Source organism: Henriciella pelagia (assembly GCF_002088945.1).
GTDB classification, from domain to species: domain Bacteria; phylum Pseudomonadota; class Alphaproteobacteria; order Caulobacterales; family Hyphomonadaceae; genus Henriciella; species Henriciella pelagia.
The window spans coordinates 442,610-554,799 of sequence record NZ_NCSU01000007.1 but is presented as its reverse complement, the minus strand read 5'-3'; the positions used below and the strand labels follow the sequence as shown (position 1 = coordinate 554,799).

General features: G+C 61.0%; 112 protein-coding genes (2 of these 112 running past the window's edge). 49 read left to right on the top strand and 63 right to left on the bottom strand.

Annotated elements, in window-relative coordinates:
• The 4 genes in view from dapF to B8746_RS05395 are tightly spaced (at most 56 nt apart) and all read left to right on the top strand, a layout consistent with a single transcriptional unit that may run on beyond the window.
• On the top strand, positions 1–613 hold the 3' portion of the coding sequence (dapF, locus tag B8746_RS05410) for a diaminopimelate epimerase (protein ID WP_084392228.1). The gene continues 197 nt to the left of window position 1, outside the view; the window shows 613 of its 810 coding nt (coding positions 198–810); its start codon lies off the left edge, out of view; the stop codon is at positions 611–613.
• 56 nt (positions 614–669) lie between these two features.
• On the top strand, positions 670–1,950 hold the full coding sequence (gene mtaB / locus B8746_RS05405) for a tRNA (N(6)-L-threonylcarbamoyladenosine(37)-C(2))-methylthiotransferase MtaB (protein ID WP_084392225.1): 1,281 nt from the start codon (positions 670–672) through the stop codon (positions 1,948–1,950).
• On the top strand, positions 1,947–3,476 hold the full coding sequence (gene ftsY / locus B8746_RS05400; protein WP_084392222.1) for a signal recognition particle-docking protein FtsY: 1,530 nt from the start codon (positions 1,947–1,949) through the stop codon (positions 3,474–3,476). Before mtaB ends, ftsY begins: the two co-directional genes overlap by 4 nt.
• On the top strand, positions 3,473–4,093 hold the full coding sequence (locus B8746_RS05395) for a 5-formyltetrahydrofolate cyclo-ligase (RefSeq protein ID WP_095380827.1): 621 nt from the start codon (positions 3,473–3,475) through the stop codon (positions 4,091–4,093). The genes ftsY and B8746_RS05395 overlap by 4 nt, the downstream gene beginning before the upstream one ends.
• A 48-nt stretch (positions 4,094–4,141) precedes the next feature.
• Here B8746_RS05395 and B8746_RS05390 read toward each other — a convergent pair whose 3' ends face one another.
• From B8746_RS05390 to argH, 4 genes are read right to left on the bottom strand one after another with little or no spacing between them, the layout of a single operon-like run.
• The gene (locus tag B8746_RS05390; protein WP_084392220.1) at positions 4,142–6,745 is read right to left on the bottom strand and encodes a DUF4175 domain-containing protein; all 2,604 of its coding nucleotides are present in this window, start codon (positions 6,743–6,745) and stop codon (positions 4,142–4,144) included.
• Positions 6,733–7,998 carry a diaminopimelate decarboxylase gene (gene lysA, locus B8746_RS05385; RefSeq protein ID WP_084392216.1) on the bottom strand — a complete coding sequence of 422 codons (1,266 nt, stop codon included), beginning with the start codon at positions 7,996–7,998 and terminating at the stop codon, positions 6,733–6,735. The genes B8746_RS05390 and lysA overlap by 13 nt, the downstream gene beginning before the upstream one ends.
• Positions 7,999–8,011: 13 nt before the next feature.
• Positions 8,012–8,287, bottom strand: coding sequence for an LPS translocon maturation chaperone LptM (gene lptM / locus B8746_RS05380; protein ID WP_084392213.1), 276 nt, complete (start codon positions 8,285–8,287; stop codon positions 8,012–8,014).
• Positions 8,288–8,293: 6 nt separating this feature from the next.
• Entirely contained in the window at positions 8,294–9,700 is a 1,407-nt protein-coding gene (gene argH / locus B8746_RS05375; protein WP_095380826.1) for an argininosuccinate lyase, read from the bottom strand.
• A gap of 29 nt (positions 9,701–9,729) precedes the next feature.
• On the opposite strand from argH, the gene B8746_RS05370 reads away from it, so the two are divergent.
• On the top strand, positions 9,730–10,320 hold the full coding sequence (locus B8746_RS05370; RefSeq protein WP_084392209.1) for a TlpA family protein disulfide reductase: 591 nt from the start codon (positions 9,730–9,732) through the stop codon (positions 10,318–10,320).
• On the opposite strand, the gene B8746_RS05365 is transcribed toward B8746_RS05370, so the two are convergent.
• Positions 10,317–11,147 carry a hypothetical protein gene (locus tag B8746_RS05365; RefSeq protein WP_084392207.1) on the bottom strand — a complete coding sequence of 277 codons (831 nt, stop codon included), beginning with the start codon at positions 11,145–11,147 and terminating at the stop codon, positions 10,317–10,319. The genes B8746_RS05370 and B8746_RS05365 overlap by 4 nt on opposite strands.
• A gap of 83 nt (positions 11,148–11,230) precedes the next feature.
• On the opposite strand from B8746_RS05365, the gene B8746_RS05360 reads away from it, so the two are divergent.
• Entirely contained in the window at positions 11,231–11,896 is a 666-nt protein-coding gene (locus tag B8746_RS05360) for a Fe2+-dependent dioxygenase (RefSeq protein ID WP_084392204.1), read from the top strand.
• Here B8746_RS05360 and B8746_RS05355 read toward each other — a convergent pair.
• Together B8746_RS05355 and cobT are read right to left on the bottom strand one after the other, a co-directional pair.
• Positions 11,893–12,966 carry an esterase-like activity of phytase family protein gene (locus B8746_RS05355; protein ID WP_084392202.1) on the bottom strand — a complete coding sequence of 358 codons (1,074 nt, stop codon included), beginning with the start codon at positions 12,964–12,966 and terminating at the stop codon, positions 11,893–11,895. The two genes, B8746_RS05360 and B8746_RS05355, sit on opposite strands and share 4 nt — an antisense overlap.
• An 18-nt stretch (positions 12,967–12,984) precedes the next feature.
• Positions 12,985–14,991: a cobaltochelatase subunit CobT gene (gene cobT / locus B8746_RS05350; RefSeq protein WP_084392199.1), complete on the bottom strand. Its 2,007-nt coding sequence runs from the start codon at positions 14,989–14,991 to the stop codon at positions 12,985–12,987.
• 179 nt (positions 14,992–15,170) lie between these two features.
• Between cobT and B8746_RS05345 the strand changes: the two genes are divergently transcribed.
• Positions 15,171–18,833 carry a hypothetical protein gene (locus B8746_RS05345; RefSeq protein WP_084392196.1) on the top strand — a complete coding sequence of 1,221 codons (3,663 nt, stop codon included), beginning with the start codon at positions 15,171–15,173 and terminating at the stop codon, positions 18,831–18,833.
• Here B8746_RS05345 and cobS read toward each other — a convergent pair.
• The 3 genes from cobS to rpmB form a co-directional block, all read right to left on the bottom strand.
• The gene (gene cobS / locus B8746_RS05340; protein WP_084392193.1) at positions 18,830–19,813 is read right to left on the bottom strand and encodes a cobaltochelatase subunit CobS; all 984 of its coding nucleotides are present in this window, start codon (positions 19,811–19,813) and stop codon (positions 18,830–18,832) included. The two genes, B8746_RS05345 and cobS, sit on opposite strands and share 4 nt — an antisense overlap.
• Before the next feature lie 89 nt (positions 19,814–19,902).
• Positions 19,903–21,579 (bottom strand): amidohydrolase, encoded by a 1,677-nt coding sequence (locus tag B8746_RS05335; protein WP_084392191.1) that lies wholly within the window; start codon positions 21,577–21,579, stop codon positions 19,903–19,905.
• A 112-nt stretch (positions 21,580–21,691) separates the two neighbouring features.
• On the bottom strand, positions 21,692–21,985 hold the full coding sequence (gene rpmB / locus B8746_RS05330) for a 50S ribosomal protein L28 (RefSeq protein ID WP_084392189.1): 294 nt from the start codon (positions 21,983–21,985) through the stop codon (positions 21,692–21,694).
• Positions 21,986–22,200: 215 nt separating this feature from the next.
• Between rpmB and B8746_RS05325 the strand changes: the two genes are divergently transcribed.
• Entirely contained in the window at positions 22,201–23,055 is an 855-nt protein-coding gene (locus B8746_RS05325; protein ID WP_084392186.1) for a DUF3108 domain-containing protein, read from the top strand.
• Between the two features lie 74 nt (positions 23,056–23,129).
• Entirely contained in the window at positions 23,130–23,945 is an 816-nt protein-coding gene (locus B8746_RS05320; RefSeq protein WP_084392183.1) for an exodeoxyribonuclease III, read from the top strand.
• On the opposite strand, the gene B8746_RS05315 is transcribed toward B8746_RS05320, so the two are convergent.
• Positions 23,942–24,631: a response regulator transcription factor gene (locus tag B8746_RS05315; protein ID WP_084392181.1), complete on the bottom strand. Its 690-nt coding sequence runs from the start codon at positions 24,629–24,631 to the stop codon at positions 23,942–23,944. The two genes, B8746_RS05320 and B8746_RS05315, sit on opposite strands and share 4 nt — an antisense overlap.
• A 101-nt stretch (positions 24,632–24,732) precedes the next feature.
• On the opposite strand from B8746_RS05315, the gene B8746_RS05310 reads away from it, so the two are divergent.
• Positions 24,733–25,242, top strand: a complete 510-nt coding sequence (locus B8746_RS05310; RefSeq protein ID WP_233123940.1) for a L,D-transpeptidase family protein — start codon at positions 24,733–24,735, stop codon at positions 25,240–25,242.
• On the opposite strand, the gene B8746_RS05305 is transcribed toward B8746_RS05310, so the two are convergent.
• A complete protein-coding gene (locus tag B8746_RS05305) occupies positions 25,239–25,904 on the bottom strand; it encodes a YggS family pyridoxal phosphate-dependent enzyme (protein ID WP_084393130.1) in 666 nt (221 codons plus the stop codon). The two genes, B8746_RS05310 and B8746_RS05305, sit on opposite strands and share 4 nt — an antisense overlap.
• On the opposite strand from B8746_RS05305, the gene B8746_RS05300 reads away from it, so the two are divergent.
• Entirely contained in the window at positions 25,824–26,537 is a 714-nt protein-coding gene (locus tag B8746_RS05300; protein WP_084393129.1) for a thiamine phosphate synthase, read from the top strand. The two genes, B8746_RS05305 and B8746_RS05300, sit on opposite strands and share 81 nt — an antisense overlap.
• Here the strand turns inward: B8746_RS05300 and B8746_RS05295 are convergent.
• Positions 26,534–26,974 carry an NtrZ family periplasmic regulatory protein gene (locus B8746_RS05295; protein ID WP_084392179.1) on the bottom strand — a complete coding sequence of 147 codons (441 nt, stop codon included), beginning with the start codon at positions 26,972–26,974 and terminating at the stop codon, positions 26,534–26,536. The two genes, B8746_RS05300 and B8746_RS05295, sit on opposite strands and share 4 nt — an antisense overlap.
• 48 nt (positions 26,975–27,022) lie before the next feature.
• Positions 27,023–28,186, bottom strand: a complete 1,164-nt coding sequence (locus B8746_RS05290) for a porin (protein ID WP_158084538.1) — start codon at positions 28,184–28,186, stop codon at positions 27,023–27,025.
• A gap of 116 nt (positions 28,187–28,302) precedes the next feature.
• Between B8746_RS05290 and B8746_RS05285 the strand changes: the two genes are divergently transcribed.
• From B8746_RS05285 to holA, 4 genes are read left to right on the top strand one after another with little or no spacing between them, the layout of a single operon-like run.
• Positions 28,303–28,731: a DUF3576 domain-containing protein gene (locus B8746_RS05285; RefSeq protein WP_233123937.1), complete on the top strand. Its 429-nt coding sequence runs from the start codon at positions 28,303–28,305 to the stop codon at positions 28,729–28,731.
• Between the two features lie 39 nt (positions 28,732–28,770).
• Entirely contained in the window at positions 28,771–31,332 is a 2,562-nt protein-coding gene (gene leuS, locus B8746_RS05280) for a leucine--tRNA ligase (protein ID WP_084392176.1), read from the top strand.
• Positions 31,329–31,811: a hypothetical protein gene (locus B8746_RS05275; protein ID WP_084392175.1), complete on the top strand. Its 483-nt coding sequence runs from the start codon at positions 31,329–31,331 to the stop codon at positions 31,809–31,811. The genes leuS and B8746_RS05275 overlap by 4 nt, the downstream gene beginning before the upstream one ends.
• Entirely contained in the window at positions 31,808–32,854 is a 1,047-nt protein-coding gene (gene holA, locus B8746_RS05270; protein WP_084392174.1) for a DNA polymerase III subunit delta, read from the top strand. The genes B8746_RS05275 and holA overlap by 4 nt, the downstream gene beginning before the upstream one ends.
• Here the strand turns inward: holA and B8746_RS05265 are convergent.
• The 8 genes from B8746_RS05265 to hemE all read right to left on the bottom strand — a co-directional run bounded on the left by B8746_RS05265 (position 32,832) and on the right by hemE (position 41,413).
• Positions 32,832–33,746, bottom strand: a complete 915-nt coding sequence (locus tag B8746_RS05265) for a ParB/RepB/Spo0J family partition protein (protein WP_084392173.1) — start codon at positions 33,744–33,746, stop codon at positions 32,832–32,834. The genes holA and B8746_RS05265 overlap by 23 nt on opposite strands.
• A complete protein-coding gene (locus tag B8746_RS05260; RefSeq protein ID WP_084392172.1) occupies positions 33,746–34,561 on the bottom strand; it encodes a ParA family protein in 816 nt (271 codons plus the stop codon). Before B8746_RS05260 ends, B8746_RS05265 begins: the two co-directional genes overlap by 1 nt.
• Positions 34,554–35,174, bottom strand: a complete 621-nt coding sequence (gene rsmG / locus B8746_RS05255) for a 16S rRNA (guanine(527)-N(7))-methyltransferase RsmG (protein WP_188657435.1) — start codon at positions 35,172–35,174, stop codon at positions 34,554–34,556. Before rsmG ends, B8746_RS05260 begins: the two co-directional genes overlap by 8 nt.
• 3 nt (positions 35,175–35,177) lie before the next feature.
• Complete coding sequence (gene mnmG, locus B8746_RS05250) at positions 35,178–37,052, bottom strand: tRNA uridine-5-carboxymethylaminomethyl(34) synthesis enzyme MnmG (protein WP_084392171.1); 1,875 nt, start codon at positions 37,050–37,052, stop codon at positions 35,178–35,180.
• Between the two features lie 76 nt (positions 37,053–37,128).
• Positions 37,129–38,451: a tRNA uridine-5-carboxymethylaminomethyl(34) synthesis GTPase MnmE gene (mnmE, locus tag B8746_RS05245; RefSeq protein WP_084392170.1), complete on the bottom strand. Its 1,323-nt coding sequence runs from the start codon at positions 38,449–38,451 to the stop codon at positions 37,129–37,131.
• Positions 38,452–38,454: 3 nt separating this feature from the next.
• Entirely contained in the window at positions 38,455–39,753 is a 1,299-nt protein-coding gene (rho, locus tag B8746_RS05240) for a transcription termination factor Rho (protein WP_084392169.1), read from the bottom strand.
• A 139-nt stretch (positions 39,754–39,892) separates the two neighbouring features.
• A complete protein-coding gene (locus B8746_RS05235; RefSeq protein WP_084392168.1) occupies positions 39,893–40,318 on the bottom strand; it encodes a CopD family protein in 426 nt (141 codons plus the stop codon).
• Positions 40,319–40,345: 27 nt separating this feature from the next.
• Positions 40,346–41,413: a uroporphyrinogen decarboxylase gene (hemE, locus tag B8746_RS05230; RefSeq protein WP_233123935.1), complete on the bottom strand. Its 1,068-nt coding sequence runs from the start codon at positions 41,411–41,413 to the stop codon at positions 40,346–40,348.
• Between the two features lie 330 nt (positions 41,414–41,743).
• On the opposite strand from hemE, the gene B8746_RS05225 reads away from it, so the two are divergent.
• From B8746_RS05225 to dnaQ, 5 genes are read left to right on the top strand one after another with little or no spacing between them, the layout of a single operon-like run.
• Positions 41,744–42,574 carry a pyruvate, water dikinase regulatory protein gene (locus B8746_RS05225; protein ID WP_084392166.1) on the top strand — a complete coding sequence of 277 codons (831 nt, stop codon included), beginning with the start codon at positions 41,744–41,746 and terminating at the stop codon, positions 42,572–42,574.
• Complete coding sequence (locus B8746_RS05220; protein ID WP_084392165.1) at positions 42,571–43,170, top strand: Maf family protein; 600 nt, start codon at positions 42,571–42,573, stop codon at positions 43,168–43,170. The genes B8746_RS05225 and B8746_RS05220 overlap by 4 nt, the downstream gene beginning before the upstream one ends.
• Entirely contained in the window at positions 43,167–43,991 is an 825-nt protein-coding gene (locus B8746_RS05215; protein ID WP_084392164.1) for a shikimate dehydrogenase family protein, read from the top strand. Before B8746_RS05220 ends, B8746_RS05215 begins: the two co-directional genes overlap by 4 nt.
• Positions 43,988–44,593: a dephospho-CoA kinase gene (gene coaE / locus B8746_RS05210; protein WP_084392163.1), complete on the top strand. Its 606-nt coding sequence runs from the start codon at positions 43,988–43,990 to the stop codon at positions 44,591–44,593. The genes B8746_RS05215 and coaE overlap by 4 nt, the downstream gene beginning before the upstream one ends.
• Complete coding sequence (gene dnaQ, locus B8746_RS05205; RefSeq protein ID WP_188657437.1) at positions 44,590–45,294, top strand: DNA polymerase III subunit epsilon; 705 nt, start codon at positions 44,590–44,592, stop codon at positions 45,292–45,294. Before coaE ends, dnaQ begins: the two co-directional genes overlap by 4 nt.
• Here dnaQ and secB read toward each other — a convergent pair.
• Positions 45,285–45,806, bottom strand: coding sequence for a protein-export chaperone SecB (gene secB / locus B8746_RS05200; protein WP_084392162.1), 522 nt, complete (start codon positions 45,804–45,806; stop codon positions 45,285–45,287). The genes dnaQ and secB overlap by 10 nt on opposite strands.
• 129 nt (positions 45,807–45,935) lie before the next feature.
• Between secB and B8746_RS05195 the strand changes: the two genes are divergently transcribed.
• The 4 genes from B8746_RS05195 to B8746_RS05180 all read left to right on the top strand — a co-directional run bounded on the left by B8746_RS05195 (position 45,936) and on the right by B8746_RS05180 (position 49,049).
• The gene (locus B8746_RS05195; protein ID WP_084392161.1) at positions 45,936–46,541 is read left to right on the top strand and encodes a Tim44/TimA family putative adaptor protein; all 606 of its coding nucleotides are present in this window, start codon (positions 45,936–45,938) and stop codon (positions 46,539–46,541) included.
• 78 nt (positions 46,542–46,619) lie between these two features.
• Entirely contained in the window at positions 46,620–47,231 is a 612-nt protein-coding gene (locus tag B8746_RS05190) for a glutathione S-transferase family protein (RefSeq protein WP_084392160.1), read from the top strand.
• A gap of 60 nt (positions 47,232–47,291) precedes the next feature.
• Complete coding sequence (gene mltA, locus B8746_RS05185; protein ID WP_084392159.1) at positions 47,292–48,509, top strand: murein transglycosylase A; 1,218 nt, start codon at positions 47,292–47,294, stop codon at positions 48,507–48,509.
• Positions 48,510–48,518: 9 nt separating this feature from the next.
• Positions 48,519–49,049, top strand: a complete 531-nt coding sequence (locus tag B8746_RS05180) for a Smr/MutS family protein (protein ID WP_084392158.1) — start codon at positions 48,519–48,521, stop codon at positions 49,047–49,049.
• Here B8746_RS05180 and hisE read toward each other — a convergent pair.
• From hisE to hisH, 4 genes are read right to left on the bottom strand one after another with little or no spacing between them, the layout of a single operon-like run.
• Positions 49,046–49,402 (bottom strand): phosphoribosyl-ATP diphosphatase, encoded by a 357-nt coding sequence (gene hisE / locus B8746_RS05175; protein ID WP_084392157.1) that lies wholly within the window; start codon positions 49,400–49,402, stop codon positions 49,046–49,048. The two genes, B8746_RS05180 and hisE, sit on opposite strands and share 4 nt — an antisense overlap.
• Before the next feature lie 17 nt (positions 49,403–49,419).
• Entirely contained in the window at positions 49,420–50,181 is a 762-nt protein-coding gene (gene hisF / locus B8746_RS05170) for an imidazole glycerol phosphate synthase subunit HisF (protein WP_084392156.1), read from the bottom strand.
• 1 nt (position 50,182) lies between these two features.
• Positions 50,183–50,926, bottom strand: a complete 744-nt coding sequence (hisA, locus tag B8746_RS05165) for a 1-(5-phosphoribosyl)-5-[(5-phosphoribosylamino)methylideneamino]imidazole-4-carboxamide isomerase (RefSeq protein WP_084393126.1) — start codon at positions 50,924–50,926, stop codon at positions 50,183–50,185.
• The gene (hisH, locus tag B8746_RS05160; protein WP_084392155.1) at positions 50,923–51,567 is read right to left on the bottom strand and encodes an imidazole glycerol phosphate synthase subunit HisH; all 645 of its coding nucleotides are present in this window, start codon (positions 51,565–51,567) and stop codon (positions 50,923–50,925) included. Before hisH ends, hisA begins: the two co-directional genes overlap by 4 nt.
• Positions 51,568–51,673: 106 nt before the next feature.
• Between hisH and B8746_RS05155 the strand changes: the two genes are divergently transcribed.
• Positions 51,674–53,110: an amidohydrolase gene (locus tag B8746_RS05155; RefSeq protein WP_084392154.1), complete on the top strand. Its 1,437-nt coding sequence runs from the start codon at positions 51,674–51,676 to the stop codon at positions 53,108–53,110.
• A gap of 134 nt (positions 53,111–53,244) precedes the next feature.
• On the opposite strand, the gene hisB is transcribed toward B8746_RS05155, so the two are convergent.
• Positions 53,245–53,841: an imidazoleglycerol-phosphate dehydratase HisB gene (gene hisB / locus B8746_RS05150; protein ID WP_084392153.1), complete on the bottom strand. Its 597-nt coding sequence runs from the start codon at positions 53,839–53,841 to the stop codon at positions 53,245–53,247.
• A gap of 163 nt (positions 53,842–54,004) precedes the next feature.
• On the opposite strand from hisB, the gene B8746_RS05145 reads away from it, so the two are divergent.
• Genes B8746_RS05145 through hslU form a run of 3 tightly spaced genes read left to right on the top strand, consistent with a single transcriptional unit; the run spans position 54,005 to position 57,873 of the window.
• Positions 54,005–55,951, top strand: coding sequence for a putative bifunctional diguanylate cyclase/phosphodiesterase (locus B8746_RS05145; RefSeq protein ID WP_158084537.1), 1,947 nt, complete (start codon positions 54,005–54,007; stop codon positions 55,949–55,951).
• A gap of 51 nt (positions 55,952–56,002) precedes the next feature.
• Positions 56,003–56,569 (top strand): ATP-dependent protease subunit HslV, encoded by a 567-nt coding sequence (gene hslV / locus B8746_RS05140; protein ID WP_084392151.1) that lies wholly within the window; start codon positions 56,003–56,005, stop codon positions 56,567–56,569.
• Positions 56,566–57,873 (top strand): ATP-dependent protease ATPase subunit HslU, encoded by a 1,308-nt coding sequence (hslU, locus tag B8746_RS05135; RefSeq protein WP_084392150.1) that lies wholly within the window; start codon positions 56,566–56,568, stop codon positions 57,871–57,873. The genes hslV and hslU overlap by 4 nt, the downstream gene beginning before the upstream one ends.
• On the opposite strand, the gene B8746_RS05130 is transcribed toward hslU, so the two are convergent.
• Entirely contained in the window at positions 57,863–58,210 is a 348-nt protein-coding gene (locus B8746_RS05130) for a winged helix-turn-helix transcriptional regulator (RefSeq protein WP_084392149.1), read from the bottom strand. The genes hslU and B8746_RS05130 overlap by 11 nt on opposite strands.
• Before the next feature lie 50 nt (positions 58,211–58,260).
• Here B8746_RS05130 and B8746_RS05125 point away from each other — a divergent pair, with 50 nt between their 5' ends.
• Positions 58,261–58,986 carry an SDR family oxidoreductase gene (locus B8746_RS05125; RefSeq protein ID WP_084392148.1) on the top strand — a complete coding sequence of 242 codons (726 nt, stop codon included), beginning with the start codon at positions 58,261–58,263 and terminating at the stop codon, positions 58,984–58,986.
• A gap of 23 nt (positions 58,987–59,009) precedes the next feature.
• Positions 59,010–59,612, top strand: coding sequence for a 2-hydroxychromene-2-carboxylate isomerase (locus B8746_RS05120; protein ID WP_084392147.1), 603 nt, complete (start codon positions 59,010–59,012; stop codon positions 59,610–59,612).
• Positions 59,613–59,728: 116 nt separating this feature from the next.
• Here the strand turns inward: B8746_RS05120 and B8746_RS05115 are convergent, their stop codons facing one another.
• Entirely contained in the window at positions 59,729–60,466 is a 738-nt protein-coding gene (locus B8746_RS05115; protein WP_084392146.1) for a PhyR family response regulator anti-anti-sigma factor, read from the bottom strand.
• A 103-nt stretch (positions 60,467–60,569) separates the two neighbouring features.
• On the bottom strand, positions 60,570–61,568 hold the full coding sequence (locus B8746_RS05110; RefSeq protein WP_084392145.1) for an adenosine kinase: 999 nt from the start codon (positions 61,566–61,568) through the stop codon (positions 60,570–60,572).
• A gap of 82 nt (positions 61,569–61,650) precedes the next feature.
• Here B8746_RS05110 and B8746_RS05105 point away from each other — a divergent pair, with 82 nt between their 5' ends.
• Positions 61,651–62,523 (top strand): ATP-grasp domain-containing protein, encoded by an 873-nt coding sequence (locus B8746_RS05105; RefSeq protein ID WP_084392144.1) that lies wholly within the window; start codon positions 61,651–61,653, stop codon positions 62,521–62,523.
• Here B8746_RS05105 and fsa read toward each other — a convergent pair.
• Genes fsa through B8746_RS05090 form a run of 3 tightly spaced genes read right to left on the bottom strand, consistent with a single transcriptional unit; the run spans position 62,520 to position 65,440 of the window.
• Positions 62,520–63,170 carry a fructose-6-phosphate aldolase gene (fsa, locus tag B8746_RS05100; protein ID WP_084392143.1) on the bottom strand — a complete coding sequence of 217 codons (651 nt, stop codon included), beginning with the start codon at positions 63,168–63,170 and terminating at the stop codon, positions 62,520–62,522. The two genes, B8746_RS05105 and fsa, sit on opposite strands and share 4 nt — an antisense overlap.
• A gap of 12 nt (positions 63,171–63,182) precedes the next feature.
• Positions 63,183–64,130 carry a UDP-glucuronic acid decarboxylase family protein gene (locus B8746_RS05095; RefSeq protein WP_084392142.1) on the bottom strand — a complete coding sequence of 316 codons (948 nt, stop codon included), beginning with the start codon at positions 64,128–64,130 and terminating at the stop codon, positions 63,183–63,185.
• 5 nt (positions 64,131–64,135) lie between these two features.
• Positions 64,136–65,440: a UDP-glucose dehydrogenase family protein gene (locus tag B8746_RS05090; RefSeq protein ID WP_084392141.1), complete on the bottom strand. Its 1,305-nt coding sequence runs from the start codon at positions 65,438–65,440 to the stop codon at positions 64,136–64,138.
• Positions 65,441–65,630: 190 nt separating this feature from the next.
• On the opposite strand from B8746_RS05090, the gene B8746_RS05085 reads away from it, so the two are divergent.
• A complete protein-coding gene (locus B8746_RS05085) occupies positions 65,631–66,143 on the top strand; it encodes a J domain-containing protein (protein ID WP_084392140.1) in 513 nt (170 codons plus the stop codon).
• A 2-nt stretch (positions 66,144–66,145) separates the two neighbouring features.
• Here B8746_RS05085 and B8746_RS05080 read toward each other — a convergent pair whose 3' ends face one another.
• From B8746_RS05080 to B8746_RS05070, 3 genes are all read right to left on the bottom strand, one after another.
• A complete protein-coding gene (locus B8746_RS05080) occupies positions 66,146–67,660 on the bottom strand; it encodes a phosphomannomutase/phosphoglucomutase (protein ID WP_084393125.1) in 1,515 nt (504 codons plus the stop codon).
• A gap of 78 nt (positions 67,661–67,738) precedes the next feature.
• Entirely contained in the window at positions 67,739–68,464 is a 726-nt protein-coding gene (locus B8746_RS05075) for a glutamine amidotransferase-related protein (protein WP_084392139.1), read from the bottom strand.
• Positions 68,461–70,260 (bottom strand): DUF885 domain-containing protein, encoded by a 1,800-nt coding sequence (locus tag B8746_RS05070; protein ID WP_233123932.1) that lies wholly within the window; start codon positions 70,258–70,260, stop codon positions 68,461–68,463. Before B8746_RS05070 ends, B8746_RS05075 begins: the two co-directional genes overlap by 4 nt.
• 89 nt (positions 70,261–70,349) lie before the next feature.
• Here B8746_RS05070 and sdhC point away from each other — a divergent pair, with 89 nt between their 5' ends.
• From sdhC to B8746_RS05050, 4 genes are read left to right on the top strand one after another with little or no spacing between them, the layout of a single operon-like run.
• Positions 70,350–70,751, top strand: a complete 402-nt coding sequence (sdhC, locus tag B8746_RS05065) for a succinate dehydrogenase, cytochrome b556 subunit (RefSeq protein WP_084392138.1) — start codon at positions 70,350–70,352, stop codon at positions 70,749–70,751.
• 9 nt (positions 70,752–70,760) lie between these two features.
• Positions 70,761–71,153, top strand: a complete 393-nt coding sequence (gene sdhD / locus B8746_RS05060; protein WP_084392137.1) for a succinate dehydrogenase, hydrophobic membrane anchor protein — start codon at positions 70,761–70,763, stop codon at positions 71,151–71,153.
• Positions 71,154–71,180: 27 nt separating this feature from the next.
• Positions 71,181–72,971 (top strand): succinate dehydrogenase flavoprotein subunit, encoded by a 1,791-nt coding sequence (gene sdhA / locus B8746_RS05055; protein ID WP_084392136.1) that lies wholly within the window; start codon positions 71,181–71,183, stop codon positions 72,969–72,971.
• 10 nt (positions 72,972–72,981) lie between these two features.
• Positions 72,982–73,764, top strand: a complete 783-nt coding sequence (locus B8746_RS05050) for a succinate dehydrogenase iron-sulfur subunit (RefSeq protein ID WP_084392135.1) — start codon at positions 72,982–72,984, stop codon at positions 73,762–73,764.
• Here the strand turns inward: B8746_RS05050 and B8746_RS05045 are convergent.
• On the bottom strand, positions 73,761–74,468 hold the full coding sequence (locus B8746_RS05045; RefSeq protein WP_084392134.1) for a VIT1/CCC1 transporter family protein: 708 nt from the start codon (positions 74,466–74,468) through the stop codon (positions 73,761–73,763). The genes B8746_RS05050 and B8746_RS05045 overlap by 4 nt on opposite strands.
• A 103-nt stretch (positions 74,469–74,571) precedes the next feature.
• Positions 74,572–75,285: a hypothetical protein gene (locus B8746_RS05040; RefSeq protein WP_084392133.1), complete on the bottom strand. Its 714-nt coding sequence runs from the start codon at positions 75,283–75,285 to the stop codon at positions 74,572–74,574.
• A 477-nt stretch (positions 75,286–75,762) separates the two neighbouring features.
• Here B8746_RS05040 and B8746_RS05035 point away from each other — a divergent pair, with 477 nt between their 5' ends.
• Positions 75,763–76,020: a hypothetical protein gene (locus B8746_RS05035; protein ID WP_143434525.1), complete on the top strand. Its 258-nt coding sequence runs from the start codon at positions 75,763–75,765 to the stop codon at positions 76,018–76,020.
• Positions 76,021–76,841: 821 nt separating this feature from the next.
• Here B8746_RS05035 and B8746_RS05025 read toward each other — a convergent pair.
• Both B8746_RS05025 and B8746_RS05020 read right to left on the bottom strand, forming a co-directional pair.
• The gene (locus tag B8746_RS05025) at positions 76,842–77,435 is read right to left on the bottom strand and encodes a hypothetical protein (protein ID WP_084392130.1); all 594 of its coding nucleotides are present in this window, start codon (positions 77,433–77,435) and stop codon (positions 76,842–76,844) included.
• 16 nt (positions 77,436–77,451) lie between these two features.
• The gene (locus B8746_RS05020; RefSeq protein ID WP_084392129.1) at positions 77,452–78,444 is read right to left on the bottom strand and encodes an NADPH:quinone oxidoreductase family protein; all 993 of its coding nucleotides are present in this window, start codon (positions 78,442–78,444) and stop codon (positions 77,452–77,454) included.
• 120 nt (positions 78,445–78,564) lie between these two features.
• Here B8746_RS05020 and B8746_RS05015 point away from each other — a divergent pair, with 120 nt between their 5' ends.
• Genes B8746_RS05015 through B8746_RS05005 form a run of 3 tightly spaced genes read left to right on the top strand, consistent with a single transcriptional unit; the run spans position 78,565 to position 80,263 of the window.
• The gene (locus B8746_RS05015; protein WP_084392128.1) at positions 78,565–79,437 is read left to right on the top strand and encodes an isoaspartyl peptidase/L-asparaginase family protein; all 873 of its coding nucleotides are present in this window, start codon (positions 78,565–78,567) and stop codon (positions 79,435–79,437) included.
• Entirely contained in the window at positions 79,434–79,781 is a 348-nt protein-coding gene (locus B8746_RS05010; RefSeq protein WP_084392127.1) for a hypothetical protein, read from the top strand. Before B8746_RS05015 ends, B8746_RS05010 begins: the two co-directional genes overlap by 4 nt.
• Positions 79,781–80,263 (top strand): RNA methyltransferase, encoded by a 483-nt coding sequence (locus B8746_RS05005; protein ID WP_084392126.1) that lies wholly within the window; start codon positions 79,781–79,783, stop codon positions 80,261–80,263. Before B8746_RS05010 ends, B8746_RS05005 begins: the two co-directional genes overlap by 1 nt.
• Before the next feature lie 180 nt (positions 80,264–80,443).
• Here B8746_RS05005 and B8746_RS17075 read toward each other — a convergent pair whose 3' ends face one another.
• Together B8746_RS17075 and B8746_RS05000 are read right to left on the bottom strand one after the other, a co-directional pair.
• Positions 80,444–80,599, bottom strand: coding sequence for a hypothetical protein (locus B8746_RS17075; protein WP_158084536.1), 156 nt, complete (start codon positions 80,597–80,599; stop codon positions 80,444–80,446).
• A gap of 124 nt (positions 80,600–80,723) precedes the next feature.
• Positions 80,724–81,491, bottom strand: coding sequence for a LytTR family DNA-binding domain-containing protein (locus B8746_RS05000; RefSeq protein ID WP_084392125.1), 768 nt, complete (start codon positions 81,489–81,491; stop codon positions 80,724–80,726).
• 162 nt (positions 81,492–81,653) lie between these two features.
• Between B8746_RS05000 and B8746_RS04995 the strand changes: the two genes are divergently transcribed.
• Positions 81,654–82,205, top strand: a complete 552-nt coding sequence (locus B8746_RS04995) for a DUF2306 domain-containing protein (protein ID WP_233123930.1) — start codon at positions 81,654–81,656, stop codon at positions 82,203–82,205.
• 79 nt (positions 82,206–82,284) lie between these two features.
• Positions 82,285–82,965 (top strand): class I SAM-dependent methyltransferase, encoded by a 681-nt coding sequence (locus B8746_RS04990; RefSeq protein WP_158084535.1) that lies wholly within the window; start codon positions 82,285–82,287, stop codon positions 82,963–82,965.
• A gap of 214 nt (positions 82,966–83,179) precedes the next feature.
• On the opposite strand, the gene odhB is transcribed toward B8746_RS04990, so the two are convergent.
• The 8 genes from odhB to pyk all read right to left on the bottom strand — a co-directional run bounded on the left by odhB (position 83,180) and on the right by pyk (position 94,650).
• Entirely contained in the window at positions 83,180–84,721 is a 1,542-nt protein-coding gene (gene odhB / locus B8746_RS04985; RefSeq protein WP_084392123.1) for a 2-oxoglutarate dehydrogenase complex dihydrolipoyllysine-residue succinyltransferase, read from the bottom strand.
• A gap of 34 nt (positions 84,722–84,755) precedes the next feature.
• The gene (locus B8746_RS04980) at positions 84,756–87,764 is read right to left on the bottom strand and encodes a 2-oxoglutarate dehydrogenase E1 component (protein WP_084392122.1); all 3,009 of its coding nucleotides are present in this window, start codon (positions 87,762–87,764) and stop codon (positions 84,756–84,758) included.
• A 94-nt stretch (positions 87,765–87,858) separates the two neighbouring features.
• A complete protein-coding gene (gene sucD / locus B8746_RS04975) occupies positions 87,859–88,761 on the bottom strand; it encodes a succinate--CoA ligase subunit alpha (protein WP_084392121.1) in 903 nt (300 codons plus the stop codon).
• A 25-nt stretch (positions 88,762–88,786) separates the two neighbouring features.
• The gene (locus B8746_RS04970; RefSeq protein ID WP_084392120.1) at positions 88,787–89,368 is read right to left on the bottom strand and encodes a hypothetical protein; all 582 of its coding nucleotides are present in this window, start codon (positions 89,366–89,368) and stop codon (positions 88,787–88,789) included.
• 12 nt (positions 89,369–89,380) lie between these two features.
• The gene (gene sucC / locus B8746_RS04965) at positions 89,381–90,571 is read right to left on the bottom strand and encodes an ADP-forming succinate--CoA ligase subunit beta (RefSeq protein WP_084392119.1); all 1,191 of its coding nucleotides are present in this window, start codon (positions 90,569–90,571) and stop codon (positions 89,381–89,383) included.
• 125 nt (positions 90,572–90,696) lie between these two features.
• Complete coding sequence (locus tag B8746_RS04960; RefSeq protein WP_084392118.1) at positions 90,697–91,935, bottom strand: MFS transporter; 1,239 nt, start codon at positions 91,933–91,935, stop codon at positions 90,697–90,699.
• Between the two features lie 48 nt (positions 91,936–91,983).
• A complete protein-coding gene (locus B8746_RS04955; RefSeq protein ID WP_084392117.1) occupies positions 91,984–93,174 on the bottom strand; it encodes an alkaline phosphatase D family protein in 1,191 nt (396 codons plus the stop codon).
• Positions 93,175–93,246: 72 nt separating this feature from the next.
• Positions 93,247–94,650: a pyruvate kinase gene (pyk, locus tag B8746_RS04950; protein ID WP_084392116.1), complete on the bottom strand. Its 1,404-nt coding sequence runs from the start codon at positions 94,648–94,650 to the stop codon at positions 93,247–93,249.
• 276 nt (positions 94,651–94,926) lie between these two features.
• Here pyk and B8746_RS04945 point away from each other — a divergent pair, with 276 nt between their 5' ends.
• Positions 94,927–95,724, top strand: coding sequence for a hypothetical protein (locus B8746_RS04945; RefSeq protein WP_084392115.1), 798 nt, complete (start codon positions 94,927–94,929; stop codon positions 95,722–95,724).
• A 63-nt stretch (positions 95,725–95,787) separates the two neighbouring features.
• Here B8746_RS04945 and B8746_RS04940 read toward each other — a convergent pair whose 3' ends face one another.
• Positions 95,788–96,351, bottom strand: coding sequence for an HNH endonuclease (locus B8746_RS04940; RefSeq protein ID WP_084392114.1), 564 nt, complete (start codon positions 96,349–96,351; stop codon positions 95,788–95,790).
• Between the two features lie 211 nt (positions 96,352–96,562).
• Positions 96,563–97,207, bottom strand: coding sequence for a DNA-3-methyladenine glycosylase family protein (locus B8746_RS04935; protein ID WP_084392113.1), 645 nt, complete (start codon positions 97,205–97,207; stop codon positions 96,563–96,565).
• A 146-nt stretch (positions 97,208–97,353) separates the two neighbouring features.
• Between B8746_RS04935 and B8746_RS04930 the strand changes: the two genes are divergently transcribed.
• Positions 97,354–97,956, top strand: coding sequence for an HD domain-containing protein (locus B8746_RS04930; protein WP_084392112.1), 603 nt, complete (start codon positions 97,354–97,356; stop codon positions 97,954–97,956).
• 151 nt (positions 97,957–98,107) lie between these two features.
• On the opposite strand, the gene B8746_RS04925 is transcribed toward B8746_RS04930, so the two are convergent.
• From B8746_RS04925 to ftsE, 3 genes are read right to left on the bottom strand one after another with little or no spacing between them, the layout of a single operon-like run.
• The gene (locus tag B8746_RS04925) at positions 98,108–98,854 is read right to left on the bottom strand and encodes a lysophospholipid acyltransferase family protein (RefSeq protein ID WP_084392111.1); all 747 of its coding nucleotides are present in this window, start codon (positions 98,852–98,854) and stop codon (positions 98,108–98,110) included.
• Complete coding sequence (locus B8746_RS04920) at positions 98,851–99,720, bottom strand: cell division protein FtsX (protein ID WP_084392110.1); 870 nt, start codon at positions 99,718–99,720, stop codon at positions 98,851–98,853. Before B8746_RS04920 ends, B8746_RS04925 begins: the two co-directional genes overlap by 4 nt.
• The gene (gene ftsE / locus B8746_RS04915) at positions 99,720–100,433 is read right to left on the bottom strand and encodes a cell division ATP-binding protein FtsE (protein WP_084392109.1); all 714 of its coding nucleotides are present in this window, start codon (positions 100,431–100,433) and stop codon (positions 99,720–99,722) included. The genes B8746_RS04920 and ftsE overlap by 1 nt, the downstream gene beginning before the upstream one ends.
• Positions 100,434–100,499: 66 nt before the next feature.
• On the opposite strand from ftsE, the gene B8746_RS04910 reads away from it, so the two are divergent.
• Together B8746_RS04910 and B8746_RS04905 are read left to right on the top strand one after the other, a co-directional pair.
• The gene (locus B8746_RS04910; protein ID WP_084392108.1) at positions 100,500–101,201 is read left to right on the top strand and encodes an MJ0042-type zinc finger domain-containing protein; all 702 of its coding nucleotides are present in this window, start codon (positions 100,500–100,502) and stop codon (positions 101,199–101,201) included.
• On the top strand, positions 101,198–101,731 hold the full coding sequence (locus B8746_RS04905) for a phosphoribosyltransferase (RefSeq protein ID WP_233123927.1): 534 nt from the start codon (positions 101,198–101,200) through the stop codon (positions 101,729–101,731). Before B8746_RS04910 ends, B8746_RS04905 begins: the two co-directional genes overlap by 4 nt.
• Here B8746_RS04905 and B8746_RS04900 read toward each other — a convergent pair.
• The 7 genes from B8746_RS04900 to B8746_RS04870 all read right to left on the bottom strand — a co-directional run bounded on the left by B8746_RS04900 (position 101,728) and on the right by B8746_RS04870 (position 108,484).
• Entirely contained in the window at positions 101,728–102,219 is a 492-nt protein-coding gene (locus B8746_RS04900) for an RNA pyrophosphohydrolase (protein ID WP_198943698.1), read from the bottom strand. The two genes, B8746_RS04905 and B8746_RS04900, sit on opposite strands and share 4 nt — an antisense overlap.
• Positions 102,216–103,532 carry a divergent polysaccharide deacetylase family protein gene (locus B8746_RS04895; RefSeq protein WP_143434524.1) on the bottom strand — a complete coding sequence of 439 codons (1,317 nt, stop codon included), beginning with the start codon at positions 103,530–103,532 and terminating at the stop codon, positions 102,216–102,218. Before B8746_RS04895 ends, B8746_RS04900 begins: the two co-directional genes overlap by 4 nt.
• A gap of 84 nt (positions 103,533–103,616) precedes the next feature.
• Positions 103,617–104,939, bottom strand: a complete 1,323-nt coding sequence (locus B8746_RS04890) for a S41 family peptidase (RefSeq protein ID WP_233123925.1) — start codon at positions 104,937–104,939, stop codon at positions 103,617–103,619.
• 25 nt (positions 104,940–104,964) lie between these two features.
• The gene (locus B8746_RS04885; RefSeq protein WP_084392106.1) at positions 104,965–106,194 is read right to left on the bottom strand and encodes a murein hydrolase activator EnvC family protein; all 1,230 of its coding nucleotides are present in this window, start codon (positions 106,192–106,194) and stop codon (positions 104,965–104,967) included.
• Positions 106,195–106,268: 74 nt separating this feature from the next.
• Complete coding sequence (locus B8746_RS04880) at positions 106,269–106,907, bottom strand: carboxypeptidase-like regulatory domain-containing protein (RefSeq protein WP_084392105.1); 639 nt, start codon at positions 106,905–106,907, stop codon at positions 106,269–106,271.
• Positions 106,904–107,863 carry a KpsF/GutQ family sugar-phosphate isomerase gene (locus B8746_RS04875; protein ID WP_084392104.1) on the bottom strand — a complete coding sequence of 320 codons (960 nt, stop codon included), beginning with the start codon at positions 107,861–107,863 and terminating at the stop codon, positions 106,904–106,906. The genes B8746_RS04880 and B8746_RS04875 overlap by 4 nt, the downstream gene beginning before the upstream one ends.
• Positions 107,864–107,881: 18 nt before the next feature.
• A complete protein-coding gene (locus B8746_RS04870) occupies positions 107,882–108,484 on the bottom strand; it encodes a hypothetical protein (protein ID WP_084392103.1) in 603 nt (200 codons plus the stop codon).
• A gap of 130 nt (positions 108,485–108,614) precedes the next feature.
• On the opposite strand from B8746_RS04870, the gene B8746_RS04865 reads away from it, so the two are divergent.
• From B8746_RS04865 to B8746_RS04855, 3 genes are all read left to right on the top strand, one after another.
• Complete coding sequence (locus tag B8746_RS04865) at positions 108,615–109,751, top strand: AGE family epimerase/isomerase (protein ID WP_084392102.1); 1,137 nt, start codon at positions 108,615–108,617, stop codon at positions 109,749–109,751.
• Positions 109,752–109,852: 101 nt separating this feature from the next.
• Positions 109,853–111,199 (top strand): hypothetical protein, encoded by a 1,347-nt coding sequence (locus tag B8746_RS04860; protein ID WP_084392101.1) that lies wholly within the window; start codon positions 109,853–109,855, stop codon positions 111,197–111,199.
• On the top strand, positions 111,177–112,190 hold the 5' portion of the coding sequence (locus B8746_RS04855; protein WP_084392100.1) for an aromatic amino acid lyase. 339 nt of this gene lie beyond the right edge of the window; the window shows 1,014 of its 1,353 coding nt (coding positions 1–1,014); its start codon is at positions 111,177–111,179; the stop codon falls past the right edge of the window. Before B8746_RS04860 ends, B8746_RS04855 begins: the two co-directional genes overlap by 23 nt.

Genomic DNA, 112,190 nt, shown 5'->3' with positions numbered 1-112,190 from the left:
CGCTTGCGGAAACGGTACGCGCGCCGTTGCGCACCTCCTGCTGGCGGAGGCCCAGAAGGATCAGGTCAAGATCCGCACCAATGCCGGCGTTCTGAAAGGTCAGAAGGCTGATAACGGCCTCGTCACCATCGACATGGGCTCGCCTCTGATGGGGTGGGAAGATATTCCACTCTCGGAGAAGATGGATGTCCGCGGCGTAGACGTCCGTATTGGGCCGATGGACAAGCCCTATCTTGCCAAACCGGCCGTGGTCTCCATGGGCAATCCACATGCTGTCTTCTTTGTTGACGACGTGGACGCCTATGACATTCCGAATATTGGCCCGCTGGTCGAGTGGCACCCGCTCTTCCCGGAAGGCGTGAATGTCGGTTTTGCGCAGGTCATTGACCGCGAAACGATCCGCCTGCGGGTCTGGGAACGCGGCGCCGGACTGACCAAGGCCTGCGGCACGGGCGCGTGTGCAGCGCTTGTCTGCGCCGCCCGCGCGGGAAAGACAGAACGCCGCGCAAAACTGATCCTCGATGGCGGCGAACTCATCATTCATTGGCAGGAATCCGATGATCACGTTCTGATGACCGGCCCCGTCGAGCTGGAGATGAGCTTCGAGGTCTGAGGCGCATCCCTTGATCTTTCGGTCATTCGGCGCGACATCCGCCCGGAAACACCGTCATGACAGATGAAACGCCCACCCGGACCCGCTCGCAGGTCATCACGCTAGGCTGCCGCCTCAACTCTTATGAGTCTGAGGTGATGCGCGGTCATGCAGATTCTGCAGGGCTAGATGATGCGATTATCGTCAACACATGCGCCGTAACCTCCGAAGCTGTGCGCACCGCGCGCCAGACGATCCGCCGGGCAAAGAAGGACAATCCCGACGCCCGAATTATCGTGACAGGCTGCGCAGCCCAGATCGACCCTGGCGAGTTTGCCGCCATGCCGGAAGTCGACCGCGTCATCGGCAACCATGAGAAGATGCAGGCCGAGACCTGGGCCGGGCGTGCGATCACCCATGGCGAGGAGAAGATCCTCGTCAACGACATCATGTCGGTAAAGGAAACCGCCGCCCACCTGATTGACGGCATGGAGGGCCGGGCGCGCGCCTATGTGCAGGTCCAGAATGGCTGCGACCATCGCTGCACCTTCTGCATCATCCCCTATGGCCGGGGCAATTCCCGTTCGGTTCCGGCGGGGGAAGTCGTGCAGATGATCCGACGTCTTGTCGAGACCGGACACTATGAAATCGTGCTGACGGGGGTCGACCTTACAAGCTGGGGCGCTGACCTGCCCGGACAGCCGCAGCTCGGCAATCTCGTCCAGCGCATCCTCAAGCTGGTGCCGGAGCTGAAGCAACTGCGAATCTCATCCATCGATGCAATCGAGATTGACGACGCCCTGTTCGAAACCATGGCTGAACCGCGCCTCGCGCCTTTCATGCACCTGTCCCTGCAACACGGCGACAATCTCATCCTCAAGCGAATGAAGCGACGGCACTCACGCGAGCAGGCAATAGAGCTCGCACACACGCTGCGCTCGATCAGGCCGGACATGGCGCTTGGCGCAGACATCATCGCTGGATTCCCGACAGAAACCGAAGAGCATTTCCAAAACTCAGTGCGCCTCGTCGAGGATTGCGGCTTGTCCTTCCTGCATGTCTTTCCCTATAGCCCGCGCCCCGGTACGCCAGCTGCGCGGATGCCACAGCTGCAAAAAACCCTCATAAAGGAGCGGGCTGCGCGCCTGCGGGCGGTCGGCGCGGATGCGCTTTCAAAGCATCTGGAGCTGCATGTCGGCAGAACGCTTGAAGTTCTGGTCGAACAGCAAACCAATGGCCGCCTCAGCGACTTTTCCCAGGTCGCACTGGAAGGCTTTGACACGCTTGAGGCTGGACGACCGGTTCTGGCGCGGATAGTCGCTCAGGACGGCAAGAAACTGATCGGGGCCCCTGTATGATCCTCTGGTTCGGCAAGAAGAAGAAAAAACAAGAGCTACAGGACGCCGGCGCTGCCATGCCGGAACCAGAGCTGAGCGCCGAGGAAATCGCCGCAAAGGAGGCCGCCGAAAAAGCCGAGGCTGAACGAAAGGCCGCTGAGCAGGCCGAAATCGAACGCAAGGTCGCTGAAGCAAACCGTGCCTGGGAAGAACGCCAGAAACGCGAACGCGAGGAAGCCGCCGCTGAAGCCGCACGCCTTGAAGAAGAAGCCCGCCGCGCTGAAGAGGCACGAGAGGCGGCTCGAAAGGCTGCTGAAGCTGCGAGGCAAAAGGCGGCGGAAGACGAAGCCGCACGACAGGACGCCGAACGCGCCGAAGCCGAAGCCAGACGCCTTGAGGAAGAGGCCGAGCGCGCCCGCAAGCTCGAAGCCGAAAGACAGGCCGCACGCGAGAAGGCTGACGCTGAGCTGAAGCTTCTGGAAGAGCGTCGCCGCGCCGAGCAGGCCCGCGAAGAAGCGCGGCTGAAGAAGGAAGCTGAAGAGGCCGAGGCCCGCCGCAAGGAAGAAGAACGCCAGGCCGCCATTGCGCGCGGAGAGCCTGACCCTTATGCCGAAATCCGCTCCCCCGGCTTCTTCGGAAAGCTGTCAGGCGGACTGTCGAAATCCTCTTCCAAGCTCGGCACCAGTCTCACCGGCATGTTCGGCGGCCGCAAGCTTGATGACGACGCTCTCGAAGACCTGGAAGACCTTCTCATTACCTCCGACATGGGCGCCAAAGTCGCGTCGCGCATTGCGACCAATCTCGGAAAAACACGTTTCGACAAGGACATAACCGACGACGAAATCCGCTTTGCGCTCGCGCAGGAAATCGAGACCATCATGAAGCCACGCGAGCAGGTGGTGGATTTCGCGGACGGCCCACGCCCGCGCATCGTGCTGTTTGTCGGCGTCAACGGCTCCGGCAAGACAACAACGATCGGCAAGATCGCTTCCAAGCTGAAGGAGCAGGGCGCGAGGGCGCTTCTGGTGGCCGGGGATACGTTCCGCGCCGCCGCGATTGAACAACTGACCGTCTGGGGGGAACGGGCCGGGATTCCGGTCCTCTCCAAGCCGACAGGCGCTGACGCGGCCGGTCTCGTCTATGAAGCGATTGAAAAAGCCAAGGCGGAAGATCTCGACCTGGTGCTCGTCGATACGGCGGGGCGACTGCAGAACAAGGCCGAGCTGATGTCAGAGCTGGCGAAGATTGTCCGTGTGACGCGCAAGCTCGAGCCGGACGCGCCTCATGACGTCATCCTCGTTCTCGATGCGACTGTCGGCCAGAACGCGCTGAGCCAGGTTGAGGCCTTCCGGCACACGGCTGAAGTCTCAGGCATTGTCATGACAAAGCTCGATGGCACGGCCAAGGGCGGCGTCCTGGTGGCGGTCGCAGAGGCCCATGACCTGCCGATTCACTTCGTGGGCGTGGGCGAAAAAGCCGAGGATCTTCAACCCTTTAGCGCAAGCGCCTATGCAAAGGCCCTGGTCGGCATCGAGGAAAAGGTTTGACTGGCACCGACAAGACCGCCCTGCGTGCTGACATGAAGCTGCTGCGTGAGGAAGCGCATGCGCGTGACCCGGATGCCGGCGAGACGCTGGCGGGGAAGTTTCCGCTTAAACTGCTCGAACGGTATGGCCCGATTGTCAGTGGCTACTGGCCGATTGGCAGTGAAATAGACCCCCTCCCCCTGATGGAAAAACTGGCGGGGGCGGACGCAAAACTGGCACTTCCGCGCCTCGAGGATGATGGCGAAATGAGCTTCCGGCTCTGGTCGCCGGGCGAGCCTCTCGAAGAGCGCCCCTTCGGCCTAAAGGAGCCTCTGGAGTCGGCCCCGAGGACCCAGCCGACGCTTGTCCTTGTGCCGCTTTTGGCCTTCGACAAACTGGGTAACAGGCTCGGTTACGGCAAGGGTCACTATGACCGCGCCCTGCAGCAAATACGACAGGATGGACGGGTGTTCGCCTGCGGTTTGGGCTTCCATGTGCAGATGCTGGACGAGCTTGCCGCAGAGCCGCATGACCAGCCGCTGGACTGGGCGATGACGGAGCGGGGCTCGGTCCCGATTTTCATGATGCGGGCTTTTGCGGGTGGTGATGGATCGGATGGCGGGCCGAGCGCTGCCTGAGCCGGAAACACCCGTCCAGAAACAGTCCAAACACCGTCCAGAAGCCGTCTAGAACCGGTCCAGAAGCCGTTCGAGGTAGTTGCGCTCTTCTTCATCGGCGGTGTCGCCATAACGCCGGCGGAGTTCTTCGAGAATGTCCTTGGCACGCTGGCGCTCGGCCTCGTCGGGAATGTCGACATTCCGTCCATCCGCCACGCCGCCCATCGGTCGCCCGAACGGGTCTGTTTGCTGGGACTGGTCACCATATTCATCGCCGAGGCGTTCGCGGCGCAGTTCATCGAGCGCACCTGCGAGCTGCTGGGCAAGGTCACGCAACTGTTCGGTGGCTTCATCCTGATTGCGCTGGGCGCGCATGGTGTTGCCATCGCGGAGCGCTTCAGCCGCGCGGCGTTGTGATCGCTCGATCGCGTTCAGAATGTCCTCGTCAACGCCGGCGAAACCTTCAGCGTCTTCGCCATCCTCCCCGCTGCCCCGACCTTCTTCTTCGAGACGGCGCTGAAGGTCCTCGACCAGATCACCAAGTCCATCCTGACGGTCTGCAAGGCTGGTGCCTTCGCCCTCGCCTTCACCCTCTTCGCCATTCGGCTGTTGTCCCTGCCGGCCGCGCTCACCGCGTTCTTCGGCCATGGTGTCGTCATTCAGCTCGCGCTGTTCACGCAGAAGGTCGGAGAGTTCGCGCAGCGTATCTGTCAGTTCGCGCTCTTCCTGCGGGACATCCTCATCGTTCTCGCCCTGCTCTCCCGGCATGCCGGGCAAGCCATCGCCGCTGCCACTGCCCTGCTGGAATTGCAGATTCTCGAGCATGTTGGTGATATCGGCGAGAAGCTGGCGCGCCTGATCGGTCGCCCCGGTCTCGGTCAGGTCAGACAGCGCATCGAGCATGTCCGCAAAATCCGATCCGCCCAGACCCGAACCACCCCCACTCTGCGCGCTGTCAGTATCGTCAGCCGGGGCCTCCAGCCCATTTGCCAGCGCCTCAGCCATGCGGGCTGCAAGATAGTTGCGGGCAGCTTGTTGAAACGCCTCCAAGCGTCTTTGAATTTCCGCTTCGGATGCACCGTCTCGCAGCGCCTCTTCCAGCGCCCGCCGGGCCGCCTGCAGGGCACGCAGCGCGTCAGCCGCCGTGCCATATTCGGCGACGAGTGCGAGCGACCAGAGAAGTGGGTCGGTTGTAGCCGCTTCATCGGTCGATGAGGCCGACTGCAGAATAGCGTCGGCATGACGAAGTCCGAAATAAATGCTGACATTCTCGAAGTAATTGGGCGCTTCATAGGTGACCGCTTCGATCATCAGAGAAGCACGCCTGATACCCGGAGGCGCGTGGTTGATCCTCTGGGTCGCCGCCGTGAAAATCGCGCCCGACTGCAGCGCTTCGTCATTGGCATTGTCTATCTCAGCGTAGGCACCTTCCTCCCGCAGGATCGTGACCCTGATATCCTGAATGGCGCGAGCAAGCGGCTGCAGCAGCAATTTTTCGGGCAAGATGAATACGACCGGCTCGCTGTCGGTTGACTGGCCAGCACCGTCGGTCGCCCTCAGCGTGGCGCGAACTTCGAGACCAGCCCAGCGGTGCCGGGTGAGATCAATCGATGTTTCCTCCTGGGTCTGCTTCGGCGTGACCGATGGCAGCTGAAGCGCGACCGGGTCGGGATCACCCGAAATCTCTGTGTCTGTCGGTTGAAGAATGAGAGCCAGAGACACAACGCCATAGTCGTCACTTGCCAACCACTCAAATTCAAGTCGGTCCGTCGGCGTCATTTCAGGTGTTGACACCCACTCCACCTGCGGCGGCGCATCGGGTGAGGCGCGGACCTGCCAGTTAGCGCGGTCGCCCCACCATCTCACGCGGATGTCGCTGTCCGCCATGATCGTGCCTTTGGCCTCGAAGGCGCCTTCGGGCGTTTCCTCGAAAGCGATTGTCTGACGATCGTCAGCCGACTGAATGCGCAGCTTCGGCGCGGACGGTGCCTGCGCCCGGACGGTAATTTCCGAACCGGCCGGAACGCGGATCGTTTCCTGGTCACTTGTCAGGAAGACGGGCGGGCGCCCGGTGTGCGGCGGCGGCGTAATCCAGGCTTCGATGCGGATTGTCTCGGCCCCGAACAGGCTGCCGAAATCTGGCGAAAAGGCGCGCTGCAGCCGCTCGCCAGCCACAGTCCATGTCATGGCCAGCAGGAGCGCCAGCACTGTCGGCACAAGATAGCGCAGATAAAGCGGGTCAAAGCGCTTCCACTGCGCCGCGAAACTCGGGACGTTGAGACGTCTGGCGGCATCGGTGAGGCGGGTTTCATGGGCGCGCCAGAGGGCGACGCCCGCAACATCCGGTCGTGATGGCCGGTCGCTGAGCATGGCGAGCGGCCGCAAATCCGACTGGCGGTCCAGAAGCTCGATGGCTTCGCTTCGCGTCGGGCCCGAGAAACGGGCCCAGCCGAGAATCCCGGACACGAGCGAGGCGATCACAAAGATGATCAGCGCCAGCGACGCAAACTTTTCAGTTGATGTATCGAGCAGTCCCGACAGGGCGATGAAAAGAAATGTCGAAACGAGGATCAGATAGGGCCAGAACGCTTTTGCCGCATACAGTCTCCACAGCGCGCCGCGGGTTCGCGCTATCTTGGACTGCACACCAGGGATGCGTTTCAGCTCAGCCAATCAGGGGTTGTCTCCAGCGCAATCATCTCGTCAAAACTCGGGCGGCGGCGCACGACGGAGAACTTGTCTCCATTCACCAGCACTTCTGCCACTAATGGTCTTGCATTGTATTGCGACGAAAGCGCGGCACCATAGGCCCCCGCTGACATTATCGCGATCCGGTCACCCTGTTCCATTACGGGCATGGTGCGCTCAGCAGCGAATTTGTCGGTCGATTCGCAGATCGGACCGACCACGTCATAGGTTGTGGTCTCGTCGCTCGCGCCGCGCTCGCGCAGAGGCATGAACTCATGATGTGCTTGATAGAGCGCGGGTCGCATCAGGTCATTCATGCCGGCATCAACGATGAGGAATGTCCGCTCCGGCGCAGGCTTGATATAGAGCGCTTCGGTCACCATTACGCCAGCATTCCCGGCGATCACACGGCCCGGCTCAAGGATGACCTGAAGGCCAAGCCCTTCGGTTACATCGCGGATCATATTGGCATACTCAGCCGGAGGCGGCGGGCTGTCGGTGTCGCGATAGGGGATACCCAGACCACCCCCCACATCGACGCGGCTGATCGAATGGCCTTTCTCGCGCAGGCGCTTGATCAGCGATACGACCCGCTCAAACGCGGCCCGCATCGGAGCAATCTGGTCGATCTGGGAGCCGATGTGAACGTCCACACCGACAGCTTCGACGCCTGCAGTCGCGGCGATCTGGTCATATGCCTTTTCCGCGTCATCCCATGGCACGCCGAACTTGTCGCCCGCCTTGCCGGTGGAGATGTTCGGATGGCCGCCTGCGGCCACATCAGGGTTCACACGGACGGCGACATAGGCTGTCCTGCCCAGCGCCTGGGCTTCTTCAGCCAGCACGGACAGCTCTGCCGCGCTTTCAATGTTGAATTGGTGAATGCCTTCGCCGAGCCCCAGGCGGATCTCCTCCCGCGTCTTGCCGACGCCCGAGAAGACGATTTTCGAGGCCGGAATTCCTGCAGCGCGAGCCCGCTTCAGCTCGCCGCCACTCACCACATCCGCGCCGCAGCCTTCCGCCGCGAGGGTTTTCAGGACGCCCAGATTGCCGTTGGCCTTTACCGAATAGGCGATGAGGCAGTCCATGCCCTCGAACGCCTCACCGATCACGCGCGCATGGCGACGGAAGGTGGCGGATGAATAGACATAGACAGGGGTTCCGACAGCGTCGGCAATGTCGTCAAGGCTGACGTCTTCGCAATGAAGACGTCCGTTGCGGTAGTGAAAATGGTGCACGAGGTGTCAGGTCCTAGCCGGCCGGGATATCGCCGAGCTCATCCTCACCGACTTCAGCGGCTGGGTCTGGCTTCGGGATTTCTCCACCGAGTGAGTTGTAATATGCGGTGTCGGCCGGCCGCTCAGGCGCAAGCGCGAATTCGACCGGTACGTCGACAGGCGTCTGTGCTTCCTCGCTCGGCGGCTCTGAAAAGATCGGCGGCGGGCGTTGCAGGTCGCCGCGAATTCCGCAGCCACCAAGAATGCCGGTCAGGGCGATACCCGTTGCGAAAAGGATCGATGTCTTCATGCCGTCTTAAGTCTCCAGGCCGAGGCGCTTTTTCCATTGTTCCACCTGCTCGCTGACGCGTTCAGGCGACGTGCCGCCATAGGACCGGCGGCTCGCTGCAGATGCCTCTACGCTTAGCACGGAAAATACGTCTTCTGTAAGGCGCGGTTCGACAGTCTGCATGGTTTGTAATGGCAGCGCCGCGAGATCGCTGCCCTCTGCTTCTGCAATGGCTACGATGCGACCAGTGACATGATGTGCGTCGCGGAATGGCATCTTCAGCTCGCGCACCAGGAAGTCTGCAAGGTCGGTCGCGGTCGAGAAGCCCTTCGCGGCGGCGGCCCGCATGGCGTCCGGGTTGAAGCTCATTGTCTCGATCATGCCGGTCATCGCCTTCACGCTGAGGCCGAATGTATCGAACGCCTCGAAGGTCAGGCGCTTGTCGTCCTGCAGGTCTTTCGCATAGGCAAGCGGAAGCGCCTTGACCGCGCCCTGCAGGCTCGCGAACTGGCCAGCGATCAGCGCGGCCTTGGCGCGGATCAGCTCAGCCGCGTCCGGGTTGCGCTTTTGCGGCATGATCGACGAACCGGTCGACCAGGCATCGGAGAGCTTGGCGAAGCTGAACTGGGCGCTTGTCCAGAGAACGATCTCTTCGGCCAGACGCGAAAGATGGGTCGCGGCAATCGCCAGGGCGGACAGGGATTCCAGTGCAAAGTCCCGCGCCGACACCGCATCGAGCGAGTTCGCCATCGGCCGGTCAAAGCCCAGCGCTTCCGCGGTCGCATCGCGGTCAATCGGGAATCCTGTGCCGGCAAGGGCGGCGGCCCCCAGCGGCGATTCGTTGAGGCGTTTCGCGGCATCGCTGCAGCGGCCCTTGTCGCGCTCGATCATCTCGACATAGGCGAGAAGATGGTGACCGAGCGTGACAGGCTGGGCAGTCTGCAGATGGGTGAAGCCCGGCATCACCGTACCAGCATTCTCACCCGCACGGGCGACCAGCGCCTTCTGCAGGGCGCGAAGCGCAATCTGAGCTTCGCTGAGCGCGCCGCGCGTCCACAGGCGGAAATCGGTAACGACCTGGTCATTGCGCGAACGGGCGGTGTGAAGGCGCCCTGCCGGCTCACCGATCAGCTCCTTCAGGCGCGCCTCGACATTCATGTGAATGTCTTCGAGCTCAACGCGGTAGGGGAAGGTTCCGGCCTCAACCTCTTCCAGCACCTTGTCGAGACCGGACTGGATCGCCTCATTGTCGGCCTCGGATATGATCCCGCACTCGGCCAGCATGTCCGCATGAGCGCGGCTGCCCGCGACGTCCTGCAGGGCCATACGCCTGTCGACATCGATCGAGGCATTGATCGATTGCATGATGTCGGTAGGCTGCGCGGCAAAGCGTCCCCCCCACATTTGCTGGCCCTGGCTTTTCTTATCCACCATATGTGCAGTCCCATCGAATGGAGTGACCCATGCCCCGTACCCTGAAGTTTGCGATACTGGCCATGATCATCGGATTGGTCGTTGTCGTGTCTTTTGCATTGCTGAGCGCGACTTCCAAGGGTGGAAGTTCCGATCCGATCGAGAAACTTGCAACGGGCAGCCTTGCCAAGCTCGACACAAGCAGGAAAGGCGCTGTCATTTCACAGGCAAAGTTCGAAGGACCGGATGGCCGTGAGGCGAGCCTTTCAGACTTCAGGGGCAAGACCACGCTCGTCAATTTCTGGGCGACCTGGTGCGGGCCCTGCGAGCGCGAAATGCCGTCACTGGCCGCACTCGAGACCCAGAAGGGCGGAGACAATTTCCAGGTCATCGCGATCAGCGTCGATGCAACCGAGGACAAGGATTATGCGATCCAGCGCCTTGAGGAGCTGACCGGCGGCGTGCTCGATTTCTACTTCGCCCCGCCGGAGAAATGGGAAGTGGTCTATGACAGTAGCGCCCGCGGCTTCCCGACAACCGTCATCTATGACGAGGAAGGTGTCGAGATCGCCCGGCTTGCTGGCGAAGCCGACTGGAATTCCTATGAGGCCGCGGCGCTCGTCGACGCGATCACCAATTAACGGATCGCCGACAGTTCCAGCTGAACGCGGGAAATCTGGGCTGCAACCTGGTCAACCGGTGCGGGGGTGGAGTCTGCCAGCGGCGCGCCAGACCAGACGGCCTTGAGCACATCCAGCTCCGTGCGCACTGCCTCGCCCTCCGGGCCTTCGAGGTCAGCGGCATAATCCTGCGCGACGGTGACAAAACCATAGGCGTCCTGAAATTCGCCGGCATTGACGATCTCGCCGTCAACGACACCGACCCGGTATTCAGCCAGCGTCGTATCCATCAGGAAGTTGAGAATTTCCTTGCTGGACCCACCGGCCTTGTCTGCAAGCATGGCGAGGTTTTCTTCGGCGGCTGTGAGATCTGATTCGATTTCAGATGATGCCGTCCCGGCTTCAAGTGCAGCGGAGATCCGCTCGAATAGCGGTGCGTCGAAACCAAGCTCGTCGAGGCCTTCGCGTTCGCTTGCGTGAGTTTCGGAGACAGGGTGGAGCAGGTGCGGGGCGGCCTGTTCAGGTGCGCCGGCACGGTACAGTGCGAGGCCTGCTTCGACATGGCCGCGCATGAATGCGAGACGGTTTTCGGTCGGCAATGTATCCATGCCGTGACCGGCTTCACCGCCTTCACCTTCGCCGCCTTCGCCTTCTCCGGCATAGGCCGCGCCCTCGCCTTCCCCTTCGCCCGCATAGGATGCGGAGTCACCGGCCTCGCCGACGGCTGCGGCCTCTCCTTCTCCAGCTTCTCCCTCACCGCCTTCGCCACTGCATGCTGCGAGCGAGGTTGATCCGATCAGGGCAGCCGCCAGCCCGAAGCGGACGAGATTGCGGGGTGTGAAAGACATAGATGACTCCGGTGCTATGCAGTAATGACAAGTGCAGCCTCATCGACTACTGCAAATCATTCTCATACTCAACCGGAAACCCCATGTTCCTTACGATACCTGGCATCCTCAGCAAGACTGACGTCAAACGCGTTCTTGAGAAAGCCGGGGCGCTTGACTGGCGTGACGGCCGCGAGACCGCTGGTCGGACGGCCCGCGCTGTGAAGTCGAACCTGCAGGCCGACCTCAAATCGGAGGCCGGCCAGGGCCTGCACGATTTCCTGATGTCTGCCATCTCGGCCGATGCGACGATGAAAGCCATGGCGCGGCCCAAGCGATATTCGCGCCTCCTGCTCAGCCGCACCGAGGGAGGCGGCCATTACGGCTTTCATGTCGACAATGCGCTGATGTCCACCGATGGACGCCAGATGCGCACAGACCTGTCCTTCACCCTGTTCCTGAGCGCACCTGAAACCTATGAGGGCGGCGAATTGCACCTGCTGACCGCAGCGGGCGATTTCATGGCCAAACCCGAGGCGGGGACGATGATCCTGTATCCGTCCGGGGCGATCCACCAGGTGAAACCGGTCACGAAAGGCTCACGCATTGCCTGCGTCGGATGGATCGAAAGCCGTATCCAGCGAGCCGACCAGCGCGAGATCCTGTTCGATCTCGAAAGCACTCGCGCTGCGCTGCCAAAAGGGACACGGGAACAGAAACTCATCCTCGACAAGACGATTTCCAATCTCATCCGGATGTGGGCGAGCTAGGATTTCAGCTCGAACACGAAAAGCAGCGTTTGCTGATCCTTGCTGAAATTGTCATCCGCAATCAGGAAGATCCGCGTCGGGCCGGCGGAGGTGTCGACGGCGATGCCCTCGAAATTATCCACCGTCAGCGGTTTCTGCAGCCTGGCCAGGACGCGCGTGCCGGCCTCATCAGACTGTCGGACATAGATCGTATTGCCGGTGAGCGGATTATAGGCCCGCTGCAGGCTGAACAGGCCAGCTGGCGAGGTGTCCATGCCGACAAGAGGCACGCCGCTGGTCTCCAGCCAGGAGTCGCGCGCAAAGAGCGCATCGCCACGCTCGGAAATGGTCGCGACAGGTCCCTTTCCATTGATCACGGTCTCAAGGCCAACCGACAGCTTGTCGCCGTCCAGCGCCAGGGCCTCGGCACCGGCATTGCCCCTTATGGACTGGCCGAGTGTCTGCGGGCGCGAGCCAATGTCCGCGACCTTGATGCCGCGCGCATTCGCCCCGCAGAGACCGTAATTGAAGGCGAGGACCCTGTGATTGCGCTCGAAGCTGACCAGCGCGACACCGTCGCGATAGGCGAGACCTTCGGCGTCCGCATCTTCCTTGCCGGAGACGATATCGCCATTGGCGTCCTGCATGAAGGCAATGGAGGCCTGACCGGTCGGCTGCAGGCCAGCCTGGTCAAAGCCAATGCGGACGAAAGCGCCGCTGTCAGACACGGCGAGGAGGTCGCCGTCCGGCAGGACATCGAGACCTGACAGCCCGCCAAAGGACGCCACCGCCGAGGACAAGGCCCAGCCGCCCCTGAACTCCAGTCCCTTCAGGGCTTCGGCAACGTCTTCTGCATCGCCGAGCGCGACGGGCTCGACGTCGATAAGTGTCGAGATCTCGAATCCGCGCTGGTCGCCATTGGGGCATGACTGCGTTTGCAGCGCCGACAGCCTGTCAGAGAACGACCAGAGCGCCGCATTTTCCAATGATATGGCGGGATCGGGCGAGGATGCCCGGCACGCTGCAGCGAGCAGAAGCGCGCCGAAAATCCATCTGGGTGTCTGCATCGTCCAGCCCTCGCCGACATTCATGGTCCTGACGATCTTGCCTCAGGATTTCGACGCTTTGCGGGCAACTTCCTGAAAACTTGTTGTCTTCACATCGCGGCTGGAAACCTTGCTGCCATAGCGGGGGCCGCCGGGGCTGGTGGTTGAGACGCCACCAAAACTGCGGGACTCGCCGCGAAGCGGTGGCACAACCATGGCGGACGGCTCCGGCGCGTTCCCCTTCTCGTCAAAAAGGCTGGCCAGCTGTTCCGTCATGGCACCGCCGAGCTGTTCGGCATCGACGATGGTCACAGCGCGGCGATAATAGCGGGTGACATCGTGGCCGATGCCGATGGCGATCAGCTCGACCGGGCTGCGGCCTTCGATCTCGGCAATGACCTGGCGCAGATGCCGCTCAAGATAGTTGCCGACATTGACGCTGAGTGTTGAATCATCCACCGGAGCGCCATCGGAAATGACCATCAGGATCTTGCGCTGTTCGGGCCGGCCGAGAATGCGCTCATGCGCCCAGAGCAGGGCTTCGCCGTCAATATTCTCTTTCAACAGACCCTCGCGCATCATCAGGCCGAGATTGCGGCGGGCGCGGCGCCATGGGGCGTCGGCGGACTTGTAGATGATGTGGCGCAAATCATTGAGCCGGCCCGGGCCAGCGGGCTTGTTCGCCTTCACCCAGTCCTCGCGCGCAAGACCGCCCTTCCAGGCCTTTGTCGTGAAGCCGAGAATCTCGACTTTCACGCCGCAGCGCTCCAGCGTGCGGGCCAGAATGTCGGCGCAGAGCGCGGCCACCATGATGGGCCGGCCTCGCATGGAGCCGGAATTGTCGAGCAGCAGCGTCACGACCGTATCGCGAAATTCGCTGTCGTCTTCCTGCTTGAAAGAAAGCGGCGCTGTCGGATCCGTGATGACGCGGGTGAGGCGGGCCGTGTCGAGCACCCCTTCTTCCAGATCGAAGGACCAGGACCGGTTCTGCTGCGCCATGAGGCGGCGCTGCAGCCTGTTCGCGAGCTTCGAGACGGCGCCCTGCAAGGCCTGCAACTGATGATCGAGATAGGCGCGAAGCCGGGTCAGTTCTTCTGCGTCGCAGAGATCTGCGGCATTGGCGATCTCGTCATGCGCCTTGGTGAAGACGCGGTAGACGAAATCCGCCTTGTCGTCGCCTTCGCGGAAGTTCGGCCGGAGTGGCTTTGAGCCATCATCGGTCTCGTCGACATCATCATCGCCTTCGGATTCGGCGTCCGCATCGACACTGACATTGGTTTCTTCGCCTTCGACGTCATCGCTGTCGCCGGCCTCCATCTCTTCCATGGAGCTGCCGTCCGTGTCGTCGCCAGCGTCGGGGTCATCGCTCGCAGCGGACTGCTCGTCCTGCTCGCTTTCCTCTTCGGTTTCGGACTCGTCGTCGGCTTCCTCGCCCGACTCGTCGCCGGCTGTCAGGTCCTTGATGAGCTGCTGGACGGTTTTTGCGAATTCGCGCTGGTCGCTAAGTTGCTCGATCAGCTTTTCGAGCGTGTCACCGCCGCGCTCATTGACTTCTTCACGCCAGAGGGATGCGATGCCTTCAGCTTCCGGGGGCAGGGGCCGACCGGTCAGCTTCTCGCGCAGCAGGAATTCGAGTGCTGGCGCTATGGGCGCGTCTGTCCGGTCCTGCATCCTTGAATAGCCGGCCTTCTCGCAGCGGGCCGAAAGCGCCGCATCAAGATTGCGCGCCGTGCCGTCCATGGCACGCGAGCCGATGGATTCGATCCGGGCGCGTTCTGCCGCTTCATAGACCTGACGCGCCATCTCGCCCGAGGGACGTTCGGCGCTATGGGTGACGGGGTCGTGGTGCGCCATGCGCAGGGCGAGCGCATCGGCCTCGCCGCGAGCGCGGGCGGCCTGCGCCGGGGACAGTTCACGCGGCGGGGTCTGCAGGATAAGGCGGCCATCTTCGGCGCGGCCCGCTTCGGCGCTGAACGAGGTTTCGACGTCACGCGCCTGGCTCATCGCCTTTGCGGTTGCCGCAAGCGCCTGCTTGAAAAGTTCGAAAGGCGTGTCGTCCGTCTTGGCCATGCTGCTGACATAGCGCTTAAGTCGGCCGATGCGAAGAGCCGAGAGCGGCTTGATTGCAACTCACCCAACGTCACGGTCTCGCCCGAAGCAATGTCATCGGTTCTTGCTGCTCTGGCGCCGCTTTGGGGCATCCGGCGCTTCGTGGTAGTATGCAGGCTGCGTCGTGAGGGGACGGAACAATGAAACATGCACTCTGGCTGCCCGCTATGGTGGGCTCGGCGGCATTTGCCGCAACGGCCTGGAGCTTTGGCGGTGAAGACATTGCGCGGGGCAATCCCTGGCATCACGAAAACATCACCTATCGCGCACTGACCGGAACAGACGCGCCCTATGACAATCCCCCGGTGAAGTTTTCGAACAGCGCCGCTGAGGCTATCGCCTGGCATGCCGACTACATCGATTCATACCTCTACAATCCGGTCTTCTGGCTGGAAGGCGCCGTCGATGGGTTCCGGGCCGAGGATGGGGAATATGAATCCTCTGTCTACCGGCGTACGAAGGCTGCCCTTGTCGGCTTCCATGACCTCGCCAAGCTCCACTTCGACGACACGTTTTCCAATAGCGGCCTGCAATCCAACTGGGAACGCTATGCAATGGGCACGCTGATTGGGCTGGTCTGGGCCTCGGAGCTTCCAGAGGATGAGGGTATCGCCGCCGGGCATCACATCCTTGGCGTATCCTTCCATGCCGTGCAGGATTTCTACTCCCATTCGAGCTGGGAATCGGGCACGCGCAATCGTTGCCTCACCTATTTCGAAACGCCCAGGGAAACCCGGGACGGTTTGCCGCTCTTTGCCGGCGCTTATGAAAAGCCCCTTTCAGGCGCACCGGCCCATCACGGTGCCTATTCGCTCTCCTGCTCAATCCTGCGGGGGGATAATATGGATTCGGCGCTGGGGACGCTGTGCAGCGGCCTGTCCCCCATCCAGAATACCAGCATGTGCGACAAGTTCAGGGCCTGTTCCGGCGCCCAGCAGGTGATCGCACGCCTCGAGGATCCGATCACTGACGGGCAGACAACGATCTGGACCAACCCGCCGGGCATCGCCCTGGACAATACGGCGCTGGCGCGCGCGCAGGCACCCAATCGCAGTCTGACCGGAGAGGATGGGCGTTTTCTCGATGGGCGCGATGGCCTTCACTTTCCAGAAGACCGGTGCTCGGACATCGTTGCTTCTGAAGGGGGCACAGTCTGCCGGGACGGCGTAGACGGCGATCTTGTCTTTGCGGGCGCAAAGGACCTCGCCATTCGTGCCACCATGGAATGGGCCGACTATCTCGAGATCCAGATGAACCAGCTCGGCAAGGGCGACTACTGGAACAGGCTGAAAAGCAGCGCGTCATCTCCTCCCCGCCGCTTCGAACAGTTCGAGGACTTCTCGAAGCTGCCCTACCAGTTCCTCGCCGCTGGCGACTATCCAGTCGGCAACCCGCGCCGCAACCTTGAGGAACCTGCCTCTGCCGCGCGCGGATGGTTCCTGCGCCTTCGCATCAAGACGGCGGACGAGTTTGGAGCCGGAACGGACGCCGATATCTATGCCCGCGTCACAATGCCGGATGGCACGCGCGAAGTACTGCTTGATTACCTGCCCACCGATGACAAGGAAGGGCGCACAACAAACCGTCTGCTCGTCTACAATGACTTTGAGCGCGGCGATGATGACGTCTACACCATCGGCCCGTTTCGCGATCGCCCCATTTCGGTATCGCTGCGCAATGAATCGGCGGGCTTTACAGATGTCCTGGAAGCGCTGGCAACAGACTTTTCCAATGGCATCAGCGAAACCCTGACGGATGCCAGACGCCTGCTCATCAGTGTGGTGGGCGGCAATGCAGATCTCGTTGGGTCGCGGAATGTGAATTACACGGCCGAGCGGCTGAAAGCCCGCCTTGGCAGCGGCCAGTTCACCGATTCTCTGGAAGTGAATGGCGGCGATGAAGGCCATCATGCCGTGCACTTTTCGGTGCGTGACCGCGCCTCGGTGCTCACCGAAGATGAGCGGGAAGATGGCTGGATCGCGGTCGAGATACGGCTCACAAAACTGCGGACCATCAAGGAATCCGTGCTGGATCGCGGGTCCAATTCCGATGAGCCCTTCGTGATCTTCCACATTGCGCCGCTAAACGGGCTGCAGGATCAGTCTCACACCTATCTCTCGCCACCCTTCGAGGACATGGATGATGACGAGGAAGAACCCTTTCCCTCCAATAGTGAAACGCGACGCACCGTAAAATTGCCGCCGGAAGGCATCCTCGTCGTTTCGACCGCAATCTATGAAAGCGACGATGAAAACCTGAATGATCGGCGCGAACTGATGACCAAATTCGTGACCGGCATGGATACGGCCACGCAGCGCCCTGCCGCCGAATTCACCGATGCCCTCGGCCGTTCCATTGCCGAGGACTGGACGGTCGCGTCGCTAGAAGCCTACGCCTTCCATCGCAGCGCCCATCCCCTCGCCGGGCCCGTCCTGAAGGCGACAGATGTCGGCGAAATCGATGGCGGGGAAACAAGCCGCGAATTCGAGCTCGACTGGAGCCAGCTGACCGACTTCGCCGCCGCTGACGTGCAGCCGGTGCTCGACCTTGAACGCCCCATGCCCGATGCCCGAACGCTTCTGGAAGGCACATGGCACTCGAACAAGTATCGATGCGGCGCGGAAATCCCTTATGTCGGTGTCGAGATCGGCTTGAAATCAGACGAGGAATTGCGCGACGTCATCGCCGTGAAGACGCAAGCTGAGGGTGATGAATGCATCAATGAAACCAGCGGCGAGGAGGGCCAGACCTTCCGCGGCCATTTCGAGGATGGCACGCTCGTCGGCGAGCGTTTCATCCGGCCGCCACCCGCGCACCGGCCCATGGAATACGATCCTGAAAACCGCGCCCTGGATCGCTTGCCGGACTATGACGACCCTTCGATCCATCCGCTTCTCGGCCTTGAAGGCAACTGGTTTGTGACCTGGATCAATTCGGACGAGCCGCCCGCCATGATAGCGCTGACCAAGGGGGGCGCGCGCAAATGCTGGGACGCAGAGGGTGGCTGCTGGTATCATTTCCAGCGGGACCCCGCGGCCGCCTGGAAAGCCTCCTTCTGGCAACCAGGCAATTCTGGAGCGTCGACGAATTCAGACGCGGTGACGGTCAGCCCAGGCGGCAAGGTCACGGTGGACTGGCCCTATGGGATTCACGGTCACTGGGGCGGCTCTTCGGAACTCTCGGTCGGCACGGGCGCAATGTCCGGTAGCTGGCAATACCGCGAAGACAAGACGGGACCGGAGGTCTGGGCGCGTGTTGGAAGTTCGATCACCGAAGTCGAAGCAGTGAATGCCGAAACAAGCGAGCGCAAGCCGGTTGGTGACCCGGTCACTGTGATGACGGCATGGGCCAGTGAAAACTACTACATGCGAGGGAACCGGTCCGGCATCACCTTGCGCCTCTACGGGGCGAACCTCTGGGGTGTCCAGCACATCTTCATGCCGCGTTATCGCGACCTCGAAGTCAGCGGTTATCGCTATATCTGCGAGCAGGACGGCGAGGATGGCTATTCCTCACACAGCAACTGGAAGGTGTGCATGGACCAGGGCGGCGTGCGCGGTCTGGAAGTCCACATGAACGTCTGGTGGAAGGCAACGTCCGGCCCGCACGAGTTGTTCGTGAATGGCGAGCCCATCCCTTTCAACCTGGTGGTCGAGAATGAACCGCTCAGGAAGCCGGAATGGCAGCCCATGAAGATGGAATTCCAGTCCTGCTCGGTCCTCAAGGAAGTTGACCGCGACTGGAACGACCAGCCCTTCACGCTCGTGCGACAGGATTTCCGGCCGCGGGAGGAAAGAGACTAGGCGACGCGGACCATCAGCGCGCTTTCCGGCAGGTCCTCATCGAAGCAGCGCTGATACATCTCGGCGACCAGTGGGCGCTCAAGTTCATCGCACTTGTTGAGGAAGGTCATCCGGAAGGAGTGACCGAGGTCACCAAAAATACGGTAGTTTTCCGCCCAGGTGATCACGGTCCGCGGGCTCATCACGGTGGAAATGTCGCCATTCATGAACGCGTTCCGGGTGAGGTCTGCGAGGCGGACCATCTTGGAGAGCAGATCCTTGTCGAGATCGGTCGCCTTGGTCGCGACGATTTCCACTTCGGCGTCATGCTCAAGATAGTTCAGCGTGGTGACGATGCTCCAGCGGTCCATCTGGCCCTGGTTGAGCTGCTGGGTGCCGTGATAGAGGCCCGTCGTATCGCCGAGACCGACCGTGTTGGTCGTCGCGAACAGGCGGAAGAAGGGATTCGGCGAGATGACGCGATTCTGGTCGAGCAGCGTCAGGCGACCAGAGGCCTCCAGAACGCGCTGGATCACGAACATCACATCCGGGCGCCCGGCATCGTATTCGTCAAAACAGATCGCAACGGGGCGTTGCAGGGCCCAGGGCAGGATGCCTTCGCGAAACTCGGTGACCTGGACGCCGTCCTTCAGGACAATCGCATCCTTGCCGACCATGTCGATCCGGCTGACATGGCTGTCGAGGTTGATGCGGATCATCGGCCAGTTGAGACGTGCAGCCACCTGTTCGATATGGGTCGACTTGCCGGTGCCGTGATAGCCCTGCACCATGACGCGGCGATTGTGCTCGAAGCCGGCCAGGAGCGCCAGTGTCGTCTGAGGGTCGAAGCGGTAGGCCTCGTCGACTTCCGGAACGTATTCGGTCTTGTCCTTGAAACCGTGGACGACCATGTCCGTATCAATGCCGAACACGTCGCGCACCTTGAGTTCCACAGTCGGTTCCAGACCGTTCAGGGCATCGGTATCGCTGGTCAGGCTCATCGTGTCTCGTCTCCGGCGTCGTCTTCAGTCTTTACAGGTGGGGTTCTAGCACGCGATTGCCATGCGGCTAGTGCGACGCAAGGTCAAGATCATTCGCTGGCCTTCCAGACAATTTCGCCCTGCACGACCGTCATGACGGGTCTGGCGTCCAGAATCTCAGCTTCCGGCACGATCATCAGGTCTCGGTCGAAGACTGTAAAATCTGCCCGCTTGCCAGGTTCGATGGTGCCGAGCTCATCCTCCTGAAAGGCCGCATAGGCGGCAGATGAGGTGAAAAGCCTGAGCGCTTCCTGGCGGGACAATGCCTGCTCCGGGTGCCAGCCCTCTGCATCATTCCCTTCAAGGTCCTTGCGGGCGACAGCGGCATAGAACTCAATCAGCGGTGATCCAACCTCGACCGGCGCATCTGACCCACCTGCGATGACAGCACCCGCATCCAGCAGGCCCTGCCAGGCATATGCACCATCGAGACGGTCCATACCGAGGCGCGCAGGGGCGAATTTGAGGTCACCGATTGCATGAGAGGGTTGCATGGAGGCGATAAGGCCAAGCTCGGCTATGCGGGGAATGTCCACCGGATTGACGATCTGCGTATGCTCGATCCGCCAGCGCTTTTCGTTGCCGTAGCCGAGGTCCTCATAAACATCCAGAATACGCCGGTTGGCGAGGTCACCAATGGCGTGGATCGCAAGCTGTACATCCTTTTGCGAAGCGGTTTCCATGAGGGCTCGCAGACGGTCAGGCTCGGTAATGGCGAGACCGCTTGTGTCGGGCCGGTCGGCATAAGGCTCGATGAGCAGCGCCCCGCGAGAACCGAGCGCTCCATCCATGTAAAGCTTGACGGCGCGATTTGTGATCGTGTCGGTTTCAAACGTGCGCCCCGCGGCAAGATCAAACCCGTCATTCCCCTGACTCTCCCCGTCAAAGGCATTGTAAAGCCGAAGCGGCATAAGCGCCTCGCGATCAAGCTCTGCCAGCAATGGCCCATGTTCTGGCGGCACGCTCATATTGTGGAGGCCGGTCCAGCCGCGTGAAGCGTACACCTCGCCTGCCTTGATATAGGCGCGCCGGATTTCCTCTTCGCTCGGTGCGGCGACCAGCGCCCAGATCGGCGCCATCGCAGTATCCAGAATTATGCCGGTGGCACTGCCGCCCTCATCGCGTTCTATCTTTCCTCCCGCCGGATCGGCCGTATCGGCATCAATGCCGGCAGCGTCCAGCGCTGCGGAACTCGCAACAAGTGCGTGACCATCGGAGCGTTGGAGGATGACAATCCGGTCGCCAACAACCTGGTCCAGGTCAGCGGCGGTCGGCATGCGGCCTTCCGGCCAGCCCGTCTCGATCCAGCCGCGCCCGACAATCATCGCATCTTCATCCCGGCCCTCGGCTTCCGCCTCGACGCGGGTCACAAGCTCGGTAATCGAGGCTGTGCCCGTGAGGTCGAGCGACAGCTCGCGCTGACCGATGCCAAGCAGGTGGGCGTGACTGTCGGTAAAGCCCGGAAACATCACGGCGCTGCCGAGATCGACAATCGTCACCTCATCGTCCGACCAATCCTGCGAAAGCGGCGGCGCGGTACCGATAATCCGTCCATCTGCCCTGACGACAACTGCCTCGACAGTCGCCGGGTCATCAAGGCCCGTATAGATGGTGCCGCCCGTGAATATGGTGAGAGGCTGAGTGTCGGCTGGGGACTGTTCGCCCGCACCTGTTGTGTCACAAGCTGCAAGCGCGATGGCGGACAGGGCTGCAAGGATCAGTCGCATGATTGGTCTTCCGGTTCGAAACGATTGATCTGTTCTAGGTGCATCTCAGCCCAAGGCAAAAAAAATGCGCTCCGGCGGAGCGCATTTTCCAGTCTGTCTTGCTTTCGAAAGCCTAGGCGCTTGCTTCAGCGGCCTGCTTTTCAATGTCGCGCTTGATCTTGAGCGCTTTTGCAGAAAGCTTCTCGTCTTTCGCTTTGGCGAGGTAGCCGTCGAGGCCGCCATGCTTGTCTACGGTGCGCAGCGTTTTCGCGGCAATCCGCATGGAGAAGGCCTGGCCGAGGGCTTCAGACCGCAGCGTGACATTCACCAGGTTCGGAAGGAACCGGCGCTTGGTTTTCACGTTCGAGTGGCTCACTTTGTGGCCGACGATTGGCTTGACGCCAGAGAGTTCGCATTCGCGTGCCATGGGGCGCTCGCATCTTCTAAGTGTTTCAAGTAAATCCGAAGCGGCGCTCATACGCGCACAGCACCATAACGTCAACCGCCCGGCACAGCCGAATTCCACAGAGGCATAACCGTGATTTAATCATGGCAATGCAAGGGCAGGGCTGTTCAGCCTCCATTCTACAAGGCAAAGATACAAGCGCTCTGGACTATGGCTCACCATAAGGACATTGAACCATGAAAAAGCTAATTGCAGCCACCAGCCTCCTGGCCCTGACCGCCGCTGGTGTCTCCGTCGCCGATACGGCTGCAAGACCTGACACGCCGCTGGCCAGCATCAAGGCTGGCGAGCCGATGAAACTGACCTATGAGGTCAAGGCGTCTGCCTGGGCGCTGTTCATTCCGATTACCGGCAAGGCAAACTTCCGCACCGAACTGAAGCCGGACACCTACTCCATCAAGGGCAAGGTGAAGACGACGGGACTTGCCGACATCCTGGTCAATTATGACATGGACCTCGCCTCAAGCGGCTATGTCCGTGACGACCATCTGCAGCCCTATGCCTATGTCTCGCAGAACCATGACGGCAAGAAGAACCGCCGGGTCGAGATGACCTATGGCGCGACCGACGTTGCCATGACCGCCACGCCCGCTTTCGGCAATCTTGGCGATCCGGCGGCAACGCCGCCCCAGAAGCTTGACGCGTCCGACCCGCTCACCGCTTTCATCGGACATGCGTTCATTCCGCGTCAGGCCGGCTCCGACCCCTGCGGACCGCCAATGAAAATCTTCGATGGTCGCCAGCTCACCTGGCTCCTCTTCGAGAATGCCGGCTTGAAAAACGTCAAGACCGACGCCTATCGCGGCGAAGCTTATGAGTGCCACGTCACCATGGACAAGGTGGCCGGCTACAAGAAGGGCGAGGCCAACAAGGACACACTGTCTGGCATCGATGGCCCCCTGCGCATGTGGATGGCACCCCTGCCGAACGGCGCTGTCATGCCGGTGAAAATCCAGGCCGACACGGACAAGATCGGCAAGGTTACCCTTCAGGTTTCGAAACTGAAATTCGAACCGCTGGCCACCGAATAGGCGGCCGTCGATCCGGCATCGACATCATGTCTGGCCGCGTTGACCCCTCAGGTCGGCGCGGCTAAGGCCATCGAATGTCAAAGTCCCCATTCAAGATCACCAGCTGGAACATCAATTCGATCCGCCTTCGCGCGCCGAATGTACAGGCCTTCCTGAGGCAGGAAGCGCCCGATGTGCTGTGCCTGCAGGAGATCAAGTGCCAGACGGCGGAATTTCCCGAAAAGCCGTTCAAGGAGCTCGGCTACGGACACTTCCAGGTGCTGGGGCAATCGGGCGGCCATCATGGCGTCGCGATCGTCTCAAAACATCCGATTGAGGCTGGCGATGCCCCGCTTCTCTGCCGCGAAGGGCATGCCCGCGTCCAGACGGCGAAGATCGAAGGCTTTGAGATCCACAATATCTACCTGCCGGCCGGCGGGGATGAGCCCGACCCGGAGACGAATGACAAGTTCGCCCACAAGCTCGACTTCCTCGCCTGCATGTCGCGCGATTTCCAGACAATCAAGGCTGACCCGTCGCCGCGCATCCTTGTCGGTGACCTCAATGTCGCCCCGCATGAGAACGATGTCTGGTCCCACAAGCAGCTTCTGAAGATCGTTTCCCACACCCCTGTCGAGACAGAGGCCCTGGAAAAGGCGCGCACAGATGGCGGGTTTTTCGATATTGCGCGCGAACGCCACAAGGATGACCAGAAGCTCTATACCTGGTGGTCATACAGGGCGAAGGACTGGGCCGCATCCAATCGCGGCCGCCGGCTCGACCATATCTGGGCCAATGATTCCGCGATGGGACTGGCAGAGCTCGACAGCTACAGCATTCACCTTGGTTGGCGAGGCGGCTGGAAGCCTTCTGACCACGCCCCAATCAGTAGCAGCTTCAAGCGCGCCTAGTTGGGCTGAAGCCTGTATCCGCCGGTTTCCGTCAGCAGCAGGCGGGCATTTGACGGGTCGGGCTCGATCTTCTGGCGCAGACGATAGACGTGGGTTTCAAGCGTGTGCGTCGTCACGGCGGCATTGTAGCCCCACACTTCCGACAAGAGCTCGTCGCGCGGCACGGACTTTCCGCCCGCCCGGTAGAGATATTTCAGGATATTCGTCTCTTTCTCCGTAAGGCGGATCTTGCGTTCATCCTCGCGAACCAGAAGCTTCATGGCCGGGTGAAATTCATAGGGGCCCAGCATGAAGGTCGCGTCTTCGCTTTGCTCAAAGCTGCGCAGATGGGCGCGGACCCGCGCCAGCAGCACGGAGAATCGGAACGGCTTTGTGACATAGTCATTGGCGCCTGATTCCAGCCCGAGAATTGTATCGGCATCTGTGTCCTGGCCCGTCAGCATGATGATCGGCGCCCTCACGCCGCGCGCCCGCATCTGCTTGCAGGTTTCCCGGCCATCCATGTCCGGCATGTCGATGTCGAGGAGAACGAGATCGAGCCGCTCAGCCTCGGCGAGCCTCAATGCATCGATTCCGCCTGAAGCCTGCCTTGTTTCAAAGCCATCATGCAGATCAAACTGCTCTGCGAGCGCACCGCGCAGCTCTTCATCATCGTCCACAAGGAGGATTGTTTTCTGGCTAATCATTTCGATCTCCAATCAGGCGTGCGGCACCACTTAGGAGCGTTGCCGGAAATCTTCACCTGTGTTTGCAATAACCTGTCTATCACAATTTTGGGAGCAGGGCTGTGACAGCTCATTTCATGGCAACGCCCGACAGAAAGCTGAGTGGGCAGGGCGTCCGGTTTGATTGCGCCATCGGCAAGGGGGGCATGGTCCCGCAGGCCGATAAAGCCGAGGGCGACGGGGGTTCACCCATCGGGCGATGGATGATGAAACGTGTGTTCTGGCGCCCAGACCGGGTTGATCGGCCTAAAACCGGCCTGCCGACCGTACCCCTGCGTCTACAAGACGGATGGTGCGATGCCGCCATGGACCCGCTCTATAATCGGCCGGTCACGACGGCCTATCCTGCCAGACATGAGACCTTGTGGCGCGATGATCACGTCTACGATATCATTGTCGAACTCAGCCACAATCAGGACCCGGTCATTGCGGGCAAGGGCAGCGCCATTTTCATGCATGTTGCCAAGCCCGACTATGCCGACACGGAGGGCTGTATCGCCCTTGCCATCGATGATCTGAAGGCAGTTCTCGAAAAGTGTGGGCCGGGAAGCGTGCTGGAAATATCGGCTTAGCTGTCGCGCTCGCCGAAAAAGGCACTGCCGACCCGGACATGCGTCGCGCCATATTGGCAAGCAAGTTCGTAATCCGCACTCATCCCCATGGAGAGCGCGTTCAGGCCGTTCTCGCCGGCAAGTTTCGACAGCAGGGCAAAGTGCGGCCCTGCCGGCTCCTCAACGGGCGGGATACACATCAGCCCGAGCAGACGCCCTGGATAGGTTTCGCGCACCAGCTCAACCAGCCTGTCGGTTTCGCCCGGTGACACGCCTGATTTCTGATCTTCTTCGCCGGTATTGACCTGAATGAAGAGGTCAGGGTGGCGGCCGAGCTTTTCAGCCGCTTCGGCAAGCGTCCTCACGATCTTGGGGCGATCCACAGTCTGGATCACATCGAACAGGGCGACAGCATCCTCGGACTTGTTGCTCTGCAGCGGCCCGATCAGGTGAAGCCTGAGGCCGTCGATGTCCCGCCGATGGCCCCAATGTGCCTGGGCTTCCTGAACGCGGTTCTCGCCAAAAACCCTGTGACCGCAATCGAGCGCAGCCTGCAATCGCTCATCCGGCTGGCGTTTTGAAACAGCGATAAGGTCGACGTCATGATCGCTGTTCGCGCGGATCGCTTTCAGGATAATTTCGCGCTGCGCGGCTATCTGGTGGGTCAGTGCGGTGTTAGTCATGGCGCGATGAAGCATGTTGCCAGCCCTGCACGCAAGTTTCGAAATGCCGCCCGGCTGGCGAGCCACCACCTGCCGTCCTGTTTGCCGGCTGGTTTATTCCTGACAGATCCTGCACGCATTCCAGATCCGGCGAAGGTCATCGCTTCGCTTCCACCAGGCATCGGCGTCATCATCCGTCATTTTGGCAAGGAGACGGAAATCAGGCGCGCAGGTCACTTGGTCGAACAGTGCCGGCGAGAAGACCGCATATGCCTGATTGGCGCAGACCCGCGCCTTGCACGAGCGCTAGACGCCGACGGCGTACACTGGCCCGCAAGACTGGCCCGGGCGGCCCACCAGCAGGCGCGCGATTTTGCGTTGAACACAATGAGTGCTCATAACCCATCAGAATTGAGATTGGCCTTACTCCAAAAAATGGATGCAGCAATCGTCTCAACGGTGTTCGCGTCCGCGAGTGCGAGCGCGGGACGCCCGCTCGGCCTGGCGCGATTCGCCCGGATCTCTGCGAGGGCGGGCCTGCCGGTCTATGGTCTTGGCGGCATCGACCATAGCAATGCAGAGCGCGTCAGCCGGTTTGGCGGCTTCGCGTCGGTATCAGGTTTTCAGGAACTGGTGCCGGAGGCGCAAGACTAGAACTTGAATGCAGACCGCAGACGGATGCCGGTCTCGATTTCTTCGCCTTCAAATTGCGCAAGCGTCTCATCGAAACTGTTCGACCCGACAGAGAGCGAACCGCCAACGCTGATGCGGGGCGTGATGCGGAATTCTGCGCCTGCGCGCATTTCTTCCTTCGCAAGCGGCGAATCGTCAGGCCGCGAGGTCAGGTCAACGCTCAGCTGCCACTTGTCGCCTTTGACGAAGGCAAGCTTCACTTCCTTGCTGGGATGGGACTGCCAGATCGGCGCTTCGTCCGATGGCGAGCTCAGCGTAAACTGGCGATACCAGTCCGGCTCAGCCTTGTCCGTCTCGGAAACTGTTGGCGGTGCCAGCTCCAAAGGCTGCGTCTGCGCCACAGCCGGAAGGGCTGAGCACACCGCGATTGCCACAAGAGTTGTTACACCAAAGCGCATAAGGTCTCCCTGCTGGCTAATTAAGCAGGCGAACCGCTTAATAGAAGCTTAATTTGTCGTTATCGCCAAAAAATCGGACGAAAGTGTGATTTCTACAACAAATCCAGCACCGGTGCGGTTCCCTGAGGCAGTCATGAGGGCCTCATCCTGATAGGCGACAGCAAGGCGCAGGGAGTCTGTCAGGTCTCGCGCCGCCGCAAGGCTGATCGCCTCCGAGGACAGGACTGCGAGATCGTCCTCGGCCTCGCCATAGTTCAGGGAAAATTCGGTCTCTGCCCAGTCGAAGCCTGCACCGATCTCCCAGGCAGTATAATCGCCGCCCTGGAACCCATTATCGGATGACATCCAGGAACCACCAAGCGTCAGCAGCGGAAACTCCAGCTGGGTTCCGGCAGACCATGTGTCGACCGACCCTCTTGGCGCACCGATCAAAGAGCCGACTTCAGCGGTCGACCAGCCGAGCGACGCGTCAATCCGCACATCCGGTGAGCGCAGGCGTCGTGAAAGGTTTGCGGCAAGTTCGAAGGCGTTTTCGAGGTCCGGCTGGCCGTTCAGGCCGCTGACGTCTCTGTCGAGGCCGCGCGCATCAGCATCCGGCGTGTAGGAGGCGGCCGCGCGAAGGCCAAGGATTCTCGGCGTCGCATAGCTGATCTTGGCAGATGGACCCGTCAGGTCATGACTGGTGCGAATAATCTTCAGGCCGTTCGGGTCGAGATAGGGGCTATCGATCCGGGCGTGGCTAAGTGCTGAGGGAGCGCCTTCATGAAAACGGGAGGCGACGCCGCGGTCGCGGCCGATGCGAACTTCGCCATAACCGCCATCAAGTTCAAGATAGGCGGCCTCAAGCGATCCCCGCGCTCCAGTCTGGTCGCCGGCAGCATTACCCGAAAGCCCCGAATAAGCACCGACCGGTCCTGCAGCGTCGCCGAAGTTCCCTGCAAACCCTGGCCGCAGCGGATGATCGCGCTGTCCCCTCAAGGTCAGCCGACCACTGACCTGCAGACCATTCGAGAGCACTTTTTCGATGCGGTTATCGAGTGAAATCTCGTACAGGATCTCTTCAGTGTCGGTAACCCTGTCCGTATCATGGCCCAGCGAAACAACCGTCACTGCCTCCAGCGAGGATTCGTATTCCAGCGGCGAGGATTGCGCGAGCGCGGGCAAGGCAGACAGCGGCACGCTCGTCGCGAGCAGGGTAAACAGTCTGGACAAGGGAAACTCCTCAAAGGCAACTTGCCGAATGTTACGCAGAACGGCACTGGTCGGGCCGGTCGCAGATGATATACAGGCCAATCTATAAAGATGATATTGCGCACAGGATTGTGATTATGAAGGCTTCAATTCAGATTATCGCTGCACTCGCTGCACCCATCATGCTGAGTGGCTGCATCTTCGGCGGTAGCAATGATCGCGAGATCGATGTGGTTGAAGACTTCCGCGGCGGGGTGAACCCCTATCTGTGGCGGGCCAGCCTGGACACGCTGCAATCACTGCCCCTCGTCAGCTCCGACCCTGTGGGCGGCATCATCAATTATGACTGGAAATCCTATCCGAGCGCGGAAGGCGAACGCGTCAAGGCGACAGTCTACATCCTCGACTCGCGTTTGCGCGCCGACGGCGTGAAGGTTGCCGTCTTCCGCCAGGTTCAGCGGGATGGCGTCTGGACCGACGCCGCGGTCGATCCCGAAACGGGGATGCAGCTAGAAAATGCGATCCTGACGCGCGCGCGCGTGCTAAAATCGTCTGAACTCAGCTAAACCAGACCCAATCGAATCGAGTTTTTTCAGGAGGGACGAGTGTCGTCTCGCTATAATCCGCAGGACGCGGAAGCCCGCTGGCGCAAGGCCTGGGCGGACGCCGGCATCTACAAAGCAAAATCGCCATCGGAAGCTGGCGATGCTCCCAAGGCTTTTGTCCTTGAAATGTTTCCCTACCCCTCAGGGCGTTTGCACATGGGCCATGTGCGCAACTATGCGATGGGAGACGTCGTTGCCCGCCACCGCCGCGCGCATGGCTACAATGTCCTCCACCCAATGGGCTGGGATGCGTTCGGCCTGCCAGCTGAGAATGCGGCCATCGAGAACAATGTCCACCCGGCAACGTGGACCTACAAGAATATCGACGCCATGCGCGCCCAGTTCGAGAAACTTGGTCTGACGCTCGACTGGAGCCGGGAATTTGCAACCTGCGACGAGGATTATTACGGCGAACAGCAACGCCTGTTCCTGAAACTGCTCAAGGCCGGCCTCGCCTATCGCAAGGCCAGCAAGGTGAACTGGGACCCGGTCGACAATACGGTTCTTGCCAATGAACAGGTCATCGACGGCAAGGGCTGGCGCACGGGCGCTCCCGTCGAACAGCGCGAGCTGACGCAGTGGTTCTTCAAGATCACGCATTATGCAGATGACCTGATCGAAGGCATCCGGACGCTTGAGAACTGGCCGGAGAAAGTCCGCATCATGCAGGAAAACTGGATCGGGCGCTCAGAAGGCGCATTGATCGCCTGGCCATTTGCCGGCGAGGTTCCGGAAGAATTCGGCAAGGGCATCGAAGTCTACACGACCCGGCCAGACACCCTCTATGGCGCAAGCTTCATCGCGCTTGCACCGGACCATCCGATCACGCGCCACTTTGCCGAATCAGACCCGGCCGTCAAAGCCTTTGCCGATGAAGCCGCCAAGATCGGCACGTCGGAAGAAGCCATCGAGAAAGCGCCGAAGCTCGGCATCGATCTCGGCATTCGTGTGCGCCACCCGTTTGATCCTGACTGGGAAATTCCCGTCTGGTCAGCCAATTTCGTCCTGTCGACCTATGGCACCGGCGCTGTCTTCGGCTCACCCGCCGGCGACCAGCGCGACCTCGACTTTGCCCGTAAATATGACCTGCCGGTCCAGCCGGTCGTGCTACCGCCCGACACGCGCGAGGAAGACCATGAAGTCACCGATACGGCCTATGTTGGTCCCGGAACGATCTATAATTCCGATTTCCTCAATGGAATGAAGACGGACGAAGCGATTGGTGCAGCCATTGCCAGGATCGAATCGCTTGGCCTCGGCAAGGGTACGGTCAATTACCGCCTTCGAGACTGGGGCGTGTCGCGCCAGCGCTACTGGGGCTGCCCTATCCCGATCATTCATTGCGAAGACTGCGGCCCTGTCCCGGTTCCTGACGCTGACCTTCCAGTGAAACTTCCTGAAGATGTCAGCTTCGACAAGCCCGGCAATCCGCTGGCTCACCATCCAGACTGGAAGCATGTGAACTGCCCTCAGTGCGGCAAAGCGGCCGTTCGCGAGACCGATACGCTCGACACTTTCGTCGATTCTTCCTGGTATTATGCGCGCTTTGCGAGCCCGACAGACCCGGAAGAGCGCGCCTACTGGCTGCCTGTCGACCAATATGTCGGCGGTGTCGAGCATGCCGTTCTTCATTTGCTCTATTCCCGCTTCTTTGCGCGGGCCCTTCGCGATGTCGGCGAACTCAACCTGCCATCTGGCGAACCCTTCGCAGGCCTGTTCACGCAAGGCATGGTCACGCACGAAACCTACAAGACCCCGGACGGCAAATGGATCGAGCCATCGCAGATCGAACAGCGAGATGGTGCCTGGGTCACGAAAGCCTCCCAGGAGCCAGTCTCCGTTGGCGCAATCGAGAAAATGTCCAAGTCGAAAAAGAATGTCGTCGATCCAGACGCCATCATCGCGACATATGGCGCCGATACAGCCCGCTGGTTCGTGCTGTCTGACAGCCCGCCTGAACGCGATGTCGAGTGGACGCAGGCCGGCGTTGAAGGGGCTGGCCGCTTTGTGCAGCGCGTCTGGGCCATTTTTGACCGGCTTTCAGCGAATCCGGCTGATGGCGCGGAGATCACCGTCACACCGCTGATCAAATATTCGCACCGCGCATCGGCTGCGGTGGACAAGGCGATCCGCGAGTTCCGGTTCAATGCCGCCATTGCGGCCTGCCATGACTGGGTCAACACGATCAAGAAGGCTGAAACCGACGCAGCCGAGTCCGACGCCAATATCCGCGAGAGCGCGCGCCGTCTTGCCATCTGTCTCACGCCCTTCATGCCACATCTTGCCGAAGAATGCTGGTCGGCGCTTGGTCTCGATGGCTTTGTTTCCAACGCCGCCTGGCCAGAATCCGATGCTTCGATCATGGTCGAGGACACTGTAACCCTGCCAATCCAGGTCAATGGCAAACGTCGCGGCGAAATTGAAGTCGAGAAGACGGCCGCCCCCGCCGACATTGAGCAACTTGCCCTCGCCAGCGAGGAGGTGAAGAATTTCATCGCCGGCAAGGATATCAAGAAAGTCATTGTTGTTCCGGGCCGGATCGTGAATATCGTAGCAGCATGATACGTCTTGTTTGCATCTCCCTGGCACTCGCCGCGCTTTCGGCCTGTGGTTTTCGCCCGCTCTATGGTGATGCTGGTTTCAACGGCGTCGTCGATGGACAGAACATCACCATTGCAGAAATTCCGGGTCGGTCTGGATACACGCTGCGCCGGAATCTGATGGAGGAACTTGCGGTTGGCCTGCCTGGTCTAGACAAATCTGCAAGGCTTACCGTCACACTTGATGAGCGTCTCGTTCGCGCCGCACTGTTGCCGGATGGCGGCGTCTCACGGTCTTTCCTTGGTGCCACTGGCGACTATGTCCTGGACACGCCAGACGGAGCGGTTTCGGGCAGCGTAAGCGTCGAAGTTCCGTATGCGGCAACGGCGACACCGTACACCGACGTCTCGGCCCAGATCGATGTATCCACACGCGCGATGAGCGAGCTCGCCCGTCAGATTGCGGATGATCTGAGAATTCAGGTCCAGAACCTTAAATGATCCTGAAGGGCGGGCAGGTCGCGTCATTCGCACGCAAGCCTGACGACAAGACCTGGTGTGTGCTGGTCTTTGGAGACGACGATGGCGTCGTCGCCGACACGGCAGACCAGATCATCGCCGGCTGGGCAAAAACAACAAATAGCAAGACCGTCACCCTCGATGATGATGACATTCGCCGCGAGCCTCATCTGCTTGCTGACAATGTCGAAATCGCTTCCCTTCTGGGCGAACTGAACATTGTCCGCATCAGGACGTCAGGCGAAAAGATTGCGAAACCGATTCTTGGCTTGGTTGAGGAAGCCGACAAGCGCCAGCAGGCTTTCGCCAACCGGCTGATCATACAATGCAGCGGACTGAACAAGCGCTCCAAGCTTCGCGCCGGCATCGAGGCCGCTTCCACCGCAGCTGCCATCCACGTGTTTGCAGACACCGCGCAATCCCTGCAGGACATGGTACGGGCGAAGCTCGGCGAACTTGATGTCGACATCGAAGACGATGCCCTGAAGGATTTCGTCGCCTTGCTGCCCGGCCATAGAGGCCTTGCAAACCAGGAAGCTGACAAGCTCGCTCTTTATGGACGCGGGCTCGGCCGGCCCGTTTCAATTGCGGATGTGCGCCGCCTTTGCCAGACCGATGCCGACAATAGCGTGCGCGACATGGTGCAGTTCGCACTCGATGGGAACGGCGCGGCCTGTCTCGCCGAATATGATCGCATTGCTGAAATCGGCACATCCGCAATCAGCATCCTTAGAATCTTCGAGATGGAAGCGAGGCGGCTGCTCGAGGCGCGCGGGCTGCTTGGCACAGGCGGCGATATCGGTCGCAAGCTCCGACCGCCGGTGTGGCAGAATGAGTGGCCGGCATTCCGGTCCCGTCTCGACAAATGGTCAGCACCGTCCCTGACCCGCCTGCTTGCGGCCATCCACGACCTGGAACTCAAGGCAAAGACCGAGGGCCCGGCCGCCGAGGCCGCGATTCGCATTTTCCTGCTGAATGTCGTGAAATCAGCGTCGCAGCGCTCTAGGATGAGCGCTTCGCCGTAAGCCGGCGGCATAGATCGTCGAGCTGTTCCAAGTCACTGTATTTAATGCGTAATTCGCCGCCATTCGCCTTGTGGCGAATATCGACATCAAGGCCGAGTGTCCGCGACAAGTCGGCTTCCAGCGCTTCGGTGTCGACATCCTTTTCATTGGCGGCAACCCGCTTGGCCACCGCCTCAATCGACCCTTCATCCTTCGCATTCTTGACGAGCTTTTCGACCTCGCGAACGCTAAGCCCTTTGGTCACCGCCATGGCCACGACTGCATCCGGGTCCGGCGCGCCGAGCGCGGCCCGCGCATGACCGGCAGAGATGCGCCCTTCCCGCAAATGCCCACGCGCCGTTTCGGACAGGTTTAACAGTCGAAGCGTATTGGCTATATGAGCCCGGCTTTTGCCGACGCTTTCAGCCAGGCCTTCCTGGGTCCGACCGAAGCGCTTCATCAACGCGCCATAAGCTTCAGCCTCTTCGATCGGGTTGAGATCGGTCCGCTGGACGTTCTCGATGATTCCGATCTCGAGCAGCTCCAGCTCATCCATGTTGCGAATGGTGGCCGGAATCTCTGTCAGCCCGGCCTGTTTGGCCGCGCGCCAGCGTCGTTCACCAGCTACAATCTGGTATTTGCCGGCATCCTTCGGATCCGGCCGAACCAGGATGGCCTGAAGAACGCCTTTCGCTTTGATCGATTCAGCGAGTTCCGCAAGTTCAGCCTCCGCGAAATGGCGGCGCGGCTGCTGCGGATTGGCGCGGATATCCTTGATCGCAATCGTCGATGCGTCGGCGCGAGGCGCACTCTCCGGCGCATCCTCATAACCACCAACGCCCTCGACTTCACCGATCAGGGCCGACAGCCCACGCCCGAGCCGGCTTGGTTTTGGTTTCGGGTCTGCTGTCATTATGCCGCCTGCCTTGCCCGTTCGCGCTGAAGCATTTCCGAAGCGAGGCGGATATACGCTTCGCTACCCGGGCAGCGATAATCGTAAAGCAGGGCCGGCTTGCCGAAGCTCGGTGCTTCGGAGAGGCGGACATTCCGCGGAATGACCGTCCGATAGACCTTGTTTCCAAGAACAGCGCGCACCTCGTCGGCGACCTGGTCGGAAAGATTGTTGCGCTTGTCATACATGGTGAGGACAACGCCCTGTATATCGAGCTGCGGGTTGAGCCCCGAGCGGACGACTTCGACGGTGCGAAGCAGCTGGCTAAGGCCTTCAAGCGCGAGAAACTCACATTGCAACGGAACAAGCAGTGCATCGGCGGCCGTCATCGCATTGATTGTGAGAGATGAAAGCGATGGCGGGCAGTCGATCAGAATGAAGTCGTACCGTTTCTCGGGATCATGGGCCATACGGCTCACATAGTCCCGGATCGAATTGCGCAATCTGTAAGAACGGCGGGTATCGTCGGCCAGCTCGGTCTCAACCCCGGAAAGGTTTTCATCGCCCGGAACGATTTCCAGTCGAGGAACGAGCGTCGTGCGAACAGCATCCTCCAGAGGCACGCCGTCGACAACAATATCATAGCTCGTCAGCCGTCTGTCGGCGCGCATAATGCCAAGCCCGGTTGACGCATTGCCCTGCGCATCAAAGTCCACAACCAGGACCCGCCGGCCGACAGCGGCCAAGGCCGTTCCAAGATTGATTGACGTGGTCGTCTTGCCGACACCGCCCTTCTGATTGGCGATAGCAAGAATACGCGTAGAGGAGTCAGACACGTTGGGCCCCCTTGATCTTCAATATGATCCCGGTCTCACTTGTCCGACTCGGAATCGCCTCATAGGAGAGATTCCAGCATTCTTGCGCCTCCGTCAATTCTTCACGCCAGCGTTCCCCCTTGAAAAACAGCCCGGTTGCGCCGGTGCTGAGCCAAGGCTCTGCATAGTCGAGGAGTCTGGGGAGAGGTGCGAAGGCTCGCGCCGTAACAAAATCGACAGTTTGCGCCGCAAGAGCCTCGACTCTCCGGTTCTCGACGCGGACCGGCAGCTGAAGTTTTCCGGTCACATCCAGCAGAAATGCGCACTTCTTGCCGACCGACTCGACGAGTGTCACCGATCCGCCCGTGGTTTTGGCGTGGCAACCCAGCACCAGGCCGGGAAATCCGGCACCGGAACCGAGGTCAATTATTGACGCGCCCTGCCCCACCATCGGGATCAGCTGGGCCGAATCGAGGACGTGGCGCGCCCAGATCTGGTCCATTTCCCGCGGCCCGACGAGGTTAATTTTCTGCCGCCACCCATTAAGCAGCTCAATAAAACCTTCGAGGAGCTCCAATGTTTCACGTGAAACATTGAGTTCGCTTAGCGCACTTTTCGCATCCGATTCGATCACACCCTAACCCGCAACCTTGCCGAGCTTACGCCGTTTGACATGTGAGAGGAGTGCGATCAGGGCCCCCGGAGTCACACCCTCAATCCTTGAGGCCTGACCGATCGTGGAAGGACAAACAGCTTCAAGCTTTGAACGGACCTCATTTGAGAGGCCGCCAATGCGGGCAAAGTCCATATCCGGCGGAATTTCAAGCGCTTCATCCCGGCGGAGCGCTTCGACATCCGCCTGCTGCCGCTCGATATATCCGGCATAGGTTGCCTCGATGGCGAGCTGGCTTGCGGTTACATCGTCGATCTCGGAGAGACCACCGAAGGCCGCCCTCACCTGCTCCATGTCGATATCGGGATACGCCAGGAATTCCCAAGCCGAACGCTTCTGTCCATCCTGATTGACCTTCCAGCCGATCTTGGCCGCTTCGTTCGGCGTCATCATTATCGATTGAAGCAGGTTTCGTCCGGTTTCGAGACTTTGGTGTTTCACGTGAAACATTTCGACGCGCTGTGCTCCAACAATCCCGAGATCAATACCCCTCGGTGTCAGTCTCTGATCGGCATTGTCGGCCCGCAGTGCAAGTCGATATTCGGCGCGCGAGGTGAACATGCGATACGGCTCAGTCACGCCATGCGTCACAAGATCATCGATCAGGACACCAATATAGGCTTCAGCCCGGTCAAACTTTGCAGCTTCAAGACCTTTCACCTTGCGCGCCGCGTTCAGTCCGGCGACGAGACCCTGGGCGCCTGCCTCCTCATATCCGGTTGTTCCATTGATCTGCCCCGCGAGGAACAATCCCGGCATCGCCTTCACTTCGAGGCCATAAGTCAGAGCGCGCGGATCGACATAATCATATTCAATCGCATAGCCCGGCTGGAGAATGCGGACATTCTCCAGGCCCTCAATCGTGCGGATGAAGGCTTCCTGGACGTTGGCCGGAAGCGATGTCGAAATTCCGTTTGGATAGACCGTATCATCGTCGAGCCCCTCCGGCTCAAGGAAGATCTGATGTCTCGTCTTGTCTGCAAAACGGTGAACCTTGTCCTCGATGGACGGGCAGTAGCGCGGGCCGCGCCCTGCAATCGCACCTGAGTAAACAGCGGACTGATTGATGTTCTCGGCGATGATCGCGTGGGTCGCCTCATTCGTATAGGTGATGCCACATGAAAGCTGCGGGACGGAGATGCTGGAATTCGCGAAAGAGAACGGTATCGGCGTCTCATCGGCCGGTTGTTGCTCCAGCTTGTCCCAGGCGATTGTCGTGCCGTCGAGTCGAGCGGGCGTTCCGGTTTTCAGGCGGCCCATCGGTAATCCCAGCGCGTATAACCGGTCAGACAATCCGATTGCCGGCGCCTCGCCGACGCGGCCCGCTTCGATTCGCTCCGCCCCTCGGTGTATGACCCCTTTCAGGAAGGTACCTGTCGTAATGACAACAGCTCGCGAGGAATAGTGTGACCCGGTCTGCCCAATGACACCTGCGGTATGACCGTCGATAACGATCAGGTCTTCCACGCCATCCTCAATCAGGGTGAGGTTGTCATAATCGGCTAATTTCGCCTGCATGGCTTCGCGGTAGAGTTTGCGATCAATCTGGGCGCGTGGTCCCCAGACCGCTGGTCCTTTCGAGCGATTGAGCATACGGAACTGGATGCCGGACTTGTCCGCCATGCGGGCCATCAACCCATCGAGGGCGTCGATTTCTCGAACCAGATGTCCCTTGCCGAGTCCGCCAATGGCCGGATTGCAGGACATTTCACCAATCGTAGAAAGCTTGTGGGTGATCAGTGCGGTGTTCGCACCCGCGCGTGCCGCTGCGGCCGCGGCCTCACATCCGGCATGGCCGCCGCCCACAACAATAACATCAAAATCAAATGCAGTCGGCATTTGCGTCACGTCCTCGAAACTGTCCTGTGAGGCCGCCGCTATACATCATGTTTCCCGTGAAACACAGGGGCCGGAGTCATTTGCCGATACAGAAGGAAGAGAACACCGCGCCGAGAACTTCCTCGACACCAATTTCGCCAACCAGGGACGAGAGTTGCCGAGCCGCGAGGCGGACATCTTCAGCCACGAGTTCGGCCCCGCCGCCGCGTCCAAGAAGATCAAGCGCCTGTTCTACGTGAAACAGGGATGTCTGCAAACTCAGCCTGTGCCGCTTTCGGGTGATGAGCGGCGCGATGGTCCGGTTTGCCTTTGCCGAGACGATGTCCGCAATGGCCGATTCAAGATCGGCAAGTCCGTCACCCGTCAGTGTCGAGAGGATGAAGACTCCCTCCTCTGCCGGATACGCCTTGCGGTCGGACTTGTTGACGACATTGAGGTCGCCAGCTCCCGCTTCTGAAAAGTCGACGTTTTCATCAGCAGCCCGAAGATGGATCCTGAGATCAGCAGCTTCGGCGCGTTCCCGCGCCCGCCGAATGCCTTCCGCCTCAATGGCATCACCGGCTTCACGAAGCCCGGCCGTATCGGCAATCCAGACAATCTGGCCTCCAATCTTCAAACGGACTTCGACGACATCACGTGTCGTCCCGGGAATATCGGACACGATCGCCGCCTCGCGCCGGGCCAGCCTGTTGAGAAGCGATGACTTTCCCGCATTGGGCGGACCGACAATCGCAATCCGGAACCCTTCGCGGATACGTTCACCGACCTCGTCATCCTGCAAGGCTTCGATGAACGCGTGCCGAATTGAGTCCAATACGTTCGTCACGGGTGACGTGGTTTCATCCGGCGCATCTTCCTCATCGGGAAAGTCGATGCTGACTTCGAGAAGGGCCAGTGCCTCGACAAGCTTCTCGCGCCACTTGGCATATTGGGCGGAAAGCGCCCCATCGAGCTGGTTCAGGGCGAGCGATTTCTGCGCGCGCGTTTCGGCATCGATGAGGTCGGCAATTCCTTCGGCCTCGACGAGATCGACCCGGCCATTTTCAAAAGCGCGACGCGTGAACTCTCCAGGTTCGGCAAGACGGGTATCTGGGAATTCACAGATCGCATCGAGCGCATGATCGATAACGGCCGACCCGCCGTGGAGATAAAGCTCTGCCGTATCTTCGCCAGTATAGGATTTTGGGCCAGGCATGAAGATGCCGAGGCCTTCGTCAATTGTTTCACGGGAAACATCGACGAACCGGCCGAACACGGAACGACGCGGCGCCGGCAATCCGGCTTCGAACACCGATGCGCAGATCTCGCGGACCCTTGGCCCACTGATCCTGACAATCGCAATGGCAGATGGCGGCGGCCCGGAAGCGAGCGCGCAGATCGTGTCGCGCGCGTCTGCCATCGCCTAGTTCTTCATCGCCTCGAAGAATTCGTCATTCGTTTTCGTCTGACGAAGCTTGTCGAGCAGGAAGTCAATTGCATCCGAAGTGCCCATCGGGTTGAGAATTCGGCGGAGGATATAGATCTTCTGCAGCTGTTCCTTCGGCGTGATAAGTTCTTCTTTCCGCGTGCCGGACTTCATGATGTCGATGGCCGGGAAGGTCCGCTTGTCGGCAATCTTGCGATCCAGCACGACTTCGGAGTTACCGGTGCCCTTGAATTCTTCGAAGATGACTTCATCCATGCGCGAGCCGGTATCGATCAATGCGGTCGCGATAATGGTCAGCGAACCGCCGCCTTCAATGTTCCGCGCGGCGCCGAAAAAGCGTTTCGGACGTTGGAGCGCATTTGCATCGACACCGCCGGTCAGGACTTTGCCCGAACTCGGCACAGTCGTATTGTAGGCGCGGCCAAGGCGCGTGATCGAGTCGAGCAGGATGACGACATCGCGGCCATGTTCGGCAAGGCGCTTGGCTTTTTCGATGACCATTTCGGCAACAGCCACGTGGCGCGTTGCCGGCTCGTCAAAGGTCGAGGAAATAACTTCGCCCTTCACCGAACGTTTCATGTCGGTAACTTCTTCCGGGCGCTCATCAATCAGCAGGACGATGAGATAGCATTCGGGGTGATTTTCCTCGATGGACGCAGCGATGTTCTGCAGTAGGACGGTCTTACCAGTACGCGGCGGTGCAACGATCAGGGCGCGCTGACCCTTGCCGATTGGGGCGACAATGTCGATGACGCGGCCGGATCGATCCTTCTTCGTCGGATCCTGGCTCTCCATGTGGAGCCGCTCTTCCGGGTATAGCGGCACCAGATTGTCAAAGTGGACTTTCTGGCGGGCTTTCTCTGGCTCCTCGAAATTGATCGAGTTCACACTCATCAGCGCGAAATAGCGCTCGCCTTCACCTGGCTCCTTGATAGGGCCTTCCACCGTGTCGCCAGTTTTCAGGCCAGCCTGCTTCAGCAGTTTCGGATTGACGTAAATATCGTCCGGGCCCGGCAGGTAATTGGATTCTGGCGAACGCAGGAAACCAAAGCCGTCAGTCAGGACTTCCAGAACACCACGGCCGATGATCGTAATGTCTCGGTCTGCAAGTTCGCGCAGAACAGCGAACAGAATGTCCTGGGTGCGGAGCGAAGACGCATTCTCGACTTCAAGGCTTTCGGCATAAGCTAGGAGCTCAGTCGGGCTCATGGCTTTCAGATCACGCAGGTAGACCTGGCTCGGGGTATCGGCTTCGGGCGCGAGTGTATCGGACATGTAAACTCAGATTGAATGTGCTTCGGCTGACTAGGAGCGGAACGCAGGAAGAGGGAGTTTGTGCCAACCCTGGAACGGGCTGACCGGTTGACGGCTTATGCGCTGAAATTCCGGTCGTCGTCAAGACCGGCCCGACAGATCAGAATGGGCGAACAATCACCATTACGGCTGCGATGATAAAAAGCAGGAACGGAACCTCATTCATCATTTTCAGCTGCTTTGACGACACATCCTGTCCCGCATCAATCTTGCGCCCGAGCATCACGAAATATCCGTGAAGGCCCGTCAGGATCAGGACGGCCAGGAGTTTCACGTGAAACCAGCCATTCTGCAGAAGCGCAGTGTTCATCACCATCATCGTGACGCCGAAGATCCATACCAGAATGATCGATGGATTGAGGATGATCATCTTCAGCTTTTTCGACGCCGATTTCATCGTCTCGAACAGCTCATCGCCTGGAGACGAAGACAGCTGGTGGAGCTTGTAGCGCGGATAGACCAGCATGCCTGCCATGAAGGCGACGACAAAGATGAGGTGCAAAGCCTTGATCCAGAGGTACAGCATTGGGCAGGTCTTCCATATAGGGATTAACTAGCGCTTCCAGTTGCGGACAGTCTGGACGACTTTCTCGACATGCGGAATGGGCGTCTGAGGTAGCACACCGTGACCGAGGTTGAAGATGTGCGGCCGATCTCGATAACTCTCGAGCAATTCTTCGACGCGGCGCTCCATCGCGATCCCGCCCGCGAGCAGAAGCAGCGGATCTAGATGCCCCTGCACCGGGAACTGCATCGGAATCTCACGATTGACGAAAGCCGGAACTACCGAAGTGTCCAGCCCGACAGCGTTTACCCCAGTCTCCCGCGCATAAGCCGGAAGCATTGCAGCAGCCCCGCGTGGAAACCCGATGATCGGAACATCGACGCCAAGTTCATTCAGACGGGACACAAGTTTACGATTGGGCAGGATGACGATCTGCTCAAACACGTCGTTTGGCAGACCCTCGGCCCACGACTCAAACATCATCAGCGCATTTGCGCCGGCTTCGACTTGCGCCTGCATGTAAAGTGCCGTCGCTTCGACAATGTCATCCAGCAGAAGGTCCAGCTCTGCAGGGTATTGATGTGCCCAAATACGCGCCGTGGATTTGTCCGTGCCGCCGCGCCCCTCAATTGCATAAAGGGCGACCGTCCAGGGTGCGCCGGCGAATCCGATCAGCGTCTTTGATGGATCAAGTCGCGAGGACACCCGCGAGACTGTTTCATAGACGGGGGACAGGCGCTCAGCTGCCTTCTGTGGAGGCACGGTATTCAACCGCTGCCCGGCCTCGACCGTCTGAACAATCGGCCCAACCCCTTTTTCGAACCGCACTGTCTGGCCAAGCGCGTCCAGGATGAGAAGGATGTCCGCAAAAAGGATCGCCCCGTCCATGTCATATCGCTGGATGGGCTGAAGTGTCGCTTCGGTTGCCAGCGATGGCGTGTAGCAGAAATCCAGGAAGTCCTTCGCCCGCGACCGCAGCTCAAGATATTCAGGAAGGTGACGCCCGGCCTGTCTCATCATCCAGATGGGGACAGGGTCCTGACGTTTGCCAGACAGCACAGAGAGAAGAGGTTTTTGCGCTTCGCTGGCCATCAGGCCCCCTTTTGAATCATTCATCGAATGAGCTCTTATCATTACTAGGCGCAGGATATGGTGGACAAACCGTCTCATGGCGAGTTGTCACCAGCATTTCCACAGCCAATCCCCAGAACACGCCAATTTTAACACTTCGTTAGGACTTTGGAATCGTGGTTAATTTTCTATTAACCATATGTCTCGCTTCACCGGCTGGAACAGACAGGGATTCTGGGCTGAGGGAATCTGCGGGATGTGGATTTCGAGTGCATGAATGAGGACAAACCCGATTGTCCACAATCTCTCCACAGGGGTTGTCGATTTCGCCAAGACACTGCAGTTTCCGCAGCAGTCTAGCCAGCCGGGGACAGAATGCGTCCAAGCATCTATTTTAACGTACATCTCGTATCCGACTCCACGGGCGAGACGCTGAACGCTGTCATGCGGGCGGCGGCAGCGCAATTTGAGAACGTCATCCCGCTTGAGCACAACTACTATCTGGTCCGGTCCGAACGCCAGCTGGAGCGCGTCATGCGCGACATCGAGGCCGCGCCCGGCATTGTGTGGTTCACGATTTCCGATGAGATGCTGCGCATAAAGCTCGAACAGTTCTGCCGCCTGCACCAGATCCCCGTCCTGGCGGTGCTTGATGCCTCGATCCACCTGCTGAGCCGCCATCTTGGCATATCGGCAACCGAGCGTGTCGCCGGTCAGCATGCCCTGAACGCCGAATATTTCGAGCGGATCGAAGCCATCAACTATGCCCTGGCGCATGATGATGGCCAGAATCTGCAGGGTCTGCTGAGTGCGGACGTCATCCTGCTTGGTGTCAGCCGAACTTCAAAGACGCCGACCTGCGTTTACCTCGCCAATCGCGGCGTGAAGGCTGGGAATATTCCATTGGTGCCTGGCGTGCCGGTCCCTGCCATTCTAGATGAAATCGACCCGGAGACTGGTCCGCTGGTAATTGGCCTCAAGATCGGCGTCGAGCGTCTCGTCCAGATCCGCAGCCAGCGTCTCATGGCACTCAATGAGACGTCCGAAACCGATTATACCGATGAGGAAGCGGTGCGCGCCGAAGTCACGGATGCAAACCGACTATTCCAGCGCAAGAAGTGGACGATGATCGATGTCTCTCGCCGCAGTGTTGAAGAGACAGCGGCTGCCATCCTCAACAAGCTGAACGAGCGACGCGGACAATGAGCGATCTTGATATTATCCTCGCATCCGGCAGCGAAAGCCGTCGAATGCTGCTCGCAAACGCAGGTGTTGAAGCGAGAAGCATCAAACCTAACGTCGATGAAGATGTTGCAAAAGTATCATTCCGCGCAGAAAAGATGCGCGTGGCAGACCAGGCCATGCGTCTTGCGGAAATGAAGGCGGTCAAGGTTTCGCAGAGGCATGAGGGCCTCGTCATTGGCGGCGACCAGATGCTGAATCTCGACGGCGAGGCGATGGACAAGCCCGTCGACATGGCCGATGCCGCAAATCACCTCCGCAAATTCTCGGGCAAGGTACATAAGCTTGAAACCGCAATAGTCATTGCAGAAGACGGTGTTCCCGTCTGGCGACACCTGACGGCACCAAAGCTGACAGTGCGGCCGCTATCAGAGGCCTTTATCGATGGATATCTTGACGCGGCAGGGCCGAAAATCCTCAACACTGTCGGGGCGTACATGCTGGAAGATATCGGGGCACAGCTCTTCTCCCGGATCGAGGGGGATTACTTCTCGATACTCGGCCTGCCCCTCCTGCCCCTGCTTGACTATTTACGAGTGAGAGGCGTCATCAGGGCATGATGAAGAAGCTCGCCGTTATTGGAGATCCGGTTGGACACTCCCTGTCGCCCCAGATCCATATGACGTGGATCGACGGGATGCGGCTCAATGCATCCTATGAATCGATTCGCGTGCCGACGGGTGAGGCTGCCGAGGCCCTGGAGGAATTCGCCCGGAAGAAATATATCGGCCTGAACGTTACGCTTCCGCACAAGCAGGCGGTGTTGGCGAGTGTAACAGATACCTCACCAGCGGTTCGGGCAATTGGCGCGGCCAATACGTTGAAACGCAAGACTGACGGAAGCTGGTCTGCGTTCAACACCGATGCGCCGGGCCTAATGGACGCGCTCAGCCGGGTCGGAATGAAAAGCGTGGCGGGCAAGACCGTTCTGCTGCTTGGGGCGGGTGGCGCAGCGCGCGCGGCGCTCTATGCGCTCGACGAAGCGGGAGCAGATATCATCGTGCTCAACCGGACAGTTGAGAAGGCCGGATCGGTGATTGCCAGCTGCTGCCAGCGCGATCACCGATTCGGGCCGATAGACGACCTTGCGCTGCATGCCGCCAAAGCGGACTTTGTCATCAATTCGACCAGTATGGGTCATGGCGGCGAACATTTCGTCCTTCCGGACGGTGATGGGCGTCTGTTCTTGGAGCTGAGCTATGGTGTCCCAGCCGCGCCACAGCTGCAACATGCCCGGTCTCAGGGCTGGAACGCGGAAGATGGTCTCGGCATGCTGGTCTGTCAGGCCGCAGAGAGCTTTCGCATCTGGTTCGGCGGTGACCTGCCCGATGTGGAAGTTGCTCTTGAAGCCTGCCGCGAAACACTCAAAATCACCGGATGATTATCCTCGGCCTGACAGGCTCTATCGGCATGGGAAAGAGCGCAACGGCGGCGATGTTCGCCGATGAGGGCGTGCCGGTTTACGATGCCGATGCGGCCGTCCACGCCATCTATGCCAAGGGGGGACTGGCGGTGGAACCCCTGGGCGAGCGCTTTCCCGGCGTGGTGATTGATGGTGCTGTCAGCCGTCAGCATCTGCGCGATATCGTCCTGGAAGATCCAGACGCGCTGAAGGACCTGGAATCGATCGTTCATCCGCTGGTTGGGGAGACGCAGTCGATTTTCCGGCGCGAAGCCATGCATGCCGGTGCCCGCTTCGCCGTGCTGGACATTCCGCTTCTCTACGAAACCGGCGGTGACAAGAGATGCGACTATGTTGCGGTCGTCACGGCTCCGGCGCCCATGCAACGGGCCCGTGTCATGGCGCGCGAGGATATGAGCGAAGCCGATTTTGAGAAAATCCTCGCCAAACAGGTGCCAGACGCTGAAAAACGGGCCCGCGCGGACTTCGTGATCTCCACAGCCTTTGGTTTCGACTTCACGCGAACCCATGTAAGGGCGATCACAGACCTGCTTTCCAACATGGAGTCTGACCAGGTATGACTGACCAGATCCGCGAGATTGCTTTTGATACTGAAACAACAGGCCTCAACTGGTCTGGCGATGACCGTGTCATCGAGGTCGGCGCTGTGGAGCTCATTAACCATGTCGCGACGGGTCGCACCTTCCATGAGCGCATCAACCCTGGCCGGAAAGTCTCTGAAAAGACCATCGAAATTACCGGCATCACGGATGAGATGCTGGCCGACAAGCCACCTTTCGAGCACCCTTCAATTGTTGACGCCTTGCTGGAATTTATCGGTGATTCGCCTGTCGTGGCGCACAATGCAGCCTTTGACCGTGGCTTCCTGAATGCGGAGCTTGTCCGTTGTGGCAGACCGGAAATACCGCTCGAGCAGTGGGTCGATACGCTGGATATCGCGAAGAAGCGCTATCCGGGCGCGCCTGCTTCGCTCGACGCGCTGTGCAAACGCTTCAATATCGGGCTAGAGGCCCGCACGCTGCACGGCGCTCTGCTCGATAGCCAGCTCCTTGCCGAAGTCTATCTCGAGCTCAAGGGCGGCCGCGCCCGCAGTTTTGACTTTTCTGACGGCAGCGGTGATGGCGATGGCGCAAAATTCCGCACCGCCCGCCAGCGACCAACACCGCTCGGCTCGCTCGTCACAGAGGACGAGGCGAGGCAACATCAGGCTTTCATGGAAACGCTGGGCGAAGGCGCGATCTGGTCGCGCTATCAGCCCTGAGGGTCGGTTGAACCGCCTGCAGGCGGGCTCTGCGGCGCTGGGGCCTGTGCAGCTGCTTGCGAACTACGCTGACGCTGCTGGCGATAAAGCGCCGTAAAATCAACAGGATCGATACGAAGTGCCGGGAAGCCGCCTTCCTGGGTGAGGTCAGCCACGATGCGGCGGCCGAACGGGAAGAGCATGCGCGGCGCTTCGATGAGCAGCATGGCTTCTGTGTCGGCGGGCGTTCCGCCCTGCACCTGGAACAGCCCGGCATATTGCAGCTCGACCAGGAAAAGCGCGGTATCCTGCGTTCCGGCGCGGGCATTGAGCTTGAGAATGACCTCGTAGACGCCCTCTTCTGCATTCTGCGGGATTGCCTGCACATCGATGCCGAGATCGACATTTGGCTGTTCGGTCACGCGCGAACCGGGATTCTCGAAGGACAGGTCCTTGATATACTGGTTCAGGACACGCATTGACGGGCCGGTCATGGCTTGCGGCTGTGCAGCGGTGTCTGGCGTGTCGGTCATTGCTCGGAAATCCTCTCTGAAACTGGGTTTTGCGCCTATCATGCGACCCCATCTTGCGCAACACTGGGTGGCACAGCAGAAAACTTGCCTATATGTGGGTTAGAATAACGCCTACCGGTTGGAGACTTCATGTCCTCTTCGCTTATCGAACTTGTCCTGCTCGCAGCGATCGCACTTTTCGTGGGCTGGCGTCTCTACACGACGCTGGGGAGCGATGGCGGTCCGCCTGAAGGCCGCACCCGGTCGCAGGCCCCTGCAGCGCCGAAGACAGAAGAGCGTCGCACCGAAGAATCCCGCGGCGGACTTCGCCCGGCCTTCACCGGCCCGGCGGCAGCTGGTCTTGAGGCAATCCACGCGGCTGATCCAAGCTTCCACCCGGCAGAGTTCAAGCAGGGCGCCCGCAGCGCCTATGAGATGCTGGCATCTGCCTTTGCCCGCGGAGACCGCGAGACCCTGAAGCCATGGCTCGATACCGATGTCTGGGAAGCCTGGGACGCAGCGATTACCCAGCGGGAGAAAACAGGCGTTGAGGCGCCGCAATTGCTGCGGATTCGTCATTACGAGATCGATGATGCAAGCCTTGAGGGCCGCACGGCCCGGGTCACTGTCCGGTTCGAAGCGGAGCTTGGCGACGGCGATATGACGCGCAAGTCCGAAGAATACTGGACCTTCATGCGCGACGTGGATTCCGACGATCCGAACTGGCTTCTGGACGACGTCGACACCGCAAACTGATCCTCAGGAAAGAGGTGACAGCCTGCCCCATTGAGGGCAGGGTTCTTCGCGCTGGTGTCGAAACTGCGGAGGGCCCGGATGGCCAAGGATCTGGTTTTCTATACAAACCCCATGTCTCGCGGGCGCATCGTGCGGTGGATGCTCGAAGAGGTGGGCGAGTCGTATGACACGAAGATCATTCCCTATGAGGAAATAAAGTCGCCGGACTATCTCGCCGTCAATCCGATGGGCAAGGTGCCTGCCCTCGTTCACAAGGGCCGGACCATTACAGAATGCGCCGCCATATGCGCCTATCTGGCAGACGTTTTCCCGAATGCAGGCCTTGCCCCGCCGCCTGAGAGCCGCGCGGCCTATTATCGCTGGTTCTTTTTTGCCGCTGGTCCCCTCGAGACCGCGATCACCAACAAGACCCTGAATGTCGTTCCGAACGAAGAGCAGAGGCGGACGGTCGGCTATGACCGTATGGAAACCGTCCTCGATGTCCTCGAACTCGCGGTACAGGAAGCGCCCTACCTTGCCGGAAACGAGTTCAGCGCCGTGGATGTCTATGCGGGTTCGCAGATTGGCTGGGGCCTGCAATTTGGCACTATCGAAAGACGCAAATCCTTCGAGGATTACTGGGCGCGGATCAGTTCACGACCCGCCAAGCAGAAGGCTGACGAGATCGACAACGCTCTCTATCAGGGCTGAAAACGGAGAGTGGCCAGGTTTAATTTGCGGGCGGGTTGCAAGACCGGCACAGGATAGCTCATGAAAAGACTCGGAACTTCTCTCATTCTTCTGGGGCTCGCGGCATGTGCAAGTGCGCCGGAACCCCAGCCAGTGCCGCCTGCCCCACCCATTGCCGAGACACCGGCGCAGCCGGTCTGGACGCCGCCGGTGCCTGCCGATTTCGCAAGCCTGCCCGGTTGGACAAGCGCTGACATCCTTCCGGGCCTTGAGGCCATGCGCAAGAGTTGTGGCACTTTCGCGAGAAGACCGGGCAACCAGTACCTGTCTGACGATGCCCCTTGGGCTGGCAGGGTGGATGACTGGATGCCGGCCTGCGCCGCGCTTGATGTGGTGGCCGACAATGCCAGTGCGAAGGCGGTCGTTCAGGCCCTCTTCCAGCCGGTCGAGATACTGAGCCCGGACGGCCAATCGCGCTTCACCGGCTATTTCGAACCTGTTTACGAGGCACGCTACACGCCGGTCCACCCTTACACAGAGCCTGTCCCTGCCCTGCCTGCTGACCTCGTTTCCGAGGGCGGTGACAATGTCTACCAGACCCTGCCCGGCGGAGGACGCCGGGCCTATCCGAGCCGCGCAGAGATCACGGCTGCCGGGGTCACCCCGCTCGCCTATGCGCATCCCGGGGACGTCTTCTTCCTGCAGGTGCAGGGGTCCGGAAAGCTCGTTTTCCCCGATGGCACGGTGAAGAAGGCCGTCTATGCCGCCCATAATGGGCAGCCATTCCGCTCGACGGCCAACTGGCTTCTAAATCGTGGCTGGATCAGCCGCGGCGAAGCGTCGATGCAGGGAATTCGCGCCTGGATGGACCGTGCGACGCCGGCCCAGGTCCGCGAAGCGATGAACGCGAATCCCCGCTTCGTCTTCTTCACGATAGACCCGTCTACCGAACAGACTTCCGGCCCCAGGGGCGCGCTGAACGTCCCGCTGACGCCGCTTGGCTCGATGGCGGTTGACCGGTCCTTCCATGCACTCGGGGTTCCGGTCTTCGTTCAGACAAGCGCGCCGGGTCTTGGCGGCGAATGGTCCGGCCTGCTCAACGCACAGGACACAGGGGGCGCGATCAAGGGCCCGGTACGCGGGGATATCTATTTCGGTACAGGCCTTCAGGCGGGAGAACGTGCCGGCACGATGAATGCGCCGGGGCGGCTCTGGGTTCTGTTGCCGAGCGCGGTTGCGGCGCGCCTTGATGCGCCCCGACCGGTGGCCTCGCTTGGCGTGACAGGCAACGCGCATTAGATCGGCGGAATGACCGACCGGAAACTCACAAGCGATGAGGCGAAAGCCTGGGACCGTGTGCGCCAGTCGGTTCGCCCGCTGAAGGGCGGCAAGTCTCCCCGGATCAAGCGGGACGTTTCGGATCACCCGATCCTGAAGAAGGTCAAGCCGCCCTCTGCGACAGCAGCAGCCAAGCCTCAGACCGGTTCCCGACGGGCTGTGGATGGCGCTGGGGCGTCGTCCGGACCAGCCGATCGTAGCAAAGAAAAGAAGGTCCGGCGCGGCAAGCTCGAGATCTCAGCGAGCTTCGATCTACATGGTCACACCCAGGACACGGCCTGGTCTGCCCTGCCCGCCTTCCTCATCCGCGAACAGGCGCGTGGAAGCCGATGTGTGATTGTCATTACCGGAAAGGGCAAAGCCGGGGAGGGAATCCTGCGCCGGAACTTCCTGCGCTGGATCGAGATGCCGGAGGCGAATGCCCTGGTGTCCGGCTATGCGCCAGCCCACCCGCGACATGGTGGTGCGGGCGCATTCTACGTCTTCCTGAGGCGGCGCTAGGCCTTGGTCTGTCTGGCCGCTTTTTCCGCAATGCCTGATACACCGCGCCGTTCGGCAAGCGCTTCGGCGACCATGTCCAGAGGCACGCCGCGCGCCCTGAGACCCACCAGCAGGTGAAACAGAAGGTCAGCCGTTTCTGCGGCTACATCCTTGCGGCTCTCTGCTGCGATGGCGAGCGCCACTTCCGCGCCTTCCTCGGCGATTTTCTTCGCGCAGCGGATCTCGCCTGAACGCAGAAGACGGGCCGTATAGGACTTGTCAGGATTGCCATCGACGCGCTCATCGACTGTTCGCGCCAGGATCGCGATCAGGGCATTCAATTGCTGAGCTGAACCAAGTTCCTGTTTGGGCATGATTGTCTTTCAGTCTGTCATTCAAATGGTCTGACGGGAGCACCCGCATCTGCAAGCGCTTTTCGGGCCTCAGATAAGCTTACCTCGCCAAAGTGAAAGATTGATGCTGCAAGCACAGCATTTGCGCCGCCCTCAAGGATGGCCGGGGCCAGGTCGGCCGCTGAGCCGGCACCGCCTGAGGCAACTACCGGAATACTGACGGCAGATGTGACGGCTTTGAGCAGCGGGATATCAAAGCCGGACTTGGTGCCATCCTTGTCCATGGAGGTGAGCAATATCTCGCCCGCGCCGCGCTTCTGCGCCTCTTTCGCGAATTCGATTGCGTCAATACCGGTCGGCTTTCGACCGCCATGCGTGAAGATTTCCCAGCTTGCGCCGGCCTTGCGCGCATCAATCGCGACCACAACGGCCTGGCTGCCGGCCTTGGCGGCGCATTCGGCGATCACTGCTGGATTGGCAACGGCGGCTGAATTGATGGCCACCTTGTCAGCCCCGGCACGCAAAAGCTGCACCAGATCACCGGCCGAACGCACCCCTCCGCCGACTGTGAGCGGCATGAAACACTGTTCGGCTGTCCGTCGCACAACGTCCAGCATCGTTCCCCTGCCCTCATGGCTGGCCGTAATATCGAGAAAACAGAGTTCGTCGGCGCCTTGGGCATCATAGGCCTTGGCGAGCGCGACCGGGTCTCCGGCATCGCGCAAGCCGACAAAGTTTACGCCTTTGACTGTGCGGCCATCTTTGACATCGAGGCAGGGAATGATGCGCGTTTTCAGCATGTTACTTGCTTCGGGCCGCTTCGATGGCCTGTTTGGGATCAATGTCGCCATCATAGAGCGCGCGCCCGAGGATCGTGCCTGAAATGGGCCGCGCAGAGCCTGATTGTTTCAGCGCAACCACATCCTGGACGCTTGCGACGCCGCCTGATGCGATCACCGGAATCGAAACAGCTTCGGCCATGGCCTTGGTAAATGCGACATTCACGCCGGTTTTCATGCCATCGCGGGAGATATCCGTCACGACCAGGCCTGCGACGCCGCATCCTTCGAAGATTTTGGCGAGCTCGACCGCCTTCATGTCGGAGGTTTCCGCCCAGCCTTCGACAGCGACATAGCCATCCTTTGCATCAATGCCGACGACGATCTTTCCAGGCAGGTCGCGCGCGGCGGACTTGACGAGATCAGGATTGCGCAAGGCGGCCGTGCCGAGAATAACGCGTGAAAGGCCTGCTTCCAACCAAGCATCGATCTGCTCGCGCGTGCGAATGCCGCCGCCGAGCTGTACCGGAACGTCCGTTGCCGCGAGAATACGCCGGACAGCCTCGCCATTGGCACTGTCCCCGGCAAAGGCGCCGTCGAGGTCAACGACATGCAGCCGGTCAAAGCCCATGACCCTGAACCTCGCTGCCTGATCGCCGGGGTCAGGATTAAAGGCGGTCGCCTGATCCATTTCGCCGCGGATCAGCCGTACGCATTCGCCGCTCTTGAGGTCGATGGCGGGCCAGAGGTCAAACCGCTCTGTCATACCGGCTCCCATTCAAGAAAATTGGCCAGCAGCCTGAGGCCCACACGCTGGCTCTTCTCAGGGTGAAACTGCGTGCCGAAGATATTCGCCTTTGCAATGGCGGCGGTGATCGGCGCGCCATACTCCGTGCTTGCGGCAAGGTTATCACTGTTGCTCAGGACCATGCCATAGGAGTGCGTGAAATAGACGTGTGGGTCATCACCGAGCCCCGTCAGGACCGGGTGATCCTGTTGTATCTGCAGCGCATTCCATCCCATGTGCGGGATCGCGAGGCCTGGTCCCGCCTTGATACGGTCCACTTCGCCGCCAACCCAGCCGAGCCCGGCGGTCTCGCCATCCTCAAGTCCGCGATCGGCCAGCAATTGCATGCCGACACAGATGCCGAGGAACGGCACGCCGCGTTGCAGGACGGCCGTTTCAAGCGCATCGACCATGCCGTCCACGGCGCGCAGGCCGGCGGCGCAGTCGGCATAGTGGCCGACCCCCGGTAGGACCACGCGGTCTGACCGGCTGACCGCTTCGGCATCCTCGGTGACAAGGATGTCCATTGGCGTTTCGCACAGCGTCGATGCAGCGCGCAGTGCACGTTCGGCCGAATGCAGGTTGCCGGAGCCATAGTCTATGAGTGCGAGTGTGGGCATCTGTTCGCGCTCTTAAACGGCTGTTGCAGCAAGGGGAAGAGGGCAAGGCTTGATATCCCCAGACCGGTGAAGCAAGGTCGCCACAGTCCCACAATGGAGTTCCTTCATGCGCACCCTGCTACTCGCCGCGTCCATTGGCATATTTTCTACCGGATTGGCTGGCGCAGCGGCGGCCGACCCGTCGACGGATACGGCCAGCCAGCTCGTCCAGCAAAGGCGGGCGCTGACCGCCGACCTGGCCAGCAAGATCTGGGAATGGGCAGAGATTGGCTATCAGGAAAAGAAGTCTGCAGAATTGCTGCAATCGACGCTCGCCGCTGAGGGCTTCGAGATCGACGCAGGCGTTGCAGGTATCCCGACGGCCTTTGTCGCTGAATATGGTTCAGGTGAACCGGTCATTGCGATCCTGGCTGAATATGATGCCCTGCCCGGTATCAACCAGAGCAAAGCGCCGACGCGGGATCCTGTCAGCGGCAAGCTCGCCGGCCAGGCCTGTGGGCACAATCTCTTCGGCGCTGCATCCGTTTCGGCGGGCATCGCTATCCGTCACTGGCTCGAGGAGACCGGGGCGGAGGGCACCATCCGCGTTTATGGCACGCCAGCCGAGGAAGGCGGCAGTGGAAAGGTCTACATGACCCGGGCCGGCCTGTTCGAGGATGTCGATATTGCCATGCACTGGCACCCGGACGATGAGAACTCTGCCGCTGCCAATACATCACTCGCCAACCGGTCTGCTAAATTCCGCTTTCACGGGATCTCAGCGCACGCAGCAGGCGCGCCGGAGCGCGGACGGTCTGCGCTGGACGGCGTCGAGGCGATGAACATGATGGCCAATATGATGCATGAACACATGCCGCAGGATGCGCGCATGCACTATGTCATCACGTCGGGCGGGAATGCGCCGAACGTGGTCCCGGATTATGCTGAAGTCTTCTACTATGTCCGCCACCCGGACGCAGATGGTGTCGATGCGATCTGGCAGCGTCTCGAAAAAGCCGCTGAAGGTGCTGCAATGGGGACTGGCACGCGCGTCGAATGGGAAATCATTCACGGCAACAACCCGCTTCTGGTGAATGAGGCCCTCGCCCGGATGATGGACGAGAAGCTCCGCGCACTCGGCGGCATTACCTATACTGCCGAAGAGCAGGCCTATGCAGAGCAGGTGGCTGCAAGCTTCGACAATCCCGCACTGGCCCTCGGCTCTCAGGAAGAGGTCCAGCCATTCGAGATTTCACTGGGCTATGGGTCTACGGATGTAGGCGATGTGTCATGGGCGGTACCGACAGTCGGCCTGCGTACAGCGACCTGGGTTCCCGGCACGTCCGCCCACAGCTGGCAGGCTGTCGCTGCGAGCGGCATGTCGATAGGCCACAAGGGTGCAGATCTGGCAGCCAGGACGCTGACGGCCGCTGCAATCGAGCTCTACCAGAATGATGCCCTTATCGAGGCGGCCTGGGAAGAGTTCGAAGCCAAGCGAGGCCCGAATTACGAGTACAAATCCCTGCTCGGCGACCGCGACCCGCCGCTGGATTATCGCAGGTAAGACGGCGACAAGCCTGATCGAGACAAGGTTTGTCGCTGTCAAAGCCGGCTTTCAGCACATCGAGATCATTGACGCATCGCACGGGCCGGCGAACCGGACCGTCCTGCTGGGCCGCAACCGCCGCTTTCGCTGAGCTAGAGGCTGCCCTTGGTGCTTGCCGGCTTGCCCTGAAGACGTGGATCCGGCGTGACAGCCATCTTCAGCGCCCGCGCCGTTGCCTTGAAACAGCTCTCGGCGATGTGGTGATTGTTCTCGCCATAGATGTTCTCGATGTGCAGGCACATACCGCCATTGCCGGCTAGGGCATGGAAGAATTCCTTGAAAAGTTCAGTGTCGAGATCGCCCACCTTGTCGCGCCGGAAATCGACCTTCCAGATAAGGTATGGCCGCTTGCAGAGATCGATGGAGGCACGGCTCAACGTCTCATCCATCGGAATGTAGGCATGTCCGAACCGCGTGATGCCTGCAAAGTCGTCGAGCGCCTTCATGATCGCTTGGCCAATGACGATGCCTGTGTCTTCCACGGTGTGGTGCGCGTCAATGTGCAGGTCGCCTTTTGCCTTCACGGTGAGATCAATGAAGCTGTGGCGGGACAGCGAATCCAGCATGTGATCGAAGAAGCCGACACCTGTTTCGATATCGGACTTGCCGGTTCCGTCGAGGTCGACGGTTACTGTAATGTCCGTTTCGCGAGTCGTCCGCGTAACTGTGGCTATACGATTTTTACTCATGATGGGGCCTGATACATCGTCTCAATCGAAAGAGATACAACAGATTCATTCACGGAATTCTAAAGTTTAGGCCCGATTGTGTCGTTCAGGGCGCAATTTGCGTGCAGGCAAACGAGTAGATTTTCTGGCAAATCAATCCAAAATGGCCCGCCAAGTGGCGAAAATGAAGTTCGAAGTTGCGCTGCCGCTATGCGCGGCGCTGCTAGGCTTCGTCCTGTCTGTCGCCTTCGCGTCGATCTACGTCATTGCTGCAGAAAACCGCGCTGAGACCGAATCCGACATTCTGGCCGAACGCCTGGTGCGAACGATTAACCCCGATGTTGCGTCAGGCGATTATGAACAGGTGCGCCAGACGGTCGAGCGATTTGCTGGCGACCGTGTGCTGGTCGTCGATGCCGAGGGCAATGCGATCGCTGGATCTGACACCCCTCAACTTCGGAAGAAAGGCGAGGTCTATCCCGTCACCGAGGCGGGCGTGACGGTGGCAGAGCTCATTTCCCTGCGTCTGAGCCCTGGCGGTCTGCCCTTGCCCCTGCCGGCCATGCTCGCGGCGGTCCTGTTCGTGACCGGCATGTTTTTCGCCCTTGCAAACTGTTTTGCGAAGGTTGGTGCCATTCAGGCGCGGTCAATTGCAGATACGGTTGACCGCGTCAGCAATGGTCTTTCATCACGGTCCTCCCGCAAGCTGTTGTTTGAGGAGTTTCGCCACCTGCATGCCAGCACGGTTCGCGCGCTGCATAAGCTGCGCGCCGAGAATACGAAGCTCAGCAATGCCGCCTATACTGATGAACGCACGGGACTGGGCAACTCACTCAGCCTGACGCGCCAGTTGACCGAGACGATCGCCGATTCAGCCTTCGAGGACCCGTCTTCCTTCATCCTCATCGACGCCGACGCGATCCAGCAGATATCTGAAAGTGCCGACAGCGCGCTTGGTTCAGAAACCTATGTCACCATGAGCCGGCGCATTGCCGAATTTGTCGCCTCACGCGAGCGGGCTCACGCCGTGCCTGCGGGCAGCTGGAAGGTCTTTGCGCTTCAGTCCGACGAGTTCGCCATCCTTGTGGATCGCATCGGGGCCCGTCCCGAAGTCATGCGGCTGGTCCGGGACCTGATCGATACGCTGAACCAGCCCTACCAGCTGTCAGGCAAGAAATTTCGCGTGCCGGCCTCGGTCGGCATCGTCATGATACCCGAAGACGGCCAATCGCCGGCTGATATCCGCAAGCGTGCCCAGTCGGCCCTCTTCCAGGCCCGGCGCAGCGACAGCACGGATTTCCAGTTCTACTCACCGAAATTCGACCGCCAGGATGCTGCGCGCAAACGTCTTGAGGCCGAAGTGCGCGCCGCCGTCGAGAACAAGCGTTTCATCCCGGTCTTCCAGCCCAAGATCGATCTTCGGACCGGCCGCATCATTGGGGCTGAAGCGCTGGCGCGATGGAAACTTGAAAGTGGGCGGATCGTTTCGCCGAATGTGTTCATTCCAGTTGCCGAAGCGACTGGACTGATCGGCGAAATCGGCATTCAGATCGCTCGCCAGTCCTGCCGCGCCGCCGCACGCTGGCACCGGCTCGGACATACGGGCATCTCCGTTGCGATCAACGTTTCGCCCATCCAGTTTGAGTCCGATGACCTCGGCACCATGCTGATCCATGCGATGACCGAAGCTGGTCTTCCGCCGCGGCTGATGCAGCTGGAGATTACGGAAAGCGTCGCCGTCACGGACCCGGAGCGGCTCAAGGATGTTGTCGGACCCCTGAAATCCATGGGCGTCAAGCTCGCCATTGACGATTTTGGCACCGGCCACTCAAACCTTGCCATGTTGGGCCGCCTGCCTTTCGACGTCTTCAAGATCGACCGCCAGTTCATTTCCGGCCTCTATTCCGACAAGCAGGCCCCGGCGATTGTGGAAATGATTCTCGGCATGGCCGAAACGCTCGGCATGGAGACGGTTGCAGAGGGCGTCGAGACCGAAGCCCAGGAAGCGTTCCTGCGTCGGCGTGGATGCGACCAGTACCAGGGCTACTATTACAGCGCGCCTGTGCCGCTTGACCGTTTCATTCACATGCTGAATGAAGACCGCGCCAAATTCGCAGCGACAGCAAGCTAAGACACACGCAGCCTCTTGCAGAGACGGCGCCGGTGGGCCACATCACCCGTCGTGACTGATTATACCCACGAAAATTCGCCGCCCTGGCATGGGACGACCATCCTTGCGGTTCGCACGCAAGACCATGTGGTACTTCTGAGTGATGGACAGGTCTCGATGGGCCAGACCGTGATGAAGGGCAATGCCCGCAAGGTCCGCCGTCTCGGTAATGGGGACATCCTCGCAGGATTCGCCGGCGCAACAGCCGACGCCTTTACCCTGTTTGAACGGCTCGAGCAGAAACTCGAACGCTTCCCCAACCAGCTTCAGCGAGCCGCGGTTGAGCTGGCCAAGGACTGGCGCACGGAAAAATACCTCCAGAAGCTCGAAGCCCTGCTCATTGTTGCCGACAAGGATACAACTCTCGTCATTACAGGCGCGGGCGATGTGCTTGAGCCGGAACACAATGTTGTCGCGGTTGGATCGGGCGGCAATTATGCGCTATCGGCGGCCCGTGCGCTCTACGATTATGAAAAGGACGCCGAAAAGCTCGGTCGCCGCGCCATGGAAATCGCCGCCGACATCTGCGTCTACACCAATGGCAATTTCTCGGTCGAGAAACTGGATCTGAAATCATGACAGCTGTCCTCACACCCAAGGAGATCGTCTCCGAGCTGGATCGTCACATTGTAGGGCAGGGCGATGCCAAGCGCGCTGTTGCGCTTGCCCTGCGCAATCGCTGGCGCCGCAAGCAGGCTCCCGAAGAGCTGCGTGATGAGATCACGCCAAAGAATATCCTGATGATCGGCCCGACTGGCGTCGGCAAGACCGAGGTGTCCCGCCGTCTGGCAAAGCTCGCCAATGCACCATTTCTCAAGGTGGAAGCGACAAAGTTCACCGAAGTTGGCTATGTCGGCCGGGACGTCGAGCAGATCGTTCGTGATCTCGTCGAGTCCGCCATTGGCATGGTGAAAGACCAGCGTCGCAAGTCGGTTGAAGACCAGGCCCGCGAGGCGGCTGAAAAACGTCTTCTCGATTCGCTGGTTGGCGAAGACGCCCAGTCATCGACGCGCGAAGTGTTCCGCCGCAAGCTCCGCGACGGCGAGCTTGATGACAAGGACATCGATATCGAGCTGGCCGACACCAGCAATCCGCTGCCCATGATGGATCTGCCAGGCGGCGGTGGCTCAATGGGCATGGTCAATCTGAGCGACCTGCTGGGCAAGGCGATGGGCGGCCGTACCAAGCGCGTAAAGACCACTGTGCGCGATGCCTACAAGCCGCTTATCGCCGAAGAAGCCGACAAGCTGATCGATGAGGAGAGCGTCACGCGCGAAGCTGTGCGCATCGTCGAGTCTGATGGCATTGTCTTCCTCGACGAGATCGACAAGGTCGCCGGATCGAGCGGTCGCAGCGGCGCCGATGTGAGCCGTGAAGGCGTGCAGCGAGACCTGCTTCCGCTGATTGAGGGTACAACAGTCTCGACCAAGCGCGGACCGGTGCGCACCGACCACATCCTGTTCATCGCGTCTGGCGCATTCCATGTGTCAAAGCCGTCAGACCTGCTGCCGGAATTGCAGGGCCGTTTGCCCATCCGGGTGGAGCTGAAGCCCCTGTCGCGCGACGATATGCGCCGCATCCTGGTGGAGCCGGAAGCCTCGTTGATCAAGCAACATGAGGCGCTGATGAAGTCAGAAGGGGTCGAGCTTACCTTTGAAGACGCCGCGATCGATGCACTTGCCGACATTGCGGTCCGGGTCAATGACACGGTCGAGAATATCGGTGCACGCCGTCTTCAGACTGTTCTTGAACGTCTACTGGACGAGATCAGCTTCACAGCGCCGGACCGCTCTGGTGAAACAGTCACGATCACGGCTGACTATGTTGAAGCTCAGCTGTCCGATCTTGCCGGAAACGCCGACCTCTCGAAGTTCATTCTTTAGTCGCTGTCGCAGTCCGGCGGACAGGCATGTGCTTCTTGCCCCAGTCGCGGAAGGCTATGAGGGCTGGGCCAAATTCCCTGCCCTTTTCGGTGAGCACGTATTCATGGCGTTTCGGCCTGTCCTGATAAGGGCGACGTTCAAGCACGCCAGCCGTCACAAGCCGTTTCAGGCGCGATGACAGGATGTGCCGCGTCGCGCCCGTGGTCTCGGCAAACTCCTCAAATTTGGACCGCCCGAGAAAACAGTCCCGCAGGATGAGCAGTGTCCAGCGATCACCAACCAGCGTGAGCGTTCGGGCGACCGGGCACCAATTTTCGTCAAGTTCGGTCCATTTCATGGTGACAAGTGATACCCTGATTTGCTAAAGTTCCAAAATGGAACGAACAAATGACTGATCCTGCCGCCATCATAATTGGCGCGGGCGATGCAACGGGCGGCGCGATTGCCCGAAGATTTGCCAGGGAAGGCCTGACCTCGATTTGCACCAGACGGACTGAAGAGGCCGTGGTGCCACTGGTCGATGATATCCGCGTCTCCGGTCGCAAGGCAATCGGCATCGGTTGCGATGCGCGTGATGAAGACCAGATGGTCGCCCTGTTCGACCGCGTGGAACAGGAGGTCGGCCCGGTCGAGGTCATGGTCTTCAATATCGGTGCGAATGTCCGGTTCCCGATCACCGAGACCACGGCTCGTGTGTATCGGAAAGTGTGGGAGATGGCGGCATTCGCTGGCTTCCTGGCCGGGCGTGAGGCGGCGCGGGTGATGCTGCCGCGCGGCGCGGGCACCATCATTTTTACCGGCGCGACGGCATCGATGCGCGGCGCGGCCGGTTTTTCCGCCTTTGCCGGGGCCAAGTTCGCACTTCGGGCACTGGCCCAGTCCTTGGCGCGCGAGCTTGGACCGAAGGGTATTCATGTCGCCCATGCAGTGATCGATGGGGCCATCGATACCGCCTTCATTCGCGATAATTTTCCAGACCGCTACGCGCTCAAGGACCACGATGGAATCCTCAATCCGGAAGCCATCGCCGATGCATACTGGATGCTGCACACCCAGGAGCGCAGCGCATGGACCCATGAGCTGGACCTTCGGCCCTGGATGGAAAGTTTTTGACCCCGAACAGATTGGAGGCCCCGATGGCCAAGACCCTCGAATTCTTTTTCGACTTTATCAGTCCGTTCTCCTATATCGCGTATCACGCGCTTCCATCGGAGCTCGGTGACCTCGTATCACAGGTCGAATACAGGCCGATGTTTCTCGGCGCAGTGATGCAGACAACGGGCAATCGCCCGCCGGGCCTCGTACCTGCCAAAGGGGCTTATCTGCCTGTCGATCTTGCCCGGTGCGCCAGGCGGTATGGTATTCCGTTCAGGCTGAACCCGCATTTTCCGATGATGAACACCCGCCCCATGCTGCGGGCTGCCATCGGGCTTTCGGATACGCCAGACGAGCAGAAACGCTTTATCGAAACCGTTCTGCACCATGTCTGGGCGGCACCCTCATCGCTGAAGACCGATGAGCCAGATCAGGTGCGTGCCATGTGTGCGGAGGCAGGTTTCGACGCGGACCGCATCCTTGAACTGGCCGAATCCGAGCACACGAAATCCGTGCTGAAGGCCAATACTGACAGCGCGATCGAGCGCGGCGCCTTTGGTGCGCCGACCTTTTTTGTGGGCAGCGACATGTTCTTCGGACATGACCGTCTGGACTATGTGAAAGAGGCCCTGCTGGCGGCCTGAGAATAATGGAGAAAACTTGGAACGGTTCGTCGCCCATGGGCATAGGACAGGTGAAGCATTATTCTCCAGCTTCAAAGACACCCCTCATACCGGCGCTACGGCGTCGGTATTTTTTCTCAGAGTTTAGCGGCTTTCTGGATCAGGGCCTGGCTGATCACCGCTTTCACCATGTCGGGCCGGAAGGGCTTCGGAATCAGGAAGGCTGGCTCGCCGCGCTCGCCCTTCAGGAGGCGCTGCGGATAGGCGGTAATGAAGATTACCGGAATATCGAGCTGATCGGTAATTTCCCTGGCTGCTTCCGCGCCAGACGACCCATCTGCTAGCTGTACATCCGCCAGGAGAAGTGCAGGCGGATTTGCAAGGCAGGCTTCGACCGCGGTCTCACGCGTGACTGCCTGCCCGATAATGTGGTGACCCATCTGTTTGGCGATCTGCGCGATATGGGCGGCGACGAGTGCTTCGTCCTCAATGATGAAGACATCCGTTGCCAGTGACGCCTTCAGCTCGTCTTCAGCGTCGGCTACAAAGTCCGAAACGGTGCTGGCGTCTGCTCCCATGATGCGGGCCGCATCTTCCAGGGTGAAGCCTTCCATCGTCGTAAGCAGCTGGGCGCGGCGGGGATTGGATGAAAGGGCAGGCGATGCAGACCCCGGCGCCGATGCGTTGAAGTCGCTCACCTTGCGTTCCAGCATCGAAAACAGTGTCAGACGGCCAATGCCTGGATCTGAGCGTTCGAGAAGATCGACGATCACGCCCTCAACAAGAGTATCACCCTGAAGACTGCTGCCGGTCACCGCGCGCGCATAGCGACGAAGATATGGCAGTTCCTTTTCGACATCTTCAGCTATACCCATTCAATCACCAACCTTACCCAGCGATACTCAACAAGCAATGCGCTGCCTGTCCGTCGAAGGACAATTGACGCCTGTAGGGGTAGCCTGCGCGGGCCATGGTAAATTAATTGGTAATGCCTGCGCTTCTTGCGAGACGCCTGTAAGCAACTTCAGGGCGAGGCCCGTAATGCGAGATGACTTCTGCCGCTGCAATGTGGCCGAGCCTCGCGCACAGCGAAAGTGGCAGCTCCCGCGACAGACCGAACATGAAACCCGCCGCATACTGGTCGCCAGCGCCGGTCGTATCGACCACCTTGTCGACCGGCTCGGCTGCCACATGGATCGGTTCGCCTTCCCCGATCACAACCGATCCCTTTTCCGAGCGGGTCACAGCAGCCAGGGCCGTATCGGCACGGAGCTTTTCGACCGCGCCGTCAAAGTCGTCTGTCTGGTATAGCGACAGCAGTTCGTCCTCATTGGCGAACAGGATATCGACATGGTTGCGGATCAGATGCAGGAAGCTGTCGCGGTGGCGCTCGACGCAGAAGCTGTCGGAAAGGGTCAGGGCCACGCGGCGGCCAGCCGCCCTTGCGATCTCGGATGCGTGAACGAAGGCTTGCTTGGCGGGCTCCTCGTCGAAAAGGTAGCCTTCGAGGTAGAGGATCGCGCCAGCCTTGACGGTTTCGGCTGAAACATCCTCTGCACTGAACCGGACTGATGCGCCGAGATAGGTATTCATGCTGCGGGCGCCATCTGGTGTCACGAAGATGATTGACCGGGCGGTGGCTGGGCCATGATCCAGGGGTGGGGTATCGAACGGAATGCCGCTCTCATTCATGTCGCGGCGGAAGACTGAGCCGAGCGGGTCGTCCGCGACCTTGCCGATATAGGCGGCGGTACCTCCAAAGCTGGCAACGCCGACAATCGTGTTTGCGCCGGACCCGCCAGAGAGCTGCCGGGCCTCAGGTGCTGCGGCGGTCAGGGCATCGGCGCGCGCCTCATCGATGAGAGTCATTCCGTTCTTGCGAATGTTGAACCGGTCGAGGAAGCTGTCTTCGACGGGGGCGATGATATCGACAATCGCATTGCCGAGCCCGACGACGTCGTAGAGAATTCCAGCCATAAAAACCTCTTGGATTCCTTCCCGTCCGGATTTGCAGACCTCGCCCGTGGACGCAAGTCAAGGCCGCAGATATAGCGCAGATATGCGCATCGCTTACATCGCTTCAGACGTCACTTTGCCCGGATCAACCATCCGGCGCGGCGACGGTTTCGAGCACGATCACATGATGGCCTTGCTGCAAGCGGGGTTCTCTGAAATCGGCGGCTCGATCATGGATGTGTCCTGGAGTGATCCGCAAGCAGACTGGTCATCCTACGATGCTGCGATAATCGGTACCGCCTGGGATTATTGGGACAGGCTTGAGGAATTTTTGGCGACGCTCGGCCATATTGCTTCGGCGACCCGGCTTTATAACCCGCTCGAGCTGGTACACTGGAATATTCACAAGACCTATCTGCGTGACCTTGAAGCGCGGGGCGCGAAACTTATCCCGACGCTCTGGATTGACCAGATGACCGAGCAGAAGGCACGGGCAGCCTTCCGGGACCTCCAGTCGGAGGATCTGGTGTTCAAGCGACAGATCGGTGCGGGCGCCTTCGACCAGCACAGGCTGAGGGCAGGCGACCCGATCCCCGCTATGACGCACCCGATGATGGTGCAACCCTTCCTGCCGATGATCGAAACCGAGGGCGAGCTCAGCTTCATCTTCATAGATGGGGAGCTGTCGCATGCGCTGATCAAGCGCGCCGCACCCGGCGATTACCGCATCCAGTCGCTCTATGGCGGGGTGGAGACGGCAATTGTGCCAGACGGAGAGGACGTCAGGGCAGCGCGCGCTGTTCTCGACACCCTCGATGACACGCCGCTCTATGCCCGCGTTGACATGCTGCGGGATGGTGAGGGCGGCCTCCTACTGATGGAGCTCGAACTGATAGAGCCTTATCTCTATCCAGTACAGGGGCCGGATATTGGCCGATTACTGGCCAGTGCGGTTCGAAAGCGGCTGGCGGCCTAGACCTTCACGCCGCCCTTTTCGGCATCTGCGAGGAAGGCGGCAAGACCCTTGTCGGTCAGCGGGTGGCTGACGAGGCCTTTCAGAACGTTCGGTGGAACGGTTGCGACATCAGCGCCGGCGAGCGCAGACAGTTTCACATGATTGGCGCTGCGGATTGAAGCGGCGAGGATTTCGGTCTCGAACATGTAATTGTCATAGATCGTCCGGATGTCCTCGATCAGCTCCATGCCGTCGATATTGATATCGTCGAGACGGCCGATGAAGGGGGAGATATAGGCGGCGCCAGCCTTCGCGGCCAGCAAGGCCTGGTTGGCCGAGAAGCAGAGCGTGACGTTCACGGCCGTGCCGGCATCGCTCAGCGTGCGGCAGGCGCGCAGCCCGTCCATGGTGAGCGGCAGTTTTACGGCGACGTTGGACGCGATGGCCTGAAGTTTCTTGCCTTCGCTGACCATGGTTTCGTAATCGGTGGCGACCACTTCGGCGCTGACATGGCCTTCGGTGAGGCCGCAGATTTCTTCGATCACCTCGGCGAAGTTGCGGCCGGATTTCGCGATGAGCGACGGATTGGTGGTCACGCCATCGATGAGGCCCGTGGCGGCGAGATCCTTGATTTCTGCTGTGTCAGCAGTGTCGACGAAGAACTTCATGGCGTTTCCTTCCTAGGCGTTTGTCAGTTGCCGGAAATAGGCGATGGTTTTTTCCAGCCCATCGCGGAGCCGGAGGGTCGGTTCCCAGCCCAAGGTTTCCCTCGCGCGGGAAATGTCTGGCTGGCGCTGGCGCGGATCGTCCTGCGGCAGGGGCTTGTGGACCAGGCTCGACTTCGACCCGGTAAGTTCAATCACAAGCTCGGCCAGCTCCCGGATGGTGAACTCGCCCGGATTGCCAAGATTGATCGGGCCGGTCACTTCGGGCGCGGTGTTCATCAGGCGGATCAGGCCTTCCACGAGGTCGTCGACATAGCAGAAACTGCGCGTCTGCTGGCCGTCGCCATAAAGCGTGATGTCCTCGCCGCGCAGCGCCTGCATGATGAAATTCGAAACAACGCGCCCATCATTCGGGTGCATGCGCGGACCATAGGTGTTGAAGATCCGCGCGACCTTGATTTCTGTGCCGTGCTGGCGGTGATAGTCGAAGAACAGCGTCTCCGCGCAGCGCTTTCCCTCATCATAGCACGAACGCGGGCCGATGGGGTTCACATTGCCCCAATATTCTTCGCGCTGGGGGTGGATTTCCGGGTCGCCATAGACTTCCGACGTCGAGGCCTGGAGGATTTTTGCCTTGGTCCGCTTGGCGAGGCCGAGCACATTGATCGCGCCGTGGACACTCGTCTTGGTCGTCTGCACCGGGTCGAACTGATAGTGAACAGGGCTCGCCGGGCAGGCGAGATTGTAGATCTCGTCCACTTCCACGAAGAGCGGGAAGGTGACGTCATGGCGCATCAGCTCGAAGCGCGGATTGGGCATCAGGTGCGCAACATTGCTGCGCCGGCCTGTGAAGAAATTGTCGACGCAGAGCACTTCCGCGCCCTGGTCCAGCAGGCGTTCGCAAAGGAAGGAACCGATGAAACCGGCACCACCTGTGACGAGAATGCGGGGCGCAAGGTGCATGGGCGTTATGGCCGTCCGACGCTAATATATTTGAAGCCGCGCCGCGCCATGTCTTCGGGCGAGTAAATGTTGCGCAGGTCGACGACGATATCGCTGCTCAAGGCGTCTTTCACGCGGTCGAGGTCGAGGGCGCGGAACTGGTCCCATTCCGTGATGATGACCATTGCGTCCGCCCCATCAATCGCCGCATAGGCGTTATCGGCATAATCAAGACCCGTCATCATCTTCTGGGCTTCGTGCATGCTTTCCGGATCATAGGCTTTCACGGTCGCGCCCGCTGCGATCAGCGCCGGGATAATGTCGAGGCTTGGGGCGTCGCGCATGTCATCGGTGTTCGGCTTGAAGGCGAGGCCCAGAACGCCGATTGTCTTGCCCTTCACGTCGCCGCCCATGGCCTTGATGACCTTGTCTGCCATCGCCTTCTTTCGGGCGGCATTGACCTCGACCACCGTGTCCACGATGCGCACGGGTGACTTGTAGTCATTGGCCGTCTTGGTGAGGGCCAGCGTGTCTTTCGGGAAGCAGGAGCCGCCATAGCCAGGACCGGCATTGAGGAATTTGCGCCCGATCCGGCCATCAAGACCGATGCCGCGCGAGACTTCCTGCACATTTGCGCCAACAGCTTCGCAGAGATCAGCCATCTCGTTGATGAAGGTGATCTTCACGGCGAGGAAGGCATTGGCGGCGTATTTGATCAGCTCGGAGGTGCGCCGGCTGGTGAACAGGATCGGCGTTTCGTTGAGGAAGAGCGGGCGATAAAGCTCACGCATCACTTCGCGGGCGCGCTCACTGTCTGTGCCGACGACGACGCGGTCCGGGATCTTGAAGTCCTTGATCGCTGCGCCTTCGCGCAGGAATTCAGGGTTGGAGACAACGGCAAAGTCCGCATCCGGCCTGGTCTTGCGGATGATGGCCTCGACTTCATCGCCCGTGCCGACAGGAACGGTGGACTTTGTGACGACGACGGTGAAGCCGTCCATCAGCGACGCGATTTCTTCGGCGGCGGCGTAGACATAGGAGAGATCGGCATGACCGTCGCCGCGGCGCGACGGCGTACCGACCGCGATGAAGACGGCGTCCGCATCGGCGATGGCATCCTTGGCCTCGGTGGTGAAGTGCAGGCGCCCAGCACTCACATTCTGTGCGACAAGATCATCAAGGCCGGGTTCGAAGATCGGGATTTCCCCCTCTTTCAGGCGTTCGATCTTGGACGCGTCCTTGTCGACGCAAGTCACGACGTGGCCGAAATCGGCGAAACACGCCCCGCTCACCAGGCCCACATAGCCTGTCCCGATCATCGCTACGCGCATGGTTCTTGTCCTGTATTCTTTTACGCCTTCAGAGTGGGGCGAGGGGTGCGATTTTTATGCTTAAAGGTCAAGTGTGCAGGGCATGCCAGACAGGATGAAATTTCACCGATTTGCCTAATCGGGGGTTATGGCCTGATCTGGCATAAACATGACCTGATATGGCCGTGGCTGGGCCTGGCAGGAATGAACCGTGTTCTGGAAATCCTATTTCCCCATCCTTGTCGCGCAGGCGGCACTTGCATTTGCCTATATAGGCTGGCCGGTGCTGCGCCGTTTTGCGGCGTGGGCGGGGCGCAGGCTGGCGAGCGCCTGGCCGGTTGATGAAGAGATCGCTGCGTCCGGTTTCGAATCCCGGGCAAAGGCAGGCATGGAGCAACACTGGGGCCCCCATTCGGAACGCTTTGCCCAGGCATTCTCTGAGGCGTCGGGCAAGACACGCCCAGCGTCACCACCGCCACCGCCGCCGTCTCCGCCACCTCCTCCCGCGCCACCACTGACACCGCGAAGCGCGCATCTGCGAACGCTCGGCCTGTCGGGCTCACCGGACAGCAAGGCGCTGCGCATGGCGTATCGCAAGCTCGCCAAGACCTATCATCCGGACCAGTACGCCTCACCGGCGCATTCCGATGCCGACCGCCACAGGGCGAGTGAGCGCATGAGCGCGATCAATGAGGCGTATGACTGGCTGGTCAGGAACGCCTGATATCAGATTTCCTGATTATAGGCCCCAACCTCCGGGTGTTTTGCGAGGCGGGGTTTCACTTCCTTGTGGAAGAGGTCGCGCATGTCGTCTTCGGACTGCAGGCTTTCGACCACAACCACCAGCTCCGGCTTGTTCGATGAGGCCCGCACCAGCACCCAGGAGCCATCATCCAGCGTCACGCGGGCACCGTTCACTGTGTTCACATCGACGACCTTGCGGCCGAGGATCTCACCGCCAGCCATGGTTTCATATTCAGCAACCATCTTGTCGATCACGCTGTATTTGATCTCGTCATCACAATGCGGCGACATGGTGAGCGAAGTGTAAGCGGTGCCGAGTTCGGATTTGAGATCGGCCATCGTCTTGTCCGGATTGCGGTCCAGCATCTGCAGGATCGCGCCGGCTGCCACGATACCGTCATCATAGCCAAGGCCGATGGGGGGGCGGAAGAAAAAGTGGCCGGACTTTTCGAAACCGGCCAGGGCGCCGAGATCTGTCGTGCGGCGTTTGATGTAGGAATGACCGGTCTTGTAATAGTCGACACTTGATCCGTTCTCTTTCAGAACCGGGTCAGTCTTGTAGAGGCCCGTGGATTTGACATCGACGACGAAATTCGCGCCGGGATGAACCCTGGAGAGGTCGCGCGCCAGCATCAGGCCGATCTTGTCAGCGAAGATCTCTTCGCCCGTATTGTCGACAACGCCGCAGCGGTCGCCATCGCCGTCGAAACCAAGGGCGACATCTGCGCCAAGCTCTTTCACGGCTTTCGCCATGGCGTGCAGCATTTCGCTGTCTTCCGGATTCGGATTGTATTTCGGGAATGTGTTGTCGAGGTTGCAATCCATCTCGATGACCTCTGCGCCCATGGCGCGCAGGGCATCCGGCGCAAAGGCACCGGCCGTGCCGTTACCGCAGGCGGCAATGACCTTGATCTTTCTCTTCAGTTCGATCCCTTTGGAGACCGATGCGATGTAGCGCTCGCGCATGCCATCGACGCGGAACGATCCGCCGCGGGCATGCGGGTGAAATTCGCCGTTGAGGACGATTTCCTTGAGGCGGCCCATCTCGTCCGGCCCGAAGGTCAGCGGCTTGTTCGCGCCCATCTTCACGCCGGTCCAGCCATTCTCATTGTGGCTCGCCGTCACCATGGCGCAGCAGTCCACGTCAAGCTCGAACTGCGCCCAGTAGACCATCGGTGACAGGGCAAGGCCGATATCCAGAACGTCGCAGCCGCCGGCAACCAGACCAAGTTTCAGCGCATTCTTGATCGGCAGGGAGATGGAGCGGAAATCATGGCCCGTAACCACCTTCGGAGAAACGCCCAGTTCGTGAAACAGAGTGGCCATGCCGAGACCGAGCGCTTCGGCGCCGAGCAGATTCAGTTCAGGAGCTTTCGAATGGCCGGGCACCCCGAACCACCAGCGCGCATCATATTCTCGAAACCCTGTCGGCTTGACCAGTGGAAGCGTCTCGAATTCAATTGAGTTGGGGGCAATGTCAGCGCGTGGTTTCGGCATCATGGGCCGGTATCTCCTTGATATTCAGTCTGCTTCACTTGGCACAGAAGTGTAACGCTTTTCCAGTGCCTGGCCGATTTATGTCGTGACGGTGCGGCTTGCCAGGAAGCGCGCCATCCATCCCCCGACAAGGCCATTATCGACGGGATGGTCGAGGCTCTTGCAGGCCGCATCCACACGGTCACCGGAGAATGCGGTCCCGCGCCGGACATTGTAGAGCGCGCAGTTGAAGCTGCTCGAGAACTCTGGATGGCCCTGAAAGCTGATGGCCGGGACGGCGCCATAGTCGAGCGCCGCGAAAGGTGTGAAATCGGACGCGCCCACGACAGTCGCGCCGGGCGGCAGGCTGAGCACCTGGTCCTGGTGGCTGACGCCAAGCGAGAAACTGTCTTCGGCATAGTCGCCCATCCAGTCGGGGCGGGCGCAGACTTCATAGACGTGGCGGCCGATACCCCAGCCCTTTTCGGATTTCTCGACCCGCCCGCCAAGCGCCTTTGCGACGGCCTGATGGCCGAAGCAGACACCGATCTGGGGAATGGATTTCGCGGCGGCCCGCTGGATGAAGTTGAAGAGCGGCTGCATCCAGGGATGGTGCTCATAGACACCGGCGGCAGAGCCGGTGATCAGGATCGCCTGAACCGCGTCGAGGTCGGGAAACGAATCCCCGTTGACGACTGATGCTGTCTCGGTCTCGAGGCCCGGCAGGTGCGGGGTGATCAGGTCGCGGAACATGGCAGGATAGCCCGGCCAGTCGCTGCGCAGCGCTTCCGGCGGCATTCCGGTTTCGATGATTGTCAGTTTCATGGGGAATGCGTGTCTGTCAGTTCGTCGTCGGCTGCAAGCTGATTGGCGATCCAGGCATCGATCTGGAGGTCCAGGGCGTTGAGCGGCATCGAACCCTGGCCCAGTATCGCATCGTGGAATGCGCGGATGTCGAAGTCATCGCCGAGCACGTCCTTCGCTCTCTGGCGAAGCTCGAGGATTTTCAGCTCGCCGATCTTGTAGGCGGTCGCCTGTCCCGGCCAGCCAATATAGCGCGTCACTTCTGTTTTTATGTTCAGCGGGGCCAGTGCCGAGTTCTCGACAAAGCAGGCCTCGGCCTCTTCGCGGGTCCAGTTGTACCAGTGCATGCCGGTGTCTGCGACGAGACGGCAGGCGCGCCACATCTCATAGGAGAGCTGGCCGAAACGTTCATAGGGCGTCTGGTAGATGCCCGCCTCGCCGGCCAGCTTCTCGGCGTAGAGCCCCCAGCCCTCGCCGAACGCTGTGGCGTAATACTGGCGGCGAAAACGCGGCACGTCCCGAAGTTCCTGCGCGAGCGAAATCTGCAGATGGTGTCCGGGGACCGCTTCATGAGCCGACAACGCCGGAAGTTCATAGAGCGGCCGCTGGTCGAGCGCGTAGGTGTTGACAAGATAGGTGCCGGCAACGCCTTCCTCCGGGTCGCCGCCAGAATAGCGGCCTGTTGTATATCCCGGTGCGATGTCGTCCGGCACAGGCTTCACACCATAAGTCAGGCGCGGCAGGGTGCGGAAATATTCAGGCAGTATGGCGTCGAGGCGTTTGGAGATGCGTGAGGCTTTCTCCAGCAGGTCTTCGGCGGTCTCAGGGTAGAATTGCGGGTCGGTTCGCAGGAAGTTCAGGAAATCGGCAAACGTGCCCGGATATCCAAGCTCTGCGATGATGGCTTCCATCTCGGCGCGGATGCGGGCGACTTCCTGCTGACCAAGTTCATGGATCTGCCCTGGCGTGTATCCGGCGCCTGCGGTGTGGTCGCGGATCGCTGCGTCGTAATATTCCTGTCCACCCGCCAGGGAGTTCACGCCCGGATCGGGTCTGACATGGGACGCGTATTCGGTCTCCATGAAGGCCAGAAGGTCGCCATAGGCTTGGACGGCATTCATGACGGCGATGCGTCCCGCTGCGCGCAGGGCTGTCTGCGTTTCAGGGTCAATCCGCTCGGGAAGGGTTTCGAACGGTGTCCAGAGCGGGCTGTCCTCGGCGGTTGCGACCACCTGCTCGCGAATCTGGTTGATCGTCGTGGTCATCGGGTCGCTGTGCGACGTCCAGCCAGTGCGGATGCCGCGCCGCATATTGGTGATGTGATCGTCGAAATAGCGAGGCAGGTCATTCAGGCGCTGGATCCAGGCCTCGGCATCCTCTTCGGTACGAATGCGCAGATTGGCCGCTTCAAAGAAGGGGCTGGCATGAAACCCCCAGTCGCCGGTGAACGGTATCCGGGCGGTATCGAACTGATCTTCCATGATCAGCTGTTCCAGCAGGTGCGACAGAATCGCCCATTCGGGAGAGGAATGGTCTACCATGGCTGTCAGCCTGCCCTTCAGCAGACGCGCTTCGTTGGCGAGGCTCGAGATGTGTTCCGGTGAGACGTCCGGCCAACGGGTCGGTGCGCGTTGTTCCGCACGCGCTTCATCGGCCGGGTTTGCAGCGATCATCAGCGCTTCATAGGCATCTGCAACCTGCTCGAGAATGGCGGCGTCATCGGTCTCGGCAACAATCGACTGGGGTTCCGGTGTGCGGGCATCGGCCAGCATTGTGAGTGCCAAACAGCCAAAACAGGTCCAGATCGCTTTATTCATGACGGTTCCTGCCTCTCTTGTCGCGTTGACACGCTCATCGACCATTCTAGAACCCGTCATAGCAAAGCAGAAGGTTCGGGAGATAGTAAATGTCAGGTTCGGAGTGGACTGATCCCCGCCCGATGTCACCACACCTGCAGGTGTGGAAGTGGCACTGGACGATGGCCGCCTCAATTTTTCATCGCGTGACCGGTGTCGGCAATTATATCGGCGCATTTCTTGTCAGCGCCTGGGTGATCGCCATTGCCGCCGGGCCGGAGACCTATGCCACTGTGGAAGGCATCATGCTTCACCCGGTTGGCCAGATCCTCCTCTTTTTCTGGCTGGCGTCTGTCCTGTTCCATCTGGTGAACGGCATCCGGCACATGCTCTGGGACGGGCCGAAAGTCGGCTTCGACCCAAAGGTGGCGAGCGGCTGGTCGGTCTTCAATTTCGCCATCTCCATCCTTGCCGCTGCGACGATCTGGTCGCTCGCGACCAACCTGTTCTAGGAGGCGGATATGAGCACCAATTTCGAAACGCCCACCGCTGCTGCCCGCGGGCTTGGTTCGGCCAAGTCGGGGACCGAGCATTATATCCGCCAGCGGGTCTCGGCCATCGCGCTGGTCTTCCTCGTTCCGTGGTTTCTCTATGCCGTGATCGCCGCCAGCCGCTCGGGCTATGACGGCGCCGTCGCCTTCCTGTCGGCACCGTGGAATGCCATTCTGATGATCCTCACCCTGGGCGCGGCCTTCTATCATATGCGCCTTGGTATGCAGACCGTCATCGAGGATTATATCGGCAAGGCTGGCATGAAGCAGACCCTGCTCATTCTCAATACATTCGTCACGCTTGGGCTGTTCGCGGCAACCGCGCTTTCAGTCCTGAAAATCTGGATTTCGGCAGGCGCCTGAGGCGCGGCCTGAAAGGAAACGATCCAAATGTCTGACTATAAATTTGTCGATCATACCTATGATGTCGTGGTTGTCGGCGCGGGCGGTTCAGGCCTGCGCGCCGCGCTCGGTGCTGCACAGGCCGGGCTTCGCACCGCCTGCATCACCAAGGTCTTCCCGACGCGCTCCCACACGGTGGCAGCCCAGGGCGGGATCGCCGCCTCCCTGGGCAATATGGGACCCGACAACTGGCGCTGGCATATGTATGACACGGTCAAGGGCTCGGACTGGCTCGGCGACCAGGACTCCATCGAATATCTCTGCCGCGAAGCGCCCAAGGCGGTTTACGAGCTTGAGCATTGGGGCATGCCGTTCTCGCGCAATGAGGAAGGCAAGATCTATCAGCGCCCGTTCGGCGGTCACACGACCGAATATGGCGAGGGTCCTCCCGTGCAGCGCACCTGCGCGGCGGCCGACCGGACCGGTCACGCCATGCTGCACACGCTCTACGGCCAGTGCGTCAAGGAAGAGACCGAGTTCTTCATCGAGTATTTCGCGCTCGACCTCATCATGGATGAGGAAGGTGCCTGCCGCGGTGTGACCGCGTGGAAGCTCGACGATGGCACGCTGCATCGCTTCCGTGCGCAGAAGACCATTCTCGCCACTGGCGGTTATGGCCGCGCCTTCTTCTCCTGTACGTCGGCCCACACCTGTACGGGCGACGGCAATGCGATGGTGCTTCGCGCAGGCCTTCCGCTGCAGGACACCGAGTTCATCCAGTTCCACCCGACCGGCATCTATGGCGCGGGCTGCCTCATCACCGAGGGCGCACGCGGCGAGGGCGGCTATCTCACCAATTCCGATGGCGAGCGTTTCATGGAACGCTATGCGCCGCGCGTGAAGGACCTTGCGTCCCGCGACGTTGTCTCGCGCGCCATGACGGTCGAGATCCGCGAAGGGCGCGGTGTGGGGGCCGAGAGTGACCATATTCACCTTCACCTTGAACACCTGCCGCCGGAAACACTGGCCGAACGCCTGCCGGGCATCTCCGAGACCGCGAAAGTCTTCTCCGGGGTCGACGTCACCAAGGAGCCGATCCCGGTCCTGCCAACGGTCCACTACAATATGGGCGGTATCCCGACCAATTATCACGGCGAGGTCCTGACCAAGAAGGGCGCTGACCCTGACAGTGTCGTGCCGGGCCTGATGGCGGTCGGCGAAGCGGCCTGTGTGTCGGTACACGGCGCAAACCGCCTCGGCTCCAATTCGCTGATCGACCTTGTCGTCTTCGGCCGGGCCGCAGGCCTGCGCTGCGGCGCGACGCTTGAAGCCGGTGCCAGCCAGCCAGAGGTCCGCGCGAGCCAGACCGACAGCCACCTTGCCCGCTTCGACAGGATCCGCAACGCATCGGGCGACCAGCCAGTCGCCAAGCTGCGCCTCGACATGCAGAAGGCGATGCAGAACAACTGCGCCGTCTTCCGCACTGGTGAAGTGCTGGAGGAGGGCGTTGCCAAGATCGCGGAGATCTATGGCCGCATTGGCGGCATGGACGTGAAGGATCGCGGCCTGATCTGGAATACGGACCTGCTGGAAGCGCTCGAATTCGACAATCTGATCGGCCAGGCGGCCGTGACGGTGAATTCGGCTGCCAATCGCAAGGAAAGCCGCGGCGCGCATGCCCGCGAGGACTTTGCAGACCGCGATGACAAGGAATGGATGAAGCACACGCTTGCCTGGGTCGATGAGGCCGGCAAGGTGACCATCGATTACCGCCCGGTTCACGAGTACACCATGTCCAACGACATTGAGTATATCGAGCCGAAGGCGCGGGTTTACTAAGGGGTTTTATATGGTTCAGCTCACTCTGCCCAAAGGCTCTGCCCCGAAGAAGGGCAAGGAATGGCCGAAGCCGGATGGCGCGAAGAATGCCAAGGCGTTCAAGATCTACCGCTATTCGCCTGAAGAAGGCGGCAATCCGCGCTGGGACACTTACTGGGTCGACATGGACAAGTGCGGCCCGATGGTTCTCGACGTGCTCATCTACATCAAGAACAATATCGACCCGACGCTCGCCTTCCGCCGGTCCTGCCGCGAGGGCGTCTGCGGCTCCTGTTCGATGAACATTGGTGGCCACAACACCATCGCCTGTACCAAGGGCTGGGACGAAGTGGCCGGCAAGTCGATCACCATCGCGCCGCTGCCGCACCTGCCGGTCGTCAAGGACCTCATTCCCGACCTCACCAACTTCTACGCGCAGCACGCCTATGTGCAGCCCTTCCTGAAGACGGACACGCCGGAGCCTGAGAAGGAGTGGAAGCAGTCCGAGGAACAGCGCAATGAGCTGAACGGCCTCTATGAGTGTATCCTCTGCGCCTGCTGTTCGACCTCTTGCCCCTCCTATTGGTGGAATGGCGAAAAGTATCTCGGCCCCGCCGCGCTGCTGCAGGCCTATCGCTGGCTGATCGACAGCCGCGACGAGTCGACCGGCGAGCGTCTCGATGACCTTGAAGACCCGTTCAAGCTCTATCGTTGCCATACGATCATGAACTGCGCCCAGGTCTGCCCGAAGGGTCTCAATCCGGCCAAGGCAATTGCCAAGATCAAGACGATGATGGTCGAGCGCGTCTCCTAGACGGCTGCCACATTCGCACCGAAGAGATGGCCGACGAGTGACGTTGCGACCATCGCTGCGGCTCCCCAGATCACAACCCTCAGCACGGCGCGGGTGGCGCCGGCCCCGCTCATCTGGGCGGAGAACAGGCCGAGCAGGGCAAGGCTTGCCAGCGAGGCGGCGATGACGGTGAACACCACCCAGCCAGCCGGCGCCAGCATGGCGGCGATGAGGGGAAGGAGCGCGCCGACCGCAAAGCTCAGCGCGGATGACACCGCGGCCTGCAGGGGCTGCGCCGTCACCACCGGCGAAATGCCGATCTCGTCGCGCGCATGGGCGTCGAGCGCGTCATGCTCGGTGAGCTGCCTGGCGACGGCGAGCGCAGTTTTCGGTTCCACACCGCGCTGTTCATAGATGTCGGCAAGTTCGCGCAATTCCTCCTCCGGCATCTCCTTCAGGGCGCGCTTTTCCTTGGCGAGGTCGGCGCGTTCCGTATCGGCCTGGGAGCTGACCGAGACATATTCCCCGGCGGCCATGGACATTGCCCCGGCGATCAGGGCCGCGACGCCGACAAGCAGGAGGTCGGCGCGCCCGGCAGAGGCGGCGGCGATACCGGCGAGCAGGCTGGCGGTCGAGAGGATGCCATCATTCGAGCCGAGCACCGCGGCGCGAAGCCAGTTCGAGCGGTGCATCAGATGGTGTTCTTCGTGGCCTTCATAGCTCATTGGACCGCTCCCTCTTTTGTCGCCGGGACAGAGTATAGCCGCTCTCGTTAATGAAAAGCCGTGCGCCTTCGCCCCCGCCAGACGGTCTGGCGGGGCGGGCCGTTCAGAGGGCAGGGCGTGGACGCTCGGGCGGCGGGATGCGCCGGATGGCCATCATGAACAGGCTGAGCATGTCGGCGAGCCAGGGCTCTGTGTGCCGGGAGCGCACGCCCGGCGCGGCCCCAACGCGCCATGGATTGACGCGGGCAAAACAGTCCTTCGCGATCTTGCGAGGGATGGAGCGGGCATGGCGAAGCGCCAGCGCCTCTCGGTTCTCTATGGCCGCCTGCAGCGCTTCTAGTCGTGCGAGGAGCCGGGCGGGATGACAGGTCGGGGCAGGCGGGCCGAAGGCGCGCGCCGGGACGGGGATGGCCTCACCCTCGGCATACATGCGCGCGAAGGCGGGGTTGGGCTCGAACAGGGCGAAACTGGGGGCTCCTCCACGCGGCGACATGGTGAGCGACGTCGAACCATGCGCCGCCGCGCTGCGACTGCCCGGCCCTTGTGGTTCGGCTTCGCTCACCATGGCGGACGTTGGAGCCCGAGGTGGCAGCGGTGTCGTGTGCAGCTTGTTCGCCAGAAGAACGATCAGCCGGCGGACCAGCGCTTCGGCCGGGCGGATGAGACGCAGCGCCCGTGCATGGGCGATGCGAGAGATGCGGGTGGTGCCGGCGCGCGAGGCAAGGGCGAGAATGGCTGAGGCCTGCGCAATCAGGCTCATCAGGAGCGGGATCGCCTTCTGCATGGCGATGGAGACATGATGGTCGAGCCCGGACATGCGCGCATCATAGACGGGCGGGCGAGGGGGTGGATGGATCTGGTGTGAGACCCGTCCAGAACCCGTCCAATTACCGTGCAAGGGCGGATACCCCACCGCGGACCCTCCCCAGTGGGGAGGGTCGGGGTGGGGTTGGGCCGGGTTTGATCCAGGCTGACTGAGATCCCCGCCTTCGCTCAGGATGAGCGGTGTTGGGGGAAGGGCAGTGTGACGCCGCAGATACCTGCGCAGGGGTCGGCGGCACCATTCTTACTTCATGGTGAGCGTCCTTTGGCCTCGCTCAGGATGAGGGTCGAACCATGAGGAAGCCTGACGGGCCCGCCTTCATGGTTCGACTTCGCTCACCATGACGGCTTTTTGGGGGGGCGACCTCGGTCAGGCCCCATTCCCCTGATCTCCCTAGCGGGGATGAGTTGGGTGGAGCGCGGTCTTCCGTTCGATCAGGGAACAGACAGGCCGCTGCGGCGTCCTTCTGCCATGGCTGACAACACCACGCTCTATCTCGTCTATGTTCGCGGGCCTCAGCGCCGGCTTGATCCGGCGGAGTTTGACAGGCTGCTGGCGCTTGATGACGGGCTCTACCTGATCTGTTCGGGCCTTTCGCGCTCAAAGGTCTATCACAGTGTGAAGCATGCGACGCGGCCTGAGGCGCTGCTGGTCGCACCGCTCGCCGACGACCCGAAATTCATGGGCATGGAAGAGGGCGCGCTGAAGGCGCTGCGGGCGGGGCTTTAGGAAGGGCGAAGGCTTCGCGGCAAAACGCAACGCCATGGTGAGCGAAGTCGAACCATGAAGCGACCTGGCGCGCCGCCGTGGTTCGACTTCGCTCACCATGGCGGCTTTGAGAGGTGTCCTTCTCTTTGAGGCGGTTCACCGCGACTTGATCGCGGTGCCCATCTCCGGACATAGAGTCTGGTCGCACGGACGGGAGATGGACCCCGTGGTCAAGCCACGGGGAGGCGCCAGTTGAAGAAGGTCACGGGAATTGTGACGGGATTGGCTGCGGCACACGGCATGTGTCCGATCTGCCTCAGGCGGTCAAGGCCAAGCGGCTTCGCCGTGCCTGCGGCAGCCTTGACCGCCTGAGTCAGATCGAAAGGGGCTGGCTGTGGCCGAATGGCAGGGTCTGCCTTTCGGCGCGAATGAGCAGCGAGCAAAGGAACGATGTTCGCCAGACTCTTGACGGCGATTCCCTTTTGATTCAGGAAGGTGACGGTCACCGCCCACCTCAGCCGACCCGTCTAGAAGTCAAAGCTGAGTTGCCGCGGCCAGCGGCGGGTGTGAGCACAAACGTGCTCCTCCCGACCGTACCGCCAGCGGACATAGGCCCGAACGAATACACGTTCCATGGCCAACCTCCTTTCTGGCAGCTGGATAGAGCCAGCTTTCACCGAGAAGCACGATTGCCCTCGGGCGTATTAGGGTTCGTGCATCGGAAATGGGCATGGACGGCAACCGTCACGCATTTTCTATCTGTGATTCCGATTGTCGAGCAAGAGCGTAAGTGACTCTATCTTTGAGACTTTTCTGAAAGGAATTGCATCAAAGAGCACATATCATTCCTTGAATACAGCGACGGCGGTTAAGTCTAAACGCGGCGCATCCGCTTCAATTGGGATTACCACATTCTCGAATACCTCGATGTCGTGCTTTTCAGGATCGAAAGAGTATCGTCGGTCAGTGGTCAATCGAGTTTCTAGAAGTCGCGTCATACGAGTCTTCCAGTCTTCAATCGTTGATCTTTCCGAATCAAAAGGCAGCTCTTTTGTGTAGGTGGGAAACTCAGGAACCGGGGTGCTTCCCGGACCACCAATAGGAAGTCTCTCAAGCCTAGCTTCAATCAACTCTGGTCCGTAGCCAAGCTTGTCTTCTAAGGAGTCGATTTCGGATACGAACTCGCGAACAAAGAGCAAGTCCTTATCGATCTGGCTTACTTGTGCTCCAACGCTATCGACGCTCGCTTCTAGCTTGGAAACCTGTGACGCTAAGGTCGATCTGGCATCGTCGATTCTCCGATGCACCGAGTCAAAATTTTGGCCTATGAGTGCATGAAAGGTGATCAATGATGCGACCACAGACACGATCGCGCCCCCTGCTATGTAAAGCAAGACCCGCCTCGAGAGCTGAGAAAGAACTTCGGTCGTGTCCATGGCGCCAGCTAACAGCCTAAACCGTCACAACCACTTTCCCCTTCGCTTTCCGTTCCATCAGTTCGGTGATGGCGGCGGGGGCTTCGGCGAGGGGGTAGGTGTTGGAGACGTGCGGTTTGATCTTGCCGGCTTCGTACATCTCGAACAGCTCCTTGATGTTCTGCTCATTGGCTTCCGGGTCGCGCGCGACGGCAGCGCCCCAGAAGACGCCGACAATGTTGCACGACTTCAGGAGGGTGAGGTTGAGCGGCATTTTCGGGATGCCGGCCGGGAAGCCGATCACGAGGAAGCGGCCATCCCAGTTCATGGCGCGCAGGGCCGGCTCTGCATAGTCGCCGCCGACGCCGTCATAGATGACGTCCACGCCGCCGCCGCCAAGTTCCTTGATCTTGTCGGAGAGGGCTTTTTGCTGGCTGCGGTCGAGGGGCCCCCGATCATAGACGAAGCCTTTGGAAGCGCCTTTTTCCATGGCAAGGTCGACCTTGTCCTGGCTTGAGGCGGCGGCGATCACGTCCATGCCCATTGCCTTGCCAAGCTCGACAGCGGCAAGGCCGACACCGCCGGCTGCGCCGAGGACGAGCAGGCTCTCGCCCGGCTTGCAATTGCCGCGATCCTTCAGGGCGTAATAGGAGGTGCCATAGGTCATGAGGAGGGCGGCGGCCTCTTCATAGGACATGGATTCCGGGAAAGGGCGCACGCGGGCCTGGTCGACCACGGCTTCCTCGGCCATGCCGCCCCAGCCAATCGAGCCCATCACACGGTCGCCGACCTTGTATTTGGTGACGTTCTTGCCGACGGCCTTGACCGTGCCGGAAATCTCGCCGCCGGGGGAGAAGGGGCGCTCTGGCTTGAACTGGTACTGGTCCTGGATGATGAGGACGTCGGGATAGTTCACGCCAACGGCTTTCACATCAATGACAACGTCGCCATCGCCCGGCTGAGGGGAGGGAACGTCTTCCAGAACCAGGGTGTCCGGGCCGCCGGGTGATTTTGAGAGCAGGGCTTTCATGTTCGTTTCCTCTTGTGTTTTGTGCTGTGTACGGTGATTGACGGGCCGAACCTATCGGTGGCACCGGGCCGTGTGAAGCGCTAAGGCGTCAGAAACCCTTTGTCTGTGGAGAATTGCCGCATGGCCAAAAGCTGGGCTCTTGCAATGCATGGCGGCGCTGGACCGCTGCGTCCGCGCGATCATGCCGCTGCCGAAACGCATATGGCGAGCCTGCTGCGCGAGGGCGAGACCCTGCTGGCGCGCGGCGAGGCGGCGCTGGACGTGGTGCAGAAGCTGACGGTGGCGCTGGAAGAGTGCGGGCATCATATTGCGGGACGCGGGTCGTCGCCGAATGCAATCGGCCAGTGGGAGCTGGATGCGGCCATCATGGACGGGCGCACGCGCAATGCCGGGGCGGTGGCGTCTCTCAGGGGCTTCAAGAGCCCGGTGACGGCGGCGCGCCTCATCATGGACGAGACGCCGCATGTGCTGATCGTCGGCAAGGGCGCGGCGATGATTGCGCGCAGGCACAAGCTCGAACGGGTGCACAGCCCGAAGAAGTATTACACGCCCGCCGTGACGATCCCGGTGAAGAAGGGTGAGCTGGCGCATGGCACGGTGGGGGTCATCGCGCTGGACACTGAAGGGCGGCTCGCGGCGGCGACGTCGACGGGCGGTCTTCTGGGGAAGACGCCGGGGCGGGTGGGCGATACGCCGATCATTGGCGCTGGCATCTGGGCCGATGAGCGGGTCGCTGTCTGCTGTACGGGACAGGGCGAGTATTTCCTGCGCACCAATGCGGCCGCGGATGTCTCTTCGCGGGTGCGCTATGGCAAGCAGGACCTCAGAAGCGCCGCGAACGGTTCGCTGGAGGATCTCAACCTGCTGGGCGGGGATGGCGGCCTGATCGCGATGGATGTGCTCGGCCATGTCGAAATGCCGTTCAATGCCGAAACAATGAAGCGCGGCGTCGTGACAAGCGCCGGGCGGTTCGAAGTGGCGACGATGCGATGACCCAGCATGACCTCCTCTACTTTGTCGCGGGCCTGTTCATGGTTTTCGCCTTTGGGCTCTGCGTCCAGATGCGGATGCTGGCCGGTGTCGCGCTGAAGCGGGCGGCAAAGGCGAAGTTTGACGGGCTGGACGAGCGTTCGGCGCGGATCGGCGTGGTGCAGGCGGTGAATGGCGGGACGGCGCTGGAGACGGCTGGTATCGAGGGCGAAGTAGCGCAGCACCTGGCGGGCGAGTATCCGCAGGCGATTTCGCACATCCGGTTCGCCCGCAAGGGGACGATGCTGTTCGCAGTCTTGCTGATCGCTGTGATCGCCGCCTGGCGCTTTACCGGAGGAGCTGGCTGATGCGGGGCTATTTCGCGATCGGGGCGGAAGGGATTTCCAAGCCGATGAACCTTGGCGCGCTGATGCGCACGGCAAACGCGTTCGGGGCGAGCTTTGTGTTCTCGGTCGATGCCGAGCCGAAACTGAAGATTGCCTACAAGGCCGACACGTCAAAGACCTTCGAGAGCGTGCCGTATTATCAGTGGGACGCGGTCGGCGACATGGCGCTGCCCAAGGGCTGCCAGCTGGTGGGTGTGGAACTGACCGAGGATGCGGTGGAGCTGCCGGAGTTCAAGCACCCCAAGGCGGCGGCCTATGTGCTGGGGCGCGAGCGGGGCGATCTCTCGCCGGAGATGCTGGCCAAATGCGACCATGTGGTGAAGATCCCGACCAAGTTCTGCATCAATGTGAGCCTTGCCGGCGCGCTGGTCATGTATGACCGGGTGCTGTCGATGGGGACGTTTCGAGAGCGCCCTGTGATGCCGGGCGGGCCGAAGGTTTAGGGCGGCGGCGGTCGCCCCACCCCGACCCTCCCTCCTTCGACAGGCTCAGGATAAACGGGGAGGGGGCGATGGTTTCAGATGTCTGCGCTTATCGCCCGCCAGTGGTTCGACCCCGGCCTGCGCCGGGGCATGCTTCGCTCACCATGAGGGCGTTTGAGAGTTCTTGATTTTGAGAAAAGCCTAGCCGTTATAGATCGAGCCGGCGGGGGCGAAGGCCATGATGAGGGTCACGGCGGCGATGACACCGAGCACGACCAGGCTGGCGCTCTTGGCAAGGATGCTACCGGTATTCATCGTCTTCTCGTCCTTCTTCATCGGGCCCCCTTTGTGGCCCATTTCTGTTGAAGGCCATCTGGGGATCATCTGCTGCAATTAACATGCTCGCGCCGGAATAGGTTCCATGCGGGGCCGGAATAGGGCCGTTTTCGGGCAGTTAACAAAGTCTGAATTTTACAAGGATCTAGTGGACCAGACCGGCATCCTTTACCGCGTCCTGATAGGAGCGCGAGACCGGGACTTCGTCGCCCGATTTCAGTGTCAGAACGATTTTTCCGCCTTCGCGGCGGCTCTCTGCGATCCCTTTACGGGACACCCACCATGAGCGGTGGACCCGCAACCCGTCAACGCTCGCCAGCTCTCTTTCGGCATCGGAGAGCCGCATCAGGATCAGCTCGCTGCCGAGGCTGGTGACCACGCGGCAGTAATGGTCCTCGGAAGAGACGGCGTAGAGATCGGCGGTGCGGTATTTGACCGGCAGGCGCTCGAGGAAGACGTCGACGGCCGAGCGGTCATCGGTCTCGTGGACGAAGTCTGGGCCCGCCATGTTGAAGGCGCGGCTGAGCGTGTAGCCGAGCAGGGTCATGGCGACCGAGATCACCAGCACATAGAGATAGAGGATGTGGACCGGGCCGCCGCCGACCGAAACCGTGTCGCCAAGGCCGGCATCAAGGCCGAGCAGGAGCAGCGTCACGGCGACCGCTGTCACCATGGACACGATGGCGATCATCGCCCAGGTCGGACCTTCGGGCCACAGCCGGTAGAAGGCCCAGACCGAAAGCTCGCCGACGAGCGCGCCGGCCAGAATGAGCAGCAGCCAGAAGCCGAAAATGATGTAGAGCGGCGTGTCTGTGTCAGTGCCGAATGGGCGCAGGAAGGCAAGAAACAGGGCGATCCCGGTGAGGATCAGGGTTTCGCGCGCCCGTTTCTTCCAGTCAATCGCGATACGCAAGCTGCAGGCCCCATGTCATTCACGTTTCGCGACTGACATTGGCGGCATTTCGCGAAGGATTCCAGTCCGCTGACGTAGTTGGGCTCGCGCCTGGTGGGTGGTCCGGCAAGTTTCCTCTCACAGGCGAGGGACTGGCCCTGCCGCAAGACTGGAGAAAAGACAATGAGCCTTGCAGAATCCTCCCGATCGGCCCGCACCCTGCGTGAGCGGCTGAAGCGTATAGGCATGCACCAGTGGGTGATTGGCGGGGCGCTGACAATCTACACGGCGCTATCGGCTGCCATCCTGATCGATGCCGGAGTGGTGCCGCGCCCGCGCATTGACCTCTCGCCCATCCTGTCGGCCGGGCCGGCGATACAGGTGCACGTGGTGGCGGCGCTCCTGACACTGTCCATCGGCCTCTTCCTGATGGTTGCGCCCAAGGGGTTTCGCCTGCACCGGACCTTCGGGTGGATTTGGGTGGCCAGCATGGCGGTGACGGCGGGCTCCTCCTTCTTCATCACGGCCATCTTCCAGACCCATTACAGCCCGATCCACGCCCTCTCGGCCTGGACCATGCTCGGCCTTCCATTCGGCATCGCGGCGGTGAAGCGCCGGGACATCAGGAAGCATCGCACGACAATGACAAACATGTTTGTTGGCGGAATGCTGGTGGCGGGCCTGTTCTCAATGCTGCCGGGCCGGATGATGTGGCATGTCTTCTTCGCGGTCTGAGGGCCATTATCAGGGATTTGTCGATTGACAGACGCGCCATCCTCACGCTTGTTATAGTATAACAATTGTGAGGATGGTCATGGAGCCCTTCGGCGAAGAACACGCAAAAGTCTACGATAGCCAGTTCGACAGGCTGGCGACCGCGCGGGACGCGGTGCATCTGGGGGCGCGGCTTGCCCTGTCTTCGCTGCCTGATTCGGCGCGGGTGCTGTGCGTGGGGGCGGGGACCGGCGAGGATGCGATCAAGCTCGCCGCGCCCAATCCCGGCTGGTCATTCCAGCTGGTCGACCCAGCCCCGGCCATGCTCCGCGTCGCACGTGAGCGTCTGAAGGCAGCGGGGATACTGGAGCGCTGCGCCATTCATGACGGTTTTCTGCAGAGCCTGCCGGAGACAGCGCCTTTCGATGGGGCGACGGCGCTGCTCGTCTCGCATTTCCTGACCGACCTGAAGGCGCGCACCGACTTCTTCCGGGACATTGCGGGGCGACTCTCGCCGGGCTGCCCGCTCGTCTTTGCAGACTTGGCTGCCGACCGTGAGGCGCCGGGCTTTGATGATCTGATGGGCGCCTGGCTCAATGCGCTCCGGCTGTGCGACATGCCGGAAGAGAATGTTGCCGCTTACCGCGAAGCGTTCGGGCGGGATTTTGCGGCGCACACGCCGGCAGAGCTTGAACGCGCGGTCGAGGTGGCCGGGTTCGAGCCGCCAGTGCTGATCTTCCAGCCGCTGCTGATCCGCGTCTACATGACGAGGGCGCGCTGAGCCCGCCACCGGCCCTCCCTCCTTCGACAGGCTCAGCATAAGCGGGAAGGGGGCGATGGTCTCAGGCTTTTCGCCATTTGCCCGCCAGTGGTTCGACCCCGGCCTGCGCCGGGGCATGCTTCGCTCACCATGTCGGGCTATTTCCGCAAGTACAAAAAAGCCCTCATCCTGAGCGAAGGATAAGGGCTTTCGGTTGCCTGTCTGTGCGCAGGACCTAAACGTCGAGCAGCAGGCGTTCCGGATCTTCCAGGGCTTCCTTGACGCGGACGAGGAAGGTCACTGCTTCCTTGCCGTCGACGATGCGGTGGTCATAGGAGAGGGCGAGATACATCATCGGGCGGATCTCGACCTTGCCATTGATCGCGACAGGGCGCTGCTCAATGCGGTGCATGCCGAGCACGCCCGATTGCGGCGGGTTGAGGATCGGCGTCGACATCAGCGAGCCATAGACACCGCCATTCGTCACGGTGAACGTGCCGCCCTGCATGTCTGCAATGGACAGATCTCCGTCACGTGCCTTCTTTGCGAGATTGCCAAGCTCGCGCTCGATACCGGCCAGCGACAGCTCATCACAGTCACGGATAACCGGCACGACGAGGCCCTTGTCGGTGCCGACAGCCATGCCGATGTCGTAGAAGTTCTTGTAGATGATGTCCGTGCCGTCGATTTCGGCGTTCACGGCGGGGATTTCCTTCAGTGCGGACACGATGGCCTTGGTGAAGAAGCCCATGAAGCCGAGCTTCACGCCATGCTTCTCAAAGAAGCTTTCCTTGTACTTCGACCGCAGATCCATGACCGCGCTCATGTCCACATCGTTGAATGTGGTGAGCATGGCTGCGGTGTCCTGCGCCTCTTTCAGGCGGCGAGCAATGGTCTGGCGCAGGCGCGTCATCTTCACCCGCTCTTCGCGAGGGCCGATGTCGCGCGGCGCGCGGGCCTGCTGCGGCTGGCTGGAAGAGGCAGATTTCGCAGCATTGTTCACATAATTGATCGCATCGGCCTTGGTGGCGCGACCATCGCGGCCAGTGCCCGGAATATCAGCGGGATTCACGCCGCCTTCGGAGGCCACCCGGCGCACCGATGGGGAGACGGGGCGGTCTTCCTGGCCCGAGGCGGACTGGCCGGTCTCTGCGGGCGTTTGTGTTGTTGGCGCGCCTTCAGTGACGCGTGCCTGTTTGGCGACCGTCTCACCGGCGCTGGCGCCGGCGCTGATGCGGGCGATGACCGTGCCCGGATTGACCGTGTCGCCGGCAGAAACCAGCAGCTCGGTGATCACGCCGTCCGCGGTGGCAGGCACTTCGAGCGCAACCTTGTCGGTCTCGATCTCTGCAATGGTTTCGTCCTTGGAGACGCTGTCGCCGACCTTTTTGAGGAATTCGGAGATGGTGCCTTCGGTGACGCTTTCGCCCATGGCGGGTACGGCGACATCGACGGTCGAGCCGCCGGACGATTTCGGCGCTTCCGCCTTTGCAGCCGGGGCGGCTTCAGCCTTGGCGGCCGGGGCAGCCTTGGCAGCGCCATTTCCAGAGCCGAGCCGGCCGAGAATCGCACCGATTTCAACCGTGTCACCTTCCTTGGCGACGATTTCAGACAGTGTGCCGTCTGCCGTCGCGGCAACCTCGACTGAAACCTTGTCGGTTTCCAGTTCGACGAGCACCTCATCCTTGGAGACCGATTCCCCGGCCTTTTTCAGCCACTGGCCGACGGTCGCCTCTGTGACGCTTTCGCCGAGCTGGGGGACTACAATATCAGTCATAACTTGTCCGTTTCGTATTTGGGTCGTGTCAGGGTCAGGCGGAGACAATGCTGTCTTCAACCGGCTGGTCGCCCAGCGCAGCACCGATGAGAGCATTCTTTTCCTTGTTGTGTTGAGACATGAGGCCGGTTGCGGTGGCCGCGGCAGGGGGACGTCCGGCATATTTCGGACGCGGCTTCTGGCAGCCGACCTGATTGGCAGTCCATTCGATCTCGTCGCGCATGAAGGTCCAGCCGCCCATATTGCGCGGCTCTTCCTGGCACCAGACCATCTCGGCCTGCTTGAAGCGTTTCAGCTCGGCCATCAGCGACTTGCGCGGCACCGGATAGAACTGTTCGACGCGCAGGAGATAGATGTCGTCGATGCCCTTTTCCTCGCGCGCCTCGAACAGGTCGTAATAGACCTTGCCGGAGCAGATCACGACGCGGCGAATCTCCTTGTCCTTGACGAGTTTCACCTTGCCTTCGCGGCCCGGCGTCTCGGCATCGTCCCACAGCACGCGGTGGAAGGAGGATTTGGTGTTGAGATCATCGAGGCTCGACGTTGCGAGCTTGTGACGCAGCAGCGATTTCGGCGTCATGATGATCAGCGGCTTGCGGAAGTCGCGATGGATCTGACGCCGCAGGGCGTGGAAATAGTTTGCCGGCGTGGTCAGGTTGCAGACCTGCATATTGTCTTCTGCGCACATTTGCAGGAAGCGCTCAAGCCGGGCGGAGGAGTGCTCCGGGCCCTGGCCTTCATAGCCGTGCGGCAGGAGGCAGACGAGGCCCGACATGCGCAGCCATTTGCGCTCTGCCGAGGAAATGAACTGGTCGAAGAAGACCTGCGCACCGTTCGAGAAGTCGCCAAACTGCGCTTCCCAGAGGACGAGGCAGTTCGGGTCGGCGAGGGAATAGCCATATTCATAGCCAAGGACGGCCTCTTCGGAGAGAAGTGAATCGATGACTTCGTAATGCGCCTGGTCCGGCCCGAGATTGTTCAGCGGCGTGTAGCGCTCGCCGGTGTTCTGGTCGATGAAATGGCTGTGGCGCTGGGAGAAGGTGCCGCGGCCTGAGTCCTGGCCGGACAGGCGGACCGGGAAACCTTCATCAAGCAGCGTCGCATAGGCGAGATGCTCGGCGGTGGCCCAGTCGAGGCCCTTGCCGGAGCTGATCGCTTCGCGGCGCGCATCGATCACGCGGCCGAGCGTCTTGTGAACATCGACGCCTTCAGGGATCGTGGTGATCTTTTCACCAAGCTCCTGCAGCTTTTTCTTCGAAACGCCGGTCTTGCCGCGGCGCTCATCATCTTCTGGCAGGCCGAGGCCTTCCCATTCCCCGTCCAGCCAGTCGGCCTTCTGGGTCTCGAGGTCCTTGCCTTCGTCAAAGGCCTTGTCGAGAAAGCCCTCGAAATCCTTGACCTGCTGTTCGACCTCTGCAGCCGTCACCAGCCCCTCTTCGACGAGGCGGCGGGCATAGATTTCGCGGGTCGATTCATGACCCTTGATCTTGGTGTACATGACCGGCTGGGTGAACATCGGCTCGTCACCCTCATTGTGCCCGAACCGGCGATAGCAGAACATGTCGATAACGACGTCCTTGCCGAATTTCTGGCGGTACTCGGTCGCGACCTTGGCGACATAGGTCACTGCTTCCGGGTCATCGCCGTTGACGTGGAAGATCGGCGCCTGAACCATCAGCGCAACGTCCGACGGATAGGGCGAGGAGCGCGAATACATCGGGCTGGTCGTAAAGCCGATCTGGTTGTTTACGATGAAGTGGATGGTGCCGCCCGTGCGATAGCCCTGAAGGCCGGACAGGGCGAAACATTCGGCCACGACACCCTGGCCGGCAAAGGCGGCATCGCCGTGCAGCAGCAGGGGCAGCTTGGTCGACCGGTCGAGCTTGCCGGTCTCTTCGGCTTCCATGGCCTGCTTGGCGCGGGCGCGGCCGAGAACCACGGGGTCAACCGCCTCAAGGTGAGACGGGTTGGCGTTCATGGTGAGGTGAACTTCATTGCCATCGAATGAGCGGTCCGAGGATGCGCCGAGATGGTATTTCACGTCGCCGGAGCCGAAGCCTTCCGCGCCCTGCGTCGAGCCGCCCTGGAATTCGTGGAAGATCTTCTCATACGGCTTGCCCATGACGGCAGCGAGCATGTTGAGACGGCCACGGTGCGGCATGCCGACGATGATCTCGTTGACGCCGAGCGCGCCGCCGCGCTTGATGATCTGCTCAAGCGCGGGCACAGCCGCTTCGCCGCCATCAAGACCGAAGCGCTTGGTGCCGGGGTAGCGCCGATGCAGGAAGCGTTCGAAGGTTTCCGCCTCGATCAGCTTGGCGAGGATCGCCTTCTTGCCTTCCGGTGTGAAGGCGACGCCCTTGTCCGGGCCTTCGATGCGTTCCTGAAGCCAGGATTTTTCTTCCGGGTTCGAGATGTGCTGGAATTCGATGCCGATCGTGGAGCAGTAGGTGCGCTTCAGGATCGTCAGGATCTGCGGGATGGTCGCGTAATCAAGGCCAAGATAGCCGTCGATATAGATCTTGCGGTCCATGTCGCCCGGGCCGAAGCCATAGCTTTCCGGCTCAAGCTCTGGATGCTCGACATCGGTTTCCATGGCCAGCGGGTCGAGTTGCGCGGCGAGGTGGCCACGAACCCGGTAGGCGCGGATCATCATGATGGCGCGGATGGAATCCTTGACCGCGCCGGCAACATCCTCGGCGCTGGCCGCTGGCGCGGCCCCTTTGACCTTGCTCGCAATCTTGGTCTCGAGCGCAGCCCAGTTGCCGTCAAAGGCAGCGACCTGGTCGGCATCGGCCGGCCTGGGCCAGCTTTCGCGCTTCCAGCTTGCGCCATCGGCATTGCGGGCGGCGTCTTCGCTGCCATCGCCAAGCTCGCGGAAGAAGTCGCGCCAGCTTTCGGGCACAGAATTCGGGTCGCGCGCATAGGCAGCCTGCATCTTCTCGATCCAGACTGCGCTGCCACCATAAAGGAATGCGGTGTCCAGCATCGCACTGTTCAGCGCGCTGCGTTTGCCCGTTACTGGGGAACCGTCATCTGCCATGTCTATTACCGTCCTAAGAACCTGTTGGACGGCCCGGCGGGGTCTTTTTTAAGGGCCTCGTCTTGCCGCCATGCGGAAAGATAGTTTTCCGCGACTAACCTTTCAAAACCTCTACCATGGTATCGCCGAGCCGGGCAGGGCTCGGGCTCACACGGATACCCGCTTCTTCCATTGCCGCGATCTTGGACTCTGCATCGCCCTTGCCGCCTGAAACAATGGCACCGGCATGGCCCATGGTGCGGCCTTTTGGTGCGGTGCGGCCCGCGATGAAACCGACCATCGGCTTCTTGCGGCCCTTCTTCGCCTCGTCGATCAGGAACTGGGCCGCTTCCTCTTCGGCAGAACCGCCGATTTCGCCGATCATGATGATCGATTTGGTTTCGTCATCTGCGAGATACATTTCCAGCACGTCGATGAATTCAGTGCCCTTGACCGGATCACCGCCAATGCCGACAGCCGAGGTCTGGCCGAGGCCGACCTGGGAAGTCTGGAACACTGCTTCATAGGTGAGGGTGCCGGAGCGCGAGACGACGCCGACAGAGCCCTTCTGGAAGATCTTGCCCGGCATGATGCCGATCTTGCACTGCTCAGGGGTCAGAAGGCCCGGGCAGTTCGGCCCGATCAGGCGTGACTTCGATTTGTCGAGCTTTGCCTTGACGCGAACCATGTCGAGGACCGGAACGCCTTCGGTGATGCAGACGATCAGTGGGATTTCCGCGTCGATGGCTTCCTCGATGGCGGCAGCAGCGCCAGCAGGTGGCACATAGATCACCGAAGCGTTTGCACCGGTTGCTTCTTTCGCTTCACCGGCGGTCGCATAGATGGGAAGCTCGGTGCCATTGTCAGCCGTCCATTTCTGGCCGGCTTTCTTCGGATGCGTGCCGGCCACCATCTTGGTGCCGTAATATTCCAGCGCCTGGTTGGTGTGGAACGAGCCGGTATTGCCGGTCAGGCCCTGGACGATGACTTTGGTGCTGCTGTCGATGAGGATGGACATTCAGTGCTTCCTATTTCGTAACTCGTTATGCCGGATCGACCGGCCTAGATTTGGACATGGACAGGGTCATGTAACGCCCGTCCTCGAATCTCATGGCGTGGATGGTGACGACTGCGCCGTCGGAGGCGACGCCGCTGAAGCGGCCAAGTTCGGTCCGGTCGCCGCTGCTGCCGATCCACTTTACCTCGCCGGAGAACCCGTCGATGGCCTTCAGCGGATCAAGCGGCGATGTGTCGACCGTCATCGGGTCGAGCGCGGAGACCGTGCAGGTGATGCCCTGCAGGTGCGGGAAATCGAGCGGGACGACCTGAAGGGTGACGCTGCCTTCCGGCTTGTCGGCGGCATACCCGCCCATCGCCGCCATCTGCGCCATGTCGGACGTAACCGGCTTGTCCCAGTCGAACTTGCCGGCAGCGCTGGCCGGGGCGGCCCCATTGATGACGATGTCGCCGCACAGGGACACGAACTCTGACACGAGCGACCCGTCCTGCTCGATATCCGTGGCGCCAGCCTCAAGGGTTGGCGTCAGGTCAGCCTCGTCGTCGCACGCTGCCAGAAGCAGCGCGCCAGCGGCCAGGGCCGGAACAGGAGAGCGGGTCGCGAGCATCAGGGGCGGGCCTTATTTCACCGCGTCGGTGATTTTCTTGGCCGCGTCATCGAGGTCATCAGCGGGGATGACGTTGAGGCCGGAATTCTTGATGATTTCCTTGCCCTGCTCGACATTGGTGCCTTCGAGACGGACAACGAGCGGCACGGCGAGGTTGGTTTCCTTCACTGCGGCGATCACGCCTTCGGCGATGACGTCACACTTCATGATGCCGCCGAAGATGTTGACCAGGATGCCTTTGACGTTCGGGTCCTTCATGATGATCTTGAAGGCGGCTGCGACTTTCTCGGCATTGGCGCCGCCGCCGACGTCACAGAAGTTCGCAGGCTCTTCGCCATAGAGCTTGATGATGTCCATCGTCGCCATGGCGAGACCTGCGCCATTGACCATGCAGCCGATGGTGCCGTCGAGGGCGATATAGGCGAGGTCCCATTCGGAGGCCTCGATTTCCTTCTCGTCTTCCTCGGTCGTGTCGCGAAGCTCGACAATGTCCGGGTGGCGGAAGAGGGCATTGCCGTCAAAGCTGACCTTGGCGTCGAGGACGCGCAGATGGCCGTTCTCCATGACGATGAGCGGGTTGATCTCGAGCATCGACATGTCCTTCTCGGTGAAGGCCTTGTAGAGGATCGGGAAGAGTTTCATGCCGTCTTCGCGGGCCGTGCCGTCGAGCTTCAGCGCGTCGCAGAGCTTGCCTGCGTCAGCGGCGGTGACACCAGCGGTCGGGTCGATCGGCAGGGTCAGGATCTTCTCAGGAGTGTCGTGGGCCACCTGTTCGATGTCCATGCCGCCCTCGGTCGAGGCGACGAAGGCCGGACGGCCGGTCTCGCGGTCAACAAGGAGGGAGAGGTAAAGCTCTTTCTCGATGTCGGCGCCATCTTCGATGTAGAGGCGGTTGACTTGCTTGCCATCCTTGCCGGTCTGAGCGGTGACGAGGTGCTTGCCGAGCATCTGCTCGGAAAATTTGAACACGTCTTCCTTGTTGAAGGCGAGGCGAACGCCGCCCTTCTCACCTGCTTCGGCTTCCACGAACTTGCCCTTGCCGCGTCCACCGGCATGGATCTGGCTCTTCACCACCCAGAGCGGCCCTGGCAGCGAGTCGACGGCCTTCTGGACGTCATCGAGCGAGAGCACCGGCACACCATCAGCAACGGGCGCACCATAGGATTTCAGGACGGCTTTGGCCTGATATTCGTGAATGTTCATGGAGATTTGGCCTCTTTGATATCGGCATGAGGCGGCGGGCCCGCCCCTTTGAAACTTGGCGCGTCTTATAACACCGCAATCTGTTGAAGCAACCGCGTGGGTCCGTATGCCGAACTCAGCCTTCGCTATTCGGCGCGAGGGTCAATTTCACCGGTTGAGCCCAGTGTCGGGAGCGTAATATTCCACGGCTCCTGCGCTTCCTTGGGTGCTTCTTTCCGGGCGGCGCGGCGCCACAACATGGAAAACATCAGCACCCCCGACAGAAGCGCGGCCAGCAGGAAGAGCCCACCCTCGGTAAAGGGAAGGCGGAAGGCGACGCCGGAGAGCGGCGGACCGATGACTGAGCCGACTGCCCAGACGAAGAGGAGCCCGGCCATGACGCGCGAGATCTGGCCATGTTCGGCGCGGTCAATCGCATGGGCGACGCCAATGCCATAGAAGGAGAGCGAGCCTGCGCCCCAGACGCCGAGCGCGATCAGGATGTATAGTTCCGGCAGATTGGGGAAGAGGCCGAGGACCAGGGCCGCCGTGCCGGCTATGGCCGCCATGATGGCAACCACGATGCGGCGGTCGATGACATCCGAAATGCGGCCCGCCGGCCATTGCGTGATCATGCCGCCGGTCCACGCCGCAGCTGCGGCAAGGGCGGCAGCCCCCGTTGCGCCACCGGCAACATCCGGCAGGGAGATGCCGGCATAGATCGGCAGGAGCGCCATGGTTCCGCTATTGATGACGCCGGCGAGGAAGACAGAGATGACGGCAGCGGGAGCAAGCTCGAACAGGCGCGATAGCGGAACCGACTCCGAGGATGGCGGTGCAGGCTCTCCGCGCCGGGTCAGGCAGATCGGAAGCAGCGACAGGGTGATGAAAATGGCGCACCAGAGATATGGCCTGAAATCGATCGGCGCGAGGCCGGACACGAAGAAAGGGCCCACGACGAGAGCGACCTTGGCCATGAGGTGGTAGAAGCCGCTGACACTGCCCCGGCTCTTGGCGGAGACAGCAGAGCTCAGCCAGCTTTCAATACTGGAGAACATCCACGCAAAGGCGGCGCCCTGGATGATGCGGATGACCGTCCAGCCCCATGGGTCGAGGGCGAGCTGCATGGCAAGAACGCTCGCGCCGCAAACAGCCGCGGCGGCGGAAAAGACACGGATATTGCCGAAAGCGATGATCGCATTGGACGAGGTCCACGCGCCCGCCATGAAGCCGACCGCGTGACCGGCTGCAATCGCCCCGATCAGAGCCGGGGACACGCCGAGGGTCTCAAGTCCGAGAGGGGTAACGACGCCCAGCACACCGCCGCCCAGCTGCAGGAAGACCACAGCGGCAATCAGTACCCAGACATTGCGATAATCGGCCATAGCGCCTGGCGACTCCTATCCGCGAATCGCCCCCCGTTTCAGACCCGCTTATTCGATTCCAATCTCGGAAAAGGCAATATCATTGCGCCGTGCGGTCTGGCCATTGGTGTCTTTCAGGACAAGTGAAATTTTCCTTGCAGCCCAGTCGATTTCCACCGCGCCGTAATTCTCTGGCGGAAAGCCCGCGCCAATCTGGCGGTCATCACGCTCTGAGGTTTCGGTGGCGAAGGAGACGTTGAGCGAGGAGGCTGTCAGCTCATTGGCGGCATAGGGCAGCACACCGCGCTCTTCATAGATGAAGCCGGTATGGCGGTCGCCGGAAAGGAAGACGACGCCATTGGCATTCGTCTTCTGGATCAGGTTGAACAGGCGCTGGCGCTCTTCCGGCAGGGTGGACCAGGCCTCCCAGCCATGCGTGGTCGGCATGACCTGGATGGACGAGACGATGAGGCGGATATCGGCAGGGGCCTGCAACTTGTTCTGCAGCCAGGTCCACTGCGCCGAACCGAGCATGTCCTGATAGGAGCCGGCAGGCGCCGGGACGTAGCGTTCCTTGCCCTTCGCGCCGTACTCATCGGTCGGGGTGAGGTCCGACCGGAAGAAGCGGGTGTCGAGCACGATCACCTGCACGCGCTGGCCTTCAGGCCCGAAGGCGCGGGCGTAATAGGTGCCGGGCCAATGGCCGACATCTTCACCGGTGAGACCCCAGAAGGTCTCGTGGATCCGTTCGGCGAGGACCTTGAAGGGGAAGTGCTTGCCGCCATCATTCTCGCCCATGTCATGATCGTCCCAGGCGACCATCATCGGGAATTTGGCGCGCACGGCCTGAAATTCGGGGCGGGCGGCGAGGTCTGAAAAGCTTTCGCGCAGCTCGGTCAGTTCGACATCATTGACGGCATAGTCGCGCCCATCGCGGTCGCCATAGACATTGTCGCCAATCATCAGGAACAGGTCTGCCTCCTCTTCGGCGAGGCGGGCCAGGGTGGGGCTGTCCAGCTCCTCATCATTGCAGGAGGCCACGAGGACCCGGCTGATGACGGCATCAGAAGCGGGAAGCGGGACGCCTTCGGGCGCGGTGGGCAGGCGGTTTTCGGGAAAGTCTTCATAATACCGGTTCAGGGCTTCGACCGCCGAGGTCGGGGCGGGCTCGAAGAAGTTGGGAAACACCGACGCCCCCTCCTGGGTGACACAAGATGCGAGTGTCAGCGCGCCCAGCGCCACCAATGCCTGAACTTTCATGAAAACCCTCCTGCCCTGATATGCCGAGCTTCACTATGGCTGCGGAAACCGGGAACGGAAAGGGGTGATCTGCTAGCGTCGCAAACCAAGTTCCCAGGCCGCGTCGTCACTGCCGTCGCCTTTCCAGGCGGCATAGGCGACGGCACCTTCCAGCTCTGCGGTTTTCAGCAGGGTCAGCGGCCAGTCATCGGTGTCGATATCGGCGATGTGGATCGGGTGGACGCCCCATAGAAGTTGCGCCTTGCGCAGTCGGGATGCCTCCTGCGAGCCATACAGGATCATGTAGCGCCCGCGATGCTTTGAGAACTGGGCGAGGCGCCGGGCCGAGCCGGTGCGCAGGGTGAGGGCGGCGGCCTTCTCGGCATAGGCGAGGGCCTGCGCCGCGCGGGCGATGACGTCGATGGTGAGTTCCTGGCTGCGGTCGCCCATGAACTGGCGCAGCGAGTCGCGATAGTCCTCGGCGTGCTCGGTTGCGCGGATGATGCGGCTCATGATGGCGACGGCGGTGGCCGGATGGCGACCGACTGCAGTCTCGGCCGACAGCATCACCGCATCGACACCCTGATAGATGGCCGTGGCGACATCACCCGTCTCGGCACGCGTCGGGGCGGCATTGTCGATCATGGATTCCAGCATCTGCGTTGCCACGATGACCGGGCGACCAATGGCGCGGGCGGCGCGCACGATGCGGCGCTGGATGATCGGCACCTGTTCGGCCGGGTATTCGACGCCAAGATCCCCGCGCGCGACCATGACGCCATCGGCTGCGGCCACGATGTTCTCAAGGTCATCAATGGCAGCCGGTTTTTCCAGCTTGGCGATGAGGGGGGCGCGGTCAGCGATGATGGCCTGGACGGTTTCGATGTCGCTGACGGACTGCACGAAGCTGAGCGCGATGAGGTCCACACCGAGCTCAAGGGCGAAATCGAGGTCTGCGCGGTCCTTGTCTGTCAGGGCCTGAACGGGCAGCGCCTTGCCGCGCACGGTGAAGCCCTTGCGGTCTGAGAGTTCTGCCGGGAAGTCGGATTTGACGCGGGGGCTCTTGCCAGCGGCGGTGACGGTGAGGGCGATCATGCCATCATTGCAGAGGACATTGTCGCCAACTTCGAGGGCTTCGAGAATTTCCGGATGCGGGACGGGGATGGTGTCCGGCTGATCGGTGTCCTCCGCGGCGACGAGGGCGTACTCCTTGTTGAAGCCGAGCTTCAGCTTGCCGCCTGGAAACGCGCCGACGCGGACTTTCGGGCCCTGAAGGTCTGCGAGGATGGCGAGCGGGCGGCCAATCGCCTGTTCAGCGGTGCGGATATTGTCGAAGGTCTGGCGATGGTCCTCATGGCTGCCATGGCTGAAATTGAGGCGGAAGATGTCGGCACCGGCTTCAGCGAGCAGGCGGATCGTCTTTGACGAACGGCTGGTCGGCCCGAGCGTGGCGACGATCTTGGCGTTACGGCCGCGAAGGCGGGGAAGACGAGGCATGGGACGGGTGCTCCGGGACTGGAGAAGAATCTGCCCCTGTTTGCCCTGCTTTTCTGCAAGGATAAAGCCCGACAGGCCGACCGCGCCCCGCAGGGCGCAGGTGCGGCATTTGCCTAAAGGCGGGGAACCGCAGGCCGAAGCCTATGAAAAGCAGATTTATATCAGAGTGTTATAAGGGATCCTGCCGGGTCTTAAATAGAATTAACCCAGTGGCTGGAACGCCTCGCAAGCCCTGTCGTTAATGAGGCATAGCAGAAAGCTAAAAGGAGACCCCAGATGAAACGCACACTTCTGACCGCTACCGCTGCAATTGCGCTGATGACCACCCCGGCCATTGCGCAGATTGTCGATGGCGACGTTGGCGTGACCACGAATACGGACGTCACCACGAGCGTGCCGGAAACCGCGCTTGAGACCGGTTCTGACATCACCACGACGGTTCGCACCCAGACCGACAAGATGACTGAGGAAGCCAAGGACCAGACGGCCGACGTCGAAGTCGAGACGGATACTGAGGCTGAAACCGGTATTGGTGGCGAATTCTACGAGAATGAGGCGGATGCTTCAGCCGATGCCGATCTGGAGACCGGTATCGAGGTTGAGACCCATAGCGAGTCGTATGGCGACTATGTCGAAGACCAGATGCCGGAAGACAGCGACGTGGATGTCAATGTTGACACCTCCGTCGATGGCGAAGGCGGCGTCTACTATGAAAGCGAAGGTGACGCTGCAGCCGATGCTGACCTCAATGCCGGTGCCAATGTCGGTGTCGACACCCCGGCTGTGAACAGCCCCTCAGTGACGGTGCAGACGCCGGACGCTGATGGCGAGGTTGAAACCGAAACCGAGCTTGACGCAGAAGCCGGTACGGGCGGCCCCTATATCGAGAGCCGTAATGAAGCCATCGCCAAGCTCGCCAATCTGAATGCGACGCCTGAAGCCGAAGTTCCGGCAGATGTCGAGGCACTCGATACCGACGGCCTCAACAGCTATGTGCTGAACTCGATCAAAACGGACGGCATGACGGTTGAGACTGAGGTCGAGGCAGAAGCCGACGCTGATGGCGAGTGGTAATATTCCCCGCCCGACAGAGTAGAGTACTGAGAGCCCCGCTGGCGAAAGCTGGCGGGGCTTTTCTCATGACTCCAGTTCCACATCCCAGTAGAGGTAATCCATCCAGGTCTCGTGCAGGAAGTTTGGCGGGAAGCGCCGACCGATTTCCTGCAGCTGGTAATTGGACGGCCGCAGTGGCTTGCGGTTGGGGATCATGCCCGCCTCAGCAGGCATCTTGCCGCCCTTCTTGAGATTACACGGCGAGCAGGCGGTCGCGATGTTCGACCAGCTTGTCCGCCCGCCCTTGGAGCGCGGGATCACATGGTCGAATGTCAACTCCTCGTCGGAGCCGCAATAGACGCACTGGAAGCCGTCGCGCAGGAAGACGTTGAAGCGGGTAAAGGCCGGTGAGCGATCCTGGCGCACGAATTCGCGCAGCGCGATCACTGAAGGCAGGCGCATCTCGAAGCTCGGGCTGCGCACGATCTGGTCATATTCGGCGATGATATCGACCCGGTCGAGAAAGACGGCCTTGACGACATCCTGCCATGGCCAGAGCGATAGCGGGTAATAGGAAAGTGGGCGGTAATCCGCGTTCAATACGAGAGCTGGTCGCCCTTGCGGGGGCTTCGTCAGGACTTCAGGCATCAAGCTGCCCTCCGATTGTCCTGCTCGATCTTCTGAGTGCTTCGCTAGTGAACACGCACCTCCATCGATTTCGCGGGCATCATTACTGATTCCCTGCAAAGAGTTTATGACAGTTTCGGCGCTTGGCTAGAGGCAGGCGCATATTGTGGCTGGATATGTTGCTATCATGGCGCATGACAGCCCCACCCCGACCTTCCCGTCGGGGTGGGGCTCATCTGCCGCCATCGGCTGCATAGGCCTTTGCCCGCTCAGCATTGATCCAGTTCCAGAGAAGATGCGCCGCGACGCCGCGATAGGGCCGCCATGATTGGGCGAGCTGGTCGAAAGCCCTGGTCTCATGGCGGGCTTCGGCCTCGCTGAGCATGCGGTAGGATTCCATCAGGCCGACATCGCCCGATGGCCAGGCATCGAGCCGGCCGCAATAGAGAAGGAAGAGATCGGCGGTCCACGGGCCGATCCCCTTGACGGCAATCAGCTCCTTGCGGGCAGCGTCCATATCGGCGGCATGGACGCGGGCAAGGTCCAGTGCGCCCGTCTCCACAGCCTCCGCAATCGAGCGCAGGTGCCGGATCTTGGGCCGCGACAGGCCGCAGCCGCGCAGCGTCTCCTCGCTCGCGCCGAGAATGCCAGCGGTGCAGACCTCGCCGAGCGCCTCTTCGACGCGGCCCCAGATGGTCGCGGCGGCTTTCGTCGTGATCTGCTGGAATGCGATCATGCGGGCAATGACGGCATAGTCCGGCGCGCCATAACGCCAGTCGGGCACACCGACGCTGCGATGCGCGCGGGCGAAGACTGGATCGCAGCCGGCGAGGTGTTCACAGGCCTCAAGAAGGGCTTCTGGGGTCGGGCGGGTCATGGTTGCTGTCCGGTCTGGTGTCGCCGCGTGAGACTAGCGCCAGCGCGGGGCGGCCGCCACCCGCCTCTCGCGACTTGCCGCAACGTCGACATTGAAGAAATCTGCCGCGAAGTTATCCTGTGCAGAGATAATAAGGGAGGAATGACATGGCAGACGGTCACGCAGGTGGAAAACGCGCCCAGTTCCGCGAGATGCTGGAAGGCACCAAGGAAGACTGGGAAATCATCGCTGAGCATTCCAAGGTGTTCAACAAGGGTCTCGCCAAGCGCGTACTCGATCACCTGCGCCTGCTCGACGGTGACTTTGGCGGCTTTCCGATCGACCGGTTGCAGCATTCCCTCCAGACAGCCACGCGCGCCCACCGCGATGGCCGCGACGAGGAATATGTCGTCTGCGCGCTGCTGCACGATATTGGCGATACGCTGGGCAGCATGAACCACCCCGATGTGGCTGCCGCGATCCTGAAGCCCTTCGTGTCAGAGGCAAATCTCTGGATGGTGGCCAATCATGGCGCGTTCCAGGGCTATTACTTTTTCGAACATCTCGGCCTCGACAAGAATATGCGCGACCAGTTCAAGGACAGCCCGCACTATCAGCGCTGCGCCGAGTTCTGTCACAAATACGACCAGGCCGCGTTCGACCCCGATTATGAGAGCGAGCCGCTGGAATTCTTCGAGCCGATGGTCGAGCGCGTGTTCTCCAGGCCGAAGAATTCGATGTATCTGAAAAAGCAGGCTGCCGAGGCTTAGGCCTGGCGGGTCCGACGAATGGCCTCATGGTTCGACTTCGCTCACCATGTCGGCCTGATGCGACGCCAGAAATAGCCCGACATGGTGAGCGAAGTCGAACCACTGGCGGGCGGAAAGCGCAAACATCTGGAGCCAGCGCCCTCGGTGGCGGTTACAGATCGTCCCGGGTGCGGCGCTGTGCGGCGAGGCCTTCTTCCAGAAGGCGGTCCGAGGCGGCTTCAAGTTCTGACTGGAGCCTTGGCATCATCTCCTTGCGGTGCAGCCCGGCCGGCAAGGGAGGCAGGGCCTCATACACCACGAGCCCCGGTCGGCGCGTGATGCCGCGCGGTTTCCAGCAGAGGCCGGAATTGGTGGCGAGGGGCAGGACAGGCACGTCCAGCGCATTGTAGAGCGCGGTAAGGCCGGCAGGCTTGTAATCAGGCGGTGCGCCGGCAGGCTGACGCGTGCCTTCCGGATAGATCACGACCTGGCGACCCCTGGCGACGCGGTCCTTGGCATCGCCCAGCATTTTCTTCAGCGTCCTTGCTGTGCCGGCCCGGTCGATCGGGATCATCCTTGCCTTGAGGGCGTACCAGCCGAGCGCCGGATACCAGAGCAGTTCCCGCTTCATGATGATGGCCGGGTCCCTGACCATCAGGAACGGGATGAAGACATCCAGCATCGCCTGGTGCTTGCCGGCGACGAGGAAAGGGCCGTCCGGGATGTTTTCCTGTCCGCGCAGTTCGACCCGCACGCCGCAGAACAGGCGAAGGCCGAACCGCACCGCCTGTGCATAGATGCGAATGGCACCCATGGCGAAACGTCGCGGCATGAGCAGCGTCGGAAGGGCCGTAATGGCGACGGCGGCCATCGCGCCATACAACCAGGCGGCAAAGAGGATGGAGCGAAGCGTGTTCATAGCGTTGCCCGCAGGGAATGGGTCACGGTGCCGCGTGCAGCCCAGCGGGCGGCAAGGCCTGCGGCCACCGGTGTAATGGCGAGAATGAGAAGGTCCCAGAAATCGAGCGACAGCTGCGGCAGGAGCTGGCTCTGCGACCCGGCACTGCGGGCCGAGAAAACGATCATGGCGGTCACGGCGAGGGCCGAGACCGAGCCGGCGGCCCCGGCCTTGAGGCCGAGGATCCAGAAGCGCCGCTCGAACAGATGGGCGATAAAACTGTCCTCGGCGCCGGCAAGGTGCAGGACGTCCACAATGTCCTTGCGGGCGAGCAGGGCGGCGTGGGTGGCAAAGGCGATGACGGCGATGGCGGTTGCGGTGAGCAGCACGACCACGCCAATCGCCGCGACCCTCAATGTGCCGAGCGCACGGCGAGCCTCTGCGGCATAGGTGGCGTGCGCTTCGGCGACGGCGTTGAAGCCGGCCGCCTTGAGCGCGGAAGAAACCGTTTCTGCATCGGCCGGCGCACTCGCCATGGTCTCCACGGCGATCAGCAGCGGAAGGGGGACGCCTTCGGGGATGCCGCCCGGCCCGAAGCTCGGTGCAAGCAGGGCTTCCATCTCTGCCTGGGAGAGCACGCTGGCCGATTCGACGCCATACAGGCCGCGAACGATGGCGGCGGCTTCGTCAGCGCCCCTGCGATCTGTATCCATCAGGCGGACGGTCATCTGCCCTTCGACCTGCGCCGACCAGGCCTTTGCGGCGGTATAGGTGCCGCGCGCCGTCAGGGCCGCGAGAACAGCCAGAAAGCAGAGCGCGGCGACCACAAAGAACAGGGCCGCTTCCCGGGCATCGCTTTCCGGCAGGAGTGGCGTTGGTTTACTCATCAGGCGCCCTGAAATTCCACGTCTTCGACCAGGATGCCATGCTGGAGACGCAGCACCGGTGATTCGAACTCACGGATGATATGCATGTCGTGTGTCGCGATGATGATAGTGGTGTCGAGGCGTCGGTTCAGCTCCTGGAAAAGGCGGAAAATCCGCCGCGCCATGTCCGGGTCGACATTGCCCGTCGGCTCGTCGGCGATGAGCAGGTCCGGCTTGTTGATGAGGGCGCGGGCGATGGCAACGCGTTGCTGTTCGCCGCCTGAAAGCTGCGGCGGGCGCGCATTCAGGCGTTCGCCAAGGCCGACCCAGCGCAGCAGGTCCACCACTTCGGTGCGATAGGCGGCCTCCTTCTGACCGGCGACACGCAGGGGCAGGGCGACATTCTCGAAGGCCGTCAAGTGTTCCAGCAGGCGGAAATCCTGGAAAACCACGCCGATACGCCGGCGGATGGCAGAAAGCTGCTTGCGCTTCAGCATGCCTGTGCGCTGTCCGAACAGGCGAATGTCGCCGGCGGTCGGGGCGAGGGCAAGGTAGAGCAGTTTCAGCAGCGAGGACTTGCCGGCGCCCGATGCGCCGGTGAGAAAAGTGAAACTTCCCGGCTTCAGTCTGATATTGATATCTGACAGGACGTCGTCAGCTGTGTCATAACGGAGGCTCACGCCATTCAGTTCGACGGCAGGGTCGTCAGAGAAGTCTGGCCTGAAACGGTTCATTAACGACCTTTCAATCCTGTAAGCGTCTAATCGACTATTCCAGCGAATTGCCCGAATGTCCAAGCCATGATCCTCACCTGTCCTGATTGCGATACCCAGTATTTCGCCGACGACACAACGATTGGTGAATCCGGCCGCACTGTGAAGTGCGCGGCCTGCGATCATTCATGGTTTGTTGGTCCTGAAGGCGAGGTTAAGAACGAGAAAGGCCCGATTGCCGGCGCGCATGAGGCCTATCGCGAAAAAGTCCGCGCACGCCGGGCCCGCGCCAGCCGGTCTGTTGCCATGATGTCGTGGCTGGTTGTCGGCTGCGTGTTCGGTGCAGCCATTGCAGGCAGCGTGGTCTTCCGCGACCGTGTGGTCGATGCCTGGCCACAGTCGGCATCGACCTTCAAGGCGATCGGACTTGAAGTGAACCGGTTCGGCCTCGAATTCGAGGAGACCCAGGCTGAGCGCTATTTTGATGGCACGACGCCGATACTGGAAATTACCGGGGATGTGAAAAATGCCTCGCGGCGCGAACGCGATGCGCCGAATGTGCGGGTCATCCTGCTCGATGAGAGCGGGGCAATGATCGGCGAATCCTATGCGCCGGTGACGCCGTCGCGCATCCCGCCTGGTGCGCTCGGCTCCTTCACCACGCGCGTGGAAAACCCGCCTTTTGAAGCGTTTGAACTGGAATTGCAGTTCGCAGAAGCTCCGGACCCGGCGACCGAAACGCAGGCGGTGGCCGATGTCCGCCTTGCCGAAGGCGGGGATGACGAGTGAGCGGGGACCTTCCAAAGATTGACGTCGTCCTCAGCGAAGAAGACCTGATGGCCAAGATTGACGCGCTGGCCGATGTGCTGGCGCCGCGTCTTGCCGGAGACTGGTCGGCGATCAATATCCTCGTCGGGGCGACGCCCTTTACCAGTGACCTGATGAAGGCGCTGGCCCGGCGCGGCATTCACCCAGTGCTCGATGCGCTGTGGCTGGAGAGCTATCGCGATGAGCGCGAAAGCTCTGGCCGTGTGCTAGTTCGCGCTGATATTGTGCGGTCCGTGCGGGGCCGCGGCGTGCTGATCATTGACGATGTGTTCGACACGGGCCGCACGCTGGCCTTTGCCCGCTCGCACCTGATGACGAAGGGCGCGCGCGAGGTGATCACGGTCGCGCTGGCGCGCAAGCCGTGGGCGCCGAAGGGTGAGGGCGATGTCGATTACCACGCTTTCGATGCGCCGGGGCGGTTTCTCGTCGGCTATGGCATGGACGATGCGGGCAAATATCGCGGCCTGCCTTATATCGGCGCGCTGGATTAGTCCTCAGTCGCCCAGTGTGCGAAGCGTTTTGCGACTTCTGAATAGACGGGCCGCTTGAAGGGCACGATCAGGCCGGGAATTTCCGAAAGTCGCGCCCAGCGCCAGGCGTCGAATTCAGGGGTGTGCTTGTCGAGACGGATGTCGCTGTCGGACCCCTTGAAACGCAGCGCGAACCATTTCTGGCGCTGGCCAATATAGGGGCCGGGCAGGCGGCGTTTTACCTCTGCGGGAAATTCATAGTTCAGCCAGTCGGTCGTTTCTTCGAGGATCTCGACCAGCTTTCCGGAGACACCGATCTCTTCCTCAAGCTCGCGCAGGGCTGCATCGGCGGCAGCTTCACCTTCATCGATACCGCCCTGGGGCAGCTGCCATTGGAACGCGCCGCGCCCATTTATCCGTCGGCCAACGAAGACGTATCCTGCGTCCGAGAAAAGGGCGAGGCCGACATTGGGGCGATAGAGTTTTGGGTCCAGCGTCTTGGTGTTCACCCAGCTGTACTTAAGGCTTTCTTGGCGTCTTGCCCAGTCGCAGCTGTATCTAGCGTGGCGGCGTCGCCTGCAACCTCGGGTGATGCAGGCTTTGCGCTGGCGCGTGTCACCGCAGAGGCGGGGGCAAGCACGATGCCTTTCTCGCCGAGCTGGTCGGTCCAGGCTTTCAGGATGTCGATGGTGATGGGATAGGCAAAGCCCGATCCGAGCGAGGAGCCGTTCTCCAGGGCGAGGACTTCCAGTTCGAGGAGCTTGTTTTCAATTTCGCTGCCATCGGGGCGCGCATCGATGGGCATATTGGCCTGACGATAGCGAAGGCCGGTGGATTTTGCCGCATCGTCGAACGTCGACCGGTTGAGGCTGCCATCTTCAACAAAGGCAACACCGCGATTTGCCAGGGCGGCGGCGATCTGCGCCGTGGCGACTTCATCGGTCGCGAACTTGCTGCCCTGATAATTGGTGATACCGAAATAGCCGGTTGCGCGTGACATGAGATAGTCGAGGCGGCCGGTCAGGCCATCTTCGTCAAGGCCGACGGCGAGGGCCTGCGCGTTCGGGCGCTCGCGGCCATACTCATAGGGCTCCATCGGCACTTCGAGCAGGACTTCATGGCCAGCGGCGCGGGCCTGGTTGATCCAGCCCTGAAGGTTGCGGGCGCTCGGCGCGAAGGACAGGGTCACTTCCGGCGGCAGTTCTTCGATTGCGGACTTGGTGTGCGTGTAATTAATGCCGAGGCCGCCGAGCACGATGGATACGGTCGGGCGGTTCTCAGGATTGGCAAAGGGACGGGCATAGGCGCCGGCTGGCGTGCGGCCGTCCTCTGCAATTTTCGGCAGGTAGCCGAGCGAGGTGCGCTCGGTAACGTCATTGATCGGTGCGCGGGGCAGGGCGGCGACTTCGCGCGTCTCCTGCCAGGACTGGCCAGAGGACACGGAAACGCCATTGATGCGGACACTGTCGCTCATCGAAGCGCGGACAAGCACAGCGCCGTCATTATAGTCGACGCCGAGGCTCGGTTCATCGTCGGCGCTCTCATAGATCTTGCTGAGGTCGCTCCCGGCGGACGTCGGAGTGCCGGTCGCACTGACGGCGGCGTCGTTGGATGCGAAGCGGGTCTTGAGCTGTGGTCGCTCGACATCCGTCGGTTCGAACAGTGCGATCTGGAGGGCCGGGCTTGCGGCGCTCGGCTCGCCGGTGAAGTGGATGGCAGCTGCGGCAATGGCGGCAACGCTGGAGAATGCAGCGAAGCTGAGTGTCGTATGTACAATGCCGCTCCGCAGGGGCGAAGGCTCCCTGACTACACGATCACCCATGAAAAATGCCTCTTCCTCAATCAACGAAATCTGATCCCGAACAGACAGATTGCAGGTGATTGGTTAAGAAGTCGCAAATACTTGTTAACCGGCGTTAGACTTTTGCGTGCTGGTCATCTGGCCGCCGCGAAGCGTTTCGATGGCGCGGTCGAGCTGATAATCCTCGCCATCATAATCCTCAGGCGGCTGGTCATCCGGCAGGTGCGGGATGCGGCGCTCGGCCCCGTCCTCATTGGTGAGGGCGTTTGGCAGGTCCGCTTCAGAATAGCGGCGGATCCGGGCGAGTTCTTCCTCAGTGACGCGGGCCTGCGCGACTTCAAGGTCCGGCTCGATGCCGGTGGCCTGGATGGAGCGGCCCGATGGCGTGTAATAGCGCGACGTGGTGAGACGGATCGCGCCGCGGTCCGCGCCGAGCGGGATCACGGTCTGGACGGAGCCCTTGCCGAAGCTGGTCGTGCCGAGAACTGTGGCGCGACCACGGTCCTGCAGGGCACCGGCGACGATTTCAGAGGCAGAGGCCGAACCATTATTGATCAGGACGACGATTGGCACATTGCGGAAAACCTCGCCATTGCGGGCATTATAGCGGGCGATATCACCCGGTCGCCGGCCAATGGTGGAAACGACTTCACCGCCTGAGAGGAATTTGTCACTGACAGAAATTGCCTGGTCAAGCAGGCCGCCGCCATTGTTGCGAAGGTCAAGGACGAGGCCGGCTGGCCGCCCGCCAATTTCGCGCGAGACACCGGAAATCGCATCTTCGAGCAGCTCGGTTGTGCGCTCATTGAAGGTCGAGATGCGGAAATAGGCGATGTCGTCCTCAAGGACTTTCCAGGTCACCGATTTCGGGCGGATGACTTCGCGCTCCAGCGTGACGTCGAAGGCGTCTTCACCTTCGCGCAGCACGGTGACGATGATTTCCGTGCCGGGGGCGCCGCGCATGTCGCGCACAGCGTCGTCAATGTTTAGGCCGACAATCGGTTGTCCGTTGATGGCGGTAAGCAGGTCCCCGCTTTCAAGGCCAGCCCGGCTGGCAGGGGTATCGTCCATCGGCGTGACGACCTTTACAAAGCCGTCTTCCATTGTGACCTCGATGCCGAGGCCGCCATATTCACCGGAGGTCTGTACCTGCATGGCTTCGAAATCGTCCGGTGCCAGATAGGATGAATGCGGATCGAGTGAGCCGAGCATGCCATTAATGGCCGCTTTCATGGCTTCAGTTTCGTCGATCTCAGTCACATAGTCGGCGCGGGCGCGGGCCAGGATTTCGGCAAAAAGATCAAGCTGGCGATAGGTCTCCGCGCGGCTGTCCAGGGGCTTCGTCTCAGGCCAGGCGAAAGACGAAACACCTACTGCAAGACCCCCAAGAACCACTCCGATGGCTGCACCTGTGAGCATTGCACGCATATTCGTCTTCTCCCTGTCGCGGCTTTTACCCGCTCTTCATCCAGCGCGCTGGATTCATTGGTGTGCCCGCCTGCCGTACCTCAAGATAGAGTTCCGGAGCCGGAATTTCACGGTCTGGCATGCGACCCACCGGTTCGCCTGTCTTTACCGTCTGGCCGGGGGACGCGTAAATGCGGCCCATTCCGCTCAAGAGAATATGGTAGCCATCACTTGTCGAAATGATCAAGAGCTGACCATAGCTGCGGAACATCCCGGCATATTCAATTGTACCATCTACAGGGGCAACCACGTCAGAATTGCGGCGCGGCTGTATGTAGATGCCCTTGGAAGATTCTCCTCCCGGCAGCTTGTCTCCCCAGCTGCGCGATACAAGGCCATTTGTCGGCCTGAGGAGCCCACCAAGCGCTTCTGCGCCGAGGGGCTTCAGATTGGCGTTCGCGACGGCCGCCGGGCGCGGGGCTGTTACCGGCGCATCGGTACGAATGCCGCCGGACGTGTTGGCGGCAAGCTGTATGCGGGCGCCGGGCTTGATGCCGGGGGCGTGGGGCGCCGTGGATTCGAGGGCGGCAAGAAGCTGCTGCAGCGTGCGTGCTTCGGAGCCGATCTTCTCGACGCGTCGGCGGAGCGCTGCCGCCTCGGTGCTGACACTCTCGAACTGGGCGCGCTTGGTGGCGACGAGCTGCTCGATCTCCATCTTCTTGACGGCAAGTCGCGCTTCGGTCGTCTCGAGCCGGGCATTCTCGCGCCGGATCTGGGCTTCGAGGGACTTCAGCTCCGTGATCTCGTTGGCAAGCTGGTCGGTGCGGGCGTTGAGCGCCGGGGCGGCTGCGCTCATCAGGATGGCGGCGCGGATCGCCTGATTGGCTTCATGCGGCGCGGCGACCAGGGCAGGGGGCCGGTTGCGACCGGAAATGGCAAGGCTGGCCATCACGTCTTCAAGATTCTCATAGCTTTCGACCAGTTCGGCGCGGGCCGAGGTGAGGCGGGTCGACAGATCGATCAGCTTCAGTTCGGAGGCGGCGGCCTGTTCCTCGCGCCGCCGGCTTTCCATGGCCGCAGCGATGAGGTTGGCTTCGAGATTGGTAACGTCCCGGACGGCGGAGGTCTCAGCCTTCTCCAGTGCTTCGAGCTGGCGCAGCGCTGCGTCGCGTTCGGCCTCAAGCGCTCTCAATTCCTCTCGCGTGAACTCACTCGGCGTTGCTGCGATGAGCAATCCGGCAAGCGCAATGAGAGCGAGGCGCAGCTTGAATGACATGCCCCCATCCCTGCCACACGGGTGATGACTACAGGATTAACTGGAATGCAGGATTGAGCGATTTGGGCGCAGAATCAATTTCCGAGCCCGTCGAACAGAGTGTCGATCTCTTCGAGCCAGGTCATGAGCTGCGGCAGGGCGACGTCACAGCTTTTCGGAAGTTTCCGCACCAGCCTCTGGTCAAGCCAGTTCTGGAAGGCGAAGGCAAATTCCAGCTCGCGGGCGAACACACCGCGCATGACACCGCGGTCTTCAAGGCCAAGCACCTGCAGGGCGTAAACGTCCTGGTCCGAGAGCTCGCAGGCTTCGGGAACATCGCCGCGCGTATAAGGCGCGTCCCAGCCCATCATGAAGAAAGTGACGGGCGAGAGCGCGCCCGCGCCGACCGAGATAAAATCGGCCGGACTATAGGCACGGGCCCCATCGGCCTGCGCCTCGAGCGTTGCGCTGTCGCGGTAGACACCAGAGACGGGCAGCGGGATCGATTTGTCGACGGCGATAACGGCGGACAGGGAAAACCTGCCCTCGGCACCGGTGATCGCGGTTTCATCGGTACGCTCTGCGCTGATCGTCGCGCCTTCCACCGGCGAACCGGTCGAGACATCGATGGCCGTGCCCTCGACAGCGGGGAAATATGTCTTGTCACGGCTCTGGCAGGCAGCGGGCAGCAGCAGGCAGGCGCCAATGAGGGCGGCGGCCAGGAAGCGGATCATGCGACCCCCGCTTTCAGGAAGTCATGCATGTGCACCACGCCGACAGGTGTGCTGCCATCAGTAATGATCAGCTGGGTAATGCGCCTGTCATTCATCAGGGCGAGCGCCGACGAAGCCAGCATTGAGGCTTCGATGGTGATCGGGTCGCGGGTCATGCCCTCATCGATGACCATGGCCATCCGGCCCTTGGCAACAAGACGGCGGATGTCGCCATCAGTGACCATGCCGATAAGGTCGCCGCCCGGTTCAATGACGGCGAGGCAGCCAAGGCCTTTGGCGGCCATGATTTCGAGCGCTTCCGACATCATCGTGCCTGTTGCCACGACGGGGAGTTCGTCGCCCGAATGCATGAGGTCGCCAGCGGTCCGCAGCATGGCCCCCAGCTTGCCGCCGGGATGGTAGAGCTTGAAGTCATTGCCGGTGAAGCCGCGTTGTTCGAGCACCGCCACGGCGAGCGCATCGCCGAGCGCCATCATCAGCGTGGTCGATGTGGTCGGCGCGCGGGTCTCGTCGCAGGCTTCGGGGGCGTTGGGCACGGTGAGGCAGATATCCGAGGCCCGGCCGAGCGCGCTGTCCGGCACGGCGGTCATCCCGATCAGGGGAATGGTGAAGCGGCGGGTATAGGTCAGCAGGTCGTCGAGTTCCCTGGTCTCGCCCGAGCGCGACAGGGCGATGACGACGTCGCCCCTGGTGATCATGCCAAGATCGCCATGGCTGGCTTCGGTCGGGTGGACATAGAGGGACGGCGTGCCCGTAGATGCAAGAGTGGCGGCAATCTTGCGCGCCACATGGCCGGACTTGCCGACCCCTGCGAGGATGATGCGGCCCTGGCAGGCCACGGTCGCCTCGACGGATTTCAAAAAGGACTCGCCGAGCGTCTCCGACAGTTGTTGGAGGGCGTCAATCTCGGTCTGGATGACGCGCTGGCCGGAGGCAAGGATGGTATCGTGGCTCATGTGTCTGCTTGCTCTTTGTTACTCTACGGGCCGCGGAGGGGTGAGCGGCTCCAGTGTTACCCAGCGGATGAGAATGGCCCGCTGCCGTTCCGGCACAACAGGGACGATGGCGAGATAGTCATAGCCCGGCTCGCTGCCCTTGTTGCGTGGGGGCACGTCATATTCAAAGCTGACCTCCTGGAAGTCCTTGGTCATGACGAATTCCTTCCAGCCGGATGCCTGGGAATTGCCGAGGGCGTAGTTCATCTGCAGCGCTTCGGCGCCATAGCGGTCTGCGGCACGGGCAGAAACAGTGATGCGCACCTTGCGGCCGGCAAAAACCGTTTCAAGATCGGTGGCGAGGACGAAATGCGGGCTGCGCAGCGGGTCGCCATTCAGTTCTTCGATATCGGCTTCGACATAGAGAACGGTCTGGCCATCGAGTTGCTGTAGCTCGATGAGGGCCTGGGACCCGGCCACCATGCGATTGAGCTGGGTGCCGCTGATCTCGATGCGCTTATAGTCCGTATTGCCCCCGCTGACCGGGCCGGAGGGCAGCTGGTTCAGCCCCGGAAAGAGGGCAATGCCGACCATCAGGGCAGCGACCAGAATGGCGACGGTGAAGAAGATCCTGTCAGACATGGTCGCCCTTGATGCAAATATGCCCGGTCGTGGCAGTGGAAATCATGTTGGCGGCTTGATAGCAATGCCCGCAGGAAGAGGCGAGCCCTCAAACCCATTGGCCTGAAACCTGTTGGAGAGTCAGCCCGGTATGATTTCATCTGCCCTGAAACGGCGAGCGCGTGAAGCGCGGAGCTGGATGCTGGATGCGTGTTTCCCGCTCTGGGCCGAACATGGCCTGGCAGGGCACGGCCTCTATCACGAGGCGCTCGACCTGTCGCACAGGCCAGTCGAGGCCGACAGGATGCGGGTAAGGGTGCAGGCGCGCCAGACCTATGTGTTCTGCGAAGCGCTGCGTCTTGGCTGGGAGCGGGAGCGCGCCGAGCGGCTGATCAAGCTTGGCGTCAATGCGCTGAAGGGGCCGTCGCGTCGGGCCGATGGCCTGATTGGCAAGGTGCTGGCGAGCGACGGGTCCGGCATGGTGGATGCGGCGGCTGATCTCTATGACACTGCGTTTGCGCTCTACGCGCTGGCGAATGCGGCCGAGGCCGGCGAAGACCATGCGCTGGGCATTGCAAAGGAGGTCCTGGCGGCTGTCGACAGGGGGCTCGCGGATCCCGATTATGGCGGTTATGCCGAGAGCCTGCCGAAGGGCGCCCACCGGCTGCAGAACCCGCACATGCACCTGCTGGAGGCTTGCCACGCCCTGCACCGGGCCGACCCGCATGGCGGCCACCTGGCGCGCGCGAATGGCATCATCCAGCTGTTCACGACACGCATGCTGGACAAGGAGAGCGTGACGCTTGGCGAGTATTTCGCGCCGGACTGGTCGCCGGCAAGCGGTGAGCATCATGATGAAATCGAGCCCGGCCACCAGTTTGAATGGGTGTGGCTGTTGCAACGTCACGCGGCGCTGACCGGCGAGGAGCTGCACCCGGACATCCTGAAGCTCTATACATTTGCACTCGGCACGCTGGATGAGGAGGGCCGGGCGCTGACGACATCGCTGCGGGATGGCACGATTGTTGATGCCTCCCGCCGCACATGGATGCAGACCGAAGCGCTGAAGGCGCATCTTGCCATGCTGGAGCTTGGCACCGAGACCCCGTGCGATGCTGAGGCCGTGCGCAGTTTCGACATCCTGATGGATGAATACCTGACGCCGGAAGGCGGCTGGATTGACCGGTTCGATGCCGACGGCCAGGTCGCGACGGAGGTCATGCCGGCTTCGACCGGGTATCATGTCGTGCTGGCCTTTGCCGAGCTGATCCGGGTAACGGGCGTTTGAGAGGTCCGATCGCGTTCGGGCACAAGGCAATTGGCCGGCAGGTCTGGATCAGGACGTCTTCGTTCCGTACACCTCTCAGGGTCGAATAAGGGGGACTGTGTATGAAGTTCGGGCTTTCCGTTCCGTTCAGGACTTTGCTCAATGCCGAATCCGAACATCTGAGCGTGCACCGGCAGGAGGCGGCCAGGGAGCTGGAGCGGGCATTCAGCTCTGCGGCTGCGCGGGCAGAGGTGATGTCGGTGGAGGTGCTGGAGCCGTCGCTGGATGATACCAAGCGGGGGCTCAGAACGCTGGCGGATGATTCAATCCCCTGGTTCTGTCGCCCACTGGCCAAGGTGCACTTGTCGGATGTGTATTTTCGAGAGGTGATCACTCGCTTTGCAGACGCCCATGATGACCCGCTTTGGCGCCCGCTTATCGCATCGCTCGAACTCGGCGGGTACATTGAGTGCTTCGACAATACGCTTGCAGTCGCAAGCCTGACCGGCGCGCTGGACCTCTCAAGGGTCCCGTCTGGTGTGGATCCGAGTGTGTTCGAGTGCTTTCTTTCCGATCTTGCCGACGCGGCGGTTCAGGACTTCAGCAATACGATTCTTTCAGAGCCGCTCAGCGCGCTGTCGGGCCGAAAGGTTGGAGGCGCGCCGTTCACGAGACCTCAGAACGCCTACCTCATTTTCTCCGATCTCAACCATCACCCCTATCCCAGATGGAGCCAGGAGGACCACGCCATGTTCTGGGCGCACCGCATCTATGTCGTTGATGAAGAGATGCGGAACAGTCCGGCCGTCATGCAGCTGCTGAGGGCGGGCGACATCCTGACCCTGGGAAAGAATGTCAGGGACGGTTGCCATCTCCACGTCGGATCGAGCGTGGTCGGCGAGGCCGGCCTTCTCGAAGACTTCCTGCGGTCGTGTTCGGTCTCGCAATACTTCTACTGCCTGTTCGACATCCTCAATTCCAATCAGAACAGGATGTACCGGGAGATTGCCTCGCAGGATTCGATGAAGCAGATGAGGCGCTCCATCAAGAATTATCACAGGATGGAGAACTTCATCGAGTTCACGGGCAATGAGCTGTCGAATGCCGAGATATCCTTTCAGGGAAACCGGCGCGTTCTCTTCGACAGCCTGAATGAGGTGTTCGGAACACGGCAACTGATCGATGCTGTTAGAAGGCGCGATGAGCTGGTGCAGTCGAGGCTGGACCGCAAGTCGTTCCTGCTCCAGCGGTCCGACAGAAGGACGCTGCAATTCGTCATCTTCCTGCTCGGCGCAGCGCAGCTCTTGTCCCTTGTGGTGGACCTGTTCGACTTTGCGGGTGAGACGCGAAACTTTGAAATCGCTGGCGCTTACGATCTTTTTAGGTGGATGGATTTCAATATCGCCATGCATGTGGTGGCTATCCTCGTGCTAGCCGGAGCTCTGTATGCAACGATCAAGCGAGACTGAAACGCTCAGAACCTTCCTGCAGGCCTGCGCCGCGCGGGAGCTTCCGGCCGGTCTGAACGCGGCAGAGACACGCGTCGCTGCGGATTATTCTAAGGTCGAGCGTCTGCGCGAGGCCTCACCCGGCTTGCGCATCTATGGCCTGACAACCCTGCCGGGACATCGCGACGACGAGGCACCGGACGATGATTATAGTGCCCGGTATCAGAACACGCTGATCGAGAGCCATTGTGTGCCGGTGAATAACTGGTTTTCAGGCGATGTCGGCGTGTGTGTGACACTGGCAAAGGCTTATGCGGTTGCGGCTGGCGCAAGCCTCGTCTCGCCAGACCTCTATGGACACATTCTGTCGGCAACGGCTGACAGGGGGTTTGCCCCGGCCATTGCCAGAAATGCGAGCTACTCTTCCGGTGATGTCATTCCCGCCGCGCACTGGGCGCGGGAGCTTCTTGGCCGGTCGCCCGGATATACGCTGAAGCCGGGTGAGGGGATGGCGTTGATCAATGGCGCCTTCGTTCATGTCGGGGTGACGGCCTGGGCGATGTCGCAGGCCAACCTGGCCTGGAAGCAGCTCCTCGCGAACACGAAGGCCTTTCTGGAGCGGGTGCCTGGAGGCGGACGGGATGAGTGGTCGCGGCGGCCCGAACAACGGTCGTTGAGCCGTGAAGCGCTTGGTTTCGTGTATGAAAACGCCAGACCGGCGGCTGGCGACATGCGTCAGCCGCCGGTATCGGTCCGCGCGATCGACCAGGTGATCGATGGGACGGCGATGGCGCTGTCAAACCTCGCAGTGGAGTTGGACCGTGCCCTGCTGCTTCCGAGCGGAAATCCGCAGCTTACCGAGACGGCCGCTGGTGAGCCGACCATCGTGCCAAGCGGTTCATTCGCCCTGCCTGGCCTTGCCATTGCGGCGGATGCGATGACCAGTTCGCTCCTGATGATCGCCTGGCACGTGACCAGACGGCTTGAATTCTTTCTCAGCGGCGATGTGGAT

Coding starts and splice junctions, on each gene's coding strand:
- B8746_RS05155 (WP_084392154.1), top strand. CDS start 51,674: ATGCGCACCCTGCTACTCGCCGCGTCCATTGGCATATTTTCTACCGGA.
- B8746_RS05305 (WP_084393130.1), bottom strand. CDS start 25,904: ATGACTAACACCGCACTGACCCACCAGATAGCCGCGCAGCGCGAAATT.
- B8746_RS05130 (WP_084392149.1), bottom strand. CDS start 58,210: ATGAAATGGACCGAACTTGACGAAAATTGGTGCCCGGTCGCCCGAACG.
- B8746_RS05120 (WP_084392147.1), top strand. CDS start 59,010: ATGGCCAAGACCCTCGAATTCTTTTTCGACTTTATCAGTCCGTTCTCC.
- B8746_RS04910 (WP_084392108.1), top strand. CDS start 100,500: ATGATCCTCACCTGTCCTGATTGCGATACCCAGTATTTCGCCGACGAC.
- odhB (WP_084392123.1), bottom strand. CDS start 84,721: ATGACTGATATTGTAGTCCCCCAGCTCGGCGAAAGCGTCACAGAGGCG.
- B8746_RS05195 (WP_084392161.1), top strand. CDS start 45,936: ATGTCCTCTTCGCTTATCGAACTTGTCCTGCTCGCAGCGATCGCACTT.
- B8746_RS04990 (WP_158084535.1), top strand. CDS start 82,285: ATGGAGCCCTTCGGCGAAGAACACGCAAAAGTCTACGATAGCCAGTTC.
- B8746_RS04995 (WP_233123930.1), top strand. CDS start 81,654: ATGAGCCTTGCAGAATCCTCCCGATCGGCCCGCACCCTGCGTGAGCGG.
- B8746_RS05295 (WP_084392179.1), bottom strand. CDS start 26,974: ATGCGCTTTGGTGTAACAACTCTTGTGGCAATCGCGGTGTGCTCAGCC.
- B8746_RS05275 (WP_084392175.1), top strand. CDS start 31,329: ATGATACGTCTTGTTTGCATCTCCCTGGCACTCGCCGCGCTTTCGGCC.
- cobT (WP_084392199.1), bottom strand. CDS start 14,991: ATGGCCAAGACGGACGACACGCCTTTCGAACTTTTCAAGCAGGCGCTT.
- B8746_RS05125 (WP_084392148.1), top strand. CDS start 58,261: ATGACTGATCCTGCCGCCATCATAATTGGCGCGGGCGATGCAACGGGC.
- B8746_RS04870 (WP_084392103.1), bottom strand. CDS start 108,484: ATGTCTGACAGGATCTTCTTCACCGTCGCCATTCTGGTCGCTGCCCTG.
- holA (WP_084392174.1), top strand. CDS start 31,808: ATGATCCTGAAGGGCGGGCAGGTCGCGTCATTCGCACGCAAGCCTGAC.
- B8746_RS04955 (WP_084392117.1), bottom strand. CDS start 93,174: ATGAAAGTTCAGGCATTGGTGGCGCTGGGCGCGCTGACACTCGCATCT.
- B8746_RS05335 (WP_084392191.1), bottom strand. CDS start 21,579: ATGCGACTGATCCTTGCAGCCCTGTCCGCCATCGCGCTTGCAGCTTGT.
- B8746_RS05365 (WP_084392207.1), bottom strand. CDS start 11,147: ATGTCTTTCACACCCCGCAATCTCGTCCGCTTCGGGCTGGCGGCTGCC.
- coaE (WP_084392163.1), top strand. CDS start 43,988: ATGATTATCCTCGGCCTGACAGGCTCTATCGGCATGGGAAAGAGCGCA.
- B8746_RS05040 (WP_084392133.1), bottom strand. CDS start 75,285: ATGTCCGGGCTCGACCATCATGTCTCCATCGCCATGCAGAAGGCGATC.
- sdhA (WP_084392136.1), top strand. CDS start 71,181: ATGTCTGACTATAAATTTGTCGATCATACCTATGATGTCGTGGTTGTC.
- hisB (WP_084392153.1), bottom strand. CDS start 53,841: ATGAGTAAAAATCGTATAGCCACAGTTACGCGGACGACTCGCGAAACG.
- B8746_RS05325 (WP_084392186.1), top strand. CDS start 22,201: ATGAAAAAGCTAATTGCAGCCACCAGCCTCCTGGCCCTGACCGCCGCT.
- sdhD (WP_084392137.1), top strand. CDS start 70,761: ATGAGCACCAATTTCGAAACGCCCACCGCTGCTGCCCGCGGGCTTGGT.
- B8746_RS05050 (WP_084392135.1), top strand. CDS start 72,982: ATGGTTCAGCTCACTCTGCCCAAAGGCTCTGCCCCGAAGAAGGGCAAG.
- mnmE (WP_084392170.1), bottom strand. CDS start 38,451: ATGGCAGACGCGCGCGACACGATCTGCGCGCTCGCTTCCGGGCCGCCG.
- B8746_RS05090 (WP_084392141.1), bottom strand. CDS start 65,440: ATGCGCGTAGCGATGATCGGGACAGGCTATGTGGGCCTGGTGAGCGGG.
- B8746_RS04960 (WP_084392118.1), bottom strand. CDS start 91,935: ATGGCCGATTATCGCAATGTCTGGGTACTGATTGCCGCTGTGGTCTTC.
- B8746_RS04875 (WP_084392104.1), bottom strand. CDS start 107,863: ATGAGCCACGATACCATCCTTGCCTCCGGCCAGCGCGTCATCCAGACC.
- hisE (WP_084392157.1), bottom strand. CDS start 49,402: ATGCCCAAACAGGAACTTGGTTCAGCTCAGCAATTGAATGCCCTGATC.
- B8746_RS05370 (WP_084392209.1), top strand. CDS start 9,730: ATGCCCCGTACCCTGAAGTTTGCGATACTGGCCATGATCATCGGATTG.
- B8746_RS05110 (WP_084392145.1), bottom strand. CDS start 61,568: ATGGCTGGAATTCTCTACGACGTCGTCGGGCTCGGCAATGCGATTGTC.
- B8746_RS04940 (WP_084392114.1), bottom strand. CDS start 96,351: ATGCCTGAAGTCCTGACGAAGCCCCCGCAAGGGCGACCAGCTCTCGTA.
- B8746_RS05220 (WP_084392165.1), top strand. CDS start 42,571: ATGAGCGATCTTGATATTATCCTCGCATCCGGCAGCGAAAGCCGTCGA.
- mnmG (WP_084392171.1), bottom strand. CDS start 37,052: ATGCCGACTGCATTTGATTTTGATGTTATTGTTGTGGGCGGCGGCCAT.
- B8746_RS04945 (WP_084392115.1), top strand. CDS start 94,927: ATGAAACGCACACTTCTGACCGCTACCGCTGCAATTGCGCTGATGACC.
- B8746_RS17075 (WP_158084536.1), bottom strand. CDS start 80,599: ATGGGCCACAAAGGGGGCCCGATGAAGAAGGACGAGAAGACGATGAAT.
- rho (WP_084392169.1), bottom strand. CDS start 39,753: ATGTCCGATACACTCGCGCCCGAAGCCGATACCCCGAGCCAGGTCTAC.
- B8746_RS05235 (WP_084392168.1), bottom strand. CDS start 40,318: ATGCTGTACCTCTGGATCAAGGCTTTGCACCTCATCTTTGTCGTCGCC.
- B8746_RS05045 (WP_084392134.1), bottom strand. CDS start 74,468: ATGAGCTATGAAGGCCACGAAGAACACCATCTGATGCACCGCTCGAAC.
- B8746_RS05320 (WP_084392183.1), top strand. CDS start 23,130: ATGTCAAAGTCCCCATTCAAGATCACCAGCTGGAACATCAATTCGATC.
- B8746_RS05265 (WP_084392173.1), bottom strand. CDS start 33,746: ATGACAGCAGACCCGAAACCAAAACCAAGCCGGCTCGGGCGTGGGCTG.
- B8746_RS04920 (WP_084392110.1), bottom strand. CDS start 99,720: ATGAGTAAACCAACGCCACTCCTGCCGGAAAGCGATGCCCGGGAAGCG.
- sucC (WP_084392119.1), bottom strand. CDS start 90,571: ATGAACATTCACGAATATCAGGCCAAAGCCGTCCTGAAATCCTATGGT.
- ftsY (WP_084392222.1), top strand. CDS start 1,947: ATGATCCTCTGGTTCGGCAAGAAGAAGAAAAAACAAGAGCTACAGGAC.
- B8746_RS05020 (WP_084392129.1), bottom strand. CDS start 78,444: ATGAAAGCCCTGCTCTCAAAATCACCCGGCGGCCCGGACACCCTGGTT.
- B8746_RS04925 (WP_084392111.1), bottom strand. CDS start 98,854: ATGAACACGCTTCGCTCCATCCTCTTTGCCGCCTGGTTGTATGGCGCG.
- B8746_RS05010 (WP_084392127.1), top strand. CDS start 79,434: ATGACCCAGCATGACCTCCTCTACTTTGTCGCGGGCCTGTTCATGGTT.
- B8746_RS05070 (WP_233123932.1), bottom strand. CDS start 70,260: ATGAATAAAGCGATCTGGACCTGTTTTGGCTGTTTGGCACTCACAATG.
- sdhC (WP_084392138.1), top strand. CDS start 70,350: ATGTCAGGTTCGGAGTGGACTGATCCCCGCCCGATGTCACCACACCTG.
- B8746_RS05300 (WP_084393129.1), top strand. CDS start 25,824: ATGATCGCTGTTCGCGCGGATCGCTTTCAGGATAATTTCGCGCTGCGC.
- B8746_RS05075 (WP_084392139.1), bottom strand. CDS start 68,464: ATGAAACTGACAATCATCGAAACCGGAATGCCGCCGGAAGCGCTGCGC.
- B8746_RS05025 (WP_084392130.1), bottom strand. CDS start 77,435: ATGGACACGACCGAAGTTCTTTCTCAGCTCTCGAGGCGGGTCTTGCTT.
- B8746_RS04980 (WP_084392122.1), bottom strand. CDS start 87,764: ATGGCAGATGACGGTTCCCCAGTAACGGGCAAACGCAGCGCGCTGAAC.
- B8746_RS04890 (WP_233123925.1), bottom strand. CDS start 104,939: ATGCGTGCAATGCTCACAGGTGCAGCCATCGGAGTGGTTCTTGGGGGT.
- mltA (WP_084392159.1), top strand. CDS start 47,292: ATGAAAAGACTCGGAACTTCTCTCATTCTTCTGGGGCTCGCGGCATGT.
- lptM (WP_084392213.1), bottom strand. CDS start 8,287: ATGAAGACATCGATCCTTTTCGCAACGGGTATCGCCCTGACCGGCATT.
- B8746_RS05015 (WP_084392128.1), top strand. CDS start 78,565: ATGGCCAAAAGCTGGGCTCTTGCAATGCATGGCGGCGCTGGACCGCTG.
- hisH (WP_084392155.1), bottom strand. CDS start 51,567: ATGCCCACACTCGCACTCATAGACTATGGCTCCGGCAACCTGCATTCG.
- B8746_RS05285 (WP_233123937.1), top strand. CDS start 28,303: ATGAAGGCTTCAATTCAGATTATCGCTGCACTCGCTGCACCCATCATG.
- pyk (WP_084392116.1), bottom strand. CDS start 94,650: ATGCCTCGTCTTCCCCGCCTTCGCGGCCGTAACGCCAAGATCGTCGCC.
- B8746_RS05180 (WP_084392158.1), top strand. CDS start 48,519: ATGACCGACCGGAAACTCACAAGCGATGAGGCGAAAGCCTGGGACCGT.
- argH (WP_095380826.1), bottom strand. CDS start 9,700: ATGGTGGATAAGAAAAGCCAGGGCCAGCAAATGTGGGGGGGACGCTTT.
- mtaB (WP_084392225.1), top strand. CDS start 670: ATGACAGATGAAACGCCCACCCGGACCCGCTCGCAGGTCATCACGCTA.
- B8746_RS04865 (WP_084392102.1), top strand. CDS start 108,615: ATGATTTCATCTGCCCTGAAACGGCGAGCGCGTGAAGCGCGGAGCTGG.
- B8746_RS04970 (WP_084392120.1), bottom strand. CDS start 89,368: ATGCTCGCGACCCGCTCTCCTGTTCCGGCCCTGGCCGCTGGCGCGCTG.
- rpmB (WP_084392189.1), bottom strand. CDS start 21,985: ATGGCACGCGAATGCGAACTCTCTGGCGTCAAGCCAATCGTCGGCCAC.
- B8746_RS05145 (WP_158084537.1), top strand. CDS start 54,005: ATGAAGTTCGAAGTTGCGCTGCCGCTATGCGCGGCGCTGCTAGGCTTC.
- B8746_RS05355 (WP_084392202.1), bottom strand. CDS start 12,966: ATGAATGTCGGCGAGGGCTGGACGATGCAGACACCCAGATGGATTTTC.
- hemE (WP_233123935.1), bottom strand. CDS start 41,413: ATGAATGATTCAAAAGGGGGCCTGATGGCCAGCGAAGCGCAAAAACCT.
- B8746_RS05225 (WP_084392166.1), top strand. CDS start 41,744: ATGCGTCCAAGCATCTATTTTAACGTACATCTCGTATCCGACTCCACG.
- B8746_RS04895 (WP_143434524.1), bottom strand. CDS start 103,532: ATGGGTGATCGTGTAGTCAGGGAGCCTTCGCCCCTGCGGAGCGGCATT.
- dnaQ (WP_188657437.1), top strand. CDS start 44,590: ATGACTGACCAGATCCGCGAGATTGCTTTTGATACTGAAACAACAGGC.
- secB (WP_084392162.1), bottom strand. CDS start 45,806: ATGACCGACACGCCAGACACCGCTGCACAGCCGCAAGCCATGACCGGC.
- B8746_RS04930 (WP_084392112.1), top strand. CDS start 97,354: ATGGCAGACGGTCACGCAGGTGGAAAACGCGCCCAGTTCCGCGAGATG.
- hslU (WP_084392150.1), top strand. CDS start 56,566: ATGACAGCTGTCCTCACACCCAAGGAGATCGTCTCCGAGCTGGATCGT.
- ftsE (WP_084392109.1), bottom strand. CDS start 100,433: ATGAACCGTTTCAGGCCAGACTTCTCTGACGACCCTGCCGTCGAACTG.
- B8746_RS05115 (WP_084392146.1), bottom strand. CDS start 60,466: ATGGGTATAGCTGAAGATGTCGAAAAGGAACTGCCATATCTTCGTCGC.
- hisA (WP_084393126.1), bottom strand. CDS start 50,926: ATGACAGAGCGGTTTGACCTCTGGCCCGCCATCGACCTCAAGAGCGGC.
- B8746_RS04885 (WP_084392106.1), bottom strand. CDS start 106,194: ATGTCATTCAAGCTGCGCCTCGCTCTCATTGCGCTTGCCGGATTGCTC.
- B8746_RS05315 (WP_084392181.1), bottom strand. CDS start 24,631: ATGATTAGCCAGAAAACAATCCTCCTTGTGGACGATGATGAAGAGCTG.
- B8746_RS05190 (WP_084392160.1), top strand. CDS start 46,620: ATGGCCAAGGATCTGGTTTTCTATACAAACCCCATGTCTCGCGGGCGC.
- B8746_RS05215 (WP_084392164.1), top strand. CDS start 43,167: ATGATGAAGAAGCTCGCCGTTATTGGAGATCCGGTTGGACACTCCCTG.
- B8746_RS04880 (WP_084392105.1), bottom strand. CDS start 106,907: ATGATCCGCTTCCTGGCCGCCGCCCTCATTGGCGCCTGCCTGCTGCTG.
- hisF (WP_084392156.1), bottom strand. CDS start 50,181: ATGCTGAAAACGCGCATCATTCCCTGCCTCGATGTCAAAGATGGCCGC.
- B8746_RS05345 (WP_084392196.1), top strand. CDS start 15,171: ATGAAACATGCACTCTGGCTGCCCGCTATGGTGGGCTCGGCGGCATTT.
- B8746_RS05360 (WP_084392204.1), top strand. CDS start 11,231: ATGTTCCTTACGATACCTGGCATCCTCAGCAAGACTGACGTCAAACGC.
- B8746_RS05105 (WP_084392144.1), top strand. CDS start 61,651: ATGCGCATCGCTTACATCGCTTCAGACGTCACTTTGCCCGGATCAACC.
- B8746_RS05095 (WP_084392142.1), bottom strand. CDS start 64,130: ATGCACCTTGCGCCCCGCATTCTCGTCACAGGTGGTGCCGGTTTCATC.
- cobS (WP_084392193.1), bottom strand. CDS start 19,813: ATGAGCCTGACCAGCGATACCGATGCCCTGAACGGTCTGGAACCGACT.
- B8746_RS05005 (WP_084392126.1), top strand. CDS start 79,781: ATGCGGGGCTATTTCGCGATCGGGGCGGAAGGGATTTCCAAGCCGATG.
- sucD (WP_084392121.1), bottom strand. CDS start 88,761: ATGTCCATCCTCATCGACAGCAGCACCAAAGTCATCGTCCAGGGCCTG.
- B8746_RS04935 (WP_084392113.1), bottom strand. CDS start 97,207: ATGACCCGCCCGACCCCAGAAGCCCTTCTTGAGGCCTGTGAACACCTC.
- B8746_RS05035 (WP_143434525.1), top strand. CDS start 75,763: ATGGCTGACAACACCACGCTCTATCTCGTCTATGTTCGCGGGCCTCAG.
- B8746_RS05080 (WP_084393125.1), bottom strand. CDS start 67,660: ATGCCGAAACCACGCGCTGACATTGCCCCCAACTCAATTGAATTCGAG.
- fsa (WP_084392143.1), bottom strand. CDS start 63,170: ATGAAGTTCTTCGTCGACACTGCTGACACAGCAGAAATCAAGGATCTC.
- B8746_RS04860 (WP_084392101.1), top strand. CDS start 109,853: ATGAAGTTCGGGCTTTCCGTTCCGTTCAGGACTTTGCTCAATGCCGAA.